The organism is Psychrobacter maritimus (genome assembly GCF_904846345.1).
In the GTDB taxonomy this organism is placed as follows: Bacteria; Pseudomonadota; Gammaproteobacteria; order Pseudomonadales; family Moraxellaceae; genus Psychrobacter; species Psychrobacter maritimus.
Genome location: NZ_CAJHAJ010000002.1, coordinates 403,700 through 519,042, shown reverse-complemented (window position 1 = coordinate 519,042; position 115,343 = coordinate 403,700). Strand labels below are relative to the sequence as shown.

89 protein-coding genes (2 of these 89 running past the window's edge) are annotated in these 115,343 nt (G+C 43.2%); 53 read left to right on the top strand and 36 right to left on the bottom strand.

Annotation, left to right across the window (positions count from 1 at the left end; all coding sequences use genetic code 11):
- From JMX50_RS04925 to JMX50_RS04900, 6 genes are all read left to right on the top strand, one after another.
- Nucleotides 1–1,359: the 3' portion of a TerB N-terminal domain-containing protein gene (locus JMX50_RS04925; protein ID WP_201628649.1), read on the top strand. It extends 1,047 nt beyond the left edge of the window; 1,359 of the gene's 2,406 nt are visible here — the last part of the coding sequence; its start codon lies beyond the left edge, outside the window; it ends in the stop codon at nucleotides 1,357–1,359.
- A 35-nt stretch (nucleotides 1,360–1,394) separates the two neighbouring features.
- A complete protein-coding gene (locus JMX50_RS04920; RefSeq protein ID WP_201628648.1) occupies nucleotides 1,395–2,717 on the top strand; it encodes an ATP-binding protein in 1,323 nt (440 codons plus the stop codon).
- A gap of 28 nt (nucleotides 2,718–2,745) precedes the next feature.
- Complete coding sequence (locus tag JMX50_RS04915) at nucleotides 2,746–5,097, top strand: DEAD/DEAH box helicase (RefSeq protein ID WP_201628647.1); 2,352 nt, start codon at nucleotides 2,746–2,748, stop codon at nucleotides 5,095–5,097.
- A 355-nt stretch (nucleotides 5,098–5,452) separates the two neighbouring features.
- Nucleotides 5,453–6,700 (top strand): NAD(P)/FAD-dependent oxidoreductase, encoded by a 1,248-nt coding sequence (locus JMX50_RS04910; RefSeq protein WP_201628646.1) that lies wholly within the window; start codon nucleotides 5,453–5,455, stop codon nucleotides 6,698–6,700.
- 94 nt (nucleotides 6,701–6,794) lie between these two features.
- Entirely contained in the window at nucleotides 6,795–7,133 is a 339-nt protein-coding gene (locus JMX50_RS04905; protein ID WP_201628645.1) for a RidA family protein, read from the top strand.
- Nucleotides 7,134–7,297: 164 nt separating this feature from the next.
- A complete protein-coding gene (locus JMX50_RS04900; RefSeq protein ID WP_201564935.1) occupies nucleotides 7,298–7,720 on the top strand; it encodes a tetratricopeptide repeat protein in 423 nt (140 codons plus the stop codon).
- Nucleotides 7,721–7,823: 103 nt separating this feature from the next.
- Here JMX50_RS04900 and JMX50_RS04895 read toward each other — a convergent pair whose 3' ends face one another.
- Nucleotides 7,824–8,651: an enoyl-CoA hydratase gene (locus tag JMX50_RS04895; RefSeq protein WP_227670914.1), complete on the bottom strand. Its 828-nt coding sequence runs from the start codon at nucleotides 8,649–8,651 to the stop codon at nucleotides 7,824–7,826.
- Between the two features lie 240 nt (nucleotides 8,652–8,891).
- A complete protein-coding gene (locus JMX50_RS04890; RefSeq protein WP_201628644.1) occupies nucleotides 8,892–10,028 on the bottom strand; it encodes a glycerate kinase in 1,137 nt (378 codons plus the stop codon).
- A 109-nt stretch (nucleotides 10,029–10,137) separates the two neighbouring features.
- Here JMX50_RS04890 and cobT point away from each other — a divergent pair, with 109 nt between their 5' ends.
- Genes cobT through JMX50_RS04875 form a run of 3 tightly spaced genes read left to right on the top strand, consistent with a single transcriptional unit; the run spans nucleotide 10,138 to nucleotide 12,702 of the window.
- Nucleotides 10,138–11,205: a nicotinate-nucleotide--dimethylbenzimidazole phosphoribosyltransferase gene (gene cobT, locus JMX50_RS04885; RefSeq protein ID WP_227670913.1), complete on the top strand. Its 1,068-nt coding sequence runs from the start codon at nucleotides 10,138–10,140 to the stop codon at nucleotides 11,203–11,205.
- Complete coding sequence (gene cobS, locus JMX50_RS04880; RefSeq protein ID WP_201628642.1) at nucleotides 11,205–12,110, top strand: adenosylcobinamide-GDP ribazoletransferase; 906 nt, start codon at nucleotides 11,205–11,207, stop codon at nucleotides 12,108–12,110. The genes cobT and cobS overlap by 1 nt, the downstream gene beginning before the upstream one ends.
- A gap of 37 nt (nucleotides 12,111–12,147) precedes the next feature.
- Entirely contained in the window at nucleotides 12,148–12,702 is a 555-nt protein-coding gene (locus JMX50_RS04875) for a histidine phosphatase family protein (protein ID WP_201628641.1), read from the top strand.
- Nucleotides 12,703–12,807: 105 nt separating this feature from the next.
- Here the strand turns inward: JMX50_RS04875 and JMX50_RS04870 are convergent, their stop codons facing one another.
- The 6 genes from JMX50_RS04870 to ppsA form a co-directional block, all read right to left on the bottom strand.
- The gene (locus JMX50_RS04870) at nucleotides 12,808–13,032 is read right to left on the bottom strand and encodes a hypothetical protein (RefSeq protein WP_201628640.1); all 225 of its coding nucleotides are present in this window, start codon (nucleotides 13,030–13,032) and stop codon (nucleotides 12,808–12,810) included.
- Nucleotides 13,033–13,289: 257 nt separating this feature from the next.
- The gene (gene rplI, locus JMX50_RS04865; RefSeq protein WP_201543154.1) at nucleotides 13,290–13,799 is read right to left on the bottom strand and encodes a 50S ribosomal protein L9; all 510 of its coding nucleotides are present in this window, start codon (nucleotides 13,797–13,799) and stop codon (nucleotides 13,290–13,292) included.
- Between the two features lie 26 nt (nucleotides 13,800–13,825).
- The gene (rpsR, locus tag JMX50_RS04860; protein WP_010198808.1) at nucleotides 13,826–14,056 is read right to left on the bottom strand and encodes a 30S ribosomal protein S18; all 231 of its coding nucleotides are present in this window, start codon (nucleotides 14,054–14,056) and stop codon (nucleotides 13,826–13,828) included.
- Between the two features lie 16 nt (nucleotides 14,057–14,072).
- On the bottom strand, nucleotides 14,073–14,477 hold the full coding sequence (gene rpsF, locus JMX50_RS04855) for a 30S ribosomal protein S6 (RefSeq protein WP_201628639.1): 405 nt from the start codon (nucleotides 14,475–14,477) through the stop codon (nucleotides 14,073–14,075).
- Between the two features lie 310 nt (nucleotides 14,478–14,787).
- Complete coding sequence (locus JMX50_RS04850) at nucleotides 14,788–15,771, bottom strand: RDD family protein (protein ID WP_227670912.1); 984 nt, start codon at nucleotides 15,769–15,771, stop codon at nucleotides 14,788–14,790.
- A 208-nt stretch (nucleotides 15,772–15,979) separates the two neighbouring features.
- Nucleotides 15,980–18,364 carry a phosphoenolpyruvate synthase gene (ppsA, locus tag JMX50_RS04845; protein WP_201564929.1) on the bottom strand — a complete coding sequence of 795 codons (2,385 nt, stop codon included), beginning with the start codon at nucleotides 18,362–18,364 and terminating at the stop codon, nucleotides 15,980–15,982.
- Between the two features lie 635 nt (nucleotides 18,365–18,999).
- On the opposite strand from ppsA, the gene JMX50_RS04840 reads away from it, so the two are divergent.
- Complete coding sequence (locus JMX50_RS04840; protein ID WP_227670454.1) at nucleotides 19,000–19,896, top strand: pyruvate, water dikinase regulatory protein; 897 nt, start codon at nucleotides 19,000–19,002, stop codon at nucleotides 19,894–19,896.
- Between the two features lie 185 nt (nucleotides 19,897–20,081).
- Nucleotides 20,082–21,725 (top strand): Si-specific NAD(P)(+) transhydrogenase, encoded by a 1,644-nt coding sequence (gene sthA / locus JMX50_RS04835; RefSeq protein WP_227670455.1) that lies wholly within the window; start codon nucleotides 20,082–20,084, stop codon nucleotides 21,723–21,725.
- 120 nt (nucleotides 21,726–21,845) lie between these two features.
- Here sthA and JMX50_RS04830 read toward each other — a convergent pair whose 3' ends face one another.
- From JMX50_RS04830 to JMX50_RS04815, 4 genes are all read right to left on the bottom strand, one after another.
- Nucleotides 21,846–23,072: an ABC transporter permease gene (locus JMX50_RS04830; RefSeq protein WP_227670911.1), complete on the bottom strand. Its 1,227-nt coding sequence runs from the start codon at nucleotides 23,070–23,072 to the stop codon at nucleotides 21,846–21,848.
- Nucleotides 23,072–24,421: an ABC transporter permease gene (locus JMX50_RS04825; protein WP_201628638.1), complete on the bottom strand. Its 1,350-nt coding sequence runs from the start codon at nucleotides 24,419–24,421 to the stop codon at nucleotides 23,072–23,074. Before JMX50_RS04825 ends, JMX50_RS04830 begins: the two co-directional genes overlap by 1 nt.
- A gap of 3 nt (nucleotides 24,422–24,424) precedes the next feature.
- A complete protein-coding gene (locus tag JMX50_RS04820; RefSeq protein ID WP_201628637.1) occupies nucleotides 24,425–25,705 on the bottom strand; it encodes an HlyD family secretion protein in 1,281 nt (426 codons plus the stop codon).
- Nucleotides 25,706–25,811: 106 nt separating this feature from the next.
- Nucleotides 25,812–27,506 (bottom strand): TolC family protein, encoded by a 1,695-nt coding sequence (locus JMX50_RS04815; RefSeq protein ID WP_201628636.1) that lies wholly within the window; start codon nucleotides 27,504–27,506, stop codon nucleotides 25,812–25,814.
- Between the two features lie 414 nt (nucleotides 27,507–27,920).
- Between JMX50_RS04815 and glpK the strand changes: the two genes are divergently transcribed.
- From glpK to JMX50_RS04795, 4 genes are all read left to right on the top strand, one after another.
- Entirely contained in the window at nucleotides 27,921–29,513 is a 1,593-nt protein-coding gene (glpK, locus tag JMX50_RS04810) for a glycerol kinase GlpK (protein WP_201628635.1), read from the top strand.
- Between the two features lie 578 nt (nucleotides 29,514–30,091).
- The gene (locus tag JMX50_RS04805; RefSeq protein WP_201564951.1) at nucleotides 30,092–30,562 is read left to right on the top strand and encodes a hypothetical protein; all 471 of its coding nucleotides are present in this window, start codon (nucleotides 30,092–30,094) and stop codon (nucleotides 30,560–30,562) included.
- Between the two features lie 362 nt (nucleotides 30,563–30,924).
- Nucleotides 30,925–31,953 (top strand): endonuclease/exonuclease/phosphatase family protein, encoded by a 1,029-nt coding sequence (locus JMX50_RS04800; RefSeq protein WP_201619524.1) that lies wholly within the window; start codon nucleotides 30,925–30,927, stop codon nucleotides 31,951–31,953.
- Nucleotides 31,954–32,167: 214 nt separating this feature from the next.
- Nucleotides 32,168–32,860, top strand: coding sequence for a TetR/AcrR family transcriptional regulator (locus JMX50_RS04795; protein WP_201619525.1), 693 nt, complete (start codon nucleotides 32,168–32,170; stop codon nucleotides 32,858–32,860).
- A gap of 155 nt (nucleotides 32,861–33,015) precedes the next feature.
- On the opposite strand, the gene JMX50_RS04790 is transcribed toward JMX50_RS04795, so the two are convergent.
- From JMX50_RS04790 to JMX50_RS04770, 5 genes are all read right to left on the bottom strand, one after another.
- On the bottom strand, nucleotides 33,016–33,807 hold the full coding sequence (locus tag JMX50_RS04790) for a hypothetical protein (RefSeq protein ID WP_201628634.1): 792 nt from the start codon (nucleotides 33,805–33,807) through the stop codon (nucleotides 33,016–33,018).
- Nucleotides 33,808–33,959: 152 nt separating this feature from the next.
- On the bottom strand, nucleotides 33,960–39,281 hold the full coding sequence (locus JMX50_RS04785; protein WP_201628633.1) for a DUF11 domain-containing protein: 5,322 nt from the start codon (nucleotides 39,279–39,281) through the stop codon (nucleotides 33,960–33,962).
- A gap of 150 nt (nucleotides 39,282–39,431) precedes the next feature.
- The gene (locus JMX50_RS04780) at nucleotides 39,432–41,489 is read right to left on the bottom strand and encodes a DUF11 domain-containing protein (RefSeq protein WP_201628632.1); all 2,058 of its coding nucleotides are present in this window, start codon (nucleotides 41,487–41,489) and stop codon (nucleotides 39,432–39,434) included.
- Between the two features lie 66 nt (nucleotides 41,490–41,555).
- Entirely contained in the window at nucleotides 41,556–42,020 is a 465-nt protein-coding gene (locus tag JMX50_RS04775; protein WP_201628631.1) for a hypothetical protein, read from the bottom strand.
- Nucleotides 42,021–42,289: 269 nt separating this feature from the next.
- Entirely contained in the window at nucleotides 42,290–44,155 is a 1,866-nt protein-coding gene (locus JMX50_RS04770; protein ID WP_201628630.1) for a hypothetical protein, read from the bottom strand.
- A gap of 623 nt (nucleotides 44,156–44,778) precedes the next feature.
- Between JMX50_RS04770 and aceE the strand changes: the two genes are divergently transcribed.
- Both aceE and JMX50_RS04760 read left to right on the top strand, forming a co-directional pair.
- Complete coding sequence (gene aceE, locus JMX50_RS04765; protein ID WP_201628629.1) at nucleotides 44,779–47,592, top strand: pyruvate dehydrogenase (acetyl-transferring), homodimeric type; 2,814 nt, start codon at nucleotides 44,779–44,781, stop codon at nucleotides 47,590–47,592.
- A gap of 39 nt (nucleotides 47,593–47,631) precedes the next feature.
- On the top strand, nucleotides 47,632–49,407 hold the full coding sequence (locus JMX50_RS04760) for a 2-oxo acid dehydrogenase subunit E2 (protein ID WP_201628628.1): 1,776 nt from the start codon (nucleotides 47,632–47,634) through the stop codon (nucleotides 49,405–49,407).
- Nucleotides 49,408–49,570: 163 nt separating this feature from the next.
- Here the strand turns inward: JMX50_RS04760 and JMX50_RS04755 are convergent, their stop codons facing one another.
- On the bottom strand, nucleotides 49,571–50,206 hold the full coding sequence (locus tag JMX50_RS04755; protein WP_201564914.1) for an OmpW/AlkL family protein: 636 nt from the start codon (nucleotides 50,204–50,206) through the stop codon (nucleotides 49,571–49,573).
- 653 nt (nucleotides 50,207–50,859) lie between these two features.
- On the opposite strand from JMX50_RS04755, the gene JMX50_RS04750 reads away from it, so the two are divergent.
- Entirely contained in the window at nucleotides 50,860–51,840 is a 981-nt protein-coding gene (locus JMX50_RS04750; protein WP_201628627.1) for an ion transporter, read from the top strand.
- 181 nt (nucleotides 51,841–52,021) lie between these two features.
- Here the strand turns inward: JMX50_RS04750 and JMX50_RS04745 are convergent, their stop codons facing one another.
- The 3 genes from JMX50_RS04745 to JMX50_RS04735 all read right to left on the bottom strand — a co-directional run bounded on the left by JMX50_RS04745 (nucleotide 52,022) and on the right by JMX50_RS04735 (nucleotide 57,096).
- Nucleotides 52,022–52,681 carry a TerD family protein gene (locus JMX50_RS04745; protein WP_201628626.1) on the bottom strand — a complete coding sequence of 220 codons (660 nt, stop codon included), beginning with the start codon at nucleotides 52,679–52,681 and terminating at the stop codon, nucleotides 52,022–52,024.
- 123 nt (nucleotides 52,682–52,804) lie between these two features.
- Nucleotides 52,805–53,959, bottom strand: coding sequence for a helix-turn-helix transcriptional regulator (locus JMX50_RS04740; protein WP_227670910.1), 1,155 nt, complete (start codon nucleotides 53,957–53,959; stop codon nucleotides 52,805–52,807).
- A gap of 113 nt (nucleotides 53,960–54,072) precedes the next feature.
- The gene (locus JMX50_RS04735) at nucleotides 54,073–57,096 is read right to left on the bottom strand and encodes an ATP-binding protein (protein ID WP_227670909.1); all 3,024 of its coding nucleotides are present in this window, start codon (nucleotides 57,094–57,096) and stop codon (nucleotides 54,073–54,075) included.
- Between the two features lie 387 nt (nucleotides 57,097–57,483).
- Between JMX50_RS04735 and rsmG the strand changes: the two genes are divergently transcribed.
- The 10 genes from rsmG (at nucleotide 57,484) to JMX50_RS04685 (ending at nucleotide 67,758) form a co-directional block, all read left to right on the top strand.
- Complete coding sequence (gene rsmG / locus JMX50_RS04730) at nucleotides 57,484–58,200, top strand: 16S rRNA (guanine(527)-N(7))-methyltransferase RsmG (RefSeq protein WP_201628625.1); 717 nt, start codon at nucleotides 57,484–57,486, stop codon at nucleotides 58,198–58,200.
- Between the two features lie 192 nt (nucleotides 58,201–58,392).
- Nucleotides 58,393–59,172, top strand: a complete 780-nt coding sequence (locus JMX50_RS04725) for a ParA family protein (protein WP_201628624.1) — start codon at nucleotides 58,393–58,395, stop codon at nucleotides 59,170–59,172.
- 139 nt (nucleotides 59,173–59,311) lie between these two features.
- The gene (locus JMX50_RS04720; RefSeq protein ID WP_201628623.1) at nucleotides 59,312–60,415 is read left to right on the top strand and encodes a ParB/RepB/Spo0J family partition protein; all 1,104 of its coding nucleotides are present in this window, start codon (nucleotides 59,312–59,314) and stop codon (nucleotides 60,413–60,415) included.
- An 80-nt stretch (nucleotides 60,416–60,495) separates the two neighbouring features.
- Nucleotides 60,496–61,236 carry a MotA/TolQ/ExbB proton channel family protein gene (locus JMX50_RS04715; protein WP_201628622.1) on the top strand — a complete coding sequence of 247 codons (741 nt, stop codon included), beginning with the start codon at nucleotides 60,496–60,498 and terminating at the stop codon, nucleotides 61,234–61,236.
- 267 nt (nucleotides 61,237–61,503) lie between these two features.
- Nucleotides 61,504–61,947, top strand: a complete 444-nt coding sequence (locus JMX50_RS04710; protein WP_201628621.1) for an ExbD/TolR family protein — start codon at nucleotides 61,504–61,506, stop codon at nucleotides 61,945–61,947.
- A gap of 144 nt (nucleotides 61,948–62,091) precedes the next feature.
- Nucleotides 62,092–63,879 carry a lipid A export permease/ATP-binding protein MsbA gene (msbA, locus tag JMX50_RS04705; RefSeq protein WP_201628620.1) on the top strand — a complete coding sequence of 596 codons (1,788 nt, stop codon included), beginning with the start codon at nucleotides 62,092–62,094 and terminating at the stop codon, nucleotides 63,877–63,879.
- Nucleotides 63,880–63,927: 48 nt separating this feature from the next.
- Entirely contained in the window at nucleotides 63,928–65,040 is a 1,113-nt protein-coding gene (gene lpxK, locus JMX50_RS04700) for a tetraacyldisaccharide 4'-kinase (protein ID WP_201628619.1), read from the top strand.
- Nucleotides 65,041–65,078: 38 nt separating this feature from the next.
- Nucleotides 65,079–65,897: a 3-deoxy-manno-octulosonate cytidylyltransferase gene (gene kdsB / locus JMX50_RS04695; protein WP_201628618.1), complete on the top strand. Its 819-nt coding sequence runs from the start codon at nucleotides 65,079–65,081 to the stop codon at nucleotides 65,895–65,897.
- A 354-nt stretch (nucleotides 65,898–66,251) separates the two neighbouring features.
- The gene (locus JMX50_RS04690; protein WP_227670908.1) at nucleotides 66,252–67,370 is read left to right on the top strand and encodes a DNA polymerase III subunit delta'; all 1,119 of its coding nucleotides are present in this window, start codon (nucleotides 66,252–66,254) and stop codon (nucleotides 67,368–67,370) included.
- Between the two features lie 40 nt (nucleotides 67,371–67,410).
- The gene (locus JMX50_RS04685) at nucleotides 67,411–67,758 is read left to right on the top strand and encodes a PilZ domain-containing protein (RefSeq protein ID WP_183617741.1); all 348 of its coding nucleotides are present in this window, start codon (nucleotides 67,411–67,413) and stop codon (nucleotides 67,756–67,758) included.
- Between the two features lie 143 nt (nucleotides 67,759–67,901).
- On the opposite strand, the gene ppk2 is transcribed toward JMX50_RS04685, so the two are convergent.
- Together ppk2 and JMX50_RS04675 are read right to left on the bottom strand one after the other, a co-directional pair.
- Nucleotides 67,902–68,915, bottom strand: a complete 1,014-nt coding sequence (ppk2, locus tag JMX50_RS04680; RefSeq protein WP_265088579.1) for a polyphosphate kinase 2 — start codon at nucleotides 68,913–68,915, stop codon at nucleotides 67,902–67,904.
- Between the two features lie 238 nt (nucleotides 68,916–69,153).
- Nucleotides 69,154–70,731: an acetyl-CoA C-acetyltransferase gene (locus JMX50_RS04675; RefSeq protein ID WP_201628617.1), complete on the bottom strand. Its 1,578-nt coding sequence runs from the start codon at nucleotides 70,729–70,731 to the stop codon at nucleotides 69,154–69,156.
- Between the two features lie 664 nt (nucleotides 70,732–71,395).
- Here JMX50_RS04675 and JMX50_RS04670 point away from each other — a divergent pair.
- The 4 genes from JMX50_RS04670 (at nucleotide 71,396) to JMX50_RS04655 (ending at nucleotide 76,455) form a co-directional block, all read left to right on the top strand.
- Nucleotides 71,396–72,796, top strand: a complete 1,401-nt coding sequence (locus JMX50_RS04670) for a 3-oxoacyl-ACP reductase (protein ID WP_201628616.1) — start codon at nucleotides 71,396–71,398, stop codon at nucleotides 72,794–72,796.
- A gap of 470 nt (nucleotides 72,797–73,266) precedes the next feature.
- Nucleotides 73,267–74,181: a MaoC family dehydratase gene (locus tag JMX50_RS04665; RefSeq protein ID WP_201619912.1), complete on the top strand. Its 915-nt coding sequence runs from the start codon at nucleotides 73,267–73,269 to the stop codon at nucleotides 74,179–74,181.
- Nucleotides 74,182–74,230: 49 nt separating this feature from the next.
- Complete coding sequence (locus tag JMX50_RS04660) at nucleotides 74,231–74,800, top strand: beta-lactamase hydrolase domain-containing protein (RefSeq protein ID WP_201628615.1); 570 nt, start codon at nucleotides 74,231–74,233, stop codon at nucleotides 74,798–74,800.
- A gap of 152 nt (nucleotides 74,801–74,952) precedes the next feature.
- Nucleotides 74,953–76,455 (top strand): serine hydrolase domain-containing protein, encoded by a 1,503-nt coding sequence (locus JMX50_RS04655; RefSeq protein WP_201628614.1) that lies wholly within the window; start codon nucleotides 74,953–74,955, stop codon nucleotides 76,453–76,455.
- A 28-nt stretch (nucleotides 76,456–76,483) separates the two neighbouring features.
- Here the strand turns inward: JMX50_RS04655 and JMX50_RS04650 are convergent, their stop codons facing one another.
- From JMX50_RS04650 to JMX50_RS04640, 3 genes are all read right to left on the bottom strand, one after another.
- Nucleotides 76,484–77,731: a cation:proton antiporter gene (locus JMX50_RS04650; RefSeq protein ID WP_201624262.1), complete on the bottom strand. Its 1,248-nt coding sequence runs from the start codon at nucleotides 77,729–77,731 to the stop codon at nucleotides 76,484–76,486.
- A 245-nt stretch (nucleotides 77,732–77,976) separates the two neighbouring features.
- Nucleotides 77,977–79,887 (bottom strand): dihydroxy-acid dehydratase, encoded by a 1,911-nt coding sequence (ilvD, locus tag JMX50_RS04645; protein ID WP_201628613.1) that lies wholly within the window; start codon nucleotides 79,885–79,887, stop codon nucleotides 77,977–77,979.
- Between the two features lie 179 nt (nucleotides 79,888–80,066).
- The gene (locus tag JMX50_RS04640; RefSeq protein ID WP_227670907.1) at nucleotides 80,067–80,876 is read right to left on the bottom strand and encodes a hypothetical protein; all 810 of its coding nucleotides are present in this window, start codon (nucleotides 80,874–80,876) and stop codon (nucleotides 80,067–80,069) included.
- Between the two features lie 230 nt (nucleotides 80,877–81,106).
- Here JMX50_RS04640 and JMX50_RS04635 point away from each other — a divergent pair, with 230 nt between their 5' ends.
- The 4 genes from JMX50_RS04635 (at nucleotide 81,107) to JMX50_RS04620 (ending at nucleotide 86,099) form a co-directional block, all read left to right on the top strand.
- Nucleotides 81,107–81,544: an HIT family protein gene (locus tag JMX50_RS04635; RefSeq protein ID WP_201628611.1), complete on the top strand. Its 438-nt coding sequence runs from the start codon at nucleotides 81,107–81,109 to the stop codon at nucleotides 81,542–81,544.
- A 301-nt stretch (nucleotides 81,545–81,845) separates the two neighbouring features.
- Entirely contained in the window at nucleotides 81,846–83,894 is a 2,049-nt protein-coding gene (locus JMX50_RS04630; RefSeq protein WP_201628610.1) for a BCCT family transporter, read from the top strand.
- 111 nt (nucleotides 83,895–84,005) lie between these two features.
- Complete coding sequence (gene dusB / locus JMX50_RS04625; protein WP_201628609.1) at nucleotides 84,006–85,043, top strand: tRNA dihydrouridine synthase DusB; 1,038 nt, start codon at nucleotides 84,006–84,008, stop codon at nucleotides 85,041–85,043.
- A gap of 168 nt (nucleotides 85,044–85,211) precedes the next feature.
- Nucleotides 85,212–86,099, top strand: coding sequence for an SDR family NAD(P)-dependent oxidoreductase (locus tag JMX50_RS04620; RefSeq protein WP_165597297.1), 888 nt, complete (start codon nucleotides 85,212–85,214; stop codon nucleotides 86,097–86,099).
- Nucleotides 86,100–86,289: 190 nt separating this feature from the next.
- On the opposite strand, the gene JMX50_RS04615 is transcribed toward JMX50_RS04620, so the two are convergent.
- Together JMX50_RS04615 and JMX50_RS04610 are read right to left on the bottom strand one after the other, a co-directional pair.
- Nucleotides 86,290–86,811, bottom strand: coding sequence for an endonuclease V (locus JMX50_RS04615; RefSeq protein ID WP_201628608.1), 522 nt, complete (start codon nucleotides 86,809–86,811; stop codon nucleotides 86,290–86,292).
- A 16-nt stretch (nucleotides 86,812–86,827) separates the two neighbouring features.
- Nucleotides 86,828–87,763, bottom strand: coding sequence for a hypothetical protein (locus tag JMX50_RS04610; protein WP_201628607.1), 936 nt, complete (start codon nucleotides 87,761–87,763; stop codon nucleotides 86,828–86,830).
- A gap of 255 nt (nucleotides 87,764–88,018) precedes the next feature.
- Here JMX50_RS04610 and JMX50_RS04605 point away from each other — a divergent pair, with 255 nt between their 5' ends.
- Entirely contained in the window at nucleotides 88,019–88,729 is a 711-nt protein-coding gene (locus tag JMX50_RS04605; RefSeq protein ID WP_201628606.1) for a hypothetical protein, read from the top strand.
- Nucleotides 88,730–88,821: 92 nt separating this feature from the next.
- On the opposite strand, the gene JMX50_RS04600 is transcribed toward JMX50_RS04605, so the two are convergent.
- The 3 genes from JMX50_RS04600 to JMX50_RS04590 form a co-directional block, all read right to left on the bottom strand.
- A complete protein-coding gene (locus JMX50_RS04600) occupies nucleotides 88,822–89,286 on the bottom strand; it encodes a hypothetical protein (protein ID WP_201628605.1) in 465 nt (154 codons plus the stop codon).
- A 179-nt stretch (nucleotides 89,287–89,465) separates the two neighbouring features.
- A complete protein-coding gene (locus JMX50_RS04595; RefSeq protein WP_025651820.1) occupies nucleotides 89,466–89,996 on the bottom strand; it encodes an inorganic diphosphatase in 531 nt (176 codons plus the stop codon).
- A gap of 240 nt (nucleotides 89,997–90,236) precedes the next feature.
- Entirely contained in the window at nucleotides 90,237–91,106 is an 870-nt protein-coding gene (locus tag JMX50_RS04590; protein WP_201628604.1) for a lipoyl protein ligase domain-containing protein, read from the bottom strand.
- A 615-nt stretch (nucleotides 91,107–91,721) separates the two neighbouring features.
- Here JMX50_RS04590 and JMX50_RS04585 point away from each other — a divergent pair.
- The 5 genes from JMX50_RS04585 (at nucleotide 91,722) to pncB (ending at nucleotide 100,499) form a co-directional block, all read left to right on the top strand.
- The gene (locus JMX50_RS04585; RefSeq protein WP_201628603.1) at nucleotides 91,722–93,224 is read left to right on the top strand and encodes a coniferyl aldehyde dehydrogenase; all 1,503 of its coding nucleotides are present in this window, start codon (nucleotides 91,722–91,724) and stop codon (nucleotides 93,222–93,224) included.
- A gap of 368 nt (nucleotides 93,225–93,592) precedes the next feature.
- Entirely contained in the window at nucleotides 93,593–95,536 is a 1,944-nt protein-coding gene (locus tag JMX50_RS04580) for a glycine betaine ABC transporter substrate-binding protein (RefSeq protein ID WP_201628602.1), read from the top strand.
- A gap of 93 nt (nucleotides 95,537–95,629) precedes the next feature.
- Nucleotides 95,630–96,532: an ATP-binding cassette domain-containing protein gene (locus JMX50_RS04575; RefSeq protein ID WP_201628601.1), complete on the top strand. Its 903-nt coding sequence runs from the start codon at nucleotides 95,630–95,632 to the stop codon at nucleotides 96,530–96,532.
- A gap of 586 nt (nucleotides 96,533–97,118) precedes the next feature.
- Nucleotides 97,119–98,969 (top strand): bifunctional peptide-methionine (S)-S-oxide reductase MsrA/peptide-methionine (R)-S-oxide reductase MsrB, encoded by a 1,851-nt coding sequence (gene msrAB / locus JMX50_RS04570; protein WP_201628600.1) that lies wholly within the window; start codon nucleotides 97,119–97,121, stop codon nucleotides 98,967–98,969.
- A gap of 282 nt (nucleotides 98,970–99,251) precedes the next feature.
- On the top strand, nucleotides 99,252–100,499 hold the full coding sequence (gene pncB, locus JMX50_RS04565; RefSeq protein WP_201628599.1) for a nicotinate phosphoribosyltransferase: 1,248 nt from the start codon (nucleotides 99,252–99,254) through the stop codon (nucleotides 100,497–100,499).
- A 12-nt stretch (nucleotides 100,500–100,511) separates the two neighbouring features.
- On the opposite strand, the gene xseB is transcribed toward pncB, so the two are convergent.
- The 3 genes from xseB to JMX50_RS04550 form a co-directional block, all read right to left on the bottom strand.
- Entirely contained in the window at nucleotides 100,512–100,757 is a 246-nt protein-coding gene (xseB, locus tag JMX50_RS04560) for an exodeoxyribonuclease VII small subunit (protein ID WP_201628598.1), read from the bottom strand.
- Between the two features lie 195 nt (nucleotides 100,758–100,952).
- Complete coding sequence (gene xseA / locus JMX50_RS04555) at nucleotides 100,953–102,464, bottom strand: exodeoxyribonuclease VII large subunit (RefSeq protein WP_201628597.1); 1,512 nt, start codon at nucleotides 102,462–102,464, stop codon at nucleotides 100,953–100,955.
- Nucleotides 102,465–102,823: 359 nt separating this feature from the next.
- Nucleotides 102,824–103,192, bottom strand: coding sequence for a hypothetical protein (locus JMX50_RS04550; protein WP_201565367.1), 369 nt, complete (start codon nucleotides 103,190–103,192; stop codon nucleotides 102,824–102,826).
- A 287-nt stretch (nucleotides 103,193–103,479) separates the two neighbouring features.
- Here JMX50_RS04550 and JMX50_RS04545 point away from each other — a divergent pair, with 287 nt between their 5' ends.
- From JMX50_RS04545 to purF, 11 genes are all read left to right on the top strand, one after another.
- Nucleotides 103,480–104,136 carry an alpha/beta hydrolase gene (locus tag JMX50_RS04545; protein WP_201628596.1) on the top strand — a complete coding sequence of 219 codons (657 nt, stop codon included), beginning with the start codon at nucleotides 103,480–103,482 and terminating at the stop codon, nucleotides 104,134–104,136.
- Nucleotides 104,137–104,262: 126 nt separating this feature from the next.
- A complete protein-coding gene (gene zapE, locus JMX50_RS04540; RefSeq protein ID WP_201628595.1) occupies nucleotides 104,263–105,369 on the top strand; it encodes a cell division protein ZapE in 1,107 nt (368 codons plus the stop codon).
- A 19-nt stretch (nucleotides 105,370–105,388) separates the two neighbouring features.
- A complete protein-coding gene (locus tag JMX50_RS04535; RefSeq protein ID WP_265088578.1) occupies nucleotides 105,389–106,078 on the top strand; it encodes a nitroreductase in 690 nt (229 codons plus the stop codon).
- A 212-nt stretch (nucleotides 106,079–106,290) separates the two neighbouring features.
- On the top strand, nucleotides 106,291–107,595 hold the full coding sequence (locus JMX50_RS04530; protein WP_201628594.1) for an NAD(P)H-dependent glycerol-3-phosphate dehydrogenase: 1,305 nt from the start codon (nucleotides 106,291–106,293) through the stop codon (nucleotides 107,593–107,595).
- A 90-nt stretch (nucleotides 107,596–107,685) separates the two neighbouring features.
- Nucleotides 107,686–108,144, top strand: coding sequence for a SixA phosphatase family protein (locus JMX50_RS04525; protein WP_201628593.1), 459 nt, complete (start codon nucleotides 107,686–107,688; stop codon nucleotides 108,142–108,144).
- Nucleotides 108,145–108,406: 262 nt separating this feature from the next.
- Nucleotides 108,407–109,738 carry a type II secretion system protein GspL gene (gene gspL / locus JMX50_RS04520; RefSeq protein ID WP_201628592.1) on the top strand — a complete coding sequence of 444 codons (1,332 nt, stop codon included), beginning with the start codon at nucleotides 108,407–108,409 and terminating at the stop codon, nucleotides 109,736–109,738.
- Between the two features lie 2 nt (nucleotides 109,739–109,740).
- Nucleotides 109,741–110,310: a type II secretion system protein GspM gene (gspM, locus tag JMX50_RS04515; protein WP_201628591.1), complete on the top strand. Its 570-nt coding sequence runs from the start codon at nucleotides 109,741–109,743 to the stop codon at nucleotides 110,308–110,310.
- Nucleotides 110,311–110,462: 152 nt separating this feature from the next.
- On the top strand, nucleotides 110,463–110,888 hold the full coding sequence (locus JMX50_RS04510) for a DUF4870 family protein (protein ID WP_201628590.1): 426 nt from the start codon (nucleotides 110,463–110,465) through the stop codon (nucleotides 110,886–110,888).
- Nucleotides 110,889–111,146: 258 nt separating this feature from the next.
- A complete protein-coding gene (locus JMX50_RS04505; protein ID WP_201628589.1) occupies nucleotides 111,147–112,181 on the top strand; it encodes a quinone-dependent dihydroorotate dehydrogenase in 1,035 nt (344 codons plus the stop codon).
- A gap of 80 nt (nucleotides 112,182–112,261) precedes the next feature.
- Nucleotides 112,262–112,759: a CvpA family protein gene (locus tag JMX50_RS04500; protein ID WP_201624314.1), complete on the top strand. Its 498-nt coding sequence runs from the start codon at nucleotides 112,262–112,264 to the stop codon at nucleotides 112,757–112,759.
- Nucleotides 112,760–112,998: 239 nt separating this feature from the next.
- Nucleotides 112,999–114,534 carry an amidophosphoribosyltransferase gene (gene purF, locus JMX50_RS04495; RefSeq protein ID WP_201565357.1) on the top strand — a complete coding sequence of 512 codons (1,536 nt, stop codon included), beginning with the start codon at nucleotides 112,999–113,001 and terminating at the stop codon, nucleotides 114,532–114,534.
- Between the two features lie 242 nt (nucleotides 114,535–114,776).
- Here purF and JMX50_RS04490 read toward each other — a convergent pair whose 3' ends face one another.
- Together JMX50_RS04490 and JMX50_RS04485 are read right to left on the bottom strand one after the other, a co-directional pair.
- The gene (locus tag JMX50_RS04490; protein WP_201565356.1) at nucleotides 114,777–115,136 is read right to left on the bottom strand and encodes an AzlD domain-containing protein; all 360 of its coding nucleotides are present in this window, start codon (nucleotides 115,134–115,136) and stop codon (nucleotides 114,777–114,779) included.
- Nucleotides 115,126–115,343, bottom strand: the final stretch of a protein-coding gene (locus JMX50_RS04485) for an AzlC family ABC transporter permease (RefSeq protein ID WP_201628588.1). 514 nt of this gene lie beyond the right edge of the window; only the last 218 of its 732 coding nucleotides appear in the window; its start codon lies beyond the right edge, outside the window; its stop codon occupies nucleotides 115,126–115,128. Before JMX50_RS04485 ends, JMX50_RS04490 begins: the two co-directional genes overlap by 11 nt.

Here is a 115,343-nt window from a genome sequence, read left to right as displayed (position 1 = left end):
CTTACCCTTGATGACCTGCCAGACCCAAGCGTTCTACGAGCACCTGTCAAAAAATTGATAACTATCGCTGAGAAGTGTAACGACGCCTTAGATACTTACAGTCGTTATTTGGGCAAGGAGGACAGCTCGGCTGATGATATTACCGCTATTATGTTACTACCAAAGCCTTTGCTTCATAGCATCCATCATCCTGTTATTGAACAATTTAAAACTTGGGCGGATTCTGTTATAGCAAACGATGAAGGGCTGACCACGACTAAAGCATTGTGGGCATATTTAGACGAATCTCCGCTACAAACCGCTGGCAAAACACTGAGTAAAAAACAAAATGAGCTGATTATTAATTTAGTAGAGCTGGCGGGTTTTGGTTTGGCTCCCGACCAGCGTTATCATCAGACGCGCTTGCAATCGGACGGTTATGCCGTACTATTTTCTGGTGGGCATAGCGCCCGTGGTGAGGGCTTTGAGCCCAGTTCGTCTTTCTATCAAGTCAGCTTAGCCATGAGATTAGGGGCAATGGTAGCGACTATTAACGGCTATGTTGATAAAAGGGAAGTTGATACGCTATTGACGCTGCTCAATCAAGACAGTCAGCTGACCTCTACAGAGAAAGAGTCACTGACCGCTTATTTGCTATGGCAATTAAATACCCCTGCCAATATGGCGGGTCTAAAGGCTAACTTGGCGACGCTTGACGAGCAATATATTGGCTTTATCAGCCGTTTTATCATTACCGTGGCTTTAGCGAATGGCAATATTGAACCCAGTCAAATCAAACAAATAGAAAAGTTATATCAAGCTTTAGGTTTGGATAAAACGTTAGTGACCAGTGATATTCATCAGCTGACGACCAGTAAAAAAGTACATACGAACACAAATAATACACCGCAAACTAAGAACAGTAGTCAAGGCAGCCCTTCATTTAGTTTCGATGCCGAACTATTGGCGCTACACGAACGCGAGACAGCAGTGGCGAAAGCGATGCTAAGCAGTATTTTTTCGGTTGAGGATGAAGTAGCTGAGAATGAAACAGAAGAAAACGAACCCTTAGAAGGGGGCGATAAGACAGCGACTGATTATCAAGGTAGTGCGCCTACAGAAAACTTAGATAATGAGGCGATTATAGACGGACTAGATAGCAGTCACAGTCAATTGTATCAAGCGCTTATCAGTGCTGAGGTATGGCAACGTGAAGCGGTTAACGAGTTGTGCGAATCCTTAAATTTGATGATAAATGGCGCTATTGAAACCATTAACGACTGGGCATACGACCACGTTGACGCGCCCGTACTAGAAGATGATGATGAAGTCATCGTCGATTTTGAGATTGTCGAAGAATTAAAAGCTTTACATTCATAACAGATTAAAAGTAGCACTTTAAAAAAGGAATAAATATGAGCGGTAAAAAAATCAGAGCCAAAGAGCGCGATGCAATTATTCAGTCGCTCAAGTCTGGTGTGACTCCCAAAGTTGGTATTCAGCATATCCAAGTCGGGCGTATTAATGAGCTAAAAGCTTTGATAGATGATATTGAGCGTGTGGCCGATGGTGGCTCTGCCTTTCGATTGATTATTGGGGAATATGGGTCAGGAAAAACCTTCTTTTTAAGCGTAGTTCGCGCCATTGCACTTGAGCGTAAACTGGTCACCGTTAATGCCGATTTATCGCCTGATAGACGTATCCAAGCATCATCAGGGCAAGCGAGAAACTTATATTCTGAGCTGATGCGTAACTTATCGACGCGCAATAAGCCTGACGGTAATGGTCTTGCTAGTGTGGTTGAGCGTTTTATTACCGAAGCACGCAAACAGGCGGACAGTAGCGGTGAAGCTATTAGTGACGTCATCCAGCACAATTTGTCTGAGTTGACTGAGCTGGTAGGCGGCTATGACTTTGCTAAAGTTATCGAAGCTTATTGGCAAGGACACGAAGAAGGCAATGACGAGTTAAAAGCTAACGCTATTCGCTGGCTACGGGCGGAGTATGCTACTAAGACCGATGCCAGACGCGACCTAGGCGTACGCACGATTATCTCTGATGCCTCCTTTTATGATTCACTAAAAATTATGAGCTTATTTGTGCGCCAAGCCGGTTATCAAGGATTATTGGTGAATTTGGATGAGATGGTAAATTTATATAAGCTCAATAGCACGCAAGCGCGTCAAGGCAACTATGAGCAAATCTTGCGTATCTTAAATGATTGTTTGCAAGGTACAGCTGAACACTTAGGATTTTTATTAGGTGGTACACCTGAGTTTTTACTCGACCCGCGCAAAGGCTTATACAGCTACGATGCCCTGCAAACGCGCTTGGCGGACAATAGCTTTGCCAAGAAGGCAGGAGTGATTGATTATTCCTCTCCTGCCTTGCATTTAGCCAGTCTAACGCCAGAGGAGCTCTATATCTTGCTCAAAAACCTACGCCACGTTTATGCAGGCGGCGATGAGTCTGCGTACCTAGTGCCCGATGAATCACTACAAGCTTTTTTGCAACACTGTAGCCAAACGATTGGCGATGCTTATTTTAGAACGCCGCGCAATACCATCAAAGCCTTTTTGGATATGCTGGCGGTCATTGACCAAAATCCTACTATCTCATGGAATCATCTGATTCAATCCGTAGCTATCGACCCTGAAACACCTTCTGATATGGACATCGATATGAGCGACCTTGGTGACATAGATGAAGGTGATGGACTAGCAGACTTTAGCTTATAAGACGAATGCCTACTTTGAGAGATTTAATTTGAGAGACGCCCATACCGAGCTTGATAAACGTATACAACGCTGGATATTTAACCAAGGCTGGCATGGACTGCGGGAAGTACAAGCAAAAGCCATTGCGCCCATTTTATCAGGGCAAACGGACGTGCTTATCAGTGCGGCAACGGCTGCAGGTAAAACAGAAGCCTTCTTTTTGCCTGCTTGTAGTGCTATTGCTCATCAAGATAAAGGTGTCGGCATTCTCTATATCAGTCCGCTAAAAGCACTGATTAATGACCAGTATCGACGTCTTCAAGGTCTAGCAGAGTTACTTGATATGCAAGTAACTCCTTGGCATGGTGATAGTCTACAGAGTAAAAAGAAGCAACAGAAAAAGTCACCATCAGGGATTATTTTGATTACCCCTGAATCGCTTGAATCTTTAATGATACGAGATGCAGGCTGGGTAAAACAAGCTTTTGGCGAGCTCAAATATATTGTCATTGACGAATTTCATGCGTTCTTAGGAAGCGAGCGTGGACAGCATTTGTTGTCGCTCTTGACCCGTCTTGAGCATGTGGCTGGACGGCTAGATGCGCCTATTCCGCGAGTCGCGCTTAGTGCCACTTTGGGCAACTTAGAAACTGTACCTTTATCGCTACGTCCTAATAACGCCTTACCTTGTGTCATTGTTGAAGATACTGACTCGACTTCAAGCGTCAAGGTACAACTAAAAGGTTATGTACAGCATAGTCAGATAAGACAAGCGGCGCAAAGTAATGACAACGACGCTGAAACCGATTCTAAAAGCAATAGCGCTACGGATGAAAGTTTTGCAGGTATTGGTTTAGAGAGCGTCAGTATTGATAGCAATGAATCTAAGGATACTAATTCTCAAAATACTGGTTTTCAGATTGTTTATGATGCTCAAACACAAATATGCACAGATTTATATCGCTTTTGTCGTGGCGGTAATCACCTTATCTTTGCTAATAGCCGTGCACGTACAGAACTCATAGCCACGATGCTAAGTGAGAAGTGTGAGCATAATGTTGTCCCCAATGAGTTTTTCCCCCATCACGGCTCATTAGCTAAAGAGTGGAGAGAAGGTTTAGAGCAGCGTTTGCAAAAGGATGATTTGCCGACTACCGCTGTCTGTACAATGACTTTGGAGCTAGGTATTGATATTGGTAAAGTCGATTCTGTCGTGCAAGTGACCGCACCACATTCTGTTTCAAGCTTGCGGCAACGGCTTGGGCGCTCGGGTAGGCGTGGTGGTTCATCAGTTTTGCGCATGCTTATCATCGAAAAACAAATCGATGTAGATACCAGCTTGGTGGATAGGCTACGCTTAGAGCTGGTGCAGTCAATGGCAATGATAAGACTGCTTATTGCTAGTAGATGGTTTGAGCCTGCTGATACTTCCCTCTATCACTTCTCAACGCTATTGCATCAAGTGCTAGCAACCATTGGTCAATGGGGCGGTATTCGCGCCGACCAAATTTATACTTTGCTATGTAGACAAGGGCCTTTTCAAAAGATAACGCCGGCTCATTTTAAATCATTATTAGCACAAATGGGCGCAATGCAACTGATTACACAGCTTGGCAATCAGCAATTGGTGTTAGGAATAGTAGGCGAGCGTATCGTTGGGCACTATACTTTTTATGCAGTGTTTAAAACGCCAGAGGAATATCGTCTTGTAGCAGGTAGTAAAACGCTGGGTACTCTACCTATTACAACTATGTTAATACCTAAACAGTATCTTATTTTTGGAGGTAGGCGCTGGCAAGTAGCAGATATGGATATGGATAAAAAAGTCGTCTATGTCATTGCTGCCAAAGGTGGCGGTGTGCCTCCAGCTTTTGACAGTGGTGGCATGTCAATACATGACCGAGTGCGTCAAGAGATGTATGATATATTAAGTAGTGGCGATTATCGTATTTCAGTCGGTGATAAAAAAATCGATTTCGCTGACAAAACAGCGCGTGAGCTGTTTAAAGAAAGCATTGAGACTTTTAATAGATGTCAATTGCGTCATCGACCAATAATAGATCAAGACGGCAATACTTATATATTCATGTGGCGCGGTGATAAGGTGGTTAATACTTTAATAGCAATACTTATGCTGCATAATTATGATATTGAATCTTATGCTGGAGTAATACGCGTTAATAAAGTCGATTCGGTTCAGATTACGAGGTTCTTACAAGTTTTAGCCTCCAATCCTATACCATTTGCTACTGAGCTTGCCGAAAGCGTACCCAATAAGATAATCGAGAAGTTTGATGAATATCTGCCTGAAGATTTGCTGAATATTGGTTATGGTGCAAAAGTCTTCGATGTTAATGGTCTCAGTGATTGGTTGCAGTTATTTGCTAAAAACAAGCTGTAAAATGAAGTTGTTCTTTAAACATTTCAATAATCTGATTGTCAAATAAATAGCCAATCCAAGCTAACAAAGATGCAATTTCCACTGACAAAAATTTCTACTTCACTTGCTACTGATGACTTCATAGATGCCTTAATTCATTAGATGTATTTTCGTATTACCCGTCAATGACCACTAAATTGCCGCGTTATTCCTATCAAAAATACCTTCCATTGAAATCCATAACCAAAAGTATTTAATAGCAAAAATATTTATATCATAAGGGTTTAATCTGGCGCTCAATGCGTTACTATTACTCCCTTATCTATTATTTCTTCTATTTTATACTTTGTATTAAGACCTTAAAAAAGGACAAGTTATGCGCTATGAAGTGATCGTTATCGGTGCAGGGATGGTCGGCACCTCAGTTGCTTGGCATCTACAAAAAAATAACGCTCAAGTATTGCTGTTAGACAAAAAATTACCGGGCTCTGAGACTTCATACGGCAATGCGGGTTTGATTCAGCGTGAGGCGATTCATACCCATCCGTTTCCACGCCACCTGACTGAAATGATACGTGTATTGCCGAACCAAGGGACCGATATTCGCTATCGAATCCCAGCGATTTTGCGTTATCATCAGGCGCTATTGCAGTATTGGAAATATTCTACACCTGCTTCAGTCAAAAAAATAGAAGCGGAATGGCAGACGTTGATTGAGCATTGTACCAGCGAGCACCAAACCATGATTGAAGCCTCTGGTGCTGATGAATTGATTACCCGTGATGGCTGGTTGCAGCTGCATCGCTCTGAAGAGACGTTTAAAGAAGCCATTGCTGCTGCTATTGACGCGCGCAATCAGGGTGTTGAGCATAACGTCTTGACGGTTGAAGCGTTAAAAGCCATGGAGCCTAGTGCCAATTTTGACGCGTTCGTTGGCGCGATTCATTGGCTCAACTCTTGGCAAGTGTCAAACCCAAGCTCACTTGTAAAAGCTTATGCTAAAAACTTCCAAGAGATGCAAGGTACCATCAAAGAAAGCAGCGTCAAAGAAATTGTACAAGAAGAAAACGGCTGGAAAGTCATTACCGACAATGACACTTATTACAGTGATAAATTGGTCATTGCCGCTGGACCTTGGTCGAATGATTTAATCAAACCGCTTGGTTATGATTTGCCGTTGTTCCCGATGCGTGGCTATCATCAGCATTTTAAAGTGAATGAGAAAAACACCATTCATCATAGTATGTTTGATATGGATAAAGGCTTTGTGATGGGGCCAATGCAGCAAGGTATCCGCATTACTACTGGTGCTGAGATGACCACGATGAATGCGCCAAAGAACTTTGGCCAATTAAATACCGTGTTAAAACTTGCGCGCAAAATACTACCGCTAGAAGATGCCGTTGAAAGTGAAGCATGGGCAGGCTCACGTCCTTGTATGCCTGATATGAAGCCGGTTATCGGTCCTGCGCCTAAGCATGACAAATTATGGTTTGCCTTTGGTCATAGCCATCAAGGCTTTACCTTAGGGCCGATGACCGGTCGTATCGTCGAAGAGATGATTCATGAAAAGCCGCTATTGGTCGATATTAAACCCTTTAGCGCCGATCGTTTTTCTCGCTAATTTCTTGCTAAGCACTGTTTAATAAAACGTGAGCCATCTATATATTTAAACGCTCATGTATTTAAGACCATTAAAAAATTAAGGATAATAATCCATGCAAAAGCTGCATAGTAACCAACGTATGAGTAAAATCGTAGTGCATAACCAGACCGTTTATTTATGTGGTCAAGTGGGCAATAGCGAAGACGATATCAAAGCGCAAACCTTGACGTGTTTAGAGAAGATACAAGCACTGTTAGAGGAAGTGGGCAGCGATAAATCAAAGCTATTGTCAGTGACAGTCTGGATAAAAGATATGGCAGACTTTGCTGCAATGAATGAAGTGTGGGATAAATGGTTTGAAGGCGTGCAGCCACCCGCTCGTGCTTGCGGCGAGTCGGCATTGGCACGTCCTGAACTATTGGTTGAGATGATTGCCATCGCTGCTGAGTAAACGTTGCCATTTCATTGGCTATATTAACTGCTTATTTTATTAGCTAAATACAGTATAAGGGTGTGATATCGATATCACGCCCTTTTCTATGAGCTATTCAGGCAAACTAGTCTATAATCAACGCCATTAACGTATTTGACGAACAACTAACAGGGTTATCCATCATGATTAATACCAAAATATATAAATCCATTTATGTGCTAGCAGAAAAACTGCTAGAAGCGGACAGTAAAAACGATCAAAAAACCTTTGATATGCTATATGCGCAGTTAAAAGATCTTTGTAACGAGAATGAAAAGAGCGATAAAGACCATCCTGAACAGTGGGAGACATTGGCTGACTTTACCGAAGATTTGGATGAAGCATTGGTTATCTATCAAAAAGCGTTAGATAAAGCCGCGGCGATTAATTCAAAAGACCATTTGGCATCAATTGCATTTTCTATGGCTGAGCTGCAAATCGAATTGGGTCAAACAGAGGCGGCTATCGAAAACCTACAAAATGCTAAAATTAGCGCCAATAAAATCGAAGACAGAGAATTTAAAGTTGAGATAAATGAGTTGTTGGCGAAATTATTAGCAGAGTAGTTTTCATTATTGTCCTTCTTTATTGAGCAAAGCGTATTGTATTATCTAAAAAGTCGCGTGTGCCGATATCAGTATTTTATGTTATAAAATGCTGATATTGCTCTTAGTGCCCTGTCCATACGGCAGGACGCTTTTCGATAAAGGCATCAATCCCTTCACTCACATCATCCGCCATCATATTGCAGCTCATCACCTCGCTGGCATACTCATAAGCCTCTGCCAATGCCATATCCAACTGGTTATAGAACATGGTTTTGCCGGTGGTCAAAGCGACTGAGGATTTGGCGATAATGCTATCTATTAAAGACTGCAAAGTCGTATCTAATTGCTCTGCGCTTGCCACACGGTTGATGAGTCCTTGTTGCAGTGCGGTATGAGCATCGATAAATTCACCGGTGATGAGCATCTCAAATGCTTGCTTACGAGAGAGGTTGCGACTGACTGCTACTGCAGGGGTGGAACAAAACAGCCCTACGCTAATACCAGAAGTGGCAAATTTGGCATTGTCCGAGGCGACAGCTAAATCACATGCTGCCACCAGCTGACAGCCAGCAGCAGTAGCGATGCCCTCTACTTTAGCTATTACCACTTGTGGCATGCGATTGATGGTCAGCATCATCTGGCTGCACTGTTCAAATAAGGCGCGCTGAAAGGCCTTTTCTGGATTGGCGCGCATCTCTTTTAGATTATGACCGGCACAAAAGGCCTTACCGTTTGCGGCAATCACTAGTACCTGTGTACTCGTATCTTGCGCGATGCTGTCAAGCTCTGTTTGCATAGCAGATAACATATCTACTGATAGCGCGTTAAATTGTTTGGGACAGTTGAGTGTCAACGTCACAACACTGCCTAAGTTTTCTCTAATAACCAAGGGCTCGCTGGGATTCATTGAGGAGCAGGGTTCTGATGGCTTGAGATTATGGTTATTCATTTATCGTCCTTGATAACTGCTAATTAATAAGCACTAGCTAAATTTAGAATAAAATAAAAAAGAGACTTAAATCATAACCCAAATAGTAGCATGCCTAACTCCTTAAGTGACTTCCTTATGCAACAGCTCAGTATTGTTGATAGCTCACATAAAAATAGCGCTCTTAGATGATAAGAGCACCATTTAACGCTAATACAGTCAAAAATGGCTATGAGAAAATATAAAGTAGCTCTATAAATACTATTTTATGCGTTGACCCAATTTTATCGCCGCTGCAATATTGGCAGCGGTGATTTCAATATTATGATAAGCGTTTTTAAAGACATTATCGATGGACTCTAGCTTTTGGATACTGGGCATAATAACCTCAAACTGACTGGTTTGAGCAGGTTCTAGCCCATCAACACTGCCGCAAATAGCAATCACTGGCGTCTGGCTGACTTTGGCGATTTGGCTAATGCCGCCAGCTACTTTACCCATGGCAGATTGAGCGTCAAGCTTGCCTTCACCAGTGATGACTAAATCTGCATCGGCAATATGTTGTGATAAGTTGGTAACTTTTGCCACTGTATCAAAGCCTGATGTTAACTCAGCTTGGCAAAAGCTGATTAACGCATAGCCAAGCCCACCTGCAGCACCAGCACCCGCTATGTCTTGGTAATTCTGATAGCCATGCTGCTCACATACACTCGCAAAATGCGTTAGCGCTTTATCCAAATCATTGATTTGCTGCGGGCTGGCGCCTTTTTGAGGGCCAAATATTACACTGGCACCCAACTCGCCACATAAAGGGTTGGTGACATCACACGCTACTTCAAATACTGTCTCCAGCACGCTAGTATGGAAGTTTGTCGCATCTAATCGTTGCAAGTTGGCAAGCGCGCCGCCGCCTTGGGCTAACGTATTGTCGTCACTATCATGAAACGTCATGCCAAGCGCCATTAGCATACCAAGTCCCGCATCATTGGTGGCGCTACCACCCAAACCGATAATGATGCGTTTAACGCCTTCATCTAAAGCATCCGCAATAAGTTCGCCGACTCCGTAGCTACTCGTAATTAACGGATTTCTTTCTTCAGTCGTCAATAAATGTAGACCGCAGGCTTGAGCACTTTCAATTACGGCTGTCTCATTTTCTAATAGCAGATATTTAGCATTGATTGGTCGCATTAAGGGGTCATGGACTCGCACTTCTTTCCAGCGGCCACCTAGTACATAAGACAATACTGCAGAAGTTCCTTCACCGCCATCTGCCATGGGTAGCAGCTTATAGTCAGCGTCAGGAAACACTTGACTGAATCCAGACTGGATAGCGTGGCAGACATCTAATGCCTCTACACTTTCTTTAAATGAGTCAGGGGCGATTAAAATTTTCATGAAATACTCTACGATTATGCAAGTTGGAATTGTGCAATTAAGCCAATCATATCATTATAAATTGGATAATCTGCTACCATAGTCTCCTGTTTCATTTATAACCTTTAGGATGATTGCCTTGACCACCTTTACCGCGCCTACTATTCCCAATATCGAAAATAATGAGCTGCGCCAGCAGTTGCAGCAAATCATCGACCAAAAGACCAAGCCGCTTGGCGCCCTTGGACGTTTAGAAACGCTCGCTGTGCAGTTAGGTATGATTCAAGGTACGACCGCGCCGCATATTAATCAGCCACAGATTCGAGTATTTGCCGCCGATCATGGCTTAACCAAGCATGGCACATCCGCATATCCTAGTGCTGTGACTGCGCAGATGGTTTATAACTTTTTACAAGGCGGCGCTGCTATCAATGTCTTAGCCCGTCAGCATAATATTGAGCTAAAAGTGGTCGATGCTGGTGTCGATGCCGACTTTGCCAATTCTCCTTTTAAAGACCATGCGCAATTGCTCGATTATAAAGTCCGTCACGGTAGCCGTGATGCGCTAACCGAGCCTGCGATGAGCGCAGCAGAGTGTTTAGCTGCCTTAGAGAACGGCATGGACGTGGTCAAGAGCATGGCGGGTAATTTGCTTATCGTCGGAGAGATGGGCATTGGTAACACCTCCGCGGCAAGTCTTTTGCTGGCAAGATTGGGCGATACACCGATTAATGATTGTATCGGTCGCGGCACCGGTCTTGACGATGCAGGGTTACAACACAAGGCGACTATTTTAACGCAAGTGTTGGCGCGTCATAGCGAAGCACAAGCGCCATTCGACATACTTGCTGCGTTGGGCGGGCTTGAGATTGCTATGATGGCAGGGGCGCTGATTCAGGCCGCCAGTGAGCGTCGTATTCTTTTAATCGATGGTTTTATTGCTAGTAGCGCGTTGTTGGCTGCTGAGCGCCTAGCGCCCGGTGTTGCTCAATATGCTGTCTTTGCCCATCATTCGGTTGAACCCGGGCATGCGCATTTATTAAAACTGCTCAATGCTGAGCCATTACTCAATATGGGTATGCGCCTAGGTGAGGGTAGCGGTGCGGCACTGGCTTATCCATTGCTTCAGTCGGCTTGTGCCATTATCAATGAGATGTCAAGTTTTAATGATGCCGGTATTAGTGGACAAAACAGCTAATGTCACAATTATCAAAAAAGCCATCAAAACAACCATTAAATCAGTCATTGAATCAACCAGAGCCGCCACAGCAACCATCGTCTAAATCAAGCGTTGGTGAATTTATAAAACATGAATGGCGTCTATTATTGGTGGCGGTGCAGTTTTTAACGCGTCTGCCCATACCGCAATTTGCCAATTACAATCCGCAGTGGTTGCACCAGAGCAGCCGTCATTTTCCTGGAGTAGGTTTATTGGTTGGGCTGCTCTGCGCTGGCGTATTTTGGCTAGGCAGTATCTTATTTACGCCCTTGGTAGCAGCAGTAATAAGTACCGCTTTTGGGATTAGGCTCACTGGCGCTTTCCATGAAGATGGACTTGCTGATAGTTGCGATGGTTTAGGCGGTGGTCTGACCCGCGAGCGTACTTTAACCATTATGAAAGACTCACGTTTAGGAACTTATGGTGTACTAGGGTTGGTATGCGCGTTACTTATCAAAATCAGTTTACTGACTGCCATGCCACTATCGGTGGCTATTGTGGCGCTGATTATTGGTCATACCGCCTCACGCTTATTATGTATTAGCTTACTGGCGCTATTGCCTTATGGCGGTGAGATTGAACATGCTAAAGCTAAGCCGATGGCGCAGCAGCTGACGCCTTTTCAAGGACTATTGAGTAGTGGGTGGTTGCTATTGGCTGGCGTGTTAGTCATGCTTTTGTTTCCTGCTACCGTGCAGCAGATTGGTGTCTGGCAATGGCTATTGGCTTTATTATTAGGCATCGTAGCGACGGACTATATGCGCCGTTTATTACGCAGACGTTTAGAGGGTTATACGGGTGATGGATTAGGTGCCACGCAGCAGCTGAGTGAGATTGCCATTTATATCGGACTTGCTGCCTCTATATCTATACCGTTTATCTGATATAAAAGTGATGGTCGAAATAGGATACTAACAGCAAATGATATTTCATATTTGGCGGCATCCGAAGCCAATTGCAGCTAATGGGTTTTGCATCGGACAGACGGATATCAGTGTCGATAAACGCAAAATCAAACGCCTTGCTAATAAAATACAGCGCTTTGTGCGTCTGCATCAATTACCAAAATTCATTTGGGTCAGCCCGTTACAGCGCTCATTAAGAGTGGGTGAGATGCTAGCGAAGCAAGGCTTTCAATATCATGTCGCCCCTGAGCTTGCAGAGATTGATTTTGGTAACTGGGATGGTCAGCCTTGGGCACAAATACCAAAACAAGAGATTGATGATTGGTGTAATAACTTTGCTGATTTTGCACCTAAGCACGGCGAAAGTTTACAGCAGTTATTTGAGCGTGTGGAGAACTGGTTAAATGAGATTGCTAGACAAAATAGCAGTCATAGACCAATATTGGTCGTCGGTCATGCAGGTTGGATAAATGCTGCTAGTATGATAGTTGCTGGACAAGAAATGCCGAAGAAAGCCGTTAAATGGCCACGACCCGTCAATTATTTAGAGCATTCTCAACTAGATTTTTAACCAAAAAAAACTGACCATTTATAATGGCCAGTTTTTTGGATAATGCATTTTTTTAATCTATTTTTCATCATTAATGTCTATCATCAATACATAAATAAAAACTGCCTAAGCAATCTTATCAAACCAAGCTTTATTATCTGCTGCACTCATAGAATCAAAGCTAACATAAATACCTTCGTCATCTAAAGTTGCGTACCAGTGATCATCGTTATTACCCGTCAGCACCTGAAAGTATTTATTATTAACAATTCTACCAACGGTATATATCTCGCCTTTTGAATAAAACTCGTTACCTTGGATACAGATTAATTTGTCATCAGTATTTATCATAGCGTCTCATTTTATCCGTAGTTATACATTTATATAGGTATAGGATAGCAATTAAGATGTTGATATTAAAGGTGACTTTATAAGCAGTAGTTTATTATTAAGTATAGATTGTATGGGTATTTTATTACCTATTATTGCTCTCAGATATCATTGTAAGTTTTTATTAAATAGTTTATCAGATTTAGCTTGGCGAGATTCAAAACAAAAAAAAGCCAGCAACATGACGTTACTGGCTTTTTTTAGACTCGTACTAAATATTACTCTTCAGAGTAATCTTCGTTCTCGTCTTCAACTTCTTCTGCTGAATCTTGAGTGTCGCCATCTTCTGAAAGAATGGTTACTAAGATACTAGCAGTAACGTCGTGGTGTAGCTGAATATCAACATTATATTCGCCAACTTGACGTAAAGTGCCTTCAGGTAGCTTGATTTCAGCACGGTCAACTTCTAGACCTGAGTTAGTCAATGCTTCAGCGATATCGCGAGTACCGATAGAGCCGAATAGCTTGCCTTCGTCACCTGATTTAGCGCGCATGATAACATTAACGTCAGTTAATGCGTCAGCACGTTCTTGAGCAACAGCTACTTCTTTTGCTTCTTCAGCTTCAAGCTCAGCACGACGTGCTTCGAACTTTTCAATGTTAGCTGCAGTAGCAGGTAGTGCTTTACCCAAAGGGATAAGAAAGTTACGTCCGTAACCTGGTTTCACATCGACAGTTTCACCGAGTTTACCAAGGTTGACGATACGCTGTAACAAAATAATTTGCATGAGTCATTCCTAGTTAAAATTAACGGTTAACCCTGATGGTTATCAGTGTATGGAAGTAGCGATAAATAACGAGCTTGTTTGATAGCAGTCGCTAGTTGACGCTGATACTTAGTAGATGTACCGGTAATGCGGCTTGGTACGATTTTACCATTATCACTGATGTACTGTTTTAGCAATTCAACATCTTTATAATCGATGTGAGTGATGCCTTCAGCAGTGAAACGGCAGAATTTGCGACGGCGATAGAAACGTGCCATGAGTATTCTCCTTTAATTAGTCTTCACTGTGGTCGTTGTCGTCACTGTCGTTCTCACGACTGTCAGGACGACGAGTAGTTGCTTTGCGTGCGCGTTTTTCATCGGCATTCTTGGCTAACTGCGACTCTTCAGTGACAGCATCGTCACGGCGCATAACTAGACTACGAATGATCGCGTCGTTATAACGGAATAATTCTTCAAGTTCAGCTAAAGTTTCACCGTCAGTTTCAATGTTGAAAAGAACGTAATGAGCTTTGTGAATCTTGTTGATTGGGTAAGCCAGTTGACGGCGGCCCCAATCTTCTAGACGATGGATTGTGCCGTTGTTGTCTTGAACCAACTTGATATAGCGTTCAACCATGCCGACCACTTGGTCGCTTTGGTCTGGGTGTACAAGTAACACCAGTTCGTAATGTCGCATTATGACTCCTTACGGATTAGTAGCTATTAACCCTATGTTAATAGCAAGGAGATTTATAAGGTAAGCCCAAATTTTATCGAATTCTATAAAAACAATAGGGGATAAGCTTAGTTTATAAAGCGCCGTATTATAACAGTACTCGGTGCTTAACACAAAGGTTAATCACTAAGAGGCTGTCAATAAACAATAAAAGCAGCAAATACTGCTCTGCTAATAAAAAAGCAGCGCCTAAACGCCACTTTTTAATATAACTTTATGATATTTATAATAATCTGTTTATAACAAGGCTATAAATTAATTATTAAGTTAATTATTTTACTTTTGGCTTTTTGACCAATTGGCTGCTATCCGCTTTTACCACTAGGGTTTTAGCAAGTTTGTCATGCCAACCGATATTTTCAGGGCTTTTTGAGGCCATATAATAATGAACAATAATAACTACAAACCCTAAGAAGCTGGTAAACGAAAACAACAAATTATAAATAATAAACAGCAGCAAGGTACGCATGCCAATAAGCTTGGTAAAAGATGGCAGGCGATGGGTCGTTTGGTCGACGACGCGGATACCGGTAATCAGCTTACCAAGTGATTGCCCGCGCAAGGTAATAAATACCAGTTGCAGCGCAAACAAACCAAATACCATCACTTGTGACATCATCAAGGTGCTGCTTGGAATACTTTCCATGAGCGTCATTGAGTACTGATAAGCGGCATCCATATCTTGGATGTTTTGAAACTTGGTATAATCCACGTCCATCTTGGTCAACGCCATGACTAGCGGAAAAATCGCTAATACATACAGCAAGCCATTGAGCGCAGTTGCCAACACTCGCGACATGATAGGCGCAAGCACAACATCACCGACGACTTTATCGTTGTCGGAAATCTTTTTGGCACCAGACTTATTCAATGACACATTACTATTTGGTGTGTATTGACGATTGGTTGTCATGTCCACTTTGCTGTTTTTAGCGTTTTCTGCTGGACGTTCAGGCTTGCCATATAATCTGTCTAGCGATACGGCTTTGTCATCTTGACCCATAGTACTAGCAGAATCTTCTGGAAAGATAGTGACATTATTAATAATAGAGTTGTTATTGTCCGCCGTCACTATAGGAGCAGGACGATAGTAAGTCTGATTGTTGGTTAAGTTACCGACACGCTGCCACTGATCTAAGCCTTCATGCCATATCAAATCATCTAATACGACTTCGCCAGAGGTGAGCATGATATTGAGCTGATCCAAAGTGTATGGACCGGCTTGTACGTTATTTCGAGCAAGGAAAATCTGCATAATTGCCTACATAGTTAGTCATATCTCAAGTCACTTTTTATGAGTAGCTATTTTTAAAGAGCTGTTTTTAATAAATGGTCTTTAAAGCTACTTTTAAGTCACTTTTGGTAATACATTATATTAGGGTCTATTTGAAAAAATCAAATAGACCCTAATGATTATATTTTACATGACGATGTGAATTAACGCTGTGACTGAACGTTACGGCTTACTTCGCTTCTTCACCCGCTAAGAAGAACCAAGTATCTAATACTGAGTCAGGGTTTAATGACACTGAGTCGATACCTTGTTCCATGAGCCAGTAAGCAAGATCTGGGTGATCTGATGGACCTTGACCACAAATACCAATGTATTTGCCAGCTTTATTACAAGCTTCAATCGCCATAGACAATAGTTTCTTAACCGCAGGATCACGCTCATCAAATAGATGTGAGACGATACCTGAGTCACGGTCTAGACCAAGTGTTAACTGCGTCAAGTCGTTTGAGCCGATTGAGAAACCATCGAAGTGCTCTAGGAACTCATCTGCTAATAAGGCGTTGGTTGGTAGCTCACACATCATGATGACGCGCAGACCATTTTCACCACGTTTTAGACCGTTTTTCGCTAGCAACTCGATGACTTCTTTGGCTTCGCCAACGGTACGGACGAATGGAATCATAATCTCAACGTGAGTCAGACCCATCTCATCACGGACGCGTTTCAACGCTTTACACTCAAGCTCGAAGCAGTCACGGAAGTTGTCAGAAACGTAGCGGCTCGCACCACGGAAACCAAGCATTGGGTTTTCTTCTGATGGCTCGTATAATTTACCGCCAAGCAAGTTAGCATATTCGTTTGATTTAAAATCAGACATACGCACGATAACTGGCTGATCCATAAAGGCTACGGCTAGGGTTGAGATACCTTCAACCAATTTATCAATATAGAAATCAACTGGTGACGCATAACCCGCGATACGCTCATTGATAGCTTGGGCGATTTCACGTGGCAAGCTGTTCATGTTCAGCAGCGCTTTTGGATGCACACCAATCATACGGTTGATGATGAACTCTAAACGCGCAAGACCAATACCTTCGTTTGGCATTTGGGTAAATGAGAAGGCGCGATCTGGGTTACCAACGTTCATCATTACCTTGAATGCAAGCTCTGGCATAGATTCAACAGAGTTGGTCTGTACTTCAAAGTCAATCTGACCTTCATAAATAAAGCCAGTATCACCTTCAGCACAAGAAACGGTGACGTCTTGACCATCAACCAATAATTCAGTGGCATTACCACAACCAACGATTGCTGGTACACCAAGCTCACGCGCGATAATAGCAGCGTGACAAGTGCGACCACCACGGTTGGTGACGATAGCAGAAGCACGTTTCATGACTGGTTCCCAATCCGGATCCGTCATGTCTGATACTAATACGTCGCCGTCTTGTACTTTATCCATCTCGTTTAAGTTGCTAACGATACGCACTTTACCAGCACCGATACGTTGACCGATTGAACGACCTTCGCATAGGATTTTAGCATCACCAGTATTGATGATATAACGTTCCATGACATTGCTGTCTTGGCGGCTCTTAACAGTTTCTGGACGTGCTTGAACGATGAAAATTTCACCGCTGTCGCCGTCTTTTGCCCACTCGATATCCATCGCTTGACCGTAATGCTTTTCGATGGTCATGGCTTGTTTGGCAAGTGAATTCAGCTCTTCAGTCGATAAAGAGAACTGCATGCGGTCTTGTTTTTCAACATCGACGGTTTTAACTGATTTAGTGGTGCTACCTTCATCACCATAAATCATTTTCTTATGTTTGCTACCTAGGTTGCGACGGATAATCGCAGGTTTACCGTTAGCAAGTAATTTTTTGGATACGTAGAATTCATCTGGGTTAACCGCGCCTTGCACGACCATTTCACCTAGACCGTAGCTTGACGTGATAAAGACCACTTGATCAAAACCACTTTCGGTATCTAGGGTGAACATAACGCCTGCAGCGCCAGTTTCTGAACGAACCATGCGCTGTACAGCAGCAGATAGGGCAACGCCTTCGTGCTCAAAACCTTTATGCACACGATAAGAGATAGCGCGGTCGTTATATAAAGAGGCAAATACTTCTTTAATCGCAATGAGGACGTTATCAATGCCGCGAATGTTCAAGAAAGTTTCTTGTTGACCGGCAAATGACGCATCTGGCAAATCTTCAGCAGTAGCAGAAGAACGTACCGCAACAGCGATGTCTTCGCCGCCACTCATGGTTTCAAACGATTGACGCACTTCTTGCTCAAGGTCGCTTGGCAGCTCTTGCTCAATAATCCACGTACGGATTTTTTTACCCGTTTCAGCAAGCTTGTTGACATCATTAACGTCAAGTGTTTTAAGCTCGCTGTTGATTTTGTCGAGTAAGCCTGTTTCTGTCAAAAAACGATTGAACGCATTTGAAGTGGTCGCAAAGCCACCTGGAACGCTGACACCCAAATCAGATAGATGGCTGATCATCTCGCCAAGCGAGGCATTCTTGCCGCCAACCATATCAATGTCATCTTTTCCTAGCTGATCAAGATTGATTACAAGTGCTGTAGATTGCGCTGCCATGATAACTCCAGAAAATAAGGTTATTTAGTAAAGATTATAACGGTCGATTATACCCCTATATTTGGATAATTTCGATACCTAGAACCAAAAAATTCGTCAAAAAGATACAAATTGTGGGGATTGCTACATATTTGAGCGCCAAGAAAGTAATATTTGGCTGCTAGAATATAGTGAAAATGGGAATGTAAGAGGTTTTATGAATGTATTCACAATAGCTAATGTTGGATAAAACTTCCAAAATTTGCTTAAAGCACTTTTAAAATTTGCTTCTATATATAGGTGACTATTGAATTATTGATAACTGGTTTGATTATTGATTTAAAAGTAAGGTTTGTTTTTATGCTAACTTTTATACAAATGCTTCTAAGTGTACGCCTGTAACATTGATTTCTATTAGATGGCTATTATGCGTATAATATAGCGCATAGATATGTTCTGGACTCGACCATGCTCTTTAGCAGCGAATTCACAGCCAATGACTATTAAAGAGCATGCAAATACAGAGCATGGCAATGTTATAAGAAGTTTTTATTATAAGTGGTTATAAACGGCTATTAAGAGTCGATTGAAGTTTTTTCAGCGCTATGCAAAAGCGATTATTGAGGTTTTAACGTTTTAACAAAGGTGTTCACGTTATGTTTGTAAACAATCCGCCCGAACCAGCCAATCCGACTATTCAAAACAAACAAGCATTAGAAGTAGATAACGCCCAAAATATAAGAACCGCCTTTTTTATCTCTGATGGTACGGCGATTACCGCCGAAACCCTTGGACGCGCTATTTTAAGTCAGTTTGCCTCAGTGCCTTTTGAAACCCGAGTACTGCCTTATGTCGATAGCTTAGAGCGTGCCGAAGATGCCGTCGAACAAATCAATACTGCTTATCAACGCGATGGTTTATTGCCATTGGTATTTGATACGATTGTCAGTCCTGATATTCGCGAGAAAATCAATTCAGCGCATAGCTGTAATTTGGATATGTACGAAGGTCTCATCGGTCGGGTAGCAGAAGAGACGGGTGTTGAACCAGACGGACATTCAGGTCATGCCCATGACGATGTCGACTCTGAGACGTATAAAGAACGTATTGATGCGGTGCATTTTGCTTTAGACAATGATGATGGCGCGCGCACTCGCCATTATCATGCGGCAGATATTATTCTTATTGGTGTTTCGCGTTCTGGAAAAACGCCGACCTCATTGTATTTGGCGCTACAGTTTGGTATTCGAGCGGCAAATTATCCCTTAACCGAAGAAGATTTAAACGACAATAAGCTGCCTAAAGCCCTACGTGAGCATAAGCATAAGTTATTTGGCTTATTAATCGATACGGATCGCTTAGTGAAAATTCGCCAAGAACGCCGCGCTGGCAGTCGTTATGCTAGTTACCAACAATGCCAGCAAGAGCAGCGCGCGATACAGGGAATTTATATCTCGCAAGGTATTCCAAGCCTTGATGTATCAGAGATGTCTGTTGAAGAGATTGCCACGCGTATCTTGCAGATGACCGGTCTTAAGCGCCGGATTGGTTAAAGAAATTAATCAACAGCACATAACGAATAACGGCGATGGCGATAACGTAACTGTCGCCAATATTGCAAAATATCCTATCACAACGTATGGTAGGCCCACTTTAGCGCCATGACCCTGACGGCATTTAAACCGGCTGACACTCATGGACTGAAAAAATAGATTCATAAATTAATAAAGAGGATACGATGGGAAGCAAACCTATAAGCGACGCGACCAACGATACTGGTAAAGACACTCAAACCGAAGTGTCTAATAAAGAGAGCGGCCGCGCGCCAAACCCTGAGCATACTGAGGGTAAAAACAAAAAAGCAAGAATTGAGCAAACCCATGAGCAAGTCACTGACGATATTATGCATCATCCAGACTTGGTCAATCCGCTAGATGACACCCGTATTGATATTAAAACCCCTTTTACCAAAGACTCGCAGCGTATCAAAGGCGATAAGCATAAGTATGAGTATGACGTTGTCGTCCTAGGTGCCGGTCCTGCTGGTGAAGCGGCTGCCATGAAGCTGACGAAGTCGGGTAAAAAAGTAGCGGTTATTGACCCACGCGAACAGGTCGGCGGCAACTCTACCCATGTCGGTACCATTCCAAGTAAAGCATTGCGTCAATCAGTCTTTAACTTGATTAACTTTCGCCGTGATCCTATGTTCACCAAAGCGATGGAATACCAGCAAGTACCGCTTAATAAAGTGCTGACCAATGCTCGTAAAGTTATCCGTAATCAGGTAAGTACCCATACGCGCTTTTATGAGCGCAATCGTATTGAGGTGATTCACGGTTGGGCAAGTTTTATTGATGCGCATACTTTAAGCGTCGAAAAAGACGACGGTATCTTTGAAACCGTCACCTTTAATAAAGCCATTATTACGGTTGGTAGTCGCCCTTATCGTCCTGATATTCTAGACTTTAATCATCCACGTGTGTTTGACTCTGATAAAATCTTGCAAATGGATTATGTGGTCAAAAAAATCATCATTTATGGTGCCGGGGTGATTGGTTGTGAGTACGCTTCTATTTTCACCGGTCTTGGCTATAAAGTTGACCTAATCAATAACCAAGATCAGCTGCTTAATTATTTAGACAGCGAGATTAGTGATGCTATCGCCCATGACTTTAGACAGTTTGGGGTATTGATTCGTAGCAATGAAGAGATTGACCATTTAGAGACGCATGATGATTATGTGGTCTTGCATCTAAAAAGCGGCAAGCGCATTAAATCGGATGCCATTCTTTGGTCAAATGGGCGCTCAGGTAACACTGAAGGCTTGAACTTAGAAGCCATCGGGCTTGAAGCCAATAGCCGTGGTCAGCTAAAAGTTGATGATACCTATTGTACTGGTGTCGAAAATATCTATGCTGCCGGTGACGTTATCGGTTGGCCATCATTGGCGTCTGCTGCCTATGACCAAGGACGCTGTGCGGCGGCCTTTATGGTTGGCGATAGTGATGCAGAGCCAGTATCAAGCGTACCAACGGGTATCTATACCATCCCCGAAATCTCTTGTATTGGTAAGACAGAGCAAGAGCTGACCGATGAAAAAGTCCCTTATGAAGTCGGGCAGGCGTTCTTTAAACATTTGGCACGCGCGCAAATCATTGGTGAACGCTCAGGTGTGTTAAAGATTTTGTTCCATCGTGATACGCTTGAGATTTTAGGCATTCATTGTTACGGCAATCACGCGTCAGAGATTATTCATATCGGCCAAGCAGTGATGAAGTGTAATGCTACTTTAGAGTACTTTGTAAATACCACCTTTAACTATCCAACGATGGCAGAAGCCTATCGTGTGGCAGCCCTTAACGGTTTGAATCGCGTTTTCTAACGCTTATTTTTTAATGCGTAAACCGTAAAGTAAGAGATATAAAAAAGCGCCTGCTTAATGAGTAGGCGCTTTTTTATGGCATTTTTTCTAGCAGAACAAAGGCTACTAGACTTTTTTACATTAATAGCCAGTTTTACTTTGCGGGGTACGCCAGCGAAAGAGCAGCAGTAATATAAAGTAAAATGCCCACAGTCCTGCCAACGCATAAAAACCCGTTGCGACTTGCGCCACGCTGGCACCCATCTGATTAAGCTGGACAGAGGTGTTAATCGCAGGCGTCGTCGGTATTAACCAGCGTATGATTTGTAAAAACTCTGGTAATTGATGGGCAGGCCATGGATAACCACTGACAAAAAACATTGGTAGTGAGCTGAAAATTAGTATTTGCATACTGCGCTCACGCTGGCGGAACCACAGTCCAAACACGCAGCCAAGCGTGGCCACAGTCGGACAAAATAGCAGCAAAAATAACAAGCTGCCGAGCATGTTTTGTCCGCGTGGATAATGATGCAGCTCAAAGGTCCAACCATAATAGAAGCAGCCGATGATAAAGCTGAACATACTGAGCGCTGCAATACGTCCGAGCCAGCCGCGAATACTGGTAGCATGACGACGTTGTTCATACCAAGTACCAATCAACATCGCTGTAGACATCAAAAGGGTTTGCTGCAAAATAAGAATCGCTACTGCTGGCACCACGTAAGCACCGTAACCTTCGGTTTGATTATATAAAGGAATGATTTTTAGAGGCACTGCTTGGGTGCTTGCCGCTGCGGTTGCAGAATATGCCCCTTGCGCCACGCTTTTTTTAACCTCAACCCCTGCCGATACCGTACTGACCGCCTGCAAAAACCCCATTTGGACGTTTTTATTTAATAAGAAATAGCCGCCATTGCCCAGTACGCTGACACTTGCCGCTTTTCCAGACAATACTTGCTGCTCAAGTCCACTTGGAATAATCATATAACCGGCGATGTCATCGGACCAAATAGCCTCGATGGCATCTTGCTCATTTAAAAAACGCTTGGTATCTAGCTGCGGGCTGGCGCTGGCATAGCGAACGATGGTTTTAGATAAGTTGCTATTGTCTTTATCGATAATACCGACCGGGACATGGTTGACCACCTCTGTCGAATACGGCCAAGGATAAAAGAAGCCATAAATAATCGGCGCAATCAGTAATAATAACAGTACGCCTTTATCAGAAAAAACGTCTTTAATCGTTTGCACAAAACTGTGCAAAAAACTTTGTGATGAATAGTCTTTTGAATCTGATGGCGTATTAGATAGCTTGTCTTTTGGTACGGCAGAATCTTTTGATGCAGGCTCTTTTTTTAACATAGACATTAGCGTGCTCCCCAACGTTCAGGATGGGCGAGCGCGCGTTTGCTCAATAATGCGGCTAAGAACATAGCAATAACGGTTGCTAGCGTCAGTCCATAGACTATCGGTAATGAGATGGCAACGGGTGCTTGCATCTGTAATTGGGCAATATGCAGCTTAAGATAATGAGTAAGTGGTAGCGCATCCGACCAATGCTTGGCGCTGTCACTGATGGCGATATAAGGAAAAGTAACCCCTGCAAACGCATAAGAAGGTGCTGAAATAAAACCGGTAGATGATAAGCCCATACGTAATGAAAATGAGGTTAGGGTAAATATGGCGCCAAGCCAGAATGACAACATCATCAGTAATACAAGGCCGACATAAGTCGCCATGAGAGAGCTAATAGCAACCGCTTGCTGCGGAGTAGCAAGCCATAACGCTAGAATTGACCATAGGCTATAAGCGAGCGTTGGCCAAAAATACTTACCCAGTAAACCAAAGAGCAAGACTGAAATACTGGCTTTTCTAGGCTTATTGTCTGTAATAAAGGTTTTATTGTCTGCAGCAGAGGTTGAAGCAGCTATGGTTTTGTCGTTTTCAATGTCGTTTTTAGTATTGGCTTCAATGTTGGTTAAGTCAGGATGACCGCTTTCAATAAAGTCATACCAACGACCGATTTGCTTATCGCGTAGCTCGCGCCCAATGGTCGTAGCACCGATGACCATAGCTAAGATGTGTAGCAGCGCCGGGATAACCGTTGACGCTAAAAACTGCTGATAATCGGTAGCCGCATTAAATAAGCTAATACGCTGAATACCAATGGGCGAGTAAGCAATCGCCGCTTGTGATGGTGCCATACCTTGTTTCACCAAACGCTGTATCTCAACGCCTGCCGATAGCGTACCAATCACTGATTGGACACTGGTTTGGATAATGCCAGAGTGAGTACCGTATTGAGCGTTTACTTGCAGCACGATGGGCGCAGGTTTACTCGATGAGATATTGCGCGAGAAATCTTCAGGAATAATGACCACCGCATAAATATCACGTTGCAGGAGCGCTGCTTCTACCGCTGCCGGTGAATGATACAGCTGCCTGACCGTCAGGTTCGGATTGGCTTCCAAATAACGCACGGCAGTATTGGCAATAGGACCGCGGTCTTTATCCATCACCCCAATAGGTAAATCGGTAATTTGTATTTGTGAGAAAATCCACCAAATCAACAGCACGGTTGCAAGCGGTATCCACAGCACCATACTCAAATCCCATGGATTTTTGGCTAAAAAACGTCGCTCATAGCCAGCACTGCGTACAAAAGCGCCAATTAGCCCCTTTTGCCCACTTAGCCTCTTTTGCTTATTCAAGCGCATGGCTTACTCTTGGGTCTGATTAGCAAGGGCTGGATTGATATTAACAATCACGCTCATACCCGAGCGAATACGTCGATCAGGTGCCGATGGTCGCGCTTTAACCTCAAAGGTGCGCACATCAAAACCATCGTTATTGTTGGTCGGACGCCAAGTGGCAAAATCAGATAATGTTGAGGTGGCATAAACGGTAAACTGTTTGGTATAAGGCTTTTCGGGCGATGATAAAGCAGGAATCGTACCCATAAAACGCTGACCAATCGCAAATTGATTTAAATAGGTTTCAGTGACGTTGAGTACTACCCATTGATCATTGGTATTCACCAAGGTAAGGAGCGGCACACCTTGACCAATGACTTCGCCAGCATTGACGATGACATTATCCACGATACCGGCAATCGGGCTTCTTAGATTGGCTTCTTCTTTTGCGACCAACGCTTCTTCTAATTGCGCATCGACTTGGGCAACTTGCGCTGTCGCGGCAGATTTGTCTTCACTGCGTGCACCTTCCATTGCTAAGTCATACTGTAAGCGCGCCGCTTCTGTTTGATCTTGGGTGGCCAAATACTGCGCGTAGGCTTCATCACGTTTTTGCCGCGCCATCAGTCCTTCTTCATAAAGACGATTGACGCGCTGATAGGTGTTTTCTGCCAAATCAGACGCCGCTTTATTGGCTTGCCAAGCGGCTTTTGCTTGCGCAATCTCTTGTGGACGGGCGCCATTTTCTGCTTTATCAAGCTGACTTTGGGCCATTTGTTTGCCAGCACGAGCTTGATTAATCTTAGCGTTAATCTCAGGTGAGTCCATCTCAATCAATTGCTGACCGACCGTAACGGCATCGCCTTCTGTGACCATGATTTGTGCAATACGTCCTGGTACTTTTGCGGCGATAGACGTTTGCTGCATTTGCATCTGCCCTTGTAAGGTGATGACTTCAGGCCCATTGTGTTGATTGCTTTTATACAAACCATAAGCAATTGCCCCTAAAACAAGCAGCACAAGGAGTACCAAAATCGCCTTTTTAATCACGGCAGATTTATCCGTTTTTGCAGGCTCGCGTTTATAAGGCGGCACCGCTTGCTCTTGGTCCATATCAGCGCTATCGACGTTATCAACGTTATCGATGCTAGCAGCGCTATCGACGAAAGCTTCAGTCGGTTTAGTGCCATTAATAGCATCAATAGCATCGACGGGCGTTTGCTCATGCTGACTGCTGTTTGGCTCAGCGGTTTGGTCTGAAGCATTTAATTTGCGTGAGTCGCCTGATTCGTTATTAGATTCAGTCATGACAGTGAGATTCCTAAAGCGATAAAGTCGGTAATAAGCAGAATAGGTCTGGCGTTATTTAATCTTGGCATTTAATCTTATTATTTAATATTTTCTACTGAACTGGCTATTTGTCATATAAAGTTGGTAGTCGAATATCAGCGGCGTTTAGGTAAGCATTAAAAGCGAGAGGCGTACCGCAGCTTTGCATTAGAGCGGCAAGAGACTGGACATAAGTATTCGCCGCTTGCGCCTGTTCCGTACGTGCTTTGAGGTATTGTGTCTGTGCTTGTACCACATCGATAGGCGTATTTAAGCCTTCTTGCAGCCCAAGGCGACGCAAGCGTAATACCTCTGCTGCCAAATCTACATTACTTTGTAGTGCCTGATAGCGAGATTGGGCGTTATTGACATCGTGCCAGTTTTTCTCGACCAACAATAATAGATTGTCACTGACTTCAATCTCAGACAAATCCGCTTGGCGTATTTTGGCATTGCTAGAGGCTAGAGAAGCGGTTTTATCGAGCCCACCCCAAAGCTTCCAACTTGCTGAAATACCAGCGACCCAGCTTGGGTCTTTTTCGAGTTGTCCATAGCCATAAAGCATAACCGTAGGTTTGTAGCCCGTATCTGACAGCGCATGTAGCTGCTGAGCTTGGGCTCGTTTAGCGGCGACTTTTTGCAGACCTGGATGATTGCTCAGTGCCAAATCTTGAAAATAATTGACATCGGGTAGAGGACGACTAGAGACAAATAGAGGCGTGGTCGGTTTGATACGATAATCGGTACGCAAGAGACGCTGTAGCGCCATCATCGCCAGACGCGCATCATTGTTGGCATTGACCGATTCGCTTTTTGCATCGGCAAGCGCCGATTGGGCTTCTAAGCGATCGACACGTGAGATAAAGCCTTCTTCAAAAAGGCGCTGTGCCATATGGTCAACTTGCTGCACCGTATCATAAGCATCTTCGCGTAAATAGGCGGCAATAATCGCTAATTGTGCCTTAAAATAACGCTCAACTAAGGTGTTATAAAGCTCGTTGGTATCCAGTATGCTATCTGCGACAGCTTCTTGGGTACGAGCAGTAGAAGCACCTGTTAATGCTGCTGTGCGACCAGCGGTATAAATGGGCCATACCACACCCAGACCTGCGCCCGTTGTTGAACCTGAGCGCTTTAAATCGTAATTATCTGGGATACGGTCACCGACCAATTCACCAAAATCCGGCAAGTTTTCTATATCTATGGGCGGGTCGATGCTATCAACACTACTATTTACATCGTTAATAATGCCGGTTTTAATCGACGATAAGTCAACATCGGCATCCAAGTTGTAAGCATTGGCGGAGACGCGCGCAAATACTAACGGATGGTCGATGGTTTTTAGCGCATCCGTTTCGTATTCACTTGCAGCAATCGCGGCTTGATTGGCGGCAATTTTTGGTGAAACTTGCAATAAAATATTTTGCGCTTGCTCAAGACTTAGCAGGCTAGACACTTCTAAGGGATAGCTATTATCAATGCTTTTATGGGTGATGGGGTCGATAAGGGTGCTTAAGACAGTATTGGGCTCAGCTTTAGCTGTCTGTTTTTCTGTCGTTGCTGCCTTGTTTTGTAGACTGCTTTCTCGAGTGACACTTTGATTATCTGCATCAATAATTTGCGTCACTACTACTGGCGCTACTTCATTTTGTGACGTGATAATATCATCGTTAGCGTTAGCGTTAGCGTTAGCGTTAGCGTTTGCGGAGTGAGCCGCGGCTAAGCTCATGAGCGTAACCGTCATCACAGCAGTAGACAGAGTCGATAAAGCAAATTTCATAAGTCACGTAAGCCATTAATTAGAATGCAAAGTGTTTAGAACGTAAAGTGTGTAGAAGGTAGCCAAACTGGGCAATATTATAGACTATTAATAGAAAGCAAAAATTGGTTATTCATAACAAAGCGTACACTGTAGTGCCACAATGGTGACGGGTCAATGCTCACTATTCGCTTATTTTACATTGAATACGCGCTGTTTTTATGTTAAGTGTCCCATTGTAAGGTAAATAATAGCATTATTTATGGGTTAGTGATAAAAAGTCATTGAAGATAAAAGCTCGTTGAAATAGCAATCTAAACCATGCAATAGCTTTTATGAGTACATGTAATAGCTTTAATTAATAAAGGCATGGCTATAAAGCTAGATAAAAAACAGCAGATAAAAAACAACACTATCTAAAATAGGATGTGAGTAATGGCAGGATATATTTTAGCGCTAGATCAAGGTACAACATCGAGCCGCGCGATTTTGTACGATGACCATGCCCGTCCGATTAAAATGGTACAGCAGCCGACAACTTTAAAGACGCCGCAAGCAGGTTTTGTCGAGCAAGATGCACAGCAGATTTGGCAGACACAGATTAGCTGTGCCCATGATGTGATTAATCAGGCCGGGTTGCTTGCGACCGATGTCACCAGTATTGCGATTACCAATCAGCGTGAGTCTATCGTGATGTGGGATAAGCAAACGGGCAAACCTTTAGCGCCTGCTATTATTTGGCAAGACCGCCGCACCGCAAGCTATTGTAAAACGCTTGCTGCAGAAAGCGCGAGCGGTAAGACTGATGATAAGCATGTTGATATGGCAAGCGAAATACAACGTATCACAGGCTTACGCTTAGACCCATATTTTAGCGCCAGTAAAATCGCGTGGTTGTTAGAAAATGATCCTAAATTAAGAGTACGCGCCAATAAAGGGGAGATTGCTGTCGGCACCATAGACAGCTGGCTTATCTATAAATTAACCGGCGGCGAACACGTCATCGATGTGACCAATGCCTGTCGTACTTTATTATATGATATCCATAAGCTGGCATGGTCAGAGGAGCTATGTACCTGTTTTGCCATACCCATGAATATATTGCCCAAGGTTCTGGCATCTGATGGAGATTTTGGTAAAACAAAAAAAGGGTTATTTGCCAAACAAATTCCTATTCAGGCGGTATTGGGCGACCAACAGGCGGCGCTGTTTGGGCAAGGCTGCCTTGATGCAGGCATGGCAAAAAATACCTATGGCACCGGCTGTTTTATGCTGATGAATATCGGTCAGACGCCAAAACTGAGTGAGCATAAGTTACTGACGACCATCGCTTGGCAACGTAAATCAACGCCAATGCGTCCAGACAATTTATCATTTGATCAAATCGTTCAGTCTGGTAGACGTATGCTACAACCACCCAAAAAGGAAGTCACTTATGCCTTGGAGGGCAGTGTTTTTATGGCCGGTGCTATCGTGCAATGGTTGCGTGATAATCTCGGTATGATTCAACAAAGCAGTGAGGTTGAGAGTTTAGCGCGGCAAGTAGATAGTAGTGAAGAGGTGGTCTTATTGCCCGCATTTACAGGTCTTGGCGCTCCTTACTGGCGCTCCGATATCAGTGCCAGTATCACTGGTATGAGCCGCGGTACGACCAAAGCCCATATCGCGCGCGCGGCATTGGAAGCGGTGGCATATCAGACTTATGATGTACTCATTGCCATGCAAAAAGACAGTCCTCATCCATTGACTGAGCTTAGAGTCGATGGCGGCGCGGCTAATAATGACTTACTTATGCAGTTTCAAGCTGACTTATTGGGAGTGCCGGTACTGCGCCCCAAAGACACAGAAATCACTGCCAAAGGTGCGGCTTTATTAGCGGGATTGAAAACGGGTCTATATGATGAAGCAACGATGCAAGCATCATGGCAAGTCGACCGGATTTTTGAGCCTGAAATGTCAGACGATATTCGGCAGCAGCATCTTAATAAATGGCAACAAGCCGTCGATAGAGCGTTAAAAGTCATGTAATTGTCTAACTTGAGGTATTTAAGTGCTGTAACCACTCAGTCAAAGATTACTTAAAGCGCTCTACTGACATACAAATCCATGCAAATTGGTGATAAAGATACAGGCTGTAACGCAAGGCAATCGTAATTTGGACACAAATTACATAACCTGTCTATTTGTTGGTATCCATAAATTCCTATACTTTAGATGAATTAAATCATAGCGCTAATCACTCTTATTTAATTCCTATTAATCTATAACTATTAATTCATAATTATGTCATTAATAGGCGTTAAATTTATAGCTTAGATTTACAGCTGAAAAATGAGCGATTAGTACATTAGCAATGAATAACTCTAATATATAACAAATAATTTAAGGATAATATTATGAATAACGATGGACGCATTACAGACCCTAATAACCGTGTAATCGCTGATGACTATCTTGAAGTCGGCGATAGAGAGCGCATCATCGATGACAATGCACGTCGATTAAATGATAATGATGTTGATATCAATGGTAATAGAGTCGTTAGACATGAAAATGACAATATCATTGATGATCACGACGCTATTGACCGTAATGCCGTGAAACACATGTCAAAAGAGAGCAGAGAAGATCTGAATGCTGATCCAATCACAGGTGAGCCAGGCTCACACCCACTAGGCACAGGTATTGGTGGTATTGGCGGTGCAGCAGCAGGTGCGGCTATTGGAACAATGGCAGGTCCATTAGGAACCTTAATCGGCGGCGCTATTGGTGCTATCGTTGGTGGCGGTGCCGGTCATGCAGCCGCAGAAGCTATTGACCCAACTCGTGAAGAAGCCTACTGGCGTGCTCAACATGCCAATGCAGATTATTACCGTGAAGGTCATGAGTTTGATCGTGATTTACATCCAGCGTATGCCGTTGGTTACGCCAATCGCGCCCGCTATCCAGCCGATGCCCGTTTTGAAGATCATGAATCAGATTTAGAGCGTTCATGGCATGAAGTGAAGGGTGAGTCGCGTCTAGAGTGGGAAGAGGCTCGTCGTGCAACACGTGATGCATGGAACCGTGTGTCTTAATAGCCGTTATATTTTTAAGCTATGATGATTAAATAATAATGAAAAGTGTTAAGGATTCAATTGATGGTAAATGAGTATTCCTTTGTTAAGCTTCATCATTAAGATAAACTAATAGTTTATTTGATATAAGTAAATAAACAATACAAAAGCTTACTCTCTCATTACTAGAATTAGTCTGATTGTAGACTTTACTCTGCTATCAGACAAAATAAGCCAGTTTTATGCTACTTTAAAGCCTCCAAAGATTTCTTTGGAGGCTTTTTTAGTGTATATTGTTAAGGGTGAATATACTTAATATTGTTATGTATAAATATATTTAATGATAAGACATAATTATCAAAAATAATAATAATAGGTAATTTATGATTCATAATGCAGAAGGCAATGATCCAAAGCAGTTTTATATAGCAACTGCCAATTTACTGAATTTTGCCAATCCTAATCGAATTTATTACGAAAATGCGCCCGCTTATACCAATAAAGAATACGAACATAAGCTGCGCGGCATTACCGACTTATTAGCAAAAGCCCATGCCGATATTATCGCTGTACAAGAAGTATGGGATAGTCAGGCGCTTGAAGCGTTGGCGGTATCGTTGGGTTTTAAGCCTGAGCATGTGGTGATTCCACTGGCAAGTAATGACAGCGCAAGCCCTTATACTCAAGGCAAAGGGGCACAGAATACACCCGCAGTTGGTATTATCACGCGCTTTGAGCAGTTAGAGAGCACGTTGCTACAAGCCGTAGAGCCAAAAGCGGTCATCGATATTCCTGATATAGGACCTTATGAGCGTTTTAATCGTCCACCACTCATATTACGAGTGAATGCTTATGGGCAGCCGATAACGATTATTACCGCCCACCTTAAAAGCAAACGTGCTTTTTTCTTACGTGATGAAAACGGCAATCTGTTAGAGGATATGAACGATCCGAATATTCGAGTTCGTGCCAAACTGCGTAGTTTATGTATGCGCGCCGCAGAAGCCGCCTCTATTCGTATGTCTATCATTGAGCGCTTACATCATACGCGCGAGCCGCTGATTTTATTGGGTGATATGAATGATGTCACCGGTAGCGTGACCACCCAATTGATGACCGAAACCGGCGAAGTCAACTATGATAAAAGTATGCGTGATGTGGCATTGTTTGATGCCGCTCGTATCCAAGCCCGCTACGGTTGGATGAAAGATGTTGCTTATACCCATATTTATCAGGGTATGCCAGAAGTTATTGATCAGTTATTTGTTTCTGAAGAGTTTTTACCTGATAGTAAGTTTTCGCTTGGTCAGGTTGAACGAGTTGACTATTTTAATGACCACTTAAAGTGGGATTATGCCGATAGAGTCATCGATCATGGTATTATACGAGCGAAAATAAAACTTCATAATTAACCCCGTTTTTTTGGTTGATTGGTGAATTATTTTTTAACCTATTCATGTCCCTTGCTTGACTGTGTACAAGCGTTTATCATGCCTCTTCGTTGAGTATAGTAGCGGTGCTATTGGCCCAAATTACCGGTTGATAGAATGTCCTTCGATTTAGGACAGATGCTATCTGATGAAGACTATATTTATAAAGATGGGGCGTAACATTAAGAGATTTATAATGAGTGAAAACAAAGACGACAAAATTGAAGATGTACTGGTAGATTCGGAGCTGGCAAAAAAGCTGGTCCCTAATAAATTTAAATTCACTAGTCAGCAAGGCCGCGCACGCCGTCAAAAGCTATTGATGGGCGCGAAAAAATTGAGTGAAACTCAAGCGATTAATGATATTACCTTGGCTGCTGTCTGTGAAGAAGCGGGTATTCCAAGAGCTTCCGCATATCATTTCTTTCCAAATATCGAAGCGATATTTTTAGCATTGCGTTTTTTAAATGCGATCGACATCTTAGAAGTGCTGACCACTGTCGAAACAGTTGATTATGATAGATGGCAAGCGTATTTGACCGCGCTGATTGAGCGCTGTGTAAAAATCTTTGATGAAGACCAAACCAAAGCCAAATTGATTTATGACACCAATACTCCTGATTTTGAAGGGGACAGTTTTGGTGAGCATATGGACAATCAAGTGGTGCAGTTGGTATATAAACGCCTATCAGAGCGTTATGAAGTGCCAAAATTTGAAGACATCCAAGATGTGTTATTGATTACCTTTAGTATTATTAACGCCATCTTTACCGTCTCTTATCGCCGTCATCAGAGCATTACTGATAAGTATTTGCAAGAAGCCAATACCGCGTCTATCGCTTATCTACGCTGCTATCTGCCAGAAAAATTACCGCGTAAAAATCGTTAATTTTTATTACGCTAGAGTTTTAAGCCAAATCCAAACGTAAAAAAGCCGACATGATGTCGGCTTTTTTTGCGCGTTTTAATAAACATTGATTGAAACTTTATTGTGTGGTCAAAGGCTAGTTAATACAAGCATAAGTCACTACAAGCATAAGTCACCTACTTTTTATCAATCGTTGTTAGCACTTGACCATTACAACTGTCGTCGCTTGAATCTAAAGGCGCGTATTCTTCGTAATAACGCACGATAAGCGCTTCTAAAGCAACATTAGTTTTTGAGTCATGGGCATTGACGAAAGCTTCGCGTGCTTGCTCAAGCCAGCGATCTGCCATCCGAAAATGACTGTTTGATGATTTTGCGCCACGTTCACAGTGGTCGGTAGCTGCCCATATTAATGCCACTTCACTAAAGGCCATTTCGCGCGGCGCATTCACGATACCGCCACTATCTTTAAGGGCATTTAAAGTTGCCCATAAATCAGGTCGCATGAGCGTCGAGGTCGATGGGATATCTTCGATAAGCTCAAGCGCTTCAACTTTATTATTTTTTAACGCCTGCAAGATCGTTTCTGCCGCTTGGGCGGCTTGCACAGCAGCGTCTGAACGACTATTCATACTATTTTTATGAGTGGCATAGTTCAGCCAAGCTTGGGCTTTGTAAGCAAAGTATTGTTGACGGGCGCTCATGTCTTTTTGCTGATAAGTTTGTAATTCGTTCAGCATACAGTTCATGGCGCGCTGTTGTACGCTTTGGGCTTTATCATCAGCTGTCTGGGCTTGAGATTCAGTATTATGGCTGCTAAGGCAATAGTCGGCGGTCTTTAGCGTAGCGTCTTTTGGCGTAAGACTTGTAGTCGATACACAGGATACGGTAGACAGAAGCAATACAGTGGATAGCGTAGCATATAGTGATTTTTTATAGGGAGCTGCTTGAAGGGCAGAATGAGGCATAAGATAAACCTGAAAGTAAGGTAGTAAGTATGAAAAGTTTGTATGTAAATAGGCAGGTTAATTTATCATTCAATAAAAACCGTCGCCCAGTCAATACAAAAATGCCGTAAGCGTGGCTTACGACAACTAGGATAAATGATAACAAGGCTAAATTATAGCGTAGAACGGGCGGTGAGCGGCTTATTTTTGCGTGAATCTTCGCGTTTGAATAAGTCTTCGTCAAATTTGAAGCGCAATCTAAAGTAAGCGCCTTCTATCGTCGTATCGTCATAGGCGATATCTTCATCTTCAAAGCCCATAAAGTTATAGCCAAGTGACAGCCAAAGGTTGGTCATCGGGCTATAGCCAACTTCAGCGCCAACCAAGTACGATAAATCGTCCGCCTGCTTATTCCAATAGGTGCCTGCTTGCAAACCGATATCCCAGCGCTCGCTGATATCATACAATCCGCGTGCATAAACAGCGTGTGCAGTATTATCGCTAGCAATTCCTTGAGCGTCATATTCCGTATATTTGCCGGCATAATGCCCTGATAGCGTCAATGGGCGTGTTGGATGATAGTTACCGCTCCATGACCATACAATGGCATCTTTTTGATACGGATCGTTGCCTGTTGCGTTATCATCTAAGCGATACTCAAGCTTGGCAAGCATATCGAGCTGATTGCTATCGTAATCACGGTAAGCGGCGCCTAGCTGAAAGCGATTGATAGTACGATGACCATCATCGTAATCTACTTGTGAATAGATGTCTTTGGCTAATAAAGTAATCTCATCGCTATAACGATAAGCAACGCCTGCGCTAGCGAGCAGCGTATCACTGTTATCGCCCCAGCGTTTTTCTAGACGCCCTGAGGCTTTATAGTTTTCGTTGGCAAGGTATTCAACGCCAACACCAGCAGCAGTCGCGGTATTGTCTTTTTCACCTTCTAGAGATTCGACACGTTCAAACAAAGTATTGAGCGTTAAGCCTTGTTGCACATACCATTTATTCTTTAAACCAATAGCGGCTTCAGCTTCGCGGGCGCTAATCGCATCACGCATGCGGTATTCGCTATAGACTTTGCCGTCTTTCATATAAGTGGCATCAAAGCCGATAACAGTACGTTGGCGCTCTTCAGAATCGTCTAAACCGTAGCTGCCTGACAAGCTATTGATTAAATCATGACGGGCGTATAAACGACCTAGGTTGCCAAGCGCCGTTTCGCCACCGATAGAAGTGGCATTGCGCGAGCTATGCTCAATATCTTGCTCGTATTCGGCAAATACCAATGAGTTGTTCAGCTTTGGCAAACGCGCGGTAAGACGGGCGCGGGCAGTGGTGCCCTCGATGTCTTTTTCAGCACTACTTACACCATTAAGCGCTGATTGGTTAATGATGTCGTCATTAAAGATGGTATCGTTAGTAATATCTAAGACATCGGTTGCCGCTTGAGTATTGCGTGAGGCGGTAGTGGCCTCTTGTTTATAATAGCGTACGCCAATCTCGCCAACGATATTTTGACTTAAGCGTTGCTCAATACTGGCTTGGACGCCTTGGCGACTGGCCTCAGTGGTATGGTCTTCTGTACGCACACCTTCCAATTTAAGCGCGGTTTTTTTCTCATTTAAAGTATGGGTGACTTCGATGCCAGATTCAGTGCGTCCAGCGGTTTGCGGCGAAGCACCGGTAACGAAGCCTTCATCGGTATCATTATAATAGGCTTTGGCACGCGTGTTTTTCTTATCGTCATAGTCAAGCTCGATGCGTAGCGCATCGCCTTCAGTATCTTTACCGTCTAGCTCTTTGGCATTAATCTGATCGCTTGGCTGCGAGTTTGGATTTTCTGCTTTATTTTTGGCATATTCTGCGACCAGCTTTAGCTTATCGTTAAATTTGACCACCGTATTGACGCTGGCAAGTTCTTCTTTATTTAGTGGGTCGTCACTATTAATATAGCTGCCACCGATGGCGATTTTATCCGTCACTTGCTGCTTGGCGGCGATACCGCCAACCCAATATTTCTCGCCGCCTTCATCGACTTCGACCGTCACGCGCAAGTAAATAGGATTGCCATCGGTATCTTGGCTGGCAATCGGTGACTTTAGATATAAGCTGCGGCTAATAGGGTCGATTTCATAATCAGCAAAACGCGTCAAGGTCTCACGGCGCACGATACGCCCCGGGTTATTGGCGTCACGGCTGATGACTTCGATGGTTTCTGAGTTTTCTAATACCGCGTCGAAATCATTGGCAAGCGGGTAGGGACCTGAAATACCAAGACCACGAGTTTCGTTAACGCGCTGTGAAGTACTGGTTTCAGCGGCAAACGCGGTGATGCGAGTGTTACTATCTTCAAACTGCGCTTTTAAACCCGTTAAAGTACGGTTGTATTGACCAAGTTTGATACCTTCATCATTATCGATTTGGGTTTTTAAATCGCCATACATTGCAAATGAGCGACCTTTATCAACGCGAACATAAAGCTTGCTCGTCGATTGGGCGTCGAAACCTTTAGCAGAAGAATCGCCATAGACAGGATAGTATTCACCCGGCTCGATATCACGGAACAGGCGTTCGCCTTTTTTATCGCTGTCATAAGCTAGTGTCAGTAGATAATCGCCGCGTACCTTACCTTTTAAGAACATCGCCGCGCGACCCGTTGCTGAATAGTCATCATTGCCAGCGATTTCACGCAGCTCTTGCTCAAAAGCACCTTGGGCATCAGTAATATTACTGCCATCGAAGTTTTTAAGCGAGATAGCACCTTCGACGATACCGACAGCGATAAGAGGGCGCAACTGAGCGGTAAACTGTAGCGGAATTACTTGCTTGCTGCTGCCCGTGTTAATAATTAGCTCACCTTTACCCGGTACACTTGGGGCGGTGATAGGTATCAGTAGCTCGCCGCCAGAGACGGTGACTTGCGTACCAGCCTGATCTTTACTGCTATCGCTAAGATTGATACGGCCGATATTGGTGTCAATTGTGATTGGCGTTGAAGCGATATAAGGGCGGCCGTCACTATCTTTTAGGCTAATCACCACTTGATATTCGCTAATACCGTCTGCAGCGACCAATTGTTTTTGTGTGCGATAATCAATGGCTTGCAAGCTATCGGGCGTCAAAACCTTAATAGTTTGCTCAGAGATGACTTTACCATTAATGTCAGTCGCGACGCCGCGTAAGGTGTTAGTGCCACGTTGTAAATCGACGGCATAATAATCAAACGCCGTTACCTTTTGCTTTTCTTGCTCAGCGGTTTTGCCGATTTGCTCGGCTGATACGGCTTTCCCATTGGCATATAGGGTAAAGTTAGAGCCTAGTGGTGCTTGTACTTGTACCATTTGCTTATAGGTACTGAGCTGCTGACCTTCGCTAAGATTAATAAAGGCAACATCATTGCTAGAAACTTCTTTTAAGTATTCTTCAAGTTCTTTTTCTACCGGAGGAGCAATAGTCGTCACTGTCATATCGACACGATTGGCAGTTGGCTTGACCATCTCATTGACGATGGCTGAGTCGCATTGTATGCCGGCATCTAGGACATCGTTAGATTTACAACCGCTTGCATCGACATTGTCTTTATTATCGCGGTTATAATCAGGCTCTAACACCAGCTCGGTTTTTACCGCTTGCTCTAGGCTGTCATTTTTAGCGCTGACAGATTTGCTGCGCGCGACCAGCTCTGCGTTTAGGCGCTCAGTGCTATCGCCCATCCCGCCAACGATAGCAAAGTCAGCACGATGCAGCTCGCCATATTTTAAGTCAACGAAACGGCTGCCGGCATCACCAGCATTGCGATTGCTTTGAGTAGTTAGCTCTGTTGCTCTGGGTAGAGTAGTACGGTCGACTTTTAAGACGTGAGTCTTGGCACTGATACCATAAAAGTTGTATTTGCCTTCAGGGTCGGTGACGACGAAGTTGCCATTTTCCATGTAGATGCGCACGCCTGCAACACTAAGCTCACCATCTTCTTTTTGTTGAATACCGTCGCGGTTGATATCGTGGTAAACCTTCCCAATGATGATGCCGTCAGTGTTCATGACACCGCGCTCAACCTCAATCTTCCATTGGGCTTCTCGTGATACTAGGCTTTGACCTTGCTCAGTAGTAGCAACGGCGGTCGCACGGTTGATGCCGTCACCGCCTAATGCCGATGAGCCAATAAGGACGCGATAAGTAATGTCTTTCGTTTCGCCTGCATTCATATTACCTAAACTTAAAACTTGGTATTTGCCGTCGCTTTTAAATTCGGTAGTTTGGGCTTTATCAATACGTACGCTGCTATCCACATAGGCAAAGCCACGTGGGAGGGCGTCTTTTAATTGCACATCGTAGGCGGTTGTAGCACCGTCATTTTTGATATTGATCGTATAGTTTACATAATCGCCAAAAGCCGCAGTTTTGACATCGCCTTCTTTAGTTACTACTAAAATTGCGCGGTCATCGATGATACTGATTTGCGTGGCCAAATTATCGATACGAACAGTAAGATCAGCGTCGCTTGGCAGCTGCCCAGCACCAGTGCCAACAGAAGGTGCGATACAAGCATCTAGACTTGCTGTCAAAGTATCATTCTTTAAGGTTTGAACGATTTTGTCATTGAGAGCATTGGCATTATTTTGCGTCGGTGCTGAAAGCTGATAGTTACCCGTACTATCGCCAGTTTCAATTCCTTTTAATGAGTACTTATCACCAGTCAATAAAGAAGTAATCGTGACCCATACTTGATCAGGCTTATCTAACTGAACATTACACTGCGCGTAGCTAGCTTCGATATAGACATTATCATCCAATTGTGAAGTGGTTTTATTATCATCAAACTTAGGAGTGGTAAAGTTAATCTCAGGCTCAACGATAATCAATTTATCAGTGGCATTAACCATTGCTACTGACGGATCTTCTAAGACTACGGCACCGATTTTTATATCAGCAGTATCGTCACTTTTGCCGTTAGGGTCTGACAATGCTTGTACGATAAGTTGGATACTTTCGCTATGTCCAAGTTTAATTTGGGCACGTAAATTATTAAAAACAACTTCGCTATCAGCTGCATCAATAATGCCGTTTTTATTGAGATCTTGATAGACTTTGATGTTAGAGAGAGTTGGCGCGACATTAAGTGTCAACTCAATTGTTTGATTACTATAGCTGGTATTATTTAAGACATTGACCCAGTTTACTAAGGCGTTTGGCATGACAGTAAGTAAAGGCTGCTGGCTTAAGCTGATGCCGTATTCAGGTAGAGCAGAGGCTTTAACTTGTACTTGGTTCGAGGCACTAGAGATAGTGACGTCGGACTGGCTATTGACGTTATAGGTAGCGTTTGCAATGTTATTGATAATTTGTAGGTTAGGGTTTGCCGCTGAATTTGAAACAGTCGCTGCAAACGCCATATTCGATTGCATAAGCAACATCGCCAATGACAGCGCAGAGATCTTCGCTGTACATAATGCGGTACGATTAGACGGTGTCATTACAGATAGAGTCATATGTCGCTTATCCAATGAAACATAAAGGAGTGGAGTGGTAACGCTCTAGCTTGGCTAATATAAATTGTTTAGGTCAAGCTAGAGGGTTTATCTACAAGCAACTTTTGCTGCTTGTAGATATTAAAATAATAAATAATTCAATATTTTATATTAAGGCTGAGATTGTGCTGGCTGTTTAGGATCGTTTTTGATCTTAACTCTAAATTGTAGCGTTGCAGTATTTTGTGCTGCTAATGTGTTAATGGTCGTGTTGATATTAGTACCATCATCGTTTGCTTGTGTAGTGATGTTGGTTGCTGCAACTCCAGATGTAGTGGCAGATCTTGGTGCATAGTCTGCTGCAGCGTTAAACTGAGACTTAGCATCAGAAATAGTCAAACCTGTGATATTGAAACCTAATGCAGTGGAAGATGTATTTTTAGCATCAATCTTGTAGATAACGCATTGATTTGGCTCAGCATCAATATTAGAGTTAGTAAAACTAGTGTCAGCAGCGTTATCACAGTTAGCATCGAGTGCTTGAGTTTTATTTAGCGTCAAACCTTTGATAGTTGTTATATTAGTAGCATTAATTGTAGCTGAAGGATCGTTACCGGCAGGAGTTATAGTTACTACGTTTTCTTCTTTCGTATCAAGCAACGCTTTTCCGGTTGAATTATCAGATTTGACGGCATAGATAATATCTATAGTACTGCCTGAGGCAATAATCACTGAATTAGGAAGACGGTATTCGCCTGCTGTTGCAGTAGGTTCTAAATAACCAGTTGTATTACCTTGTTTATAGCTAGGGCGATTGTTAGCAGTTGCATCAGTTATTATACCAAGTGGAATTTTGCCATCAGGGTCAGTAATTTTGATAGCAATAGAGCGGTTAACGCCTCCTTCACTGGCATCGCCTGTATTTGTAATGATATTAGTGTGTGTAACGGTACCATTAACAGCGATTTCTTTGAAAGTACCCTCACCGTTGACACCGTTAGATATCGTTAAGCCACGCTTATTGACCTCTAGTGCTGCAGCTGAGTCACCACCTGCCGTGCCAGGTATAGGATTATTGGTGTACTCTATATCGTCATTAGTAGGATAGTAAGTACTCGTATTTTCATCTGTATCATCTTTATTAGTACTATCAACGATAGTGATACCACTATCTAAAGTATTTTCAACACGAGCATGATTGATCACGCCATTAGCAGGTTTTACTTTAGTATCCTGCTTGACATCAAAGGTAATAGTTATACTAGCACCAACAGCTAGATTAATACCTGAGTATACAAAACCTTGATTAATACCAGTTGTTGTTTCTATAACAGAAGATCCACTAGTAGCATCCGTTGATTTCACAGAATCTGGTACTAACACTAGACCAGCAGGTAAGGTGTCACGCACAATAATGTTAGTCGCAGCAGCAGCGTAGTCTGCACGACCATCATTAGTAACTTTAATACTATAAGTAGCTGTATCATTTAGGTCGTTAAGATTAAGCGTATCAGTTATTGATTTTACAATACTAAAGACAGGCAGTACTGTACGCGAGGTATTGGTATTGGTTAATGTCTTACTAACGTCTGATGGGGTATTCGTTGATAGTGCTGTACTGGTAGCAGTTAAGATGAGGTTTTGAGTGTCACCCCCTTTGTTACCTTCAGTCTTAGCATTAATAGTAAAGTTAACATACTGGCCTGCTTCTAATGGAAATTTAAAGTCATTTAAAGTTGCTACAAGCATGTTATCGCCAGATGTATATTGCCCAGTAGCTTTGGTACCATCACTATTATATAGCTGGTATGAAACTGTAGACGCACCGAGGTTATAATCAGCTTTATCACTAGTTCCATTAATGACGTTAGCTAGATTAATTGTGTATTGGTCTCTACGGTTACCTGTATTTTCTAATCTATGTATGAACTGAACGAAGCCAGTAGGCTTTACGTCATCACCATTATTTGTATCATCCTTCAAATCGCCATCAGTGTTTAGCGCTGATAAAGAGAATGAAACTTGCTCTGAGATATTAACAACAACAGGATTTGATTTGACGGGAGTTTGAGGAACACTATTAACAGAATAAGTAGCTTCAGCTACGTTAGTAATAGTAGGAGAAGTTGTTGCAGTACCGCTTTTAGCAGCATTAGCACCAGTAGATAAACCCATTACTGCGGCGATACCGACGGCAAGCAAGCTATAGTTAAAAGTGTTTGATTTCATGTATTGCTCCAAAAGTGATGATAAAAACTATGTGTAAGGTTGAAAAAAATAAACGGATAAAAAGGTTTAATTAACAGTAGTATTTAGAGCAACAGCTGCTGATTTCTGTGCTGGTAGTAACTTGATATTCCAGCGCAGGGTACGGTATTCAGAAAAAGGGATTTTGACCATTTTGCCGTCGACTTTACGCATCAGTGGCATATCGGCGTAGTTTTTACCATCGATACTGGCTTGCGCGGTTGAAGGGATAGCTTCACCAGTGAAGGTCATGTTCGCAGGAATAGGCAGCACAACTGCCAAGTCTTGTATGTCTTTATTGATTGTGTTGCTATAGGTGGCTTTATACTGAATGACCGTTCCAGCTGGTGCATTACGAACTGGCAGATAAGTAGTCTTACCTTCAGCGTGCTTGATGACCTTATTGGCGGTTAAATCCATCTTTAAGGCGTCATCGGCATTGGCTGTACCTAATAAAAATACCGATGCTAAGCTAGCTAATAAGGTTTTGCGTAAAAAACTAGAACCTTTCATATGAAATCCTTTATTAAATCATCACTATCAGAAATGTTTTTACTGGTTATGGCTACAAACTGGATAGTTCTTGGGCTTTCGATAAGCGGAAAAATATCGACTGAAATCTTAGAATGGATTTTTACAAACTAATTACATATTGTCACTAAAAATGCGACAAAAGGGTATTTGAGGTGGCTGAACGGTAAAAGCCCTATCTGGGAAGATAGGGCTTTTGTTGGAAATAATTGGGTTTAGAAAATTAATGATAATGCAGGAGAAAATAGATATTAAGGGTCTACAGTAGATTTGTACTTGGTATTGAAATAAAAGTCACGCTTAGTCTTTGCCAGTAAAGTTAATGGATTGGTTTTTACGGTACCATTCATATTTATAGCCACACTGTCAGAAGCATAGTCACCATTACCATCAGTAGGTGCCACACGTTTTACCCATTTGTTGTGGAGCACATCATTCATAACGAAATCATTAATATCAAGTTTGGCACGATTGGTAGCTACAATCTTATAAGCAATACACTGCTGTGGACTGATGTTACCCATGATAGGATCCATGCTAAACCCAGTTCTTGGATCGTTAGTAGTCTGAGTCATAGGGTAATCTAATGTACTGGCATTGCAATCATTTACAAACTGGTACTTTTGTAATACTAGAGCTGCATTATCAGCTACGACTCTACCAAAATTGTTATTAGGATAGTTATATGTAAGGTCTTTAAGCTTAATAGGTTGTTTAGCTGGAGTAGTACGTATTGGGAAGGAGGTAATACCTGTGTTTCTTTGCTCTACTAGACAGAGTGTGGTATTGCCGGATAGTTGTGCTGCAGATACGGTGATTGAGTAGAGACCACTGTCTGGAACTTGTTGCGTAGCAATTTTTGTTTCTGAGCAATCAGTTAATGCAACAGTACTGAGCGAGTCAGAGATTACAGTTTCAGTAGGTGTGGTAGTATCAAATAACCCATTAAAATAATGAGGATTAGTAGCATAGGGACCAGTAACGATATCGGCATCAAAATTATTAGCAGTGGTGATACCTCCATTATCATTGAATATCGTACCTGAGAATACATAAGTTGGACTAGCTTCGCTCTCAACACCAAAACTTATCCATTCATTATAAGTCTCGCCTACTACTTGTGCATTAACTGCGATATTTCCATGCATGATACCTTCATATTTAAGCGTTACTGTTTTTGCATTTTTCACACTGATGATGTATTCACTCACGGCATTTTCTATACCATAGCTGACGTAGCTGCCACCATTACTTATGGTATGACCTACGCTCAAGGGCTTATAAGTATTTGGCTTAGAAATATATTTCAAGATATTAGCGAAAGTGGGATTAGGGGGTAAAGTACCACTAAGCGTTCTCCGAGTCACTTCTCCTGCATTGTTCTTAACAGGGGTGTATGAGCTTGCATTTCCACTACCATCAAGCCTTGTAATATTATAATAATAGAGTGGGGCTGAGGTCGAGTCATCTTCACGTAGTTGCTGACCTGAGCTTTGTCCTATTATTGGAGAGTTTTCTTGCAGTATGGTCTCCGAGACCTTTTGACCCAAAAAGTAATCACCCATCGCGTCATAAAAATAGCTCACACTTGGGTTCGCTTCGACAATTGCTTTTGACTTTGGACCGAAGTGGGACGAGTCGAAATCAGTATAACTTAAGGTCTGTCGCGCTATTTCTGAGTTACCAGATGTAGCATAGCTAGCTTGAGCGATTTTTATAGTATGTATAAAATTGTTATATCTGGGATCAGGCGTAATGATAAATTCATATGAGAACGTATCTTTATCGTCGTTTAACATTCCTACTTTCTGACGATTTTGAATTTGAACGCCATTCTTGACGCCATTAGTGGTGGCTTGTATATTTTCGCCACTATAACCAATAAACGCTTCACGCTTTATAACAAACTTACCTTCAGCACCGTTCGATGTAGTATATCTACCTGACGCAATGCCATCAGTAGGCGTACTATCAAGAATGAGATCTCCAAATCCTGATAGTTTTGCCTGTGAGACAAGCGGTATAGTAGTAGTCGCCAAAATAATTGCAAATTTAAACCATCCCAAGTTTGAATTTAGAGATAGCGTATTTCGCAAAATTAGTAATCGACCAGTCATAGTTCATCTCAGAGGTATAATAAGGCGTTAATAAATGATATTTATGAAAAATACAGTTTGTTTTAAGTTATCAATTATTTTAACTTAATATAACACTAAGCATACAATTGTTAGCATGGAAAGCGACGAGCTGCAGAATTAATGGGTTGAACGGATAAATGTAATTAATAATATATGATTACATTTATATTGAACTCAATAAGCTATATCAAACTCCAGTTGAAGCGAAAATAAAAAGCCTTTAATATCATAAATACCCGTAAAAAAATAATCACTATTTATTTCAGAAATACTTGTCATATTGGCATTTCTCCATAGCTATAAACAAACCCTCAATAAGTACCTATAATAGAGTGTCATTATCATTTGATAGTGAGAATCGCGTAGTGGATATCGTTTAATTTTACAACGATGTTTATTTGCTCCTATGCTAATCTACAGTGATACGATTTATTTAGAATTCTCTGTCATCACCACAAAATACAATGCAATGCTTAGATGCAGCAAGGACGTTATAAGGAAAGCATCAAGTAAAGTGATTGCTCATTAAAATACGTACCACACTCTGATTTAATAACACCCTGTCATTGCGCAGGGCTGACTGATAAAAAGGATTAAGAAAGATGAATTATTATAAGGATGCTGATAGCACCGAAACCCAAGAATGGCTGGAAGCCTTTGAGTCCGTTATCAAACATGCTGATAAGGATCGGGCGCAGTTTTTATTAAAAGCGTTATACAACATGGCGGTACAAGAAGGACTGCCATTTAACCGTCTCGATACGGCTTATATCAATACCATCGCGGTTGAAGATGAGCCAATGTACCCAGGCGACTTGACGATTGAGCGTAAAATTCGGGCTTTGATTCGCTACAATGCATTGGCAATGGTTATGCGCGCCAATAAGAACGATGATGATTTAGGCGGTCACTTAGCGACTTTTGCCTCAAGTGCGACCCTTTATGAAACCGGCTTTAATCATTTCTTCCGTGCGGCTAGTGATCACTTCGGCGGTGACATGATTTATTATCAAGGTCACTCAGCGCCGGGTATTTATGCGCGCTCTTATTTAGAAGGTCGTCTGACCGAAGAGCAGCTAGAAAACTTCCGCCGTGAAGTCGGCGGCAAAGGTCTTTCAAGCTATCCGCATCCGTACTTAATGCCAGATTATTGGCAGTTCCCAACCGTGTCGATGGGCTTGGGTCCGATTATGTCCATTTATCATGCGCACGTGCATCGTTATATGGAAAACCGCGGTTTATTAGAAAAAGAAGATCGCAAGATTTGGACCTTCTTGGGTGATGGTGAAACCGATGAGCCAGAAAGCTTGGGTGCGATTTCGCTTGCCGGACGTGAGAAACTGGACAATTTAATTTGGGTCGTCAACTGTAACTTACAGCGGCTTGATGGCCCAGTGCGTGGTAACGGTAAGATTATTCAAGAGCTTGAATCCGTGTTCCGCGGTGCTGGCTGGCGCGTGATTAAAGTGATTTGGGGCGGTAACTGGGATACCTTGCTTGATAAAGATGTAACAGGCGTGCTCAAACATCGTATGGAAGAAGCGGTTGATGGTGAGTACCAGCTATATGAAGCCCGTACCCCTGAGTTTACACGTAAAGAGTTCTTTGGCAAGTATCCTGAGCTAGAGGAGATGGCAAACGAGCTGTCTGACCATGATATCTCGCGCCTAAACCGTGGTGGCCATGATCCGATGAAGGTTTATGCCGCCTTTAGTGAAGCCATGAAAACCAAAGGCCAACCGACCGTTGTCTTGGTAAAAACCGTTAAAGGCTATGGCTTGTCGACCCAAGCACAAGCGGTGAATAAATCGCATCAAATCAAAAAACTCGACCATGAAGCTTTGATGTATTTCCGTGATCGTTTTGACTTGCCATTTACCGATGACGAGTTACAGACGCTACCGTTTTATCGTCCAAAAGAAGATTCACTTGAGATGAAGTACCTAAAAGGTCGCCGTGAAGCCTTAGGTGGTCATCTGCCCAATCGCCGTAGTGGTCATATTCCATTAAATATTCCAGATTTGTCTATTTTTGATCGTGTGCTTAAAGGCAGTAATGGTAAAGAGCAATCGACTACCATGGTGTTTGTACGCCTGCTATCAGCCATGCTAAAAAATAAAGACATTCAAGACCGCGTTGTGCCTATTGTTCCTGATGAAGCGCGTACCTTTGGTCTAGAAGGTATGTTCCGTCAATTGGGTATTTACTCGGCTTCTGGGCAAAAATATACGCCTGAGGACAGTGAAGCATTGATGGGTTATAAAGAAGCCATCGATGGTCACATGTTAGAGGAAGGGATTAACGAAGCGGGCGCGATGAGTACTTGGATTGCACTGGCAACCAGTTATTCTGTCAACGCGTTACCGATGATTCCGATGTATATTTACTACTCGATGTTTGGTTTCCAACGTATTGGTGACCTTGCATGGGCGGCAGGTGACTGTCAGGCGCAAGGCTTCTTACTTGGCGCAACAGCCGGTCGTACTACGCTCAATGGCGAAGGCTTGCAGCATCAAGACGGTCATTCACAAATTCTATTTAACGTCGTACCGAACTGCGTGACTTACGATCCTTGCTTTGGTTATGAGTTGGCAGTGATTATGCATGATGGTCTACGCCGCATGTATGGCGAGGGCGAGCGCGTTTATTATTACTTAACTTTAATGAATGAAAACTACGAACAGCCTGCCATGCCAGACGGCGTGGAAGAAGGCATTAAGCGTGGTATGTACTTATTAGAAGATAACGGCTCAAGCCAAGTTCAGCTATTAGGTTCAGGCGTTATTTTACGTGAAGTTCAAAAAGCGGCACAAATATTACACGACGAGTTTAACATCAGCTCCAACGTCTGGAGCGTGACCAGCTTTAACGAGCTGACTCGCGATGGCATGGCGTGTGATGACTATAACCGCCTGCATCCGATGGAAGAAGAAATAGTACCTTGGGTTACTGAGCAGTTGGCTCCGCACGAAGGTATCGTAGTTGCTGCTACAGATTATATGCGTAACTACTCAGAGCAAATCCGCGCTTGGTTACCGGATAATCGCCCTTATACGACTTTAGGCACCGACGGTTATGGTCGCTCGGACACCCGTGAGAATCTACGTAGCTTCTTCCATGTTGATGCCGCGCACATCGTGGTCGCCACGCTTAAACGCTTAGCCGATGAAGGTGAAGTTGAGATGCGTCTGGTAAAAGATGCGATTTCAAGCTTCGGTATCGAAGCGGATCAACCGCCTGCATGGCAACAACAGCCTCATTATGATCATTTCCCAGATGCGCCAGCCCCTGACAATGTAAATCCGAGCCCTGTACCAGAGTTTGTCGATGAAGATGATGATGAAATAAGTAGCGAAGGTCGCGCAGAAGACCCAGCTGACGCCGCCTTACTCAATGATGATGACGTCAAAGAATAGCCAAAAGACAAGGCAATCATAATACAAGGAGAATTACGGATGGACATTAAAGCCCCCGATTTGGGTGTCGATAGCGCCGAAGTCAGTGAGATTATGGTCGAAGTTGGCGACGTTATTGCAAAAGACGACAATATTATTTTATTAGAATCTGATAAAGCGTCAGTAGAAGTACCAAGCTCGGCTGCTGGTAAAGTAACTAAAATAAGCGTGGCAGTTGGCGACCAAGTGAGCGAAGGTATGGTGCTTATTGAGCTTGATAGCGATGCCGATGCTAAAGACGATACGCAAAGCGCTGACACAGAAAACAAAACAGAACCTGCCGCTGACAAAAAAAATGAGCCGCAGGATAATCAGCAAGCAGAGAAGCAAAGCGATACTAACGCAGCTGAGGAAAGTACTTCTCAGCCTGCCAAACAAGCAAGTGAGCAAGCAGGCGAACAAGTAGGAAAAGCAACTACTCATGCCTTGCCAGACCTAGGTGTTGATGAAGCGCAAGTGTCTGAGATTATGGTCAGTGTCGGTGATATGGTTACTGCTGATCAATCCATTTTGCTGATTGAATCTGATAAAGCGTCGGTTGAAGTGCCAGCGCCAGAAGCGGGCAAGGTCGAAAAAATATTGGTGCAAGCGGGCGATATGGTCGCCAATGGTCAAGACTTTATTGTCATTATTGGTGAGGGTTCAGATAGCGCCAGTAATAATGCTAGTGAGTCTAAGGCCGATAGTTCTGAGTCGCAAGCATCAAAGCCAGCTGAATCAACTAACAAAACAGAATCAGATAAGCAGTCTGACAAGTCGCAAACAACAGACGAGCCTAAACAAGCCGCTAAGTCTACGACTAATACGAATGCTACAAATGCCAAGCTGACTGAAGCACAAGTCAACGAAAAAATGGTCGATATCTATGCCGGTCCTGCCGTGCGTAAGCTTGCGCGTCAGCTAGGGGTTGATATCTCTCAAGTGGCAGGTTCAGCGCTCAATGAGCGTATCTTAAAAGAAGATTTATTTGCCCATGTAAAAGGCAAATTGAATACTCAAAAAGCCGCACCTGCTAGTGGCAATGGGGTCAGCTCAAGCCTGCCAAGCTTACCTGATATGAGTAATACTGAGATATGGGGTGAGACGGAGGTACAAGATTTAAGCCGCCTACAAAAAGTGTCAATACCGCAGCTTAATTATAATACCTTGTTACCGCAAGTGACGCAGTTTGACCTATCTGATATCACAGAGACTGAAAAGCTACGTGGTGAGCTCAAAGGCGCTATGAAAGCGGAAGGTATCGGCTTCACTATTTTAGCCTTTGTTGTCAAAGCAACCGCTTATGCGTTAACCCAGCATCCACTTTTTAACAGTCATTTGAGTGATGACAATACCCAAGTTATCTTACGTAAGAGCGTCAATATGGGTATTGCGGTAGCGACTGATGACGGCCTCATTGTACCTGTTATCAAAAATGTGCAAGATAAAGGGCTTAAGCAGATTGCTATTGAGATTGGTGAGCTTGCGGTTAAAGCGCGTGATAAGAAACTGACGACTAAAGAATTGCAAGGCGCGAGCTTTACGATATCTAGTCAAGGTAACTTAGGTGGTACCGCATTTACGCCACTGGTAAATTGGCCACAAGTGGGTATCCTAGGGGTATCAGAAGCCAGTATGCAGCCGCGTTGGAATGCTAGTAAGCAAACCTTTGAGCCGCGTTTGATGCTGCCGTTATCGCTATCTTATGATCATCGGGTGATTAATGGCGCTGATGCCGCGGTATTTACCCGTTATATCGCAACTTTATTGGCGGATCCACGCCGTATTTTGCTATAGTTTTAGGGTTAAGTAAAAATAGCATGGTTAATAGAAAAGACTATCTACGGATGGTCTTTTTTATATCCTTTATTACAAAAATATCTATTCATAGACACAAAGAAGCCAGCTATTAAGCTGGCTTCTTTTATTTATCGTGTTCAGTTTATAGCAATGGGCTATATTAGAACTGTTTTACAAAAGCGACACCATATACCCAAGGGCTGATATCAATTTCACCAATATCAGTACCGTTTAACGTAGCATCAGTTTTGATGTCCATATAACGGGCATCGATACGGAAAGACTCAGTAGGCGCGAATGGAATATCAAGACCGATATGACCAGCAACACCTACGCTATCGTCAAGTTTTAGTTCAGTACCTGCAACATTGGCTTTCTCTTTAAAGAAAGTAGTGTAGTTCACACCAACACCAACAAATGGTTTCACATTCATAGGCAGGTTGTAGCCGTCGAAGTGGTATTGTAGAGAAAGAGTAGGTGGTAAATGTTGAGTTCTACCTGTGATTTCACCACCATTTGCATCAGTCAAAGTGAAATCATGATGAAATGGAATGGCTGCAAGTAGCTCAACACCAACGTTATTAGCGATAAAGTACTCACCACTGATGGTTGGACGTACATCGCCATCAACATCTACAGCGTAATTTGTATTGCCTATAGTGACGTTACCGTTGTCACTTTTTGGATCAACATAGTGAGCACCAGCAGCCACAGACCAAGTACCAGCAGGTACAGCAAAAGCAGTGGTCATGGTAAGTGCAGTTGCAGCAGCTAAAACTAGGGATTGTAGTTTCATCGTTTGATTCCTCAACATAATAGATGATTATTGGTCAGTCGCTAATGAGGGATGACAGTAGTGACTGATTACACAATGTTATGGTTAACTTGTAACATTATCTCTCTATTATAATACAAAAACCCTAATAAAAGTAAGGTTTTAAATAGAAAGCGGTAATGTTTATATCTTAAGTTACCCATCTACTTGAATAGATAGACTAAATTAGGAATAATTTTTTAATTACACTTGTTATTTTAATTCGCAATTTTCAGCGGTTTTTGCTGCTATTTATCAAAGGGGACGGTCAGACATTATGCTCGGTTATTGTAGTAATTCTCCGCTTCGTTGTGAAAATGCCCGTTCCATCAAGCTCTTGAACCAAATAGATTCTTGTTGCCCTAAATGTGGTTTGTTCTTATTACCGGCGCAAAACTTAAGCAACCAATTACGGGCTGATGAGCAGTTTTTGCGCTTCGTTTTCTTGGCGCTTGCCGTGATATTGTTGGCAGTGACCTACATTTATTACCTAAATTTTGTATAATCATCATTACTGATGCATAAACTAAATATGCCCATCAACTTTGTTGGTCTGAATTTAGGCATAAGCGCTTTTTAAACGACTGTTTATTAATATAAGACCGGTGTTACATCGCACCGTATATAGGGACGCCATGCTACTCCAATCTATACGGCGCTTGCGTCTTTTCGTCTATAACATTCTACAAAACGATGAGCATGATACGCTCTTTAGTCGCTGTGTTGACTACTTTCTCATTTTTTTAATCATGGCGAACGTCACGGCGGTCATCGCTGAGTCTGTAGATAACTGGTATTATCCGTATCAAGAGTATTTTACTTGGTTTGAAAATTTCTCGATTATCATATTTTCTATCGAGTACTTGCTCAGATTATGGAGTGTCGCTGAAGCGAAGCCTGACAATACCACGTGGCGTCAGCGCTGGGATTGGCTAAAAAGTCCGTCGGCTTTGATTGATATCATTGCCATTGCGCCCGCATTTTTGAATTTCTTTGTCAGTATCGATTTGCGCTTCTTACGTATTTTGCGTTTATTTCGCATTCTTAAACTTACCCGTTATTTTGCCTCCTTACGTATTTTATTGGTGGTTATCAGTAAGGAGAAAGGCTCATTTCAAGCGGTCCTTTTTATCTTAATTATTATGATTGTCACGGCATCGAGTGGGATTTATTTGGTCGAAAACCACGCGCAGCCAGAGGAGTTTGAATCGATACCCAAGGCGATGTGGTGGGCGGTGGTCACGCTAACGACGGTCGGTTATGGTGATGTAACGCCTATCACTAATGCTGGTAAAATATTGGGGGCGATTATCACCATATTGGGCGTCGGTCTGGCTGCATTACCGGCAGGTATTTTGGCGACGGGCTTGGCAAATGAGCTCAGTCAGCGCCGTGAAGAGCTTGAGCAAGACTTTCGCGGGCAATTAGTCGATAGCGATTTTGATTTGGTACAGAATCAGATGATGATTGAGAAAATCCGCCGCGAGCTTGGATTGGATAAGGAGCAAGCACAAGAGATTGTGCTGCAAGTATTGCGTGAGCAAGAGCTGGAACGCCGTGAAAGAGAAGTGCGGCAAAAGAATTTTTGCCCGCATTGCGGAGAGCCGTTAGAGTAAAGCTGTCATTTAAGCTTTTTTTCCTAAAGGTGATTCTTAAAGGTCGTTCTTAAGAGCAGTTTTTAAAGGAAGCTCTTAATTCAAAAGTTTTTAGTGTAAAAAAAGGGTGAGACGTTATTAAATGATGTCTCACCCTTTTTGCTTTATAAGCAAAAACCAATCTTAGCTTTCTACATTAATGTTAAATACCTTGCGGAACGGGCAGGGCGCGTGCCAATTCATGCGCCACTTCTTGTGCCGCTGTCGATAAATCTGTCGCTGGCAGTGGCAGATTTTGTAAAGTCAGATGCCAATCGTCCACCTCTCGGCGCAAGTGTGCCACCCAAAGTGTAACGCAGTCACGCGGCAGCTGCTTTAAATTAACTTCAAAAGAGCGATTACCTTCATCATCGCTTAAATGAATCTCCCCTTTTTTGACTCTGCTAAAAGGCTGCCCATGATAAGAATTGGCAATCAAAGCGATATGCGTGATGTGCGCGGGGATTTTATCCAAATAAAGCCGGATTTGCTCTTGGTCAAGCGGCGCAAGATACATGGCTTGCTCACCGCGGTCTTTGCCATTGAGGCTATCGCCTTGATGTTTGACCGATTCTGCTTTATCACGTAACTGCTTAAACCAAACAATATCGCTGATGGTACAGTTATCGTCATACAGTACGCAGGCCAAATCGATATCAATTGCGCCTTCATTTTTTTTGAAGCGCTTCTTTAAATTTTTAAATAAGCCTTTTTGCTCAATCTTGGTAAATTCATAATTTAGCGCAAAGAATAACGTCCCCGCATCTAAACCCAGCCCTCTTAAACTGTCTGAAAGTAGTGGTGATGGGATAGTGGTCGACATAATATTCCTTTTGGGTTTTTAAATTTAAAATGGTTATTTTAAATAGTATAAGCGTCAGTGCATTTGCGTATGACTATTAGATTTTTATCATCATTAATAATGAGCTGTTTTTCTTTATTGTCGCTATTCATCATTTATTGGCTTGTCTAATACGGCTTGATACAGTAGCGCGGGTTTGGCGTCTAATAAACCGCTACCAAAACCACGTAACCACCAAACCAGCTGCGAGGTTAAGTTGACAGTCGCTTGTATGGTCAGGGTTTCATCGCTATTAATAGTAACGGTTTGGTCGTCACTAAGCTTACTTTCCGTTAAGCTTTTGCCCGCTTGTTTGGTAAATTGTAGCTCAACCGCGGTATGTTTGCCATGATCAGGTAACTGGCTAAATAAAGGATGGCTAAAGCCCATGCCGCCTGCATCTAGATAGGTATCCAGTTGGAAATTGTCTGGGGTTTTAGCCGCGCTTTCTAGTATCTCAACGCTGGTAAAGCGATGCAAAGCAAAGGTACGAATAATCACTTCTGGATCATCAGTGCGCGTTGCCAATAGGTAAATAATCACCCCACGCTGAATGATAGCAATAGGGTTTAAGGTATATTCGCTAGCTTGTGATTTATCACTGCGGGTATAGTTGGCTTGTATTTGTAATTGATAAAATAACGCATGATAAATGTTATCTTTACTTTCCAAATCAATGTGCGGCGCAATCAAGGGCTGAGTTGCAGGCTCGATACGCACTCTGTCAATCCATGAATGCGTGACTTTACTGTTTTTGAGCTGCCTGCGTGCCAAGTCAAACCAAGGAAATAGCTCATCTAAAATAACCGGCGGTAGCAGCTGACTTAGATTGGCTTCGACCATATTAAAGGCAACCGCTTGTGATAAGTTCATATGCGGTAAGCTTTGCAGCGGCGCATCATCTTTCCAGCGCCAGCCTTGTGGATTGGCATTGTTTTTTTCGATAGGAAAGCGTTTGGCAAGGGCGTTTAAATCGCGTTGCACCGTACGCAAACTGATATCAAAGCCTGCCAATATAAGCTGCTCGTAAACATGGGTTGTCCCTACCCAGCGATTGCGCTGTAACTGCGATAACACTTGCCATTGCCGCGCTGTCGTCGCTGCCCCATGACGATTATCTGCTGCTTCCTCAGACGCTTTATTATCTGCAGTAACTTCTTCATTTTGCTCAGCAACTTCTTCAGTCACTAGCGCAGTTGCTGACTCATCAACAGTTGCTTGAGCTTGAATACTATCGGCGTCAGTAGAATGTGCAGTCATTAAAGATAACCTTTATTCAGTCACGGGTTTGGTTGCTAGCTGTTTATTAGCATTTTATTAATTAACATAGCGCATCATAAAAAGCCAATCATCGCAGAAAAGCGTGACAACGTCTAGGGATGCACTTCTGTATTTGTCTCTATATTTGCATCTGGGCTTGTATCTAGGTCACCTTTCTCTTTCTTGGCTTTTTTTTGCTTATCTTGTTTTTTCTGACGTTTGGCTTGGCGCTTTTTCTTGGCTTTCTTTTTCGACTTTTTATCATCGACTTCGTCATCAGCATTCTGATTTTCATCCCAAAGCATCAAACGGCTTAGTACTTTGCCAAATAAGGTTTCTTTACGGTAGCGACCTTTTTTATTCATGGTGTCGACAGGTAAGCCGGTCATTAAGGTCAAGGCTTCACTTAATGTATGTACGCCATAAATATGAAATTGCCCTGCTTGAACGGCGGCAATGATGTCGTCACGTAGCATTAATTGTTTGACGTTGGCCATTGGGATAACCACGCCTTGTTGTCCCGTCAGCTCTTGCTCGCGGCAAGCGTCAAAGAAACCAGCGATTTTAGAATTGATACCGCCAACTGCTTGGACTTCGCCTAACTGATTCATCGAGCCGGTAATCGCAAAAGATTGATTGATAGGGACGTTTGCTAGGGCGGAGAGTAGCGCACAGCCTTCACTGACCGTCGCACTATCACCATCGATATGGGCGTAACTTTGCTCAAAAGCGAGTGAGGCGCTAAAGTTGAGCGCATGATGCTGACTAAATAAGGCGCGCAAATAGCTGGTCATAATCAGCATGCCTTTGGCGTGTAAGCTACCGCCCAAATCCACATCGCGCTCGATATCGAGGATTTCGCCAGCGCCAATATTTGGCTGAATGACTGCGGTCAGACGAGCGGGCATACCAAACTCGCTATCGGCGTAACTGACGACGGTGAGCGCATTTACTTGCCCGACAGCATCGCCTTGGGTCTGAATAAGCTGCTGGCCATTTTTTAACTCATCCCAATAAAGGTCGCGCAAATATCCTGAGCGCTCATCCATATCGTCAATAGCGTGGGTGACGTGAATGGCGCTAACAATATTTTTACCGCTCAAACGTGCATGGCGGTTAGATTCATGTAAGAGCTTAATCAATAAGTCACTATGTAAACTTAAGCGGTCTTGGTCTTCTGCTTGTAAGCTTAAATGCTCGAGTAAAGCGGCTTGGGCGCTACTATCAAAAGGATAAAGGTTGGCATAATCAATGATGTCTGCCATTTTTGCTACCAATGCCAATTCGTGCTCAGGGCTACGAGTTACATCGTCGTGAAAATCGGCACGTACTTTAAATACTGCATCAAACTCCGGCTCCAGCTCTAGTAGTTCGTAATATAAATCTGCTTCGCCAAGCAAGATGACTTTGATATCAAGGTCAATGGGTGCGGGCGCGAGCGATAAGCTGCCTGTTAAGGTCAGCATCTGCTCAAGGCTTGAGAGTTTGATTTTGCGAGATTGCAAGGCGCGCTTAAGACCTTGCCACGCGTAAGGATGCTCAAGCAGGTGACTGGCTTCTAACAATAGATAACCGCCATTGGCACGGTGCAGGGCGCCTGCTCGAATCATACTGACATCGGTGGTTACTGTGCCCAATTGGGTGATTTGCTCGACATGACCCAATAGGTTTAAATGCGTCGGTAAGTCTTCAAAGATGACCGGTGCGCCACTATCGGGCGCGTGACTGACGATGACGTTGACTGCATAGCGGCTCGGCGTTGTGGCAAGCACTGCCGTCACAAACTCCTCATCATCGCCATTGACGATACGCTCGACATGCGTAACCATATCGGCAAATACGGTTTTTAAATACTCGACGACTAATGGATGATCAGTAAACTGCTCATAAATAGGCGCAAATAAAGGCTGTAGCGCTCGGCGTGCAATATTGCGATGCAGGGCTTCAATGGCATCATTGGCTTCGTCTTCTAATTGCTCTAAGGCGATGGTCAGCTGACTTAAGCGCTTTTGCATATGGTTTTTTTGTGCAAAATTATTCAGCTCAGCTTCGTACTCGCTCTTGCCGTAGTCGTGGTTAGCATCTTTGCTCACGCTATCATCAGCACTAGAAATACTGGAACTAGAAATATTGTCATTAGAAATATTGTCATTAGAAATATTGTCATTAGAAATATTGTCATTAGAAATATTGTCATTAGAAATATTGTCATTAGGAATATTGTCATTAGGAATATTGTCATTAGGAATACTGGCTCTTTGACCTTCCTCTTTTATTGACTTATTTTTCTGGCTATTAGAGATTTTGTCATCTTTAACTTCACTATTGCTCTCTTCTTTTGGTAGCTGGCTAGGATGTACAAATACCGCTTTATTGTCAAATGCGCGAAACGTTAGTGCTAAATCGTATTGTTTGCCTTCGGTATTTAGGTCGTCGTAAGCCTGACTTTCTTTTTGATGGGTATCATTTTTGAGGGCTTCGATTTTGCTTTGATATTGGTCGCTACGAAAGCGTTGGCTGAGTCGTTTTTTGGCTTGCTGCCATAATTGATTGACCTGCTGTTGTAGTATTGTCGCCTGACCAGAAGGTAGACGTAATGCTTGCGGTGTACGTGGATCGGCAAAATTATACACATAAACCCAATCGTCGGGCGTTGGTGCGTCAGCGGCAATTCGTTGCAATAAACGACTGATAACGGTGCGTTTACCTAAGCCATTTTCGCCCGCGGCAAATACGTGATAGCCGCTGGCATGAATATCCAGTGCTGTATGCAACGCTTTAAGGGCGCGCTGTTGTCCAAAGCCGACATCTAAATCGGGGGCAGTGCGGGTATCGCTCGGTAGCTCATTCGTATCAGTATAACGCTTAAGCTGCTCGGCACCGATAAGGCAGCGCTCATTAACATCGATAAATACCGGATGAGGCGTGCTAGGCGCATCTACTGTGCTATTTGGCTGAGCTTTTTCTGACGGCTTTTTGCGTGCCAGCTCTTTTTTGGCTAGCTTGGTTTTAGATGGCCTTTTTTTAGGCAGATTCGTTGCTAATGGTTTTGTCTCTGTTACTTTATTGACAGGGCTTACCATAGGATTGGTATCTTTTGGGTCTTGATTCATAGGTGTGTTTTGCGGTTCGGTCATAGTTATATAGTAAGTCGTTTTAAGAGGGCGGAATGGTTATTGAGCTTTTGTTGTTTGAGCGCTAAGTGTAAGAATGCGCTTCTAACAATCAATCATTTTTAATAATGAATCTTTTTAATAATGTATCAGGACATCTTACAAGATATAGGCGCGTTTTAGATAAGACATTAGGCGCAGTTTTGTATCATAGAGAGATGGGTATTTTTACTACTTAGGTTGAGGCAATATTCATTTTGCTACGTTAAATTGCTGACGGTCTAAGAAGATAAGCCTTCAATATAGGCGTAGATAGTATAAGATGGCGTACATTGGCGCAATCTGCAACTATTCAATGGGCAGCCTGCATGATAAAATAGACGGTTCACATGTCAAAACTGGATAACCCGTATGTCAGATTCTACTAAAACCTCTTCATCATCTGCTAGCACGGGTAAAATTCATATTGACCCGACAGGTTTTGTAAAGCTCGGTGCGCAATTGCCAACACTTGCACATATCTTGGCGCAATCAATAGATGAGCTGGGTCTTGCATTAAGCGCGACGCAGCAGCGCACGTTATTATTGTATTTAGACCAGCTTTTATTATGGAATAAAGCGTATAATCTGACCGCTATTACCGATCCAATCGAAGCGCTTATTAAACATATCATCGATTGTTTGGCTATTATAACGCATTTACCGTCAGGGTCGCTGCTAGATATTGGCACGGGAGCGGGCTTGCCAGCGGTGATTATCGCTATTTGTCAGCCTGAGCGCCAATGTACCGCCCTTGATAGCAATCAGAAAAAAATTCGTTTTATTAAGCAAATCAGTAGCGAGCTTGGTTTGAGTAATATGCACCCAATCGCCTCGCGTATTGAAGCGCATGAAGCCAGCTACGAGGTGGTAACATCGAGAGCCTTTGCCAGTCTGATTGATTTTGTAGAAGTGGCTCAGCCGCGCTTAGCAGATAATGGTTATTTATGCGCGATGAAGGGTAAAGCCCCGAGCGACGAAGAGTTGCAAGCGCTAAATGACGCTTGGCAGATAAAGACGATTCCGTTAAATGTGCCGCGTTTACAAGATAGTCGTCATTTAATTGAATTATCTTATAAAAATGTCTAAGCTATGAGCACGCAACGCACCATAAGGCAACAATTGTTCTATAGTAATGAGTAAGTGGTCTTCTCATTTATACGCAGGTGTTTAAACATCCTTATAGGTAAGCGTCAGGTATTTGAGTAATATAATAAGCATGAGCAGCAAAAATGCTTCAGTAAAAATCAGTAACAGATCCTAATTAAATTGAGTGAGTGTATGGAAATCATAGCAATTGCGAATCAAAAAGGCGGCGTGGGTAAAACCACGACGGCAGTGAATTTGACCGCCAGCTTAGCGGCCAAGCGCAAGCACGTACTGCTGATTGACTTAGACCCACAGGGTAATGCCACCAGTGGCACGGGCGTGGATAAGAACCAATTAGAGCTGACCATCGCTGACGTGCTGCTCGATGGTGTGTCGCTGTCTGAGGCGATTGTGAATAGTCCAGCTGGCTTTGATGTCATCGGTGCCAATCGTGATTTGGCGGGTATGGACATCACCTTAATGAGCAAGACCAACAGCCATGAGTTGTTTAAAACGGCGATGGCGCAGTTGGTCAATGATCAAATCGCCGCCAATAAACCTGCTTATGATTATGTGATTATCGATTGTGCACCGAGCTTAAACTTGCTGACGATTAATGCCTTGGTTGCCACCGACAGCGTTATTATTCCGATGCAATGTGAATATTATGCGCTAGAAGGCTTGGCGGACTTGTCACAGACAATTGAGCGTCTCGCTGAACTCAACCCTAAGCTATATATTCGCGGCGTGGTCAGAACCTTATTTGATGCGCGTAATACTTTAGCGCGTGATGTGTCTGCTGAATTAGAGGCGCACTTTGGCGAGATTATGTACAAGACTCATATTCCAAGAAATATTCGTCTAGCAGAAGCGCCGGCACATGGTTTACCAGTTATTGCGTACGAGAGATGGTCAAAAGGCGCGCGCGCGTATCAAAAGCTGGCAGCTGAAGTGATGAAGCAAAGTCTTTAATCATAAATTTTAGTCATAAGTTGCTAGTCATCAGTTAGATTGTTTTGCTTAAACATTAAAAACAGCAAATTATATTTATTAGTAAGCCGGCAGTAGTAAGCATTGGGCTTTTTATTTTAGCGTTAGAGGATAGGTAATCATGGCAAAGAAAAGAGGATTGGCTGCCAATAGAGGCTTAGATGCCTTATTAGGGTCAATCAAAAAAGAAAAACAAATTGCCGCCTCTGCCTTACAAGATGATACGGTGGTGCGCGAGCCTACTGTGTCAGCTGCAATGCTAGAAACTGACATATCAGAAGCTAAAAAGCCTTCTGCCTCGCCAGTGACAGAGCAATCTACTGACAGTCATAATCGTAAAGCGCGGACGATTAAGAAAAGCCCTGCTAATAAAACCCGTACCAATGCGATAGACAATAGCGCCTCTGAAGACCAGATAAGCTTGGTGCAAATCGATGTCACGCGTCTGCAAGCCGGTAAGTATCAACCGCGCCGTGATATGAGTGAAACGGCGCTGGCAGAATTGGCTTCTTCTATCGAACAACATGGCGTCATGCAGCCGATTGTTATTCGTCCATTATTGGCGAATGAAGACAAAAGCGAGGCCTTGGTTACGCATGAAATTATCGCCGGTGAGCGCCGCTGGCGTGCGGCAAAAATGGCGGGTAAATCGGTTATACCAGCGATTGAGCGTGCGTTATCTGATGAATTGGCAATTGCACTGGCCTTGATTGAAAATATCCAGCGCGAAGACTTATCGGTGATTGAGCAGGCAGCTGCCCTGCAGCGTTTCCATACAGAGTTTGGTATGAGTCATGCCATGATTGCCGAAGTCGTTGGTAAGGCGCGTACCACGGTCTCAAACTTGCTACGTCTCAATCAGCTCCATGATACGGTCAAAGATCATTTGGCAAACAGTGCTTTAGATATGGGGCATGCCCGTACACTGTTAGCATTATCATCAGAACAGCAGCCTATCATTGCGCAAAAAATCATCGATGCTGGTATGACAGTGCGCGAAGCTGAAAAGTTAGTCAAATCGATTTTACAACCAGCGCCAAAAACCAGTCGCCCTGAGCAAGTACAGTCTCGCGATGTTGAGCGCTTAACCCAGCGTTTAACCGATATGTTAGGCGCGGAAGTCAAGCTCAAACACAAAAAAGACGGGCAGGGTAGTGTTGAGATATTCTTCCATAGCCAAGATCAGCTGGCGGCCTTAATTAAGCATATAGAAGCGCAAGCTTAAGGTTTTTAATAAGCTTGCGCTAATTATACAAATATATAATCATCTTTTAATAATTAATAAAAACATAGAAGAGAGTGCGTATGTGGGAGCTGGTAAAAGCAGGTGGTTGGCTGATGACACCTATCGTGGTGTGCTCAATATTGGCATTGGTTATTATTATCGAGCGTAGTCATACTTTACAATTTAATAAGATTGCGCCCAATAGATTGCGCGAACAGCTGATAACCCGCCTACGTGAAAACGGTGATATTGGTCGTACGCAGTTGATGAATGTCAAAGAAAAAACCCCTTTGGGTGATATTCTAGCGACCGGTCTGCTTTACCGCCAATACGGCTTAGACTCGATGACAATGCATATGCAAAACCGCGCAAGTGTGCAGGTGCATCAGTTAGAGAAAAATATCAATATGCTTGGCACCATTGGGGCGATTGCGCCATTGCTTGGTTTGTTGGGTACGGTATTAGGTATTATCTCATCGTTTTTGGCGATTACGGATGGCGCGATGCAAGACCCAACGATGTTGGCGGCTGGCGTGTCACAGGCTTTGATTACCACTGCTGCTGGTATGATTGTGGCTATTCCAGCTTTGGTTGCTTATCGTTATTTTCAGCGCCGTATTATCGATATCAATGCGCAGTTTGAAACGCAAGCGGGACTGATGATTCAAGAGTTATATGACTATCAATTGCTAGATAATATCAACAGTTCCGCTATATCTCAGTTGACGACTCATGCAGCAGTAGATGATAAATCGAGTCATGTAAGTAATGAGCTTTCGATTGACACCTCAGATTTAAATCATACGGCGGCAGCGACTTAACTCTATTGTTTGTATTATGGTAGGGCGTGTCCTCAATTCAATCGATGGACATCTAAATGGGCTAAAAATGGCTAAATTTTGCCAAACTTCGTTAAATAGCTGGGTAATATCCCGATATTAACTACACTATTTTCCTTGTTTGGCTACAATTTATCTCATTTTTATCATCATTTTTAAAATGAGGACACGCCCTAATTAATGATAAAAATAATAGTATGAATCACTGCTTATTAAATATATACCTTTAAGCACATTAAAGAGACTGATATGCGCTTTAGAAAACCGACCGTTGAGCCGCTTGAAATCAATCTCACGCCCATGATTGATTGCTTATTATTTTTAATTGTATTTTTACTTCTGGCGACCTCGTTTAATCATTTCAGTCGTTTAAATATCATTCTTCCCGAAGCTGAAGGTGTGGCGCTGACAGAAGAGAAAAACAGTATTGAAGTGGCCGTGCAAGAAGATGGCAGTTATTTGGTCAACGGAATTACCCTTGCTAGTAGCAACGAGGCTGAATTGACCAGTATGCTACAGCAAGAGGCGGGAAGTAATCGTGATATGCTCTTTGTAATTGCTGCCGATGCGAATGCCACGCACCAATCCGTGGTACGCGTTATGGATATCGCTGGTAAATTGGGTTTTTTAAATTTAAATATCAGTACGGTGGTGCCCCTTGGTCAGCCTTTACCGCAATCATCAGCACAATAATTTTTATGGTATTTAATAAGGTGGTAAAGCGTATTAAGCATTATCACCATTAAACTAAAAGCCTTTGATGCTTTATCTTATAACCAAGCGCTACTGCTGCATCCGTGTCATTTATTCCTTCTTTATACCTAAATCGAGGCTTTTATGAGCCAAGCTAATCAACCTGACTCTAAAAAAACTTCTGCTATAAAGCTATCAGCAGCGCCATCAAGTACGCCTAAACATAAGACCTTATTACGTCTGCTAAGCTACCTTAAACCGTATTGGTGGGCGTTAATATTAGTCATAATAGGCTTTGCTATTAATGCGGCGACAGAGATTTGGATTGCCAAATTATTACAATATATCACTGATGCCATCAATCAAAATGATCAAAGTAAGCAGGATTTATTTCCGTTTATTATTGTCCTGTTGTTTTTCGTGCGCGGCGTAGGAAGCTTTTTAGGTAACTACTATACGGCGTTGGTCTCGCGCAATCTTGTGTATGAGCTACGTGTGCAGGTTTTCAATAAGTTACTGCGTTTGCCAAGCTCGTTTTATTTATCGAATCCAGCAGGGACGATTTCATCCAAGCTTATTTTTGATGTTGAGCAGGTAACTGCAGCCAGCACCGATTCGATGAAGACTTTATTGCGCGATGGCTTGACGGTCGTGGCTTTGATAGGTTTTTTACTTTATAGCAACTGGCGTTTGACCTTGATTTTGTTCGTCGTATTGCCACCAATTTTATGGCTCATAAGGGTAGCCTCAAAGCGTTATTTAAAGCTTTCAAAGGGTATTCAAGAAACCATGGGCGATGTCAGCCATATCACCAATGAAGTGATTAATGGCTATCAAGTGGTGAAAAATTACGGCGGACAAGCCTATGAATCTAAGCGCTTTGATACAACGTCGAAGAAAAACCTGCGCCAAGGGATGAAGGTCGTTGTGACCAATAGCATCAATACTCCTGCTGTACAGCTGTTGATGGCAATAGCCATGGCGGTAGTGGTGTGGCTCGCGCTGCGCCCTGCGGTGATAGATAACATTTCAGCAGGTGAGTTTATCTCCTATATTGCGGCAGCGGGGCTATTAAGTAAGCCTGTGCGTTCATTGACTGATGTCAATCAACAGTTGCAAAGAGGGCTCGCGGCCGGTGAATCAATATTTGCTTTACTAGATGAGCCAGAAGAAGCAGATACCGGGGTACTTAGTCCTACTTTGGCAGGTGAGATTAAACTGGATAATGTCAGTTTGGTTTATCCTGATTCAACTGTGGCGCTGCGTGATTTTACTTTAGATGTGCGTGCAGGCGAGACCGTGGCATTGGTTGGACGTAGCGGCGCTGGTAAATCTTCTTTAGTCAATTTACTTACCCGTACCTTAAATACTTCTTCTGGGCAAATTACCCTTGATGGTATGCCGATTGAAGATATTAAGCTTGAAAGCTTGCGTGCGCAGATTGCGATGGTCAATCAGCAAGTGGTGCTGTTTAATACTACGGTGTTTAATAATATTGCCTATGGCAGTTTGGCTGATAAAACTCAAGCTGAGGTCGAGCGGGCTGCAAAAGACGCTTTTGCCCATGATTTTATTATGAAAATGCCAAATGGTTATCAAAGTGAAATAGGCGCTGAAGGTTTGCAGCTGTCTGGTGGTCAACGCCAGCGTCTCTCTATTGCTCGAGCATTACTAAAAGATGCGCCGATTTTGATTTTAGATGAAGCCACCAGTGCTCTAGATAATGAGTCAGAATATTACATTCAGCAAGCACTTGATAATGTTATGAAAGACCGCACGACGCTAGTGATTGCGCATCGTTTAACGACGATTGAGTCCGCTGACCGTATTGCTGTTTTAGATGGTGGTCAGATTGTTGAGCTAGGCACGCATGCTGAGCTGATGCAATTGCAGGGTCATTATGCGCAAATGTATGCGCGTGACTTTGAGTAAATGTACTGAATAAACTTGCCGTATAAATAGGATAAGTAACAAATCATCATGAGTATTGAAACCACAATGACGCGTGCATGGCAACGTCAGGCCGCTTGGCTCTGGCTACTGTTGCCTGTGAGCTGGTTGTATGGATTCATTACGATGATACGTCGGCAGGCTTATAAAATAGGTCTGCTTTCAAGTTATCGTGCGCCTATTCCAGTAATGGTTATCGGTAATATTACGGTAGGTGGCAGCGGTAAGACACCGTTAATTATTGAATTAGTCACTCATCTACAAAAGCAAGGCTTAAAGGTGGGCGTTATCAGCCGTGGTTATGGGGGTGATAGCAGCCAGATGCCAGCTTTGGTGCATGCTGATAGTTTGCCAAGCATCGTAGGTGATGAGCCCTCTTTAATTGTTAATACGACAGGCGCTGCTATGGCAGTATGCCCCAATCGTAAACAAGCGATTACAACCTTATTAAACGCTTACCCTGATTTACAACTGATTATTGCTGATGATGGCTTGCAGCATTATGCGCTACAACGCGATATCGAATGGATAGTGGTTGATGCGTCACGCGGCTTTGGTAATCAGCAGCTGCTACCAACCGGTTTTTTACGTGAACCCATGTCACGCTTACAAGGCGCAAATGTGGTTTATCATGAAAAAGCAGAGATGGTAGCGACGGATAATAATCAAGCTCAAGCTAAGCGTTTAACCATGCATCTACAAGCTGATAAATTACAGCTTTTATGGTCTTCTGCTGCTGAGATAGATGACTCAAATGTCACAGAAGAAAAAATGCCTATGCCACCTATGCCAAATAGTCGGGTACATGCGGTAAGCGGTATCGGCTATCCCCAGCGTTTTTTTGATACCTTAATGTCGCTCGGTTTCGATGTCATTGGTCATGCTTATCCGGATCATTATGATTTTAGCCTGCATGAGCTTTTACAATATAGCGAGCAGCCTATTATTGTGACTAGCAAAGACGCGGTTAAAATTAGGGCGCTGCTATTGGATGCGATTAGTCGCCAACCACTTAGCGAAGAGTATCAAGAGCTTGTCAGTCGACTATGGGTATTGCCAGTGACTGCAGTGTTATCGAACAGTTGTTATGACAGCTTACAGCAGCAATTAAAAGCTTTAAATATTGATATCAATAATGGCTAAAATTCTAAAAGCTTAGATAATTTTTATAGGAATAAATCATGTCGTCAGCAACTAAAACAATGCCAGCCAAAACGCATATTGTTATTCCTGCGCGCTTTAAAAGCACCCGCTTACCTGGCAAGCCATTATTAACTATCCATGGTAAGCCGATGATACTGTGGGTAGCTGAAAAGGCACAGTTGGCTGATTTTGCTGATGATATGTGTATTGCCACGGATGACGAAGCAATTGCCAAAGTTTGTAGAGAGGCAGGCTTTGATGTGGTGATGACGAGTAGCGCGCATGCCTCAGGCACTGACCGCTTGGCTGAGGTCGCTGCTATTAAAGGCTGGGCTGAGCATGATATCGTGGTCAATATGCAAGGTGATGAGCCTTTAGTACCGCCGTTATTATTAGAGCAAGTTAAAGCGTTGTTGGTACAAGATGCAGATAGCGTGATGGCGACTTTATGTGAACCTATCGAAGACTACGAGACGTTTATGCGCCCATCGGTCGTGAAAGTTGTCAGTCAGACCTCGAACCATCGACAGCGCGCACTGTATTTTAGCCGTGCGCCGATTCCGTGTGACCGTGATGCAGTATTGGCAAAGGACAGCGCTACACAGCAGCAAGCGCCAAAAAATGCTTATCGCCACTTAGGGTTATACGCCTACCGCGTCAGCTTGTTACAGCAGTTTGTACAATGGCCGCAAACGCCACTCGAAACACTGGAAAGCTTAGAGCAGTTACGGGTACTAGAAAATGGTGGCCTTATTGCTATTGCCCCAGCAGCCTGTCATCTGCCAGCAGGCGTCGATACCCAAGAAGATTTGGACCGTCTAAATGCCATGAGTTTAATAGATTTTCAAAACTGCTGATATAGATAATTAATAATAGCCTAGGGCGTGTCCTCATTTTAAAAATGGTGATAAAAATGAGATAAATTGTAGCCAAACGAGGAAAATAGTGCAGTTAATATCGGGATATTACCCAGCTATTTGACGAGGTTTGGCAAAATTTAGCCATTTTTAGCCCATTTAGATGTACATCGATTGAATTGAGGACACGCCCTAAGTAAAAAACCAATATTTTTGATTAAAAATAATTGGTTTATTCGGTCTTTAAAGGTTTTAAGTGTATTAGCAGATTGAATATATTAAAGGTGTTCAGCGTGTTAAAGGTAGTGAACGCATTAAAAGCATTGAGCGATGACCATAAGTGAGATAACTGAAATGACCAGCACAGTGCCTTTGAGCGATAGTATTTACTTTGCACCGTTACTACCGTGGCAAAATGAGTTATGGTCGCAGCTGACCAAGCGGGTATTAATGCCGCAGCAATCCTTACCGCACGCGCTCTTAGCGGCTGGTATGCAAGGGATGGGTAAGCGTGCTTTTGTCTGGCGCTTGGTGGCATGGTTATTATGCCGCGAGCGCGATAGCCATCCGCTCGGCGCTTGCGGCGTTTGTGAGAGCTGTCAATGGCTTAGATCAGGGACGCATCCAAGCTTACAAGTCTTGCCAATGATTAGTATGCCAGTCAGTGCCGATAATGCTCATGCTAAAGAAGCAGCAACTAGCACCGCAAAAGACAAAAAATCTGCCAAAGCTGCTAGTAACGCCGCGTTAAAAATAAAAGTCGATGATATCCGTGCTCTACAGCCGTTTATTTATCAAGGCGGGCAGGGCATGCGGATTTGTGTGCTAGATTATGCAGAGCAAATGACCATTGCTGCGGCTAATGCGCTGCTTAAAACTTTGGAAGAGCCACAAGCGCAAGTGCATTTATTCTTAATCAGTGATACTCCGGCGCAGTTACTGCCAACCATAAAAAGCCGCGTTCAGCAGCTGGCATTGCAAACGATTGATCCTGCTGTTTCAGTCGATTATGTCACTCATGCTTTAGGCAGTACGGTCAACCGTGAGGCGGTCGGCACGGCGGCCATTGAGCAGCTGATACAATTGGCAAATGGTGCGCCTTTAGCAGCGGTTGCCCTTGCACAAGCGCCTTGGTATAGCAAGCGCGCGTTATGGCTGACAACGTGGCAAGCGTTACGTAGCGGTAAACGCAGTAGCATTGCGGCAAGCGATTATTGGCAAACCCAGCTGAGTATAAGCGAGTTTATTCAACTGTCGGAGCTGATGCTGGTTGATATGCGCCGTGTATGTTTGGGTCTCGATGCGCTGCAAAAGGACATCGATTTATCCGCCTCTTTAAGCAATTATAAACCTGCTGAAAGTAGCTTTGAGGCGTTTATAAACAGTCTACAACAAACAAAAATCGCCCTACAACAAAATGTGCAAGAAAAATTCGCTTATGATAAGCTGATGCAAGAATTGGCGTATTTATAAATCAAAACAAAGTAAACCTCACTCATAAAGGAAGCTAACTATGGCAATGCCAGGACGTGGCGGGATTTTAACCTGTCATATTGAAGATATGGAAACGTTATACGCAAGCTATTTATCCTTTGTGACCAATGGCGCGTTGTTTGTGCCGTCTGATAGAATACAAAAACTGGGCGATGAGGTGTTTATTGCCGTGACTTTGCCCAATTCTAGCGAACGCTTGCCTATGAACGGCAAGGTGGTTTGGATTAATTCTAAAAGCCAAAGTGGCCGTCCAGCAGGTTTTGCGGTGCAGATAGGTACAGATATCGCTGGGCTAAGAATTAAAAATGAGGTCGAGCGTTTATTGGCCGGTAAGATTGATAGTTTACAGTCGACTTATACCATGTAGTGTTTCTACAGATCAGCAATCGTATTCGCTATGATTATTATAAATACTAGCGAAATAATATAAAAAAGCAGCCTTATAAATATATAAGGCTGCTTTTTCATGCGTCATATTTTATTAAATAATACGTGCATAAATTTGTTTATTTAATAACGCGGTGGCACATACATATCATCAGGAATCGGTTCGCGGTAGTATTCGTCATCGCGCTTGCGTTCAGGCAGCTCGACCTCATCACGCGGTACTTCTTTATAGGGGATTTGCTCAAGCAAATGGGCAATACAGTTTAGCCGTGCGCGTTTTTTATTATTACCTTCGACCACCCACCACGGCGCTTCAGGAATATGCGTGCGCTCAAACATGGTTTCTTTGGCCTTGGTATAATCCTCCCAGCGGCGGCGTGATTGCAAATCCATCGCCGACAGTTTCCACTGTTTAAGAGGGTCATGAATACGGCTCATAAAACGTGAATGTTGCTCATCATCGGTAATCGAAAACCAATACTTGACCAAGCGAATACCTGAACGTACCAGCATGCGCTCAAATTCAGGTACCGATTGGAAAAACTCTTCGTACTGGGCATCGGTACAAAATCCCATGACGCGCTCGACGCCCACACGGTTATACCAGCTACGATCAAATAAGACAATTTCGCCAGCAGCAGGCAGATGCGCCACATAGCGCTGGAAATACCACTGCGATTGCTCACGTTCTGTTGGAGCCGGTAGGGCAGCCACTCGGCAAACACGTGGGTTTAAGCGCTGAGTAATACGCTTAATAGCGCCGCCTTTACCAGCAGAATCACGCCCTTCAAATATCACGACGATACGCTCACCATATTCAACCACCCAATCTTGCAGCTTAATAAGCTCTCGTTGCAGTCGCAATAACTCTTGAAAATAAGTACGGCGATCAAGCTTTTCTTGCTCACTCATCTCGCGCCCATCAAAACGAAAGTCGCGCACGTAATCGTCTATCTCATTTTCAAGCTCTTCATCATAGCTATCTATCAAGTCTTGATGCATTTTTCGGCGCAGCTCATCGCCAAATACCTCTTTATCCATTCGGGTAATGAAGCTGCCTTGTTCAAGCGTTGATAGCTCACGCCGCTTGGTCGTGGTTAAGATTTGCTGATCAATCGATGAAGGATCCTTGCTCATAGTAAACTCCTAATACCTATTTTTATGGCTGCCTTTTATGATGACAGCTCTTTATATGAATGCCCTTTATAAAGCTATTTTAACATATCTAATGATGCAGCTATGAGTGAGCAGTGTTTGCTTGTTGCATTCGCTTTATAACACTTTCATTTAGACAAAAAAATACCCTTTAATCAATAGATTAAAGGGTATTTTAAAAGCTTAACGTTATTGACTGTCTAAGGATATCTTAGAGTAATTATTTCTCTAAGATGCAAGTTACACCTTGACCACCAGCGGCGCAGATAGAGATAAGCGCGCGACCTGATCCTTTTTGATCCAGTAATTTAGCAGCAGTGGCTAGGATACGACCACCGGTTGCAGCAAATGGGTGACCGGCGGCAAGTGATGAACCATTGACGTTTAGCTTGCTACGATCGATAGAACCTAATGGCGCATCAAGACCTAAACGCTCTGAACAGAACTTCTCATCTTCCCAAGCAGCAAGGGTTGATAGCACTTGCGAAGCAAACGCTTCATGGATCTCATAAAAGTCAAAATCTTGCAAGGTCAGACCAGCACGCTCAAGCATACGCGGTACTGCATAAGCTGGCGCCATCAGTAAGCCTTCTTTATCGCCAGACTTACCGATGAAGTCAACAGCAGCGGTTTCTTGATGAACGATATAAGCCAATGGCTTAAGACCATTTGCTGCAGCCCACTCATCAGTACCTAATAGTACACAAGAAGCACCATCCGTTAGCGGTGTAGAGTTAGCCGCTGTCATGGTTGGGTTGGCGTTCTTTTTGCCAAATACAGGCTTTAATTTAGCTAGCTTCTCTAAGGTAGTATCTGGGCGCAAGTTGTTGTCGCGCGTTAGACCTTTATATGGGGTGATTAGGTCATCAAAGAAACCTTCATCATAAGCGCGCGCTAGGTTTTGATGGCTAGTAAAAGCAAGCTCATCTTGTGCTTCACGGCTGATGTTCCACTCAAGTGTGGTAATCGCTTGATGGTCGCCCATTGATAAACCAGTACGTGGCTCGCCATTTTGCGGGGTATCAAGTAAGTCTTTTGGATTTAAACCCATTAGCGCTTTTAGACGTTGTTTATTGTCTTTAGCAGCGCCCAATTTAATCAACACTTTACGTAAGCCATCGCCAACTGCGATAGGCGCGTCAGAAGTCGTATCAACACCGCCAGTAATGGCCGAATCGATAATACCAAGGGCGATTTTATTGGCAGAAGCAAACGTTGCTTGCAAGCCAGTACCACAAGCTTGTGAGATATCATAGGTTGGGGTATGTGGGTTCAATGCCGTGCTTAATGTCGCTTCACGCGTTAAGTTGATATCGCGGCTCAGTTTCATGACTGCACCAGCAACCACTTCACCGACTTTTTTGTCTTGTAAGTTAAAACGCTCAACCAAACCATCTAACGCTGCGGTTAGCATGTCAGTGTTGCTCACATCTGCATAAGTACCGTTTGAGCGAGCAAAAGGAATACGGTTGCCGCCTAAGATAGCCACGCGATGTTGACCTGAGCTAAGCTTGGTTGGGCTGGCTTTTTTAGCAGTAGTAGTGGTTTTGTTAGCGCTAGTCGTATCCGCTTCTTTGGCTTTGTTGTCATCTTTAGCAGCGCTGGCTTTTTTAGCGTTGTCTTTCTTAGAGCTATCTGTTTTTACATCAGCAGCTTTAGTATCCGCTTTCTTCGACTCAGTCGCTTTTGAATTAGCAGCTGACTCTTTCGCAGCTGATTCGGTATTTTTTGTATCGCTGGCTTTTACAACGGTGCTTTCAACAACAGGGCTATCAGGGTGATTATTTTTATTACTCATAATATTATCCTTAAAAAGTATGGGTAGAAGAAAAAAGGGAAGAACGTATTAATGAAAAAAAGCAGTAAAAAAGTGCTTAATAAAAAGTCTTAAAACGTTAAAAAAATCGTATACAGATACTATTACTGAATGATTGCTATCTAATGACAGCGATTATATTACATAACAATGGTTAAAATGCAGTGGCTAATGATAAGTCGTTTTTTACGGCCTTACTGTATGCCTTTGGCAAATGATGTGACACTATGTTTAAGCTATCGCAAGGGTTAATAACGCTTCACGTCAGTTAACAACAGCCATTTCGACTGGCTAGTGTTGATTATTTGCATTGCATAACAGAGCTTTTGATAATATATTGTTATCTATAAATGCGTTTGCCATAACTTATACGTTAGATTTTAGCATAAGTTTGGTGTTTTTGACCCGAGAAAAAGTGGCCATCTTGTATACTGGCTTGTCTACAGATTGTTATAGACATTAGTGGCTTTTGGACTTGTTTCGCATGGAAGTGTATAGTTGAGGCAGTTTTAGGCCCATTTACTAAATGCTAATAATTTTTATCAATGATAGTGCTGGTGAGTCTTTATAATAGGCGCATTGCATTTTTGTTTACTATTATTTACCCGTTAATTTTTATCTTACTCGTTAATTATAGGATTATATTATGTCAGACCGTTATGGTGATTTTGTTCAGTCTTCTATTGGTAAAAAAGTAGCAAAAAACTTAGGCTTGCCTATGCCAGTAGAGCTTGATCGTTTTGATAGTGGCCAGCCTGCGGTACGTGGTAGCGTATTGGTTGGTCGTGCTAATGGTGATAATACCGCCATCAGTGAGTCAGTAGCCCGTATTTTGTCAGAGCTGCATGCTGACGTGTTTGTAAATAGCAGTGATAATGTGAAAGATGCGCTGTCTGATGCCGGCGTTAAAGCCAAGGCCAATACAGGCGGCGATGATAAATTTAAAGTCCTATTATTTGATGCCAGTAATATCAGTAATGCTGATGAGCTAAAGCAAGTGTATGAATTCTTTCATGCCGTTGCGCGCCGCGTAGAGAAATCAGGTCGCGTTATTGTTATCGGTCGTCCACCAGAAGACCTCACCGATATTGAAGCGGCATTGGCACAACGCGCGCTTGAAGGTTTTGTGAAGTCGGTCGGTAAAGAGTTTAAGCGTGGTATCACGGCCCAGCTTATCTATGTTGCCGAAGGCGCTGAGCAAAACTTAGACTCAACATTACGCTTTTTCACCTCAGCCCGTTCAGCCTATGTCTCAGGACAAGTGGTACGTGTCAGCAACGGCGCTAACGTTGACGTTGATTGGGCACAGCCTTTGGGCGGAAAAACCATGCTGGTTACGGGCGCAAGTCGCGGTATTGGCGAAGCCATTGCTCGTGTTTTAGCGCGCGAAGGCGCTCACGTTATTTGTCTTGATGTACCACAGCAGCAAGCTGACTTACAAAAAGTCGCGAGCGAAATCAGTGGTTCAGTGCTAACAGTCGATATCACCAGTGAAGATGCGGGCAAAGAAATCGCTGAAGCCGCGCAAAAACGTGGCGGTCTAGATTCAGTGATTCATAATGCTGGTATCACGCGTGATAAAACGCTTGCCAACATGGATGAGCAAAAATGGGATATGGTCATCAATATCAACCTGGGCAGTATTGCCAAGCTAAACCGCTATTTGCTTGATAATGATGTGCTAAAAGAAAATGCGCGTATTGTTTGCGTCTCATCAATCTCAGGTATCGCCGGTAACTTAGGTCAAAGTAACTATGCGACTTCTAAAGCAGGCGTTATTGGTTTGGTCAATGCCACTGCTAAACAGTTAGAAGACAATGCGAAAGGTATGACGATTAACGCTGTTGCCCCAGGGTTTATCGAAACGCAAATGACAGAAGCGATTCCATTTGCCATTCGTGAAGCCGGTCGCCGTATGAACTCAATGAGCCAAGGCGGCTTACCAGTAGACGTAGCTGAGACCATTGCATGGTTTGCTTCACCAGCTTCTGGCGGCCTAAATGGCAACATCGTACGTGTGTGTGGTCAAAGCTTATTAGGTGCTTAGTAAATATAATGCAGGCAAAATTTTGCTTAATAACATAGATGATTAATCTCAATTAAGCTTGCACTAAGTATATGATATCCAGTAAGGTTTTAGATTTACCTCACATATGCTTACGAAAAAATTGCTGATAAATTGTAATAAAGCTGCCCTAGGGTGGCTTTTTTATGATAAAAACACAGTAATAATAACTTGCCCGGTTTGTTAGATGGTTTTTTATGTTGGCGGCGGGTTATTACTATAATGATAAATAGCTGGATTGGGTAAAGGGAGTGACCCTCTTTGTTGGGCGAAATTACCTTTTAATCAAAACCTATATTAATCAAAATAAGTGTCAATATTACTTAAAGCAAGTATTAATCAAAGTAAATATTAATCAAAGTAAGTATCAGTCAAAGCACTTACTAATAAACGAATGCATCGCATTTTACATCTAGCCAGAAAATTTGCTCAAGCCCCACTTAGGATTTATTATGTCAGACAAACATTATGATGCGTTGCCAAAAGCGCATACCACTTATGCTAATATCGTCAAAAGTTTATTGCCTATTGGTAATAGCGGAAAAATCAGTCGCGACCAATTGCCACAAGCGACCTATTATGTAGATGACTTGCACATCGATCAAAGCAATCTTGATGACTATCGTAAGATTTGTGGTTTCGCTGATAATGGCAAAGTGCCTGTGACGTATTTTTCGGTCTTATCACAGACGTTGCAGATGAATATGATGGTCAAAGAGCCGTTTCCATTTGCCATGCTAGGTTTGGTACACGTGGATAATAGCGTCACTCAGTATCGTCCTATCGGTGAGCGTGAAACGGTTGCCATGGCGGTAAAATTTGATAACTTGCGCGACCATGCCCAAGGTCAGCAGTTTGATTTTGTCACCACGGTGAAATCAAACGATGAAGTCATTTGGGAAGGGACCTCTACTTATTTATCACGCGGCAAAAAATCAAGCAGCAAAGATAAAAAAAGCACGCCGCGTCCAGTAACCGTGAAGCCAGCAGTCAATGAAGACGGTGTGCACAGCATCTTTGAAGTACCAGAAGATATCGGTCGTCGTTATGCGTTTGTTTCAGGTGACTTTAACCTTATCCATCTGCACCCGCTATCAGCACGCGCGTTTGGTTTCCCTAAAGCCATTGCTCATGGTATGTGGTCAAAAGCCAAATGTCTGGCTTTGATGGATGAGCTGCCAGATGCTTGTACGGTTGAAGTGTCATTTAAACTGCCTATCTTTTTGCCCGCTGAAGTAGAGCTGATTGCCGAACCAGTCGCACAGCTTAAAAATGCAGAAGATAGCTGTGAGTTTGGCTTATATAGCGCTAAGAATGACAAGCCGCATCTTGCAGGTGTGATTAAATTGCAAGCTGACAACCAGTAAAATAGGCCATATTTTTTAACATTCATATTTCACGAACACATCACTAATTATGACTTTACATGAAAATGCAATAAGCGCAGCTGAGCCTGATAGTTCAGCTGTGATAGACCAAAGCGCTGCCAATGAGCAAAACGATATTAACGAACAAAATGCTGCAAGCGCTATAGATAATGGTATCAATTTAGCAGATATATTTGAGCCTTATTTTCGTCCAGAGGCGAATACCATTGTCTGCGGTGCACTCGATGAAGCAAAAGTAGCCGCTTTGGCGGCCGCTGGCGTTGAGTTGGTGATTAACTTGCAACCTGATGATGAGCTAAGTTTTGATGAACGAGCGGCGGTCGAGGGTGCTGGTATGGCTTATGAGCAGCTACCTATAAGCGGTGCGAATGATTTAAAACAGCTAAAGATATTGGCGTTTGATAACATCCTACGTCAGCATCATGGCAAAAAAACCGTTATGCATTGTGGCTCTGGCAATCGTGCTGGCGCAGCAATTGCGCTGCGTGCTGGCTGGCTACGTGGGCGTAAAATGGATACGGCGATGGAACGTGGGCGTAGTCATGGTTTGACGAAGCTTGCAGAAGAGGTTCATAATCGTTTATTAGTGCCGCGCTAAGCTATCGTCAATTCCATTTATACTGATTAGCAGGGCTCAATAAAAAGGCGACCAATAGGTTGCCTTTTTATTGAGTAGATTTTATCAGCAGGTAGTTTTTAAGTGTAAGAACGGTTTTTTATAACTCAGATTAAAAATAAAGCGAGTAAATAATGATAAAAAATAATGCGCAAGCAAATAATAATAACGTCCATGAACCAAGCGCCCCGAATGAAGCGATTAAATCAACTGTCGCCATTAACCTTGATCTTCAGCAACGATTACAACAACTGCTAACGGACTTACAGCTTGATGATGCGCCAGCCGGTGGGGCATTAGTCGTTTATCAGGCGGGACAATGCATCGCTCAAGCAAGTGTGGGCATGGCACGCGCGGATTTGTCATGGAGTCCTGATACGTTATCGCTTAATTTTTCGACGGGTAAGGGTATTTTGGCGACATTAGTTCACGTATTGGTATCACAGCAATTACTTGATTATGACCGACCGATTGCCGATTATTGGCCAGCTTTTGCGGCGCAGGGCAAAGAGCAGATTACGCTGCGTCGCGTGATGTCGCATCAGGGCAATTTATTTTCCATTCAAAGTATCGATGTCGATAATGAAACCGTGCTTGATTGGAATATGATGCTAGAGAAAGTTGCCGCCATGCCGATAACTGCTCCCGAACAGAGTGAGTTATATGATAGCGCTTATAGCGCGCTGGTTTATGGCTGGGTGTTAGGCGGCGTGATAGAAGCCGTTACTGATATGCCATTAGCTGACGCATTGCGCCATTATTTAACCGAACCTCTTGGGATTGCAGATAGCTGTTATTTTGGCGTACCAGAAAATAAGGTGAACGACGTTGCGCATCTAGTTAAGTATTTTGAGACAGTAGAGCAGGTAGCAGAGCAAAAAGACGATTTAGGAACAAACCAAGAAAGCAGTCAACAAAGCGGGCAAGCGCGTCCTCGCCGTAGCAAGCCAGTGTTAAGGGCGGACTCTGCCAATACTTTGCATACTTACACCAGTCTACCAAGCTATGCTTGTTGGCAAAAAAGAGCGCTAACCAATCAAGCAAGCGCAAGTGATGGTAAAAATGGAAGTATAAACGAAAGTACAACGGTAGATGAGCTACCCAGTCTAGATACGGCAAAAATTAATCGTTTATACTTTAATAATAGCCAGCTTAATTTAAAAAATTATAAATCCGCTCTTATGTTAGCCAATAAGCAACCTATTGATTATTATGATAAACGCACATTACAGGCTGTTATCCCTGCTGCCAATGGCGTGGCCTCAGCGCAAGCATTAGCGACTATTTATGCCATGCTAGCCAATGGCGGTACATGGCAGGGGCAGACACTCATTGATGAGCAAACCTTTCAGCAGCTATCAACCCCGCAAGTTACCGGCATGGATGCAGTGATGCCTGCAAAAATGAACTGGCGTTTGGGCTATCATCGCCGTTTTAGTCTTTGTGACAGCGAAGCGAGTAATGATAGGGCGCAAGGCTTTGGTCATATGGGTTATAACGGCTCGGTTGCTTGGTGTGACCCTACGCGGCAACTGTCATTAGCCTTTATCCATAACTTTGACGTAACGATGCTTAATGATGTCCGTCAGTTTGCGCTAACGGAAGCAGTATTGGATTTGGTGGATGCTGACAGATAAGGTTAATTAGCATCATCGGCACTTAATACTAATGCGACTTATTTGGCGTCATTTTAAGCAGCCTTGTCGCACTTAAACCATGGATAAAGATAGAAGTTAAAATCACAATGGAGCACACTATCCAAAGTTTAAGGGCATCTTCATTATTAAAGAATCCTTGATTGAGGGCATAAGATAAATAATATAAAGTCCCAATACCGCGAATACCGAGCGCAGAAATAGCGTATTTTTCGGTACGTGGAAGGTTTAATCCTGATAAAGCGATAAAGCCGCCAATAGGACGAATCAGCAATAAAAAGGTAAAGCTGACAATATAGACGCGCCATGTCAGCTCAACCCCCGCTTGCAAGCCTTGACCTAAGAACATGCCAAAGATAACAAGCACTAAAGACATCAGCAAACCTTCTGATTGCTCAGCAAAATCGTGCAATTTGTGATGATAGCTGTGTTCGCGCTCTGAGCGCCGAAAGGCAAAGGCTGCAACAAATACGGCAATAAACCCATAGCTATGCACGTATTCTGCCAGTCCATAGGCAAGTAATGTGATGGCAATCACCACATACCCTTGGGAAATAGTGGTGTTGTGGCTGTATTTTGAAAACACCAGCTTTGCCAAAACTTTACCAACCACAATGCCAACTATTAAGCCTGCGCCAATTTTCCACAGCACATCATGGGTGAACCAAGACCACAGCATCTCACCCGTGAACTGCTGACCTCCGCTATAAGCTTCCGCTATCTTAATCGCGAGATAGACAAAAGGAAATGCGAGACCATCATTTAGCCCTGCTTCTGAAGTTAGAGTAAAGCGCGGTGCGTCTTCGCCGCCGGTGTTAGGCGGGCCAACTTGAATGCTAGAGGCTAGTACGGGGTCGGTCGGGGCCAGTACAGCGCCGAGCAAGATGGCAGCGCCCAGCGTCAAACCAAAAGCATAATAGCCTAAGACGGCCATTGCAAAAATACCAATCGGCATGGTGATAAGCAGTAAGCGCACAGTCGGTCGCCATAAGTGCCACGATAGCTCAGTATCAATCTTAATACCCGCACCGACCAGCGAGACCAATACCACAATCTCGGTCAGTTTTTCGATAATAAGACCATTATCAATCGGGTTTAAAAAAGATAAACTCGTCCACCAATAACCCATCAGTAAACCAAAGCTCACCTGTAACATGGGTAATGAGATGGGCGTGCGTTTAAAAATAATAGGAAACAGCGCCCCAAATAAAAAGGCAATGCCGCAGACCAATAAGAATAAATTATAATTTTCAATCATAAGTTTGCTGCACGCTGTTTTATAGGATTTAGAGATGCGATATTAGATGGTGTTTACTAGATGATGTTTATTAGCTTTTAATAATGATGCTAAACGCTTTTTAATACCGCAAAAAAACGTTATCAGAATGGCGGCTACGTTGTTTTTTGGTGAAAAAAAGCCTGCATAGCGCAGGCTTTGGATAATTCTATAAGAGTATTGCTTTAAGACTGTAGTTTTAAAAACTTATAAGCAAAGTTTTTTGCTTAACGCTCAACTTGGCTTACATCACGTACGGCACCAGTATCCGCACTGGTCGTCATAGCCGCATAAGCACGTAGAGCAGGAGAGACGTGACGCTCGCGACTCACAGGCTTCCATGCATCGCGACCGCGTGCTTCCATGGCTTCGCGACGAGCTGCCAACTCTTCATCACTGACCTGCATATTGATGGTGCGGTTAGGGATGTCGATATGAATGGTATCGCCTTCTTCAACCAAACCAATCGCGCCGCCTTCAGCAGCTTCAGGGCTGGCATGACCAATTGATAAACCTGAGGTACCACCAGAGAAACGACCGTCAGTTAACAGCGCACACTCTTTGCCTAGACCTTTAGACTTTAGGTAAGTCGTTGGATACAGCATCTCTTGCATACCTGGGCCGCCTTTTGGACCCTCATAGCGGATGATGACCACATCACCGGCTACGATTTGATCAGCAAGCACAGCTGCTACGGCATCGTCTTGCGATTCAAAAATGCGTGCGCGTCCGGTAAAGACTAAGATGCTTTCATCAACGCCAGCGGTTTTGACCACGCAGCCACGTTCAGCGATGTTGCCGTATAGTACTGCTAAGCCGCCATCGGTTGAATAGGCATGCTGAGCACTACGAATACAGCCTGACTCACGGTTGACGTCGAGGTTCGGCCATTCTTTTGACTGTGAGAAGGCCTCAGTAGTACGGACGCCACCAGGAGCAGCAATATAACGTGCACGCGCCTCAAGATTATCAGGGTTCATGATGTCCCATTTATCGATGGCTTCTTTCATCGTGGCGCTATGAATGGTTGGCAAGTCAGTATGGAGCAAACCCGCACGATCAAGCTCGGCCAACAGTGCAAATACACCACCAGCACGGTGGACATCTTCCATATGGTATTTTTGCGATGCAGGAGCGACTTTTGCTAGGCAAGGCACACCGCGACTTAAACGATCAATATCATGCATTTTAAAGTCGACTTCCGCTTCATTGGCGGCAGCTAGCAGATGCAAAATAGTATTGGTTGAGCCGCCCATGGCGATATCTAGAGTCATCGCGTTTTCAAAGGCGGCTTTGGTGGCGATAGAGCGCGGTAATACAGAATCATCATCTTGCTCATAGCGACGTTTGGCCAATGACACAATCGTGCGCCCAGCTTCCAAGAATAACTCGCGGCGCAGCGAATGAGTGGCCAGCAGCGAACCATTACCCGGTAATGCCAAACCTAAAGCTTCGGTCAAGCAGTTCATAGAGTTGGCAGTAAACATGCCAGAGCACGAACCACAAGTCGGACACGCTGAGCTTTCAATGGCTAAGACGTCTTCATCACTGATGCTATCATCAGCGGCATCCATCATCGCATCGACTAAATCTAGCTTACGAATCGCATTGCCTTTACTGTCAGTGGTATGGACGTCGCTACCGCCATCGTTGTTATGGCTGTGAGCTACGGTGCTGGCAATCACTTTACCCGCTTCCATCGGGCCGCCTGAAATAAACACCACTGGAATATTAAGGCGCATAGCCGCCATTAGCATACCAGGAGTGATTTTGTCACAGTTAGAAATACAAACTAGGGCATCGGCGCAATGCGCATTGACCATATATTCAACCGAGTCGGCAATCAAGTCACGACTTGGTAGTGAATACAACATGCCGCTATGACCCATGGCAATACCATCATCAACTGCAATAGTATTAAACTCTTTTGCCACGCCGCCCGCTTTTTCAATCTCACGTGCAACCATTTGCCCCAAGTCTTTTAGATGCACATGACCGGGTACAAACTGCGTAAAGGAGTTGGCAATTGCAATAATAGGTTTGCCAAAGTCGCCATCAGTCATGCCGGTTGCGCGCCATAGGGCACGAGCACCTGCCATATTACGACCGCCAGTAGAAGTTTTTGAGCGATAATCCATGTGATATTCCTTACAAATGAGCGAGATTTATTAACGTGTGCAGCATCCGCTGTCATACTGATAGTGTGCTTTTTATGCAGTGTGAGTACTAGTGAATAATACTAAGTCATTACCATACCATTAGATATGAGTAACTGAAAACAATTAACCCCGAATCATAAAGACTTAAGGGTCAATATTTAGGCAAGACGCTCTAAAATAGCGGTTTCAAACCAAGGCAGCTCGCCTTTATCAGCTTCTAGTTTGGCGATGACGACCAAGGCGTGAGTCGCTGGCAAGAATTGATAGTCGGAGCTGGCATCGATAGTCAGTATCTGTTTATCGCCTTCAGCTTGTTCATCGATACTGATTAACGTCTGTTTGGTATTTTTATAAAGGACATCAATACGACCAAAAAACTGCCACTCTTTAAAGGCAGCAGTAAGCGCATCCGCTTCATCTTTGGTATAAATTTGCTGGGTGTCTTTACCAGTATTGGTCCAATGCAAACGTACCGCCAATTGCAGCGCTTCACTAAACACCACCAATGAGCCAACTACTTTGACATGCCAAGGGCTGGTTATCAGCGCCTTATCAATACCGATAAGTTTCGCCGCCTCGTCAGCTGTCATTGGAGTATTAAACTGGGCAAGCAACGACGGGGTTAGCGGATAGGTTTGTTTAATACTGTCATCCAAACTGTCGTAATGATATAAAAAGGGCAGCGGCATATCCTGCGTAATGGTTTTTTTGCTAATTTTGCAATTATGGATACGCCAGCTGATAGCTTTATCGCTCAATGCTTCAGCTAAGATAATAGCATTTGGCTCAAGGGTTTGCGTACGAGTTTTAGCCTCAACCTCATTCTCAATGTCAACTTGTTCTGTCGCATCTGCTATAGAGCTAGACGGCAGCGTTGTATCATAGGTTTCTGAATAACAAGATTCTGAATAAGTGGCGTCATTATCTGACGGCTCATCTGATGGCTTATCTAATGATTGGGTTGGCAAGGCAGTCAAATCCATAAACGTAGGGTGATTAAAATAGAGGATTAATATAACATTTAAAGCGCATCACTCGTCAACAAATTAATCGTGATACCTGCAAATCCTCAAGCCCTTGTACTCAGCCCATATTTCGTCCACTATATTTGCTGAGATATTTCCCTCTAATACTGATCAACAAGTACTGATAACCAATTACTAATAACCAATTACTAATAACCAATTAAGGAATGAAAATGAGTCAAGACAACCAAACCAAATACGACGATAACAACCTCTTTGCCAAAATGCTTAACGGTGATATTCCTTATCATAAGGTTTTCGAGGACGATAAAACCCTCGCCTTTATGGATATTATGCCGCAAGCAAAAGGTCATGTATTGGTGATTCCTAAGCAAAAAGCCGTTGATTTAGTCGACCTTGAGCCAGAATATGCCGCAGCAGTATTAATGACTGCCAAAAAAGTCATGCAAGCGCAGCGCCAAGTATTCGAGCGTGAAGGTATTATTCAAATGCAGCTCAATGGCGCACAAGCAGGGCAAACTGTTTTTCATTATCACGTGCACCTGATTCCATCGAGCATTCATGAACTAGGTCGCCATGCTGTAACGCAAGCAGATCATGGCGAACTTGCTGAAATGGCAAAACAATTAGCAGAGGTTATTAATGCTTAAGCTGTAGAGCTGAAATTTATTGCTTAGACATTGCGTTAGAAAATTTTTTTTATAAGTGTTAATAGAAAAGTATGGATAAAAAGGCAGCTAACAAGTTGCCTTTTTTATTTTTAGGTAATAGTGGTGTAACAAATGTTAAATTGATGTTACATATCTGGCATGGTTCTGGGGTTTAGGCGTTCAATGTGGTAAAAATTGGTTCATATTTTACGTAGGTATTTTTATATTTTGTACGTATTTTTATATTTTGAATGCTTCGAAAACTTTTTGATATTTTTCTCACCGTTACGAGACTCCCTTTATGAAGCCTAAATCATCCAGTTCCACCATTTTGCTGCCGGTATTTGTGCCAGCGGCCGTCATTATGTTGCTGTTAGTTATAGGCACATCCCTTAATCCTGAAGCCGCTGGCGAGTTGTTTGGTACAGTATTAAATTATATTACCGAAACCTTTGGCTGGTTTTATATGTTGGCGGTGGCGATTTTTTTGATGTTTATCATCGTATTGGCATTTTCGCCTTACGGTAGTATCAAGCTAGGCCCTGATCATGCCGAGGCTGAGTATGGTTTTCTTGAGTGGTTCGCCATGCTATTTTCGGCGGGTTACGGTATTGCCTTACTCTTCTTTGGCGTGGCAGAGCCGGTATTGCATTTTGCCAGTCCGCCATTATCAGAACCGCAGACCATTGCCGCCGCAAAGGAAGCCATGCAGATTGCCTACTTTCACTGGGGCTTTCATATTTGGTCTATTTATGGGGTCGTTGGTTTGTCGCTCGCATACTTCTCCTTTCGGCATGGTTTACCCTTATCGATGCGCTCAACCTTATATCCATTAATCGGTGACAAGATTTATGGTCCTATCGGGCATACGGTTGATGTGTTTGCCATTTTGGGTACGATGTTTGGTATTGCCACCAGTTTGGGTCTGTCGGTCTCGCAGATTAATGCCGGTTTAAATTATTTATTGCCGGATTTGATTCCTGTTAATATTACCGTTCAAGTAATTACGATTGCGCTGGTTACCGCGGCGGCATTGGTTTCGGTGCTGGCGGGTATGGATAAAGGGGTTAAACGCTTATCTATCTTAAATATGGTATTGGCAACAGCGTTAATGCTGTTTGTCTTTGTCGTTGGTCCGACTGTCTTTATTCTCAATGCCTTTATGGAAAATACTGGCAGCTATTTGGGTAATATCGTTGAGCGCACCTTTAGTTTACAAGCGTATCAGCTGAGTGATTGGATTAGTAACTGGACATTGTTTATCTTTGCATGGACGATTGCATGGGCACCCTTTGTAGGCTTATTTATCGCGAAGATTAGCCGTGGTCGTACCATTCGTGAGTTTGTCTTTGGGGTGATGTTAGTACCAACATTCTTCACTTTCTTTTGGTTTGCCGTATTTGGTGACACGGCACTACATATGATTATGTTCGACGGTTACACCTCATTAATCAGCGAAGTACAAAACGACCAAGCCATTGCCTTGTTTAAGTTATTAGAGAATCTACCCTTTACTGAATTTGTCTCTTCATTGACCGTTTTATTGATTATTACCTTTTTTGTGACTTCATCGGATTCTGGGTCGTTGGTGATTGATTCACTCGCAGCGGGTGGCCGTAGCGATACACCATGGTGGCAGCGCTCATTTTGGGTGGTCACTGAGGGCGCGGTCGCTGCAGTACTGCTGATTGCAGGGGGCTTAACGGCCTTACAAACCGCCGCCATCGTCAGTGCATTGCCTTTTGCGGTGATTATCTTAATTGCCATATTTGGCATGTGGCGTGCGCTACGTATCGAAGGTCATCGCAATCAAAGCTTGGCCAATGACAATCATCTGCCGCCGCATCTCCTTAAACTAGACGCATGGCGCGACCGTATTGATTATATGACGCAGCAGCCAACGCGTGAAAAAGTACTGAATTATATTAAAGGTACAGTTGTCTCGTCGATGAATGAAGTCTCAGAAAAATTTGCTGAAACAGGCTGGTTACCTGATGTGAACTATGATGAGGTCAATGATCGCGTGGTGCTTGAGTTACGAGGCGGCGATAACGTTGAATTTTGGTACGAAGTGCGCTTGTCAGAACATGAAGCGCCTGATTATTATACGGAAGCGATGGCGAATAAATTACCGCAAGAGCATCATTATCGTGCGGAGGTTTACTTGCGCCGTGGTGGTCAAACCTACGATTTGTATGGCTATCAACCAGAGTCAGTGATTAATGACATTATTGATCAGTTCGAGAAATACTTGCACTTTATCAATGAATCGCCAGATATTTTACCGTGGCGTATGCAAGAGCACGATGATGACATTACCTTAGAGCAGGGCAGTGTCTTTGATAAATAGGCATTTTGTCCCTTGACGTGCGCTGAGCAAATGATTGCCTGAATGACTTGCAATATGCGTACGAACCCTTAGAATAACGGCTTGTTTTCACCATGAATCAAGCCGTTTTTTATGCCTATAAATAATCCAGTGTCTAGTCAATCATCAGCACAAACTGCTAATGACCATCCTTTATTGCAGCCATTGGTCATTGGCGGCTTGACGATTGAAAATCGCCTGATGGTCGCACCGATGGCTGGCGTGACCGACAATCCCTTTCGACGCTTGTGTAAATCCTTTGGGGCAGGGCATGCGGTCAGTGAGATGATTATCGCTGATACGGCGCTTTATGCACGCAAAAAATCGCTCTATCGTGCCAATTTTGACAACGAAATAGCGCCTATCTCTGCGCAAATAGCCGGCGCAGAACCTGATAAATTGGCAGAAGCGGCACGTTATCAGATTGATAATGGCGCACAGATTATTGATATCAATATGGGCTGTCCTGCCAAAAAAGTGTGCCGTAGGTTGGCGGGTTCTGCACTTTTGCAAGATGAAGATTTGGTCGCGCGCTTGCTAGATGCTGCTGTAAATAGCGTCAATGCGCCCGTCACTTTAAAAACCCGATTGGGCTATGAGAATGGACGTGAGAATATTTTACGCGTGGCGAAGCGCGCTGAGCAAGCAGGTATTGCGGCGATTGCCATTCATGGGCGTACTCGCGAGGATATGTACACTGGCGAGGCGCGTTATGAGCTGATCCGTGAGGTCAAAGAAAGCATCAGTATTCCAGTGATTGCCAATGGCGATATCGATAGCGCGCAAAAAGCGCAGCGTGTCTATGAGCTGACCGGTTGTGATGCGGTGATGATAGGGCGTGCTGCGCAAGGGCAGCCTTGGATATTTCGCGATATCGAGCATTTTTTGCGCTCAGGAGAAGTGCTTGCTGCACCTAGTGTGAGCGAGATAAAAGAGATTGTCCTAGCGCATTTGCAAGAGCTATATGAGTTTTACGGCGAATATTCAGGCTGCCGAATTGCTCGCAAGCACATTGCGTGGTATACCACCGGCATCCCTAATTCCAACGCTTTTCGCCAAGCCATGTATGGTGAAGAGAGTACCGCTGGGCAGTTTCGCGTGGTCGAAGACTTTTTACACGCGCACGAATAGCAAGAAAAAACGGTCAGTTTAAGCAATACACTTGATAATAAATACCTAACTGCTAATATTCATGATATTAAATGCATTTTACGGCTTATTTATTAACTTCAATCCAATTATATTTGTTATGCTTTAGGCGAACATTAACGGAAGTATCATTTACGAAAAGGATCTTTTATGGCCAATCCCTCAAAAAAAGCAATCAGCAAAGCAGTCAAAGATAAGCATGTTATTATCACAGGGGCATCAAGTGGTATTGGTGAGCGTACGGCCTATTTGCTCAGTGAATGCGGTGCTCATGTGATTTTGTTGGCACGTACTGAAGACAAATTAAAAGCCGTGAAAGACAGTATCGAGGAGCTTGGTGGTAGAGCTACTTATTACCCTTGTGATCTGACCAATATGGATGATATAGAAAAAGTCAGCGCGCAAATTTTGGCAGATTTCGGTCATGTAGATGTCTTGGTTAATAACGCTGGTCGCTCAATTCGCCGCTCGGTACACGAGTCTATAGATCGCTTCCATGATTTTGAGCGTACCATGGATATCAATTACTTTGGCGCGGTTAAAATAGTGCTTGGATTTTTGCCGACGATGATTGAACGTCAGACTGGTCAAATTGTTAATATATCATCGATTGGTGTGCTGGCGAATAGCCCGCGCTTTGCCGCTTATGTCGCTTCAAAATCGGCATTGGATGCCTTTAGTCGCTGCTTGGCTGCTGAAGTAAAAGGCGATAATGTCACGATTACCAATATCTTTATGCCGTTGGTGCGTACGCCGATGATTGAGCCAACTAAGTTATATCGCTACATGCCTGCGCTTATGCCGGATGAGGCGGCGATGATGGTTGCCAAAGCGATTGTCCATAAACCAAACAGTATTGCCAGTAACATGGGCAAATTTGCCTCAGCGACTTATTCATTAGCACCAGCTATTAACGTTGGTATTCAATCGATGGGTTATCGTATTTTCCCAAGTACTCGTGCTGGATTGACGAGTGATAAAAAACCAAATATTGCTCAGCGTGCCTTTGCTAGAATTTTACCGGGTGAGCATCACTAAGATAATATGTCTGATGAATTTAAAAAAAGAGATGCTACGGTATCTCTTTTTTAATGTCTTAAAATTATTTTTAATTATATAAATGGGTGTAATGGATTTCTATTTAACATAATCACCGTTATGGGAATAAGGGCTGTTATCTAGTGAGGGTATGGCTGTAGCGGAATTTATTTCAATAGGTATAGGTGTTCTAATTGATGACACGGCCTAGTTTATCTACGTAAGTAACCATTTTTGGCATTCTATGTTCGCCATCCATCCTACTTACCATCTCTTTAGCCTTCGTGATTTCTGTACCAATACTGGTGACATATAGTGGGTGCTTACTTATCCCTCGCCAAACAGCATAGTCTTTAGTAATGTCATAGAAATGGTTTTTAGCAATACCGATGATAGGCTTTTTATTAGCAAGATTATCATATAAATACTTACCCAATCCTGCTTTGATAACACCATCTAAAAATACATAGCCGTCGATGATAATTACATCAAAAGGTTCGTCAATCTGGTTAATCAAAGCCAGTAAGCAAGGCAATTCTCGTTTATAAAATTGCCCTGACTCATAAGGCGCAACATTATTCACGTTGACAGTATGCTCACTTAATATCTCATTAATCTCTATACCTTGAAAACGTATGCCCGCTACTTTAGCGCTGTCCAGCTTTTGTACCACGTCTGTTTTATAATGCACATCTAATATTAAAAATATCAATTTAGCCCTCATAGATCTATTTATAGATAATCAATTTAAAGTTATTACTATATTTTTTCAGCTGCTCAACTTTTTGAGGTAGTACTTCACTTTCTTTGATACGTAGTTCCTTTAAACTACTAAACTCTTCTTTATCATTAAATATTTCTAAATTATGAAGTCCGTTTAATCCAGTGATGTACATAAACTCCACGTGTATAAAGCTATTGTTCTTTGCCCATTTATCGAACAAATCTTCTGCAATATCTTCGCTTATCTTCAAACGTATGAACGTATCAAATGTAAAATTTTGATAATTTTCTATCAGCTCATATATCTCTGGAACAGGGATGGGACAATCAAGGTAGTTTTTTGAGTGAATAATATTATCTATAGCTGTAAAACGTTTTATACGATTTAATTTTGGGATATATGTAATATCTATATCTTCAAGCCGATTGGTTTCTTTACAAGTTTTACTATAACCAAAATTTATATCATCTCTACTATTTCTATAGTAGAAGCCTGATTGATCATATTCGTATCGAAGTTCAAACATGGATGGCTCATGGGGTTTTGTCCTCCACATAATTTGATTTTCTGTTTCGCCATTTTCAATGGTATAGATCTCTCTATCGCATATACCTTCGTTGAAGGTATATGACATACCTTGATATAAATTACCTTGATAAAATTGCGGTATTGTTCCACAACCATACTCGTCTTCATCTTCATTACAAAACCCTGAAGAGTCTATTTGAATAGGTGAAGATAGCCCTATCTGACACGGTGAGACATACGGTTTACCAATCTCTCCGTTTTTAACTTCATAAGCTTCAAGTTGATGGTCAGGTTTATCAAAGAAGATAATGCCTGTGTATAGCTTATCGCGCTGATACCATTTACCCTTCTGATACCATTTACCGTTACTTTTATTTAACAATGTTGATTTCAATCGTTGCATATTACTCATGTTAATCTTCTCTGAAAGAGGAGTTATTAATCGTGCTAGTAGAAACGGTAATGCTAGAAGGATTCATTTTAAGAAATATATGGCGAACCAATCAGGTACTTTCAATGGTTCGGTACCCTAGTGAGGACTTGAATGTTTGGCTGTAGACTAATAGTATCAAGAGTTTGATTTTTTAGATCATTGTAGTGTACTTCACGGTGTACTTTCTGAGCAGCTGATGTTGTCAAAATCAAGGCAAGGCGGAGTATTTAAATAGTGACAAGTGTAAAGACTTTAAAAGTGCTGTCTATAATAATTATCCTAATATTCTTAGCAACTTTGCTACCTAAATGTGAAACCAGTAGTAACTATTTTTTAAAAATTCATAAAGAAAAGGTTGAGGACATAAGTGGCAATGAGGAGGGTTGGGCTATAAATATAGAGGGAGATAAATACTATCTTATTACTCATACTGTCTATCAAGAGTATTATTCCATAATCGAAAGTGCCCCTCGAGATTTGCTGAGTTATGAATATTATATGTTGAATGCTAGTACCAATGAGAAGATGTATCCCCATAAAAATATGTATGTGCTGACTAAAGAAGGGTTAAAAAAGACAGATAAAATTCCAGAATTTAATTTAGCAACTAACGCTGTTGAGTATAATAATACTATCTATTATCTGCTTGAAATGCCTGTAGAAGAGTCATTAACGAATTGTATAGTTTATAACATAGATAATGATGTTGCCGAAAAAGGATCATCAGGTATTAATACTACTTATACTTATTTAGCACGTTTTGACAAACCTAACAACCGATTCATCATTGATTCGTCAGCGGCTTATTTATTGAGTAACTTTAATAAAAACTATCAAACCATTCTTAAAGAACAGTCAAATAGTTTAGGATCCAAACGTAGAGATTATAGGCACTATATTATAGACCATACGAAAAATTTTGACTGTGAACTGCAGTTCCCTTAAGGTATACCCCAACGGAACCATTTATTTTACCCTCTGAACCTATTAACAGACCACTTAAAACAGACTGCCATAATGGAACCACTTATAACAGACTAGCCAAAAATTCGCCACATTATCCAGAACAATCCTGCCATCACCGCAGCAATGACCAATAGCCGCTTTGCCCAATAAGGAATAAGCGGTTTTTTATAGCCCAAGTCATTGAGCTGACTGTCAACGCCGTCTTGTAGACTTTGGAAGCCTTGCTCTGTGGGCGTGGTTTTAACGCGAGTCTTTGTCAGACGCTCTGTCTCTTCTTCAACTTGTTCTCTATCAAAGCTAAAGGCTTGGCTTGGGATACCTTGTTTGTTGGCGATAGTCGTGAGGGTTTGCTGCTGCTGGTTCTTTAGCGCAAGCTCATAAGTATCTATGCGAGATTTGGCGGCATCCATACTGATATTTTCATCAGCGGCCAAGGTTTTAATTGCCTGCACCAAATTGCCTTTTTCGACCATCATCATCACAGCTTTTGGCAGTTTTTTATTGGTGGGCGTTGAGCCTGAATCAGAGTCAAACATGACAGTCCTTATTTGGGTGTGATACTAGGTAGGTGAGAGTATTATAACCATTTTATCGGCGCAAAATTCAAGCAAAAAAATACCGCAACCATTATCATGTCTGCGGTATTTTCATGGCGCTTATCCTATTTTAATAAAAAAATGGCAATAAACGCTTCTTATAAATTATCTAGGACAATTTATAGGTCTTTCCAGCGTTGGATAGACTCTTTGATGACTTCTTTAGCTTCTGCGACGTCACCCCAAGATTCAACCACCGTTGTACCGGCTTTTTTAAGGTCTTTATAGTGGCTAAAATGGAATTGCAATTGGTTGATAAGCTGCTTTGGTAAATCTTCTAGGCTGTTATAAGCATTGCCTGTATCACGGTCGTCAGCCGGTACGACGACGATTTTGTCATCAACTTCGCCATCATCAACGAATTTCATCACGCCGATTACTTTCGCTTTTAAGAAAATACCAGTAGGCAAAGGCTGTTCTGTGATGATAAGCGCATCTAACTCGTCGCCATCTTCATCAAGGGTTTGCGGAATAAAACCATAGTTACAAGGTTTAGCAAAAATCTGTGGATCAACACGGTCAAGTTCAAAAACTGCCAATTCGCGATTCCACTCAATTTTATGGCTGCTACCAGTTGGGATTTCTACGACCACATTAATGATGCCGCCATCGACGTCGCCTGCGTCCAAAATTTTATTAAAATCTGCCATAAGTTGCTCCAAGGTGCTTTTGTTATGAATACTTCAATGATAAAGGGTTAAATGTTGGCGCGCTAAGGTTATTGCTGCGCCCAATTTGTGCGCCTGCGATTATAACAAGTTTGACTCAAATTTTCTCACAATGCTTAAGTCTAAGCGTGCACGATATTATGCAAAAAAGGATTATGCAAAGAACAGTATTTAATTTAAAAAAAACTGTGTAAGCAAGACTGTATAAAAAAGACTTAAAAATTACTTTGGGGCGAGGGCACGTAATTGGATATGTCCCGCATGACGTTTGGCAATATTATCGATAAGCTTTTGGGTCACTTGCTCATAGCTTAAACAGTTTGCAATTGCTTGCATAGATTGTTCAGCGGTCTGCACTGCCGTTTGCTCATCCGTCGTTTGCTCATCCATCGCAACAAAGTCAGCCAGTCGTAACATTTGCATGCCCGCATAGCCGCATGGATTAATCGCATTAAAAGCCGATAAATCACAATCTAAATTAATCGCGACCCCATGATAACTAAAACCATGCTTGATTTTAAAGCCAAGTGAGGCGATTTTACCCAGCATAATGGCGTCATCGGCCGGAAGCTCAGTGAATGGTTGAGCGTTGTCATTACTGGCAGTATTTAGATGGCTATATAAATAAACACCGGGCGCATCACGGCGCGCATGGGCGCTGATATCGGCACTGGTATTGACACTATTAGACGCGTGGCTTTTTAGGCAGTCATTGACCACATCTTCAATCGCTTGTTCGGCGTGCGATACCATATTGCGTACACTCCAGCCTAAACTTTCTAAATCAAACAACCAATATATAACCAGCTGCCCATGCCCGTGCCATGTCACCTGACCACCGCGGTCGGTCTTGATAATAGGGGTATTGGTACGTTGCAGGATATGCTCTTCTTTACCGGCTTGTCCAAGCGTATAGACATCATTGTGATCGACAATCCATAGCTCGTCAGGGGTGCGTAGACCTTGCTCTTTTTTGAGCGCGATACGCGCCAACGTACGCGATAGCATGGCATCAAGGGTAGGGACATAATCAGCAGCTGAGAGCGATTTGCTGACTAGCATTTCATTGAGGGGTTGCGCGGTATTTTGCATAAGAATGACTGTCTTATATTTTGATGTTTTAGAAGGATGTTTTTAGAGTCTAGTTGCCTAGAGTGATAGTCAATACTAAATATAAGCAATAGATTTATACACAGATGCTGCTCGGATTAATCTTCCTTGCTGTGCCGATGCAGACAGAGGCTGCGAAAAATTAATCCCAACAGCATGATCGCATTTGTAGATTGGATAAATCCTATTACTGCGATTCAGTGTAGCAGTTTTAGCAATTGTGCCCAACTCTATATTTGCGTCAGCTGCGCTATTCGCTTACTCCATCTAGCGGCAGTAAAAATACTGATAAATAGCAGCAATATAGGCCTTAAATGACACGTATTTCATACAGACCCACTAGTCAATCAAAGGTGCTGTTCATTCACTGGTCGATGCGCTACATTAAACGGCGTTGACTAAAATAGTGTCGAATAGCATTGAAAGGAATCTCATCTGCCTTCATTATTGAAAACTGTTCATCAACAGCCATCAGTTGAAGGTGAGTATATAAGTGCCATATAAGATATAGGCGGCGTATATTACGCCTGATCATGTATTCAGAGTCTTAAATATATTATAGCGTGCCGACTCTAACGCCTATGACAAGGAAGATAAATGACCGATAATAATCAGAACACGCTTTTCCAAAGCGAGCCGACGCCAACCAACCAAGCTCAAGCTTCAAACCATGCCAATGATGCAAACGAATCCCTTAGCATCATTAAGACCGTCGCTGATATGCAGGCGCAATTTTTACGCCTGCAAAATTTGAGCCGTACGCAGCCCATCAATGATTGGGCCACGCGTGAAAATCAACTCGACAATCTAGAGGTGATGCTAAGCGACAATCAAGAGCTACTTGCCAAAGCGATTAGCGCCGATTTTGGCTATCGCAGTGAGTCAGAGACCCAGTTCGCTGAGCTGTTTCCGAGTTTTACCGGTATCAGCCATGCCAGAAAACATGGTAAAAAATGGATGAAACCGCAGCGTGTATCGATTTCAGCGCTTTATATGCCGGCTCATAATGAGATTCAGCCGCAGCCGCTTGGCGTGGTCGGTATTATGGTGCCTTGGAATTACCCGCTGTTTTTGGCAGTCGGACCTATGATTGATGCGTTGGCGGCGGGTAATCGCATTATGATTAAAATGAGCGAGGCCGCACCGCAATTTGCCCAAACCTTTGCTGAAACCATTTCACGTTATTTTTCACCGGATATGGTTTCTGTGGTCATCGGCGAAGTTGAGATTGCTCAAGCCTTTAGCCAACTGCCCTTTGATCATTTATTATATACCGGCTCAACCGCGGTCGGCAAAAAGGTCATGGCTGCTGCTGCACCAAATTTAACGCCGGTCACCCTTGAGCTTGGTGGTAAGTCGCCTGTCGTCATTTTGGAAGGTGCCAACTTAGAAAACGCCGTCAATCGCGTGATGATGGGTAAAACGCTTAATGCCGGTCAGACCTGTATTGCGCCTGATTATGTGCTCATTCCGCGTCGATATCATGGAGAGTTTATCCGTCTGGCAAAAGAGTGGATGGAAAAACATTATCCCAATATTGCAGACAATCCTGACTATTCGCACATCATTAATGGTGCGCAGTTTAAACGTGTACAAGGCTATCTAGATGGCTTGGCAGGCGATGAGGTTCATCCGCTGACTGATACGGATGCTGATATTGACAGCCGCCTGATGCCACCCGTGATTGTCAGTGAGCCTGCGCCTGATAGCGATGTCATGCAAAACGAGATTTTTGCCCCGATTTTACCCTTGATGCACTATGACAGCCTTGATGATGCCATTCGTTTTATCAATGAGCGTCCACGCCCGTTGGCGCTATACGTCTTTGGTGATAACAATAGCGAGATAGATCAGGTGCGTAATAATACGGTATCGGGTGGCCTGTGTATTAATGAAGTCATTATGCATGTGGCGCAACATGATTTGCCGTTTGGCGGTGTTGGACACTCAGGTACGGGCGCTTATCACGGTAAAGCTGGCGTTGAGCGTCTTAGTCATATGAAGCCTGTGTTTGTACAATCGAAGTTGAATGGTCTTAATATTTTACTACCGCCATACGGTGGCTTGTTTAAAAAAGCCATGGCGCTGTTTTTGAAATAGCCAATAATAAAATAGCCAATGATAAAACAGTTTTTGGTTAAGCAAGCAACATGATAAAAAATAGCATCTATTCAGGTAGGTGCTATTTTTTTGCCTAAAATTTAGTGATTAATAACCAATAGTTAAAAACCAACAATTAAAATTAATGAGCATTTGTCATCCTATCTATAAATCGCTACACTTTGTAGTAAGCCTAAACGATTATAGTGTCAATTTTAGATTAATCAGCAATAGCTAATTTAGGCATTAATCACCAAACTAGTCAAAGGCAACATACTCTTGGTTCAAGATGTCAGTACTACTAACTTTAGCGTTAATACTAATACTAATATTAATACTGATAATAAAAATCATAAATAGGATATCCCATGCGCCAATGGATTGCGTTAAGTTTACTGTGTATGAGTGCCTTGTTGCTGCCGGTATCGGCGTCAGCAGCTTGTGATGCACCCATCAAATTTGGCGCACTGACATGGGAGAGCGGTCAGTTTATCTCTGGGGTGCTTAAGTACATCGCTGAAGATGGCTATGATTGTACAATTGAAGAAGTGCCGGGCGCCGGTCCTGCGCTTGAAACCGCATTATCACAAAACGACATTCAAGTGATTGGCGAGCAGTGGGTTGGGCGCTCGCCAATCATGGAGCAAGCCATCGCCCAAAATAAAGTCGCGGTCATTGGCGATACGCTGAAAGGCGGTGCTACTCAAGGTTGGTATGTACCCAAATATGTCCTAGACGAAAACCCAGGTCTACGCAGCTACCAAGATTTGCCTAAGTACGCTGAGCTGTTTAAAGACCCTGAAGACCCAAGAAAATCGCGTTTTATGAATTGTCCGTCTGGTTGGACGTGTGAGATATTTAATAGCCGTTTGCTTAAAAATACCGGTTTAGACAGTATTTTTAACAATGCCCATCCCGGAACCGGTGCTGCGCTCGATGCCGAGATTGCCTCCGCTTTTGAACAGCATAAACCGCTATTATTCTATTACTGGCAGCCTACTGGCTTGATGGCAAAGTATGACTTTGCGCCATTAGCATTTCCCGCCCATGACGACGCTTGCTGGCAAGACTTGCTACTTGCTGATGGCACAGCGGACTGTGTTTCTGGATTTCCAGTATCGCCTTTAGGTATCGCGGTATCGACACCGTTTATTGAATCTAATCCTGAGCTGGCTGCTGTCTTCAAAAAGGTTCAGTTTAGCTCCGATGAGCTCAATGGGGCTATCTTAGAGATGAGTGAAAGTAAACGGAGCGGCGATGAGCAAGCCTTAACGTTTTTGCGTGAGAATCCACACATTTGGCAACATTGGCTATCTGAGGAAGCGGCCACAAGACTTGCTGCTAAGTTAGGTATTAGCCTAACAGGCGCGGCTGTTGCGAATACTGGTGATAGTAATAACGGGGCATCCAGTGATAGCAAATTTGGCTTATCATCAAGCTTCCCTTCATGGTCACTTGAGACCCCGCTTAATAATATATTAGCAAACGTTGTCCAAAACTACGGTGACGTGTTTCGTACTATCAGTACGGTGGCGTTAACCTATCTATTGCTACCCATTGAGCGGCTATTAACGGTTATTCCGCCTTGGCTAATTATTGCACTTGTGACGGTATTGGCGTGGTTTGGCGTGCGTAAAATTTGGTTTGCGCTGGCGTGCGGGGCAGGATTGTTTCTTATCGGCGCGTTTGGGCTATGGGGCGCCTTGATTGACACCTTTGCGCTGCTTATCGTATCGGTATTGGTCACGGTAGTGATTGGTATTCCTATTGGCATTGCCATGTCAGGTAGTAAAATCCTGCGTAAGATTGTGACACCGATACTAGATGTCATGCAGACTATGCCAAGCTTTGTTTATCTTATTCCGGTGCTCATGCTGTTTGGTATTGGTAAAGTACCAGCGCTATTTGCCACCATTATTTATGCCTTGCCGCCACTGATTCGTTTGACGACTTTGGGCATTACCCAAGTCAATCATGAGATGGTCGAGGCAGGGCGCTCGTTCGGTAGTACGCATCTGCAGCTACTTATTTGGATTAAATTACCCCAAGCGCTCCCCAGTATCATGGCGGGTATTAATCAGGCGGTAATGATGTCACTTTCTATGGTGGTATTGGCTTCTATGATTGGTGCCCCCGGTCTTGGCGAAGATGTCTTGCAATCTATCCAAACGCTCAATATCGGTCAGGGCTTGCAAGCTGGTACAGCGATTGTCATCGTTGCGATTATCATTGACCGTATTACGCAAGCATTCGGTCAAGGTAAGCGCGCACGGCAAAAAACCATCGACGCTGGCAGACGTCCGATTGGTTAGCACTGTGCTCCATATTAGAAGTGAATATCACAAGCAGTAAAAGTGACCATCACGAAACAATGCAAATAAAAAATACAAATAGTGAGAGCAACGATGAACCATATCCAGCTAGAGAACATCAGTAAGATTTATAATGCCAATAGCTCGCAAGCACAGTCTGCATTGGCATTATTGGCTGAAGGTATGGATAGCATTGCGGTCAAGGAGCAAACGGGCTACTCGGTCGGGCTATATGATATTAATTTGGATATTAAGGCGGGCGAGCTGCATTGTATTATGGGGCTATCAGGTTCAGGAAAATCAACCTTGATACGCCATATCAATCGATTGATTGATCCAACCAGTGGCAAAATATGGGTTGATACCAATATCAATGCAAAAAATAAGGACAATGCGCAAAGCCCGATAGCAGAGGAAGGTTCGTCCCAAACCGCTGCCAATATCAACTCGGCTATTAATATTTTAGAGCTTAATGATAAGGAGCTACAACATTATCGGCAGCAAACGGTCAGCATGGTATTTCAGCACTTTGGTTTAGTGCCACATATGACGGTGATGCAAAACGTCGCTTACGGTCTGCGTGTGCGTAAGATGAGTGTGAGCGAGCGTCATGAAGTTGCTCGGCATTGGCTTCATGAAGTCGGGCTTCCCAACCTAGAGCATAGCTATCCTGATGAGCTTTCGGGTGGTATGCAGCAGCGTGTTGGTCTTGCGCGCGCTTTGGCGACGGATAATCCAATCTTGCTGATGGACGAAGCATTTTCCGCGCTTGACCCCCTCATTCGTGCGCAATTGCAAGACCAATTACTTGAGCTACAAGCACGGCTCAATAAGACCATTGTCTTCATCACTCATGATATCGATGAAGCCGTCAAAGTCGGTCAGCGTATTAGTATTTTAAATGGTGGACGCTTAGTGCAAACGGGTACACCAAATGAATTACGCCAAAATCCAGCCGATGATTATGTTGCACAGTTTATGAGGGCTAAAAGTTAATTCAATCAAATGCCAGACTTACTTAATAATTAATTTTTTAAATTAACTGCTGCAAAAAATTGATTCTAATAGTGGGTTTTTAAGTGTGAAATAATTAGATAAGAGATTGATTTGTTTGCAGATATTGATTTTCCTCTCATTTAGCCTCATATAAAAGTAACTAAACAAAAAGTGACTAAGCAAAAGTCACTAGATAAACAGTCACTAAGCAAAAGTCACTAGGCATCATTATTGCTACTACTCCCATATCTCTAATTTCTATATCAACAACCTTACTGCGTTGTTAAAAAAGTGTAGTGAGCTGTCATTAAATCTTAAAGGAAACTCCATTATAGGTTTATACTATTAAGATAATCTAATGTAGATAAGTGTCTTATTATTATCTTAAATTCTAGCTATCCTTAATTAACCTAACCGCCTTTATCTCATAACCTTTATATATATCCTGTCTAGATTTTATAGCGCTCCTAACGCATTTAGTCTAAGCATAATTACCCTAATAAACAGCATAACAAGCCTATAAAAAACCATAAAAGACCATTCAAACTAAGTATTTGCTCGCAAGACTTCGTAAAAAGGATCCACCATGCTACCTGATAAACAAGATAATAAGTCGCAGAAAAAAATCCGTTATCATGAGCGCATCAACGCTAGTGATTTAGCGACCTCTTCACCGCGTGCAGCAGCGCGTTGGCTAAAAAATGTCAGCGCTTTTGGGGTGACGACCGTATTAAGTGCAGGGATATTGGTTGCTTGTGGGCAAATGAGTAGCGCAGAAAACAATGCTAAGAGCAATGCCAGTAGTAGCGCCAATACAGGTAGCCAAAACAGGGGCGTGAAAAGCTCACGTGATATGTTACCGTCTGACATGCTTGGGCAAATGCAGGCGTTGCCGCAATTAACAAAGGGCTTGGGCAAAACAGGTGCTGCGGTCATTGACCCTAATAAACCAACTTTGATTAAATTCTGGGCAAGCTGGTGCCCGTTATGCCTAGGGACGCTTGCAGAAACCGAAGAGTGGCGTACCGATCCTAAATTTGCGGATTTAAATGTGGTCACCGTTGCCAGTCCTGGTCATCTCAATGAAAAAGCTGATGGTGAGTTCAGTACTTGGTATGCGGGCGTGCAAGCCGACTATCCTAAGCTGCCAGTATTGTCTGACGCTTCAGGTGAGCTGATTAATAAGCTTGGCGTACAAGTGTATCCTAGCTGGGCGATACTCGATAAAAATGGCAACTTGGTACATTTGGTAAAAGGCAATATATCGGCAGAGCAAGCTTATGCCCTCGCTGAAAACGCTGATAATGATTTTGCCGAACTAAAAGCAGGCAATGCCAAACCGGCAAACGCCCAAGCATTAGATAACAATAGTAAGATTGAAACCATTAAGCAAAAAGATGGCGTTTATTATAACGATAAAGGTAAGGCGATTAATACGCGATCAATTTATCTAGCAGGTGGCTGTTTCTGGGGCGTTGAGGCTTATATGGAACGCGTCGAAGGTGTCGTCGATGCGGTATCAGGCTATGCCAATGGCGATACAGCCAATCCAAGCTATGAGCAAGTCATTCGTGGCTCAGGTCATGCCGAAGCTGTAAAAGTAACCTATGATGCGGATAAAACCGATCTTGATACTATTTTGAAATACTACTTACGCGTGATAGATCCAACCAGTCTTAATAAGCAAGGTAATGATCGCGGCGTTCAGTACCGTTCTGGCGTTTATTACACCGATAAAGCAGACAAAGCGGTGATTGATGCTGCTCTCAAACGTGTGCAAAGCCAGTATAAACAAAAAGTTGTAGTAGAAAACGCACCGCTGGATAATTTTTACTTGGCTGAGATGTATCATCAAGATTACCTTGCCAAAAACCCTAATGGTTATTGTCATGTCGATTTAAGCCTCGCCGATGATAAACCGGAAGGCACTGCGCGTACCAAGCTTGCGCCTGCAAATACGGTCGCTGAAACCTTAGATCCTAAACGCTATGCGGGCTTTGATAAAGGTGCGCTGAAGAATACCCTAACCAAAGCACAATACAATATCACGCAAGATGCCGGTACTGAGCGCGCCTTTAGTCATGAATACGACAATTTATTTGCGCCGGGTATTTATGTCGATGTCGTAAACGGTGAGCCATTATTTTTATCAACCGACAAGTACCAGTCTGGCTGCGGTTGGCCAAGCTTTACCAAGCCAATTGATAAGCAAGTCATTACCCAACACGACGATACCGCCTTTAATATGGTGCGTACTGAGATTCGCTCACGGGTAGCAGACTCGCATTTGGGTCATGTATTCCCTGATGGACCAAAAGACCGTGGCGGGCTGCGTTATTGTATCAATGGCGGGGCGTTACAGTTTATCCCAGTCGATGTGATGCCGCAGTCAGGCTATGCGCCCTTGGTAAAATTGGTAAAGCCTGCAAAACCTTAATGATTAACCTTGATAATTAAACTCATGAAGAGACGTTAAGTATAGGCTTAACGTCTTTTTTATGGCTGATGTTTCAAATTTATAGGCTATAGCCACATGATGAATACGTTTATTATCGTTGTATTTTTGCTGTTATAACCGTTGAATTATGAAAAATGAGACAAACTTCGTTATACTCAAAATCTTAACGTTTTCTATTATTAACACCTTGATAGTTATTGATACCTATTTCGTCGCTCGCTTTGTTTGGCGGCTTTTCATTTTTGTATTTAAGGCTGTAACATGACCGTTACTCATACTTCTAAAACTTTTGAACCCATTATTACTTCTTTACTCGATAACGACTTATATAAATTTACCATGCTGCAAGCCATGCTGCATCAGTTTCCGCAGACCCATGGTGTTTATCGTTTCCGCTGCCGCAATAATCAAGACACGGTTTATCCTTTAGCTGATATCAAAGAAGATTTAGAGCAACAGCTAGACAGCTTATGTGAATTGCGATTTTTAGAAGATGAGCTGGAATATTTACGTAAGTTGCGCTTTATGCGCTCAGATTTCGTGGATTATTTGGAATTATTTAAGCTAAAACGTCGTTTTATCACAGTCAGTATCGATGACAAAAATCGTTTATGTATCGATATTGAAGGGCCGATGATTCAGGCGATGTTCTTTGAGGTGTTTGTCTTAGCGATAGTCAATGAGCTGTACTTTAGGGCGTTATCAAATGCCAGCGTCATTGAAGAAGGGCAGCGTAGGCTTGATGAAAAAGTGGCTTTGTTGCATCGCTATGCAGAAGAACAAGCAAATTACAGCCGTGATAGACCGACACCGCCGTTTATCGTCGCTGACTTTGGGACTCGTAGACGTTTTAGTAAAGTATGGCAAGCTCATGTGGTTGAGACTTTACATAAAGCGGAACCAAAAATTGTCAGTGGAACTTCCAATGTTTATTTGGCAAAAAAACTCGGCATGACGCCGATAGGAACGATGGCACATGAGTTTATGCAGGCATTTCAGGCATTGGATGTGCGTTTGCGTGATTCACAAAAAGCCGCGCTTGAAGCATGGGTACATGAATATCGTGGTGATTTGGGTATTGCGCTGACCGATGTCGTTGGTATGGATGCGTTTTTACGCGACTTTGATTTGTATTTTGCCAAGCTTTTCGATGGTTTGCGTCATGATAGTGGCGACCCGTATATTTGGGGCGATAAAGCTATTGCTCATTATAAGAAATTAAAGATAGATCCAAGAACCAAAATTTTAACCTTTAGTGATGGTTTGGATTTAAATAAAGCTTGGGATTTACATCAGTACTTTAAAGGTCAAATAAGAACCAGCTTTGGTATTGGCACCAATTTGACCAATGACATGGGCATCACCCCGATAAACATCGTCTTAAAATTGGTTGAATGCAATGGACAGCCAGTTGCTAAGCTGTCAGACAGTCCAGGCAAGACCATGATCAATAACGATACCTATCTTGCCTATTTGCGCCAAGTGTTTGAAGTCGATGAGCCAGAGTAGAATTGGCTTAACTTAAATGTCGCTATTCTCTGTGTTATCTTCTTCAGCGAAGGCGGCATCTAGAGCTTGCTGTACCGCATTGATACGGGTTTCGCAAACGCGATAAGCGGCAATCGATTCTTCAACAGTCGTCATTAGATTATCAATGTCTGGCTCATCTTGTTGCTGTAGTTCGACGGCATTGGTTTTTAGAATATCATAAGCCGCCTTAAAAGTTTTTGGGGCGGCTTTTTTACGTTTGCGAGCAGGGGTTGTCATAAGGTTTCCTAATATTCACATTAGTTTAAGAAAAAAATATAGAAAGAAAAGTAGATAAAAAGTTGTTAAATATTTTAGTTGCAGGAGTCTGCTGCTGGTATAAATTTTCCTTGCTTGCTGTGTGACTTCGTCACTCCAGAGGCGGCGCAAAACTTATCCCAGCAGCTCTGTATTTTTATGGCAAATAGACTATAACTAATTGTTCTTTACATCAATAATTTGTGCTTTTGCCTTACCATCTTTTAAGACGATATGTACCGTTTGCTCAGCATAAAGCTGCGTACTGCTGGTTAGTATTTTTTTATCTTTTGCATCAGTCAGTATGGTATAGCCTTGTTTAAGCACGCGAGAAGGACGATGCAAGAGTACAATATCCCGCAGATGTTCGCTATCACGTCGTGCTTGTAGCAACTGCTGCTGCGCACTGTGCATAATCGTTTTTTTATTGTTTTGACTGTGTGTAGATGCGCTTGCTAACTGCTGATAAGCGGAGGTTTGAATTTGCGTGCGCAAATCGCTGGTTAGTCTAGCAGCTTGCTTCACCTGTCGCTGAGCGCTTTGCTGAATACTACGCCAAGCATAATCACTGTCTTTTTGCAGGGCGGTCAATTGACCAATCGTTTGCGATTGTATTTGGCTCAACTGGCGTGTCGTCTGTTGCTCAGCAGTGTTTAATTGACGCTGCGCTGCCTGTTTGATTTGCGCTTGGTATTGCAGCGTTTGCGTGACCAATTGCGCTAAATGCGCCATGATAGCGGCAATGACTTTTGACGGCGTATCGAAGCTGGTATGCGCCACTTCATCCAAGATAACTTTGTCACGCTCATGACCGATACCGACCCACACAGGGATAGGCTGCTCGGCAACGAGCGCGGCCAGCTCATAATCGTTGAGATAGGCTAAATCACCAACGGCACCGCCACCACGAATAATGACTAACAAATCGGGCAGGCGCTGATAAGTATCATAAAACTGCTGCTGGGCGCTGACGATAGCTTGACGGATTTCACTTGGCGCGTGATTGCCCTGAAAGGTAGCGTGATGGTAATGGAAGTGACAGGCCCTTGTACGAGCTAAGCGGTCAGCGTCGGCTTGAAAGTCGCCTAATCCGGCGGCTTTTTCAGGGGCGATGACTAAGACATGCTCAATATCAAATGGAATAGATAATTGCTGATTGAGGTTTAATAAGCCTTCGCCAGTCAAGCGGTCGACCATCTCGGCATATTGCCGTGCCAAGTCGCCTAAAGTATAGCTTGGGTCGATATCTTCAATGGTGAGTGAAAAGCCATATTGCGCATGGAAGCCTGCCGATACTTTGAGTAATACGGTCAAATCACGGTCAAGCGGCATGCCTGTTGCGCGCTCAAACTTTGCTAAGACGCGTGCGGCTTTAAAGCGCCAAAGGTTACCACGGCAGCTAGCAATGACTTTGCCGTCGTCATCTTTTTCTGCCAGCTCAAAGTAATAATGCCCACCTTTACTTGATAAATTACGAATCTCAGCTTTTACCCATACGCGGTGATTAAAGGTTTGTTTGATAACCATATCGACCGCCGATAGATAGTCGCTCAGCCGTAAGACAGTATCTTCTAAACTGACTTCGAGGCTGTTTTCTTGCTCAGCCAGTTCGGCCTCCAAGGTCGCTAAATCTTTGGCAGGCGCTAAAACCTTAGCTTGTTTCGTATGTGACAGGTTGGGTTTGCGCATAATAATAGACCAAAGGTAAGAAGGTTTAAAAACGGGCTGCTTATATAGTAGAGTCCCTTTTATAGTAGAGCCACTTTAAAATCAATAATATAGTGCGACTGGGATGAATTTTTCGCAGCCTCTGTGATAGCAGTAAGCAAGGAAAATTTCTACCAGTCGCAAGTAGCCACTAGTTATAGACTGATTTGAATGTATGGGACATTAGTTAGGATAGTTTACCTCAAAAGTGCCGCTACAAAAAGTAAAGCCAATAAGCCGCGATGAATATACTATCTATCTCGCAAACTTATTGGCTAAAAGCTAAAAGCTAAAAGCTAAAAGCTAAAAGCTAAAAGCTAAAAGCTAAATAATAAACTGTCTTATTGGCAACGGAAATTAATCATATACTCATAATCATCTTTACGTGACAAGTCCGGTGAGCCCGTACCAAATATCGAACCGATGACCGCGCCCGCTTGCCCAATCATACGGCCCGTTTGCTCATTTAAAATACCATTATATTTTACTTTGTCATCAACGATAATTACCTGCTTGTTTCGGCAGGTTTTTTGCGCGCTGTCTATCGCATTTTGCTGGGCTTTTACTTTGGTATCGGCAATGCCAGTGGTTTCATAAATAGAATTGGCGCGTTGGATAACCGGCGAAGAAGGCGTGCTTTGGCAAGCGCTTAACGCTAACGCCGCTGCTAATGTTGCCGTTAAAGTCAAGGTTTTATTAAAAGTATTCATAACTGTTTCCTAAAAGGCTGTTAGTTAAACATAAAAAATAAACAGTATGAATCTAACCTATCGTACTCTTGAGTGTCTAGGCTGTTATTGTGTTTGATATTGCAGGTATATGTCATATTGGCAATGAGACAGTAGAGATTTTTCTGAAATCAGCAGTTATTCAAGGTGATTGTTCCTTACCGTCACTCCAAAATGAGACAAACAGCACCAGTACACAGCAAATCACTTGAAATATAAACCATATCTAGGATAATTGGACTATTCATTCTTAATTAGTAAGTAATTCTATGCAACTGATTCCTGCTCCTGCTGGCGTGCTCGAAGTTGATGCACTCTGGCAACAAGACAATCCTAACGATCCCAATACCGATACGGTGGCGCTGCTTTGCCATCCTAATCCTTTATTCGATGGTACGATGAATAATAAGGTAGTCACGACCATGTATCGATTTGCGCGTGATAATGGCATGCATGTGGTACGTTTTAACTTTCGCGGTGTCGGGCAGTCAACTGGCGAGCACGATTATGCGGAAGGGGAAGTAGTAGACGCAATGACCGTGCTACAATGGATTGCAGAGCAAACCAATGCACGCAAGCTATGGCTAGGTGGGTTTTCCTTTGGCGGTTATGTAACGGCACGTGTTGCTGAGCAAGTCATGGTGTCGCCGCATATTTGGGGGCTGAGTGATTTTGAGATAGAAAAAGTTGCCCTTATCGCGCCATCCGTTGAAAAAAATGACAACAGTGACATTACCTTACCCGTTGAGAAAACTTTTGAGATATACGGGAATGAAGATAATGTTATTGCGCCGGCGAGTATGCAGGAATTTGCTGAACGCTTAGGGTTAGCGGTTAGTGTCATTGATGGCGCTGGGCACTTTTTCCACGGGCGTTTATCTGAGCTTAAAGGCTTGTTAGAAGAACATAGCTTTGGTAGTAAATAGTTGATTGTCTAGATATTACCACACGATGTTGTGTAGCTAATTAGCGATAGAATTTCCGCTTTAATATGGTTAAGTAAATAACATCCACCATTTTTATATTTATTTTGTCTAATGATGAGTCGTATTATGAGTTTATCTCCCTTGCAACGTTATGAGCAGGCCATTAGCACTGATGAGTTTACTCGAGATGAGCAGCAATATCAGGCGATGAGCTATTTAGATGAGCTTTATCATCAGCTCAATAGTAGCGTCGAACAAAAAAAAGGCTTTTTTAGCTTTTTAAAAGCAAAGCCCGTCGCGCCCAAAGGTTTGTATATGTGGGGCGGGGTAGGACGTGGTAAAACATGGATGATGGATATGTTTTACGACTCTTTAACCATTGAGCGTAAGATGCGCCAGCATTTTCATCACTTTATGCAGCGCGTCCATCAAGAGTTAAATAATCTGCAAGGTCAGAGCGATCCGTTGGAAAAAGTCGCGGATATTATCTATGCAGAAGCAGTGATTATCTGCTTTGATGAGTTTTTTGTCTCCAACGTCTCCGACGCCATGATTTTGGGTGATTTGTTTACCATGCTATTTAATCGTGGCGTGACATTGGTCGCCACATCAAACATTGAGCCGTCTGGTCTCTATAAAGATGGTCTGCACCGTGACCGCTTTATGCCGGCTATCGCCGAAGTTGAGCGCCATACGACGGTAATGAATATTGACTCTGGCATTGATTATCGCCTGCGTGTCTTGCAGCAGGCGGAGCTATATGAATCGCCTTTGACTAAGGCCAATCACCATTGGCTTGCTAACCGTTTCGCCAGCTTATCTAATAATCAAAAAATCAGCAATGAGCCTATTACTATCAATGGTCGTGAAATTAGAATTAATGCGCGTACCGAAGATATTTTATTCTGTGACTTCCGTCATTTATGTATGGAGCCACGCTCAGCGTCTGATTTTATTGAAATTGCCAAAGAGTTTAGCACCGTCTTAATCAATGCCGTACCCGCTTTAGATGATAATTTGCGTGATCCTACCCGCCGTTTTATTTATCTGGTTGATGAATTTTATGATCGCCGCGTAAAATTACTGGTACGAGCAGAGCAGTCTATTCTTGAGCTGTATCAAGGAGAGAAGTTAGCGTTTGAGATTGAGCGTACACGTTCACGCCTGCTTGAGATGCAGTCAGAAGATTACTTAAGAATGGAGCATCGAGTCGAAGATACGGATGCAGCATAATAAAAAACAAGGATACATTATGAGTAATTCAGCAGACAGCTTAGAAGAGAATAACGATAGTAGCGCTGAGCAATCAAGTCAAAGCGCGCCGCAAAATAATACCGAAAGCCCCCTAGTGACAAATGCGCAAGTGACCGATGAGCAGCTGATTAATTGGATTAAGTCGAGACGCAGCATCGGCAACCTGAGTATTCCGGCACCAACAGAAAGTCAGATTAAAGCGGCTATCGATTGTGCGGTTACCGCGCCTGATCACAAAAAACTGCAACCATGGCGCTTTATTGTTACCCAAGGCAATGCCCGTCATGACTTGGGTCGTGCCTTTTTAGCAGCCGCTGAAGCACAAGCGGCACAAGAGGGTGAGGCGCTGTCTGAGAAATCTCGCCAAAAAACCTATAATATGCCGTTACGTGCGCCGGTGATTATTACGGTCGTTACCCAAATGCAAGTGCATAAAAAAGTGCCACCTTTTGAGCAAATGCTAAGCACTGGCGCCGCAGTGCAAAACCTTATTTTGGCGCTAAAAGCCCAAGGGTTTAGTACGGTTTGGCGCACAGGCTTGCTATGTAATGAGCCTGCCGTTAAAGAATATTTTGGCGTTGGCGCAGATGATTATGTCACGGCTTTTGTTTATACTGGCAGCAGTCCTTGTGATATGCCCACGCGCAAGCCCATTGATATTGAGCCATTGCTACGCTTCGAGTCATAAAGGCAATAGCGTAGTAGGGTTACAGAGATATCATGGCAGGGCAGATGCGGCGGTAAAGTCACTCATTAAAGAGAATAATGAGTAAATCAATCAGGTTGTTCGATTAAAATAGCGATTTTATATCAATAATTGTTGAAACATGCCGTTAGTGTCCCTGTATACTCAGCATCAAATCTACTCATAATTCAGTCAGTCAACACGGATAAAAGAATATGACCAGCGCTAATGATAAAAATAAAGACAAAAGTATAGATAGCAGTCAGGCAGAGAATAAAGCCGCTGAAAAACAAAACAGTTTGCTGTCAGGTATTATTGAGCGTGCTACCAAATCTGGGCTTGGACGTAAGAAGCTCAATCCTAGCGCGGTTGAATCTGCCGTGGCAAAAAACATGGCAGAAATTCATAATAATCCAACCAAATTGCGTCTGGCGTTTTTAGGTGGCGGTAGTTTTGGTACGGCAATGGCAAACTTGGCCGCCCGCAATGGCTGTGATACCACGCTGTGGGTACGCAATAAGCGTACGGTTAAAGCAATGGCAAAGACGCAGACCAATAAAAAATATCTGCCCGGTTATAAGCTTGATGATCGTCTCAAATACAGCCACGATTTACAAGCGGCGGTCAAAGATACCGATATTATTTTTATAGCTGTTCCAGGCCTTGCATTTCGAGAAACCCTTAAAAGTATCGCTCCCTTTATTAGCGGGCAATCTATCGTTTCTTTGACCAAAGGTATGGAGAAAGATACCTTCGCTTTAATGAGTGATATTATTAAAGATGAGCTACCAGAAGTAAACTTTGGCGTAATGTCAGGGCCAAACCTTGCCATCGAAATCATGAAAAACATGCCGTCTGCTACGGTGATTGCCAGTGACTCTGAGCCACTACGCCATGCGGTACAAGCAGCGCTACACAGTGCGTTCTTTAGAGTGTTTGCCAGTGATGATGTTCGCGGTGTCGAGCTTGGTGGCGCGCTCAAAAACATTTATGCCATTGCAATGGGAATGGCGGCAGCTTATGAAGTCGGTGAAAACACCAAAGCCATGATACTGACCCGTGGCTTAGCAGAAATGAGCCGTTTTGGCGTGCATGCTGGTGCCAATCCGCTGACCTTTTTAGGTCTGTCTGGCGTCGGCGACTTATATGCTACTTGCAGCTCAGAGCTGAGTCGCAACTACCGTATTGGTAATATGCTCGGTCGCGGTATGACCATCGATGCGGCGGTCAAAAAACTGGGTCAAACCGCTGAAGGCGTCAATACCATTCAGCAGGTACATGAGAAAGCCACCAAAGAAGGCATTTATATGCCGATTACCCATGCCTTGCATGCAGTCATTTATGAAGATAAAGCGGCACTTGGCGTTGCTTTACACCTTATGGAAGCGGGCTTCCGTAGCGATGTTGAGTTTGTCATGGAGCATGACCATAGCAATGCCTCATTAACGGCACAAATGCAAACAGCAAGTAGCAATGCGAAAAATGCTAAAAATAAAAAAGCGGATGGCGATAATAAATAAAGTACTTAGCAAAACGTCGCTTCAGCATAGTTAAATAGCATTTATATCAAAAATAGTCAGGTAAAAGTAATAAACAAGGTGGTTAAGATTATGAAAATTATCTTAGTACGTCATGGTCAAGCAGAAGATGAAACGCGCCCAGACAGTGCGCGTCAGCTGACTGATTTTGGTCAGCAGCAAGCTGCGCAAACGGCAGAGTATATTACCACTCATTATCAACCTGACTGTTTTGTCGTGAGTCCTTATAAGAGAGCGCAGCAGACGCTAGCGGCATTACAGTTACGCGCCCCTAACGTGCCCTCACAAATACAAGAAAATATCACGCCGTCTGACGATGCCCGTCAGGCGCTGATAGATATTGGTAATATTGAAGCAGAGTGTCTGGTGGTCGTCTGTCATATGTCTATCGTTGCTCATATCGCTGGCCTGCTAACAGGTGATTACCCTGAGTCGTTCTCTTTAGCAGAAGCACGTGTGTTTGAGATGGATTTTGTGATGACAGGTATGGCAACCGAGATTGATCGCTTTGTTCCCCAACAACCTTATTAATATCAATAATATAGTCAGCTCCATATAAAGAAGACACAGTGAGACTGGAATGAATTTTTTGTAGCCTCTGTTGGCGTAGGCACAGCAAGCTAGAAAAATTTGTACCAGTTTCACCTTGTCAGATAACGTATCCATGTTATTTAGTATCGACTATACAAACGCTCGTAAAACCTTCTACATTTTTGCTAGACCGCAGCTTTAAATGGCAGCTTCAATAAGCAATGGCTTTAAACAACAGCTTTGATAATTAAGGACACATTTGGTGTTACATGTTTGGTTACGAGCGCAGCACAGTCCACTAGCGGTCTGGCATGAAGACATAAAGCAATGGCAATTGATTGACGGTTGGCAGCAGCTGCATGATATTTATGGTAGCTATAAAACCAATAGCCAAAAATCTGTTTGTCTGTATTTTCCATCAAGCCATGTCTTACAAGTGGATTCGGAGCTAAATACTGCTCAGCTCAAACAATTAGGTATGAGCGGTAAGCAGTATTTATTTGAAGAAACTTCTCTAACGCCGGTTGAGCAGTTAGCCATTCGGCAAATGACTGAAAATACAAGCCATCATCTCTATGCTTTGGCTCAAAGCGATATCGAATCATGGCAGCAAAGTGCCAAGCTCGCTGGCATGAACATTATAGCTTTACTGCCTGATTTTCTGTTGTTGCCAACGCCAGAAGAGGGCGCAGGACAGCAAATCATATTGTACCAAGACCAACAAACCATGCTGCTGCGCCAATCCTTACATCAAGGCATGGCAGTCAGTTACTTGCCTTTAATCTTTGAGCGTTTTCCGCATTTGAGCGAAGTGCTGCTATTGCCAGCCATCGATGACATCTTTGATGACTCTAGTAGTGTTTTTCATCAAGCTTCTAATAACGGTGTTGCTGAAAATCTTGCTGATGAGCCAGCGCTTGGTGATGGTATTGATATTGATTTAACAAAACCTGCACCCACAGCCAGCGCCTCTACTCAAACAGCGGCAATGATTGCCGAGCATCAATTACTATTAACCACGCTTCCCGTTACTCCTAAACCGCTTGAAAATCCTGAACGTCATGCGCTGAACTTTTTTATTAAATCAACCGATTCGCAATTATCACCGTATCTACGGGTGGCGATGATGGTCGCGCTAACGGCATTGGTATTGCAGATGGCGACCGATGGGGTGCAGTGGTATCAATATAAGGCGGCGACAGCGGCGACCAAAACCGAGATTGCGAGCCAGTATCAGTCTTGGTTTCCTAATGAGCCGCTTAGTACGCGCACAAAGCTACAAGTGCAATTGCAACCAAAACTGCGTAGTGACAGCCAAGCGCCTGATTCTCACATAGCGGTATTATCACGTATATCGCCGTTGATTAAACAGTCGTCATTACGCGCGCAGGCGTTAGTCATGCAGCCAACTGCGCTTAGCTTTACGCTGATTGCGCCCGACCGCGGCAGTCTTGATCAATTTACCAATACGCTTGTCGCCCAAGGCTTAAACGCCAAATTAGAACAAGTGAATGGTAATGAGCAAGGGCAGTTTAGTGGTCAAGTGACCGTTGATGTGGTAGCAAACAATAGCAGCGTCAGCAATAAAGGGTAACCATGAAAAGATTACAGCGCCTCGCCAAACGCAGCACTACTGCTACTAACCCTCGCCCTCGAAGTGGTGCTTTATCAGTGCGCATGAGTAGCTATCAAAGTATCTTAATGATACGTTGGCAGGCATTGTCTGCGCGCGACCAATTAGCTCTGCTGTTATTGTCAGCGTTTTTGCTGTTATTTGTCGGTGGCTATGGCGGCTATAGTGTTCATCAAGCTGCAAACGCTAGCAAAAGTGAGTATCAAGAGCAGGTCGCCGATTATTTTTGGTTACGTGCCCAAGCTGGTAACATTGACAGCAATGCGTTAAATGCGGCTAGTACTGCAGATGGCGTAGATGCCATGCCGCCGGCTAGCAGTATCAATGTGTTGTTAAATAATTCAGGGATTGCCGATGCGCAGGTCATTGCTGCTGGCGATGCGGTGCAATTAAGCTTTACGCATCCAAGCCAAGCGGTGGTGAGCGGTGCACTGGGTAAGCTTGAGCAGCAAGGTTGGCAATTTACCCAACTGTCGATGCAGCAAGATTTGGTCACTAAAGCGATTCAGGTACAGGCGACCGTAACTTCTTAAGAGGTATGCTTAACAACCTTTATGCCTAACAACTTTTACACCTAACAAGTTGATGTTTAAGCACCTTTATATTTTAAAATATGCTGCATTGAAACCTTGCTCAATTGCCACAATAATATAGCTATTAGCCACAGAAGATAACGAGTGACCGTATGATAAACAATCACAATAATACGATGAGTGATAATAAGCGCCGTTCTTTGATTACCTATAATCACATCACGTATTTGCTTTATGTGCTCAGCTATTTTACCGCCGGACTGCTGTGGATTGTGCCTATCTTTATGAATTATGCCAAACGCCGTGACGCTGATAATACTTGGCTTGCCACGCATTTTGATTGGCAGATTAAGACGTTTTGGTATAGCATCGTCTTTTTTGTCATTGGTGTGCTTATCATCACATTTGCCCTAGGTGGTTTTGGCGTAAGTATGTTTGCTGACAGTAATAATATTGCCATCGGCTCGGTATTATTGGCCAGTTTAGGCTTTATTATTATGGGCTTTACTTTTATTTGGCATCTATACCGTATTGTACGCGGTTGGATTGCGCTTACTGATGGACGCCCAGTTCCGTAAGCTAAAAGCATGCATATCAATAAGCAGTAATGCGTTGAATAAACAATAGACTTAAATAAAAAATGCTTTTTGATATCCACTCATTACTAGGTTAATTGAGTCCGTTTGCAATATCAACGATTGTTTATTCGCATGATTTAGCGCAATTTGTCCTATGAAACTTTGGTCTTATTTCAGTTAAGCTGATATAATCGCAGCGCTTGACCTCATTCGTTTTTCTTATTTATCATTTCTTTTCAAGCAGGGTCTGTCATTACTATGTCTTACGCCTTACTTCGCCCTTTTTTGTTTAATATGGACCCCGAGCACGCGCATGAGATGACCTTATCTTTATTAGATAAAGCTCATAAAGCGCGTGTATTGGGCTTAGTATATGGTCAGTCAATGCAGCCAACCGACTGTATGGGTTTGCAGTTTGCCAATCCCGTTGGGCTTGCTGCCGGATTGGACAAAAACGGCGACTATATCGATGCGCTGGCAGAGTTGGGTTTTGGTTTTATCGAAGTGGGTACTGTCACGCCAAAGCCGCAAGTCGGCAATGACAAACCAAGACTATTTAGAATCAAGCAAGCCGATGCCATCATTAATCGTATGGGTTTTAATAATCAAGGCGTTGATTACCTGATTGAAAACGTCAAACGTTGCAAATACAAAGGCAATATCGGTATTAATATCGGTAAAAATGCGGCGACTCCTGTTGAAAATGCGGCTGATGATTATGTCTATTGCTTAGAGCGTGTCTATCCGCATGCTTCTTATATTACCGTGAATATCTCCTCGCCGAATACCAAAAATTTGCGCGACCTACAAAGCGGTGAAGCACTAACCCAATTATTAGACACTATTAAAAACCGCCACAATCAGCTGGCAACCGAATATGGCTTTTATGTGCCTTTGGTGTTAAAGGTCGCTCCTGATTTAGAGCCGTTACAAGTCGATTATATCTCCCAGCAGCTGTTGGATTTTGAGATTGATGGTTTGATTGCTACCAATACCACTTTAAGTCGCGTAGGCGTCGAAGATTTGCCCGATGGTGACCAAGCTGGTGGCTTATCCGGTCGTCCGGTCAGCCACATTAGTACGCAGATTTTACAACAATTCTCCGATCAGCTGGATGGTAAGGTAGCGTTGATTGGCGTTGGCGGTATCGATAGCGGTGCTAAAGCCGTCAAAAAAATCGAGGCAGGTGCAGATATGGTACAGCTTTATTCAGGGCTTATTTATAAAGGGCCTGGGCTGGTACAGTCTTGCATTCAATCCATCGGTGGCTATTACGATGCCATGGAAGGTTAATCCTTTTAAAGATTGTTAAAACTGCAAGCTTTTCACCTTCACTGAAATACCCGATATAAGATGCAAATGAGGCGATAAACATGAGTGGTTTAGACATTGTGATTGCTGTGGTTGTTCTGATTGGCTTATGGCGTGGTTTTCAGGTAGGTCTGATTAAGACAGCTGTCGGTTTGGTCGGTTGGTTTATTGCACTTATTGCTGCCACTCGATTGGCGGGTTCCGTTGCGCCGCAATTATCAGGTATGGTAGAAAATCCTGTTTTGCAAATGGCGATGGCTTTTTTAGTGATTGTGATTGCCATCTTAGCCATCATGCACCTAGTTGCATTCGTATTCTCCGGAGTACTCAAAACCTTACGTCTTGGCGTCCTTGATAAAGTGGCGGGCGGGGTACTTGGGGCGGCAAAAAACGTCCTTATGGTCTTAGTGGTTCTTAGCGTCAGCGCGCCATTATTGGTGCAAATGCCGCAATGGGAAACCTCGGTGCTCGCGCCTGAATTACTGCCTTATGCCCCCATGGGTAAAGAGCTGGTCTCAGATATGTTTGGCTTGGCGTGGGATCAGGTCAATCAGTCCTAATCATCAGTCATCAGTGCTCATAAAAAGCTATTCAATCAGCTTTAATATTCGTAAAATACACCTCTATCAATCATCAGCAACTTGTCTTATGGATAATAGGCCTTATTGATTATCTATAAGATTTTTAGTCAGAAAAATCGTCAGCTTGGCGGTAAATGGCAGGCAATGTGTTCCATAACTTTGTCAGCAGTTATGCCGTTATTGTGTTATCAATGTGTGGTACAAAATAGGATACAACTATGTGTGGAGTCGTTGGGGTCGCAGCTCATGAGCCAGTCAATCAAATTCTTTATGATGCCTTAACCATGTTGCAGCATCGTGGGCAAGATGCGGCAGGTATTGTGACTTTACAGGACGGGCGTCTTTATTTACGTAAAGAAAATGGCATGGTACGTGACGTGTTTATGAATCGTCATATGCTAAAGCTGGTGGGTAAGTTTGGTATCGGTCACGTCCGTTATCCGACCGCTGGCACCTCAAGTAGTGCCGAAGCACAGCCTTTTTATGTCAACTCGCCTTATGGTATTACCCTTGCGCACAATGGTAACTTGACCAATGCTGAAAGTCTGGCTAAGTCTCTATATCAAGAAGATCGCCGCCATTTAAATACCGATTCAGATTCTGAAGTGTTGCTAAATGTCCTTGCGCATGAGATGCAAAATTTGGATAAAACCAATCCGACGCCTGCTGATATCTTTGAAGCAGTCACCGCGGTTTATGGACGTATTGAAGGCGCTTATGGCGTGGTTGCCCTGATTACTGGTCATGGTTTGCTAGCATTCCGTGATCCAAACGGTATCCGCCCACTGATTTACGGTAAGCGTATGGCAGCCAATGGCGGCACAGAATATATGGTCGCCTCAGAGTCAGTAGCGTTGACGGGTTCAGGCTTTAGCATTGTTCGTGATGTTAAGCCTGGCGAAGCTATCTTTATCGATTTAGATCATCAAATACATACTTATCAGTGTGTTGAGCAAAAAGAATACACGCCTTGTATCTTTGAATATGTGTATTTTGCCCGTCCAGATTCTATTATGGACAATATCTCTGTTTATAAATCACGCCTACGTATGGGTGAAAAACTGGCTGATAAAATCCTTGCTGAATGGGGCGAAGATCATGATATCGACGTGGTCATTCCTATTCCTGACACCTCGCGTACCTCAGCGATGGAGCTGGCGCTAAAGATGAATGTGAAGTACCGTGAAGGGTTTATGAAAAACCGCTATATCGGTCGCACCTTTATCATGCCAGGTCAGCAGCAACGTAAAAAATCAGTGCGTCAAAAGCTAAGTGCGGTACCGCTTGAGTTTAAAGGTAAAAACGTCCTTTTGGTTGATGATTCAATCGTACGCGGTACGACTTGTCATGAAATTATTCAAATGGCACGTGATGCCGGTGCCCGTAAAGTATTCTTTGCCAGTGCTGCGCCGCCGGTTAAATATCCAAACGTCTATGGTATCGATATGCCAGTGCGTAGCGAGCTGATCGCCTCAGGTCATAGCGTTGAAGAAGTACGCGAGATTATCGGTGCTGACCGCTTGATTTTCCAAGATTTGGACGATTTGATTGAAGCGGTTAAAGATACTAAGCATAGCAAGGTCGAAGGCTTTGATTGTGCGGTGTTCAACGGTTGCTACATTACCGGACAAATTAACGAAGCCTATCTTGAGCATCTACAAGAGCAGCGCAATGACACGGCCAAGACTGGTAAAAAGGGTGTACAAATCGTTGCTGATACCCCAGTCGATATGATGGGCGTAGAAGAGCTGTAAGAGACTAAATATCTTAAAATAAAGTAATGGCAAAATAGAAAGGCTGCAATCATTGAGATTGCAGCCTTTTTTATGGGCAAAAATAAATGTAGTCAGTGTGAAATAAAATTGATGAATTAACAGCCACATGCGACTGGTATAAATTTTCCTCGCTTGCTGTTATCACAGAGGCTACGAAAAATTCATCCCAGTCGCGCTGTATCTTTTTTAAAGTCAATCTACTATATACAATAAACCTTTAATCAGCCTAAAAAATGCGTAAATAGCCATAAAAAGCCATTAATTGCAGCGATACCGACGATCATACTGACCAGTAACTGACGGCTAAGATGATAAACGACTAATACTGATAATAACGCGCCTATTTGTGCCATTAATAAATGTACTTCTGCGCTATTTAAACTCGCATTGCCTGACAAACCTTGATAAGAAAGACTGGTTAAGATTAGCAATACCATCACAGACAGCGGCAAGCTTTCATTTAAGCGATGTAGCCACGGTGTATCCAGTAGCTTTTTGGGTATTAAGGCGGGCAGGGCGCGAGTAATAAACGTCACTGCGGCCATCGCGAACGTTGCAAAAATCAGGTAACTACTGCTCATTGCTGCCTCCTTGCACACTGCGCTGCACCCAAACTCCACGGGCTAAAATCATCAGCATACAAATTGTAATCGCTACCAATAATAGCCAGTTGCTAGTAAAGAACGAGGCAATCACTAAGGCAATGACGGCAATACCAATGGGGAAATAGCGTTTGATACTTTGGAATTGCTCATAAGCTAAAATCGCAAACAGACAGACCAAGGCAA

Excerpts from the sequence above, each read along its gene's own strand:
- JMX50_RS04920 (WP_201628648.1), top strand. The coding sequence starts at position 1,395 with ATGAGCGGTAAAAAAATCAGAGCCAAAGAGCGCGATGCAATTATTCAG.
- JMX50_RS04910 (WP_201628646.1), top strand. The coding sequence starts at position 5,453 with ATGCGCTATGAAGTGATCGTTATCGGTGCAGGGATGGTCGGCACCTCA.
- JMX50_RS04905 (WP_201628645.1), top strand. The coding sequence starts at position 6,795 with ATGCAAAAGCTGCATAGTAACCAACGTATGAGTAAAATCGTAGTGCAT.
- JMX50_RS04900 (WP_201564935.1), top strand. The coding sequence starts at position 7,298 with ATGATTAATACCAAAATATATAAATCCATTTATGTGCTAGCAGAAAAA.
- JMX50_RS04895 (WP_227670914.1), bottom strand. The coding sequence starts at position 8,651 with ATGAATAACCATAATCTCAAGCCATCAGAACCCTGCTCCTCAATGAAT.
- JMX50_RS04890 (WP_201628644.1), bottom strand. The coding sequence starts at position 10,028 with ATGAAAATTTTAATCGCCCCTGACTCATTTAAAGAAAGTGTAGAGGCA.
- cobT (WP_227670913.1), top strand. The coding sequence starts at position 10,138 with ATGATTGCCTTGACCACCTTTACCGCGCCTACTATTCCCAATATCGAA.
- cobS (WP_201628642.1), top strand. The coding sequence starts at position 11,205 with ATGTCACAATTATCAAAAAAGCCATCAAAACAACCATTAAATCAGTCA.
- JMX50_RS04875 (WP_201628641.1), top strand. The coding sequence starts at position 12,148 with ATGATATTTCATATTTGGCGGCATCCGAAGCCAATTGCAGCTAATGGG.
- JMX50_RS04870 (WP_201628640.1), bottom strand. The coding sequence starts at position 13,032 with ATGATAAATACTGATGACAAATTAATCTGTATCCAAGGTAACGAGTTT.
- rplI (WP_201543154.1), bottom strand. The coding sequence starts at position 13,799 with ATGCAAATTATTTTGTTACAGCGTATCGTCAACCTTGGTAAACTCGGT.
- rpsR (WP_010198808.1), bottom strand. The coding sequence starts at position 14,056 with ATGGCACGTTTCTATCGCCGTCGCAAATTCTGCCGTTTCACTGCTGAA.
- rpsF (WP_201628639.1), bottom strand. The coding sequence starts at position 14,477 with ATGCGACATTACGAACTGGTGTTACTTGTACACCCAGACCAAAGCGAC.
- JMX50_RS04850 (WP_227670912.1), bottom strand. The coding sequence starts at position 15,771 with ATGCAGATTTTCCTTGCTCGAAATAACGTACAAGCCGGTCCATACACT.
- ppsA (WP_201564929.1), bottom strand. The coding sequence starts at position 18,364 with ATGGCAGCGCAATCTACAGCACTTGTAATCAATCTTGATCAGCTAGGA.
- JMX50_RS04840 (WP_227670454.1), top strand. The coding sequence starts at position 19,000 with ATGTTTGTAAACAATCCGCCCGAACCAGCCAATCCGACTATTCAAAAC.
- sthA (WP_227670455.1), top strand. The coding sequence starts at position 20,082 with ATGGGAAGCAAACCTATAAGCGACGCGACCAACGATACTGGTAAAGAC.
- JMX50_RS04830 (WP_227670911.1), bottom strand. The coding sequence starts at position 23,072 with ATGTCTATGTTAAAAAAAGAGCCTGCATCAAAAGATTCTGCCGTACCA.
- JMX50_RS04825 (WP_201628638.1), bottom strand. The coding sequence starts at position 24,421 with ATGCGCTTGAATAAGCAAAAGAGGCTAAGTGGGCAAAAGGGGCTAATT.
- JMX50_RS04820 (WP_201628637.1), bottom strand. The coding sequence starts at position 25,705 with ATGACTGAATCTAATAACGAATCAGGCGACTCACGCAAATTAAATGCT.
- JMX50_RS04815 (WP_201628636.1), bottom strand. The coding sequence starts at position 27,506 with ATGAAATTTGCTTTATCGACTCTGTCTACTGCTGTGATGACGGTTACG.
- glpK (WP_201628635.1), top strand. The coding sequence starts at position 27,921 with ATGGCAGGATATATTTTAGCGCTAGATCAAGGTACAACATCGAGCCGC.
- JMX50_RS04805 (WP_201564951.1), top strand. The coding sequence starts at position 30,092 with ATGTCAAAAGAGAGCAGAGAAGATCTGAATGCTGATCCAATCACAGGT.
- JMX50_RS04800 (WP_201619524.1), top strand. The coding sequence starts at position 30,925 with ATGATTCATAATGCAGAAGGCAATGATCCAAAGCAGTTTTATATAGCA.
- JMX50_RS04795 (WP_201619525.1), top strand. The coding sequence starts at position 32,168 with ATGAGTGAAAACAAAGACGACAAAATTGAAGATGTACTGGTAGATTCG.
- JMX50_RS04790 (WP_201628634.1), bottom strand. The coding sequence starts at position 33,807 with ATGCCTCATTCTGCCCTTCAAGCAGCTCCCTATAAAAAATCACTATAT.
- JMX50_RS04785 (WP_201628633.1), bottom strand. The coding sequence starts at position 39,281 with ATGACTCTATCTGTAATGACACCGTCTAATCGTACCGCATTATGTACA.
- JMX50_RS04780 (WP_201628632.1), bottom strand. The coding sequence starts at position 41,489 with ATGAAATCAAACACTTTTAACTATAGCTTGCTTGCCGTCGGTATCGCC.
- JMX50_RS04775 (WP_201628631.1), bottom strand. The coding sequence starts at position 42,020 with ATGAAAGGTTCTAGTTTTTTACGCAAAACCTTATTAGCTAGCTTAGCA.
- JMX50_RS04770 (WP_201628630.1), bottom strand. The coding sequence starts at position 44,155 with ATGACTGGTCGATTACTAATTTTGCGAAATACGCTATCTCTAAATTCA.
- aceE (WP_201628629.1), top strand. The coding sequence starts at position 44,779 with ATGAATTATTATAAGGATGCTGATAGCACCGAAACCCAAGAATGGCTG.
- JMX50_RS04760 (WP_201628628.1), top strand. The coding sequence starts at position 47,632 with ATGGACATTAAAGCCCCCGATTTGGGTGTCGATAGCGCCGAAGTCAGT.
- JMX50_RS04755 (WP_201564914.1), bottom strand. The coding sequence starts at position 50,206 with ATGAAACTACAATCCCTAGTTTTAGCTGCTGCAACTGCACTTACCATG.
- JMX50_RS04750 (WP_201628627.1), top strand. The coding sequence starts at position 50,860 with ATGCTACTCCAATCTATACGGCGCTTGCGTCTTTTCGTCTATAACATT.
- JMX50_RS04745 (WP_201628626.1), bottom strand. The coding sequence starts at position 52,681 with ATGTCGACCACTATCCCATCACCACTACTTTCAGACAGTTTAAGAGGG.
- JMX50_RS04740 (WP_227670910.1), bottom strand. The coding sequence starts at position 53,959 with ATGACTGCACATTCTACTGACGCCGATAGTATTCAAGCTCAAGCAACT.
- JMX50_RS04735 (WP_227670909.1), bottom strand. The coding sequence starts at position 57,096 with ATGACCGAACCGCAAAACACACCTATGAATCAAGACCCAAAAGATACC.
- rsmG (WP_201628625.1), top strand. The coding sequence starts at position 57,484 with ATGTCAGATTCTACTAAAACCTCTTCATCATCTGCTAGCACGGGTAAA.
- JMX50_RS04725 (WP_201628624.1), top strand. The coding sequence starts at position 58,393 with ATGGAAATCATAGCAATTGCGAATCAAAAAGGCGGCGTGGGTAAAACC.
- JMX50_RS04720 (WP_201628623.1), top strand. The coding sequence starts at position 59,312 with ATGGCAAAGAAAAGAGGATTGGCTGCCAATAGAGGCTTAGATGCCTTA.
- JMX50_RS04715 (WP_201628622.1), top strand. The coding sequence starts at position 60,496 with ATGTGGGAGCTGGTAAAAGCAGGTGGTTGGCTGATGACACCTATCGTG.
- JMX50_RS04710 (WP_201628621.1), top strand. The coding sequence starts at position 61,504 with ATGCGCTTTAGAAAACCGACCGTTGAGCCGCTTGAAATCAATCTCACG.
- msbA (WP_201628620.1), top strand. The coding sequence starts at position 62,092 with ATGAGCCAAGCTAATCAACCTGACTCTAAAAAAACTTCTGCTATAAAG.
- lpxK (WP_201628619.1), top strand. The coding sequence starts at position 63,928 with ATGAGTATTGAAACCACAATGACGCGTGCATGGCAACGTCAGGCCGCT.
- kdsB (WP_201628618.1), top strand. The coding sequence starts at position 65,079 with ATGTCGTCAGCAACTAAAACAATGCCAGCCAAAACGCATATTGTTATT.
- JMX50_RS04690 (WP_227670908.1), top strand. The coding sequence starts at position 66,252 with ATGACCAGCACAGTGCCTTTGAGCGATAGTATTTACTTTGCACCGTTA.
- JMX50_RS04685 (WP_183617741.1), top strand. The coding sequence starts at position 67,411 with ATGGCAATGCCAGGACGTGGCGGGATTTTAACCTGTCATATTGAAGAT.
- ppk2 (WP_265088579.1), bottom strand. The coding sequence starts at position 68,915 with ATGAGCAAGGATCCTTCATCGATTGATCAGCAAATCTTAACCACGACC.
- JMX50_RS04675 (WP_201628617.1), bottom strand. The coding sequence starts at position 70,731 with ATGAGTAATAAAAATAATCACCCTGATAGCCCTGTTGTTGAAAGCACC.
- JMX50_RS04670 (WP_201628616.1), top strand. The coding sequence starts at position 71,396 with ATGTCAGACCGTTATGGTGATTTTGTTCAGTCTTCTATTGGTAAAAAA.
- JMX50_RS04665 (WP_201619912.1), top strand. The coding sequence starts at position 73,267 with ATGTCAGACAAACATTATGATGCGTTGCCAAAAGCGCATACCACTTAT.
- JMX50_RS04660 (WP_201628615.1), top strand. The coding sequence starts at position 74,231 with ATGACTTTACATGAAAATGCAATAAGCGCAGCTGAGCCTGATAGTTCA.
- JMX50_RS04655 (WP_201628614.1), top strand. The coding sequence starts at position 74,953 with ATGATAAAAAATAATGCGCAAGCAAATAATAATAACGTCCATGAACCA.
- JMX50_RS04650 (WP_201624262.1), bottom strand. The coding sequence starts at position 77,731 with ATGATTGAAAATTATAATTTATTCTTATTGGTCTGCGGCATTGCCTTT.
- ilvD (WP_201628613.1), bottom strand. The coding sequence starts at position 79,887 with ATGGATTATCGCTCAAAAACTTCTACTGGCGGTCGTAATATGGCAGGT.
- JMX50_RS04635 (WP_201628611.1), top strand. The coding sequence starts at position 81,107 with ATGAGTCAAGACAACCAAACCAAATACGACGATAACAACCTCTTTGCC.
- JMX50_RS04630 (WP_201628610.1), top strand. The coding sequence starts at position 81,846 with ATGAAGCCTAAATCATCCAGTTCCACCATTTTGCTGCCGGTATTTGTG.
- dusB (WP_201628609.1), top strand. The coding sequence starts at position 84,006 with ATGCCTATAAATAATCCAGTGTCTAGTCAATCATCAGCACAAACTGCT.
- JMX50_RS04620 (WP_165597297.1), top strand. The coding sequence starts at position 85,212 with ATGGCCAATCCCTCAAAAAAAGCAATCAGCAAAGCAGTCAAAGATAAG.
- JMX50_RS04610 (WP_201628607.1), bottom strand. The coding sequence starts at position 87,763 with ATGAGTAATATGCAACGATTGAAATCAACATTGTTAAATAAAAGTAAC.
- JMX50_RS04600 (WP_201628605.1), bottom strand. The coding sequence starts at position 89,286 with ATGTTTGACTCTGATTCAGGCTCAACGCCCACCAATAAAAAACTGCCA.
- JMX50_RS04595 (WP_025651820.1), bottom strand. The coding sequence starts at position 89,996 with ATGGCAGATTTTAATAAAATTTTGGACGCAGGCGACGTCGATGGCGGC.
- JMX50_RS04590 (WP_201628604.1), bottom strand. The coding sequence starts at position 91,106 with ATGCAAAATACCGCGCAACCCCTCAATGAAATGCTAGTCAGCAAATCG.
- JMX50_RS04585 (WP_201628603.1), top strand. The coding sequence starts at position 91,722 with ATGACCGATAATAATCAGAACACGCTTTTCCAAAGCGAGCCGACGCCA.
- JMX50_RS04580 (WP_201628602.1), top strand. The coding sequence starts at position 93,593 with ATGCGCCAATGGATTGCGTTAAGTTTACTGTGTATGAGTGCCTTGTTG.
- JMX50_RS04575 (WP_201628601.1), top strand. The coding sequence starts at position 95,630 with ATGAACCATATCCAGCTAGAGAACATCAGTAAGATTTATAATGCCAAT.
- msrAB (WP_201628600.1), top strand. The coding sequence starts at position 97,119 with ATGCTACCTGATAAACAAGATAATAAGTCGCAGAAAAAAATCCGTTAT.
- pncB (WP_201628599.1), top strand. The coding sequence starts at position 99,252 with ATGACCGTTACTCATACTTCTAAAACTTTTGAACCCATTATTACTTCT.
- xseB (WP_201628598.1), bottom strand. The coding sequence starts at position 100,757 with ATGACAACCCCTGCTCGCAAACGTAAAAAAGCCGCCCCAAAAACTTTT.
- xseA (WP_201628597.1), bottom strand. The coding sequence starts at position 102,464 with ATGCGCAAACCCAACCTGTCACATACGAAACAAGCTAAGGTTTTAGCG.
- JMX50_RS04550 (WP_201565367.1), bottom strand. The coding sequence starts at position 103,192 with ATGAATACTTTTAATAAAACCTTGACTTTAACGGCAACATTAGCAGCG.
- JMX50_RS04545 (WP_201628596.1), top strand. The coding sequence starts at position 103,480 with ATGCAACTGATTCCTGCTCCTGCTGGCGTGCTCGAAGTTGATGCACTC.
- zapE (WP_201628595.1), top strand. The coding sequence starts at position 104,263 with ATGAGTTTATCTCCCTTGCAACGTTATGAGCAGGCCATTAGCACTGAT.
- JMX50_RS04535 (WP_265088578.1), top strand. The coding sequence starts at position 105,389 with ATGAGTAATTCAGCAGACAGCTTAGAAGAGAATAACGATAGTAGCGCT.
- JMX50_RS04530 (WP_201628594.1), top strand. The coding sequence starts at position 106,291 with ATGACCAGCGCTAATGATAAAAATAAAGACAAAAGTATAGATAGCAGT.
- JMX50_RS04525 (WP_201628593.1), top strand. The coding sequence starts at position 107,686 with ATGAAAATTATCTTAGTACGTCATGGTCAAGCAGAAGATGAAACGCGC.
- gspM (WP_201628591.1), top strand. The coding sequence starts at position 109,741 with ATGAAAAGATTACAGCGCCTCGCCAAACGCAGCACTACTGCTACTAAC.
- JMX50_RS04510 (WP_201628590.1), top strand. The coding sequence starts at position 110,463 with ATGATAAACAATCACAATAATACGATGAGTGATAATAAGCGCCGTTCT.
- JMX50_RS04505 (WP_201628589.1), top strand. The coding sequence starts at position 111,147 with ATGTCTTACGCCTTACTTCGCCCTTTTTTGTTTAATATGGACCCCGAG.
- JMX50_RS04500 (WP_201624314.1), top strand. The coding sequence starts at position 112,262 with ATGAGTGGTTTAGACATTGTGATTGCTGTGGTTGTTCTGATTGGCTTA.
- purF (WP_201565357.1), top strand. The coding sequence starts at position 112,999 with ATGTGTGGAGTCGTTGGGGTCGCAGCTCATGAGCCAGTCAATCAAATT.
- JMX50_RS04490 (WP_201565356.1), bottom strand. The coding sequence starts at position 115,136 with ATGAGCAGTAGTTACCTGATTTTTGCAACGTTCGCGATGGCCGCAGTG.